The sequence below is a fragment of the Amycolatopsis sp. NPDC114503 genome (assembly GCF_055633655.1).
In genome coordinates this window covers 225,688-339,580 of sequence record NZ_JBVKDT010000006.1, presented here as the reverse complement: position 1 = coordinate 339,580, position 113,893 = coordinate 225,688, and the positions used below count along the sequence as shown (strand labels likewise).

The 113,893-nt window shown below is 69.1% G+C and carries 105 protein-coding genes and 1 riboswitch (2 of these 106 running past the window's edge); of the genes, 78 read left to right on the top strand and 27 right to left on the bottom strand.

Features of this window, described 5'->3' with window-relative positions:
* The 3 genes in view from ACZ7OI_RS27020 to ACZ7OI_RS27010 are tightly spaced (at most 40 nt apart) and all read right to left on the bottom strand, a layout consistent with a single transcriptional unit that may run on beyond the window.
* Positions 1-446, bottom strand: the 5' portion of a protein-coding gene (locus ACZ7OI_RS27020) for an alpha/beta fold hydrolase (protein ID WP_470266954.1). It extends 358 nt beyond the left edge of the window; only the first 446 of its 804 coding nucleotides appear in the window; it begins with the start codon at positions 444-446; the stop codon falls past the left edge of the window.
* Complete coding sequence (locus tag ACZ7OI_RS27015) at positions 446-1,441, bottom strand: LLM class flavin-dependent oxidoreductase (RefSeq protein WP_470266953.1); 996 nt, start codon at positions 1,439-1,441, stop codon at positions 446-448. The genes ACZ7OI_RS27020 and ACZ7OI_RS27015 overlap by 1 nt, the downstream gene beginning before the upstream one ends.
* 40 nt (positions 1,442-1,481) lie before the next feature.
* Positions 1,482-3,605: a HelD family protein gene (locus ACZ7OI_RS27010; protein ID WP_470266952.1), complete on the bottom strand. Its 2,124-nt coding sequence runs from the start codon at positions 3,603-3,605 to the stop codon at positions 1,482-1,484.
* Positions 3,606-3,730: 125 nt separating this feature from the next.
* On the opposite strand from ACZ7OI_RS27010, the gene rsmD reads away from it, so the two are divergent.
* The 8 genes from rsmD (at position 3,731) to mutM (ending at position 9,277) form a co-directional block, all read left to right on the top strand.
* Positions 3,731-4,297: a 16S rRNA (guanine(966)-N(2))-methyltransferase RsmD gene (gene rsmD / locus ACZ7OI_RS27005; RefSeq protein WP_470266951.1), complete on the top strand. Its 567-nt coding sequence runs from the start codon at positions 3,731-3,733 to the stop codon at positions 4,295-4,297.
* A 52-nt stretch (positions 4,298-4,349) separates the two neighbouring features.
* Positions 4,350-4,832: a pantetheine-phosphate adenylyltransferase gene (gene coaD, locus ACZ7OI_RS27000; RefSeq protein ID WP_344285825.1), complete on the top strand. Its 483-nt coding sequence runs from the start codon at positions 4,350-4,352 to the stop codon at positions 4,830-4,832.
* Positions 4,833-4,973: 141 nt separating this feature from the next.
* Complete coding sequence (locus ACZ7OI_RS26995; RefSeq protein ID WP_470266950.1) at positions 4,974-5,693, top strand: ribonuclease domain-containing protein; 720 nt, start codon at positions 4,974-4,976, stop codon at positions 5,691-5,693.
* Between the two features lie 153 nt (positions 5,694-5,846).
* Entirely contained in the window at positions 5,847-6,572 is a 726-nt protein-coding gene (locus ACZ7OI_RS26990; RefSeq protein WP_344285830.1) for a DivIVA domain-containing protein, read from the top strand.
* A gap of 106 nt (positions 6,573-6,678) precedes the next feature.
* Entirely contained in the window at positions 6,679-7,296 is a 618-nt protein-coding gene (locus tag ACZ7OI_RS26985) for a YceD family protein (protein ID WP_470266949.1), read from the top strand.
* A 74-nt stretch (positions 7,297-7,370) separates the two neighbouring features.
* Positions 7,371-7,553, top strand: coding sequence for a 50S ribosomal protein L32 (rpmF, locus tag ACZ7OI_RS26980; protein WP_009074209.1), 183 nt, complete (start codon positions 7,371-7,373; stop codon positions 7,551-7,553).
* Between the two features lie 14 nt (positions 7,554-7,567).
* Complete coding sequence (gene rnc / locus ACZ7OI_RS26975; protein ID WP_344285837.1) at positions 7,568-8,308, top strand: ribonuclease III; 741 nt, start codon at positions 7,568-7,570, stop codon at positions 8,306-8,308.
* 108 nt (positions 8,309-8,416) lie between these two features.
* Positions 8,417-9,277 carry a bifunctional DNA-formamidopyrimidine glycosylase/DNA-(apurinic or apyrimidinic site) lyase gene (gene mutM, locus ACZ7OI_RS26970; RefSeq protein WP_470266948.1) on the top strand — a complete coding sequence of 287 codons (861 nt, stop codon included), beginning with the start codon at positions 8,417-8,419 and terminating at the stop codon, positions 9,275-9,277.
* Positions 9,278-9,662: 385 nt separating this feature from the next.
* Here mutM and ACZ7OI_RS26965 read toward each other — a convergent pair whose 3' ends face one another.
* Positions 9,663-10,634 carry a ketopantoate reductase family protein gene (locus tag ACZ7OI_RS26965; protein ID WP_470266947.1) on the bottom strand — a complete coding sequence of 324 codons (972 nt, stop codon included), beginning with the start codon at positions 10,632-10,634 and terminating at the stop codon, positions 9,663-9,665.
* 91 nt (positions 10,635-10,725) lie between these two features.
* On the opposite strand from ACZ7OI_RS26965, the gene ACZ7OI_RS26960 reads away from it, so the two are divergent.
* Entirely contained in the window at positions 10,726-11,295 is a 570-nt protein-coding gene (locus ACZ7OI_RS26960) for a TetR/AcrR family transcriptional regulator (protein ID WP_470266946.1), read from the top strand.
* Between the two features lie 43 nt (positions 11,296-11,338).
* On the opposite strand, the gene ACZ7OI_RS26955 is transcribed toward ACZ7OI_RS26960, so the two are convergent.
* Positions 11,339-12,787: a nitrilase-related carbon-nitrogen hydrolase gene (locus tag ACZ7OI_RS26955; protein WP_470266945.1), complete on the bottom strand. Its 1,449-nt coding sequence runs from the start codon at positions 12,785-12,787 to the stop codon at positions 11,339-11,341.
* Positions 12,771-13,352: a TetR/AcrR family transcriptional regulator gene (locus ACZ7OI_RS26950; protein WP_470266944.1), complete on the bottom strand. Its 582-nt coding sequence runs from the start codon at positions 13,350-13,352 to the stop codon at positions 12,771-12,773. Before ACZ7OI_RS26950 ends, ACZ7OI_RS26955 begins: the two co-directional genes overlap by 17 nt.
* A gap of 160 nt (positions 13,353-13,512) precedes the next feature.
* On the opposite strand from ACZ7OI_RS26950, the gene ACZ7OI_RS26945 reads away from it, so the two are divergent.
* Both ACZ7OI_RS26945 and ACZ7OI_RS26940 read left to right on the top strand, forming a co-directional pair.
* Entirely contained in the window at positions 13,513-13,836 is a 324-nt protein-coding gene (locus ACZ7OI_RS26945) for a PadR family transcriptional regulator (protein ID WP_470230736.1), read from the top strand.
* A gap of 46 nt (positions 13,837-13,882) precedes the next feature.
* Positions 13,883-15,109, top strand: a complete 1,227-nt coding sequence (locus tag ACZ7OI_RS26940) for an HAAS signaling domain-containing protein (protein ID WP_470266943.1) — start codon at positions 13,883-13,885, stop codon at positions 15,107-15,109.
* 406 nt (positions 15,110-15,515) lie between these two features.
* On the opposite strand, the gene ACZ7OI_RS26935 is transcribed toward ACZ7OI_RS26940, so the two are convergent.
* Positions 15,516-16,037 carry a YflT domain-containing protein gene (locus tag ACZ7OI_RS26935; protein ID WP_344285862.1) on the bottom strand — a complete coding sequence of 174 codons (522 nt, stop codon included), beginning with the start codon at positions 16,035-16,037 and terminating at the stop codon, positions 15,516-15,518.
* A 256-nt stretch (positions 16,038-16,293) separates the two neighbouring features.
* Between ACZ7OI_RS26935 and ACZ7OI_RS26930 the strand changes: the two genes are divergently transcribed.
* From ACZ7OI_RS26930 to ACZ7OI_RS26885, 10 genes are all read left to right on the top strand, one after another.
* On the top strand, positions 16,294-17,640 hold the full coding sequence (locus ACZ7OI_RS26930; protein WP_470266942.1) for a glutamine synthetase family protein: 1,347 nt from the start codon (positions 16,294-16,296) through the stop codon (positions 17,638-17,640).
* Positions 17,621-18,334, top strand: coding sequence for a gamma-glutamyl-gamma-aminobutyrate hydrolase family protein (locus ACZ7OI_RS26925; RefSeq protein WP_470266941.1), 714 nt, complete (start codon positions 17,621-17,623; stop codon positions 18,332-18,334). The genes ACZ7OI_RS26930 and ACZ7OI_RS26925 overlap by 20 nt, the downstream gene beginning before the upstream one ends.
* Complete coding sequence (locus tag ACZ7OI_RS26920) at positions 18,331-19,695, top strand: aldehyde dehydrogenase family protein (protein ID WP_470266940.1); 1,365 nt, start codon at positions 18,331-18,333, stop codon at positions 19,693-19,695. The genes ACZ7OI_RS26925 and ACZ7OI_RS26920 overlap by 4 nt, the downstream gene beginning before the upstream one ends.
* Positions 19,696-19,701: 6 nt before the next feature.
* The gene (locus ACZ7OI_RS26915; protein WP_182892139.1) at positions 19,702-20,469 is read left to right on the top strand and encodes a 3-oxoacyl-ACP reductase; all 768 of its coding nucleotides are present in this window, start codon (positions 19,702-19,704) and stop codon (positions 20,467-20,469) included.
* Between the two features lie 152 nt (positions 20,470-20,621).
* Positions 20,622-20,714, top strand: a riboswitch (glycine riboswitch).
* Positions 20,715-20,854: 140 nt separating this feature from the next.
* Complete coding sequence (gcvP, locus tag ACZ7OI_RS26910; protein WP_470267161.1) at positions 20,855-23,686, top strand: aminomethyl-transferring glycine dehydrogenase; 2,832 nt, start codon at positions 20,855-20,857, stop codon at positions 23,684-23,686.
* A 35-nt stretch (positions 23,687-23,721) separates the two neighbouring features.
* Positions 23,722-24,810: a glycine cleavage system aminomethyltransferase GcvT gene (gene gcvT, locus ACZ7OI_RS26905; protein WP_470266939.1), complete on the top strand. Its 1,089-nt coding sequence runs from the start codon at positions 23,722-23,724 to the stop codon at positions 24,808-24,810.
* 15 nt (positions 24,811-24,825) lie between these two features.
* Entirely contained in the window at positions 24,826-25,203 is a 378-nt protein-coding gene (gcvH, locus tag ACZ7OI_RS26900) for a glycine cleavage system protein GcvH (RefSeq protein WP_067589411.1), read from the top strand.
* Positions 25,203-26,480, top strand: a complete 1,278-nt coding sequence (glyA, locus tag ACZ7OI_RS26895; protein WP_470266938.1) for a serine hydroxymethyltransferase — start codon at positions 25,203-25,205, stop codon at positions 26,478-26,480. The genes gcvH and glyA overlap by 1 nt, the downstream gene beginning before the upstream one ends.
* Positions 26,477-27,481, top strand: a complete 1,005-nt coding sequence (lipA, locus tag ACZ7OI_RS26890) for a lipoyl synthase (protein WP_470266937.1) — start codon at positions 26,477-26,479, stop codon at positions 27,479-27,481. The genes glyA and lipA overlap by 4 nt, the downstream gene beginning before the upstream one ends.
* 16 nt (positions 27,482-27,497) lie before the next feature.
* Positions 27,498-28,871, top strand: a complete 1,374-nt coding sequence (locus ACZ7OI_RS26885) for an L-serine ammonia-lyase (RefSeq protein WP_470266936.1) — start codon at positions 27,498-27,500, stop codon at positions 28,869-28,871.
* Between the two features lie 31 nt (positions 28,872-28,902).
* Here the strand turns inward: ACZ7OI_RS26885 and ACZ7OI_RS26880 are convergent, their stop codons facing one another.
* Positions 28,903-29,082: a hypothetical protein gene (locus ACZ7OI_RS26880; protein ID WP_470266935.1), complete on the bottom strand. Its 180-nt coding sequence runs from the start codon at positions 29,080-29,082 to the stop codon at positions 28,903-28,905.
* Positions 29,082-29,669: an ArsR/SmtB family transcription factor gene (locus tag ACZ7OI_RS26875; protein WP_470266934.1), complete on the bottom strand. Its 588-nt coding sequence runs from the start codon at positions 29,667-29,669 to the stop codon at positions 29,082-29,084. Before ACZ7OI_RS26875 ends, ACZ7OI_RS26880 begins: the two co-directional genes overlap by 1 nt.
* A gap of 72 nt (positions 29,670-29,741) precedes the next feature.
* Between ACZ7OI_RS26875 and ACZ7OI_RS26870 the strand changes: the two genes are divergently transcribed.
* Together ACZ7OI_RS26870 and ACZ7OI_RS26865 are read left to right on the top strand one after the other, a co-directional pair.
* Positions 29,742-30,464 (top strand): FadR/GntR family transcriptional regulator, encoded by a 723-nt coding sequence (locus ACZ7OI_RS26870; RefSeq protein WP_470266933.1) that lies wholly within the window; start codon positions 29,742-29,744, stop codon positions 30,462-30,464.
* 151 nt (positions 30,465-30,615) lie between these two features.
* Positions 30,616-32,340 carry a transglycosylase domain-containing protein gene (locus ACZ7OI_RS26865; protein WP_470266932.1) on the top strand — a complete coding sequence of 575 codons (1,725 nt, stop codon included), beginning with the start codon at positions 30,616-30,618 and terminating at the stop codon, positions 32,338-32,340.
* A gap of 1 nt (position 32,341) precedes the next feature.
* On the opposite strand, the gene ACZ7OI_RS26860 is transcribed toward ACZ7OI_RS26865, so the two are convergent.
* On the bottom strand, positions 32,342-33,151 hold the full coding sequence (locus ACZ7OI_RS26860; protein ID WP_470266931.1) for an ABC transporter ATP-binding protein: 810 nt from the start codon (positions 33,149-33,151) through the stop codon (positions 32,342-32,344).
* A 117-nt stretch (positions 33,152-33,268) separates the two neighbouring features.
* On the opposite strand from ACZ7OI_RS26860, the gene ACZ7OI_RS26855 reads away from it, so the two are divergent.
* Positions 33,269-34,597, top strand: a complete 1,329-nt coding sequence (locus ACZ7OI_RS26855) for an aminotransferase-like domain-containing protein (protein ID WP_470266930.1) — start codon at positions 33,269-33,271, stop codon at positions 34,595-34,597.
* 95 nt (positions 34,598-34,692) lie between these two features.
* Here the strand turns inward: ACZ7OI_RS26855 and ACZ7OI_RS26850 are convergent, their stop codons facing one another.
* The gene (locus ACZ7OI_RS26850) at positions 34,693-36,654 is read right to left on the bottom strand and encodes an SDR family oxidoreductase (protein WP_470266929.1); all 1,962 of its coding nucleotides are present in this window, start codon (positions 36,652-36,654) and stop codon (positions 34,693-34,695) included.
* A gap of 64 nt (positions 36,655-36,718) precedes the next feature.
* Positions 36,719-36,955, bottom strand: a complete 237-nt coding sequence (locus ACZ7OI_RS26845) for a hypothetical protein (RefSeq protein WP_037358392.1) — start codon at positions 36,953-36,955, stop codon at positions 36,719-36,721.
* Between the two features lie 183 nt (positions 36,956-37,138).
* Between ACZ7OI_RS26845 and ACZ7OI_RS26840 the strand changes: the two genes are divergently transcribed.
* Positions 37,139-38,383 carry an NAD(P)/FAD-dependent oxidoreductase gene (locus tag ACZ7OI_RS26840; RefSeq protein WP_470266928.1) on the top strand — a complete coding sequence of 415 codons (1,245 nt, stop codon included), beginning with the start codon at positions 37,139-37,141 and terminating at the stop codon, positions 38,381-38,383.
* On the opposite strand, the gene ACZ7OI_RS26835 is transcribed toward ACZ7OI_RS26840, so the two are convergent.
* On the bottom strand, positions 38,337-39,533 hold the full coding sequence (locus tag ACZ7OI_RS26835; RefSeq protein WP_470267160.1) for a multidrug effflux MFS transporter: 1,197 nt from the start codon (positions 39,531-39,533) through the stop codon (positions 38,337-38,339). The two genes, ACZ7OI_RS26840 and ACZ7OI_RS26835, sit on opposite strands and share 47 nt — an antisense overlap.
* Positions 39,534-40,401: 868 nt before the next feature.
* On the opposite strand from ACZ7OI_RS26835, the gene ACZ7OI_RS26830 reads away from it, so the two are divergent.
* Genes ACZ7OI_RS26830 through ACZ7OI_RS26805 form a run of 6 tightly spaced genes read left to right on the top strand, consistent with a single transcriptional unit; the run spans position 40,402 to position 46,902 of the window.
* Positions 40,402-41,256, top strand: coding sequence for a fumarylacetoacetate hydrolase family protein (locus ACZ7OI_RS26830; RefSeq protein ID WP_470266927.1), 855 nt, complete (start codon positions 40,402-40,404; stop codon positions 41,254-41,256).
* 1 nt (position 41,257) lies between these two features.
* The gene (locus ACZ7OI_RS26825) at positions 41,258-42,559 is read left to right on the top strand and encodes an enolase C-terminal domain-like protein (protein WP_470230755.1); all 1,302 of its coding nucleotides are present in this window, start codon (positions 41,258-41,260) and stop codon (positions 42,557-42,559) included.
* Positions 42,556-43,314: an SDR family NAD(P)-dependent oxidoreductase gene (locus ACZ7OI_RS26820; protein ID WP_470266926.1), complete on the top strand. Its 759-nt coding sequence runs from the start codon at positions 42,556-42,558 to the stop codon at positions 43,312-43,314. Before ACZ7OI_RS26825 ends, ACZ7OI_RS26820 begins: the two co-directional genes overlap by 4 nt.
* A gap of 39 nt (positions 43,315-43,353) precedes the next feature.
* Positions 43,354-44,394, top strand: coding sequence for a sugar ABC transporter substrate-binding protein (locus ACZ7OI_RS26815; protein WP_470266925.1), 1,041 nt, complete (start codon positions 43,354-43,356; stop codon positions 44,392-44,394).
* On the top strand, positions 44,391-45,893 hold the full coding sequence (locus tag ACZ7OI_RS26810; protein WP_470266924.1) for a sugar ABC transporter ATP-binding protein: 1,503 nt from the start codon (positions 44,391-44,393) through the stop codon (positions 45,891-45,893). The genes ACZ7OI_RS26815 and ACZ7OI_RS26810 overlap by 4 nt, the downstream gene beginning before the upstream one ends.
* Positions 45,886-46,902 carry an ABC transporter permease gene (locus ACZ7OI_RS26805; RefSeq protein WP_344285916.1) on the top strand — a complete coding sequence of 339 codons (1,017 nt, stop codon included), beginning with the start codon at positions 45,886-45,888 and terminating at the stop codon, positions 46,900-46,902. The genes ACZ7OI_RS26810 and ACZ7OI_RS26805 overlap by 8 nt, the downstream gene beginning before the upstream one ends.
* Before the next feature lie 1,142 nt (positions 46,903-48,044).
* Here ACZ7OI_RS26805 and ACZ7OI_RS26800 read toward each other — a convergent pair.
* Positions 48,045-48,764, bottom strand: a complete 720-nt coding sequence (locus tag ACZ7OI_RS26800) for a FadR/GntR family transcriptional regulator (protein WP_470266923.1) — start codon at positions 48,762-48,764, stop codon at positions 48,045-48,047.
* A 74-nt stretch (positions 48,765-48,838) separates the two neighbouring features.
* On the opposite strand from ACZ7OI_RS26800, the gene ACZ7OI_RS26795 reads away from it, so the two are divergent.
* Genes ACZ7OI_RS26795 through ACZ7OI_RS26785 form a run of 3 tightly spaced genes read left to right on the top strand, consistent with a single transcriptional unit; the run spans position 48,839 to position 50,969 of the window.
* Complete coding sequence (locus tag ACZ7OI_RS26795) at positions 48,839-49,171, top strand: L-rhamnose mutarotase (RefSeq protein ID WP_470266922.1); 333 nt, start codon at positions 48,839-48,841, stop codon at positions 49,169-49,171.
* Positions 49,168-50,142 carry an aldo/keto reductase gene (locus tag ACZ7OI_RS26790; RefSeq protein WP_470266921.1) on the top strand — a complete coding sequence of 325 codons (975 nt, stop codon included), beginning with the start codon at positions 49,168-49,170 and terminating at the stop codon, positions 50,140-50,142. The genes ACZ7OI_RS26795 and ACZ7OI_RS26790 overlap by 4 nt, the downstream gene beginning before the upstream one ends.
* On the top strand, positions 50,139-50,969 hold the full coding sequence (locus tag ACZ7OI_RS26785) for an amidohydrolase family protein (protein ID WP_470266920.1): 831 nt from the start codon (positions 50,139-50,141) through the stop codon (positions 50,967-50,969). The genes ACZ7OI_RS26790 and ACZ7OI_RS26785 overlap by 4 nt, the downstream gene beginning before the upstream one ends.
* 102 nt (positions 50,970-51,071) lie before the next feature.
* On the opposite strand, the gene shbA is transcribed toward ACZ7OI_RS26785, so the two are convergent.
* Complete coding sequence (shbA, locus tag ACZ7OI_RS26780; RefSeq protein WP_470266919.1) at positions 51,072-51,728, bottom strand: RNA polymerase sigma factor ShbA; 657 nt, start codon at positions 51,726-51,728, stop codon at positions 51,072-51,074.
* 324 nt (positions 51,729-52,052) lie between these two features.
* Positions 52,053-52,469, bottom strand: coding sequence for a GtrA family protein (locus tag ACZ7OI_RS26775; protein WP_470267159.1), 417 nt, complete (start codon positions 52,467-52,469; stop codon positions 52,053-52,055).
* Between the two features lie 1,661 nt (positions 52,470-54,130).
* On the opposite strand from ACZ7OI_RS26775, the gene ACZ7OI_RS26770 reads away from it, so the two are divergent.
* Positions 54,131-54,436, top strand: coding sequence for an iron-sulfur cluster biosynthesis protein (locus tag ACZ7OI_RS26770; protein ID WP_470230765.1), 306 nt, complete (start codon positions 54,131-54,133; stop codon positions 54,434-54,436).
* A 221-nt stretch (positions 54,437-54,657) separates the two neighbouring features.
* Here the strand turns inward: ACZ7OI_RS26770 and ACZ7OI_RS26765 are convergent, their stop codons facing one another.
* Entirely contained in the window at positions 54,658-55,785 is a 1,128-nt protein-coding gene (locus tag ACZ7OI_RS26765) for a glycerate kinase (RefSeq protein WP_470266918.1), read from the bottom strand.
* A complete protein-coding gene (locus ACZ7OI_RS26760) occupies positions 55,782-56,729 on the bottom strand; it encodes a 2-hydroxyacid dehydrogenase (RefSeq protein ID WP_470266917.1) in 948 nt (315 codons plus the stop codon). Before ACZ7OI_RS26760 ends, ACZ7OI_RS26765 begins: the two co-directional genes overlap by 4 nt.
* Before the next feature lie 433 nt (positions 56,730-57,162).
* Between ACZ7OI_RS26760 and ACZ7OI_RS26755 the strand changes: the two genes are divergently transcribed.
* From ACZ7OI_RS26755 to ACZ7OI_RS26650, 22 genes are all read left to right on the top strand, one after another.
* The gene (locus tag ACZ7OI_RS26755) at positions 57,163-57,972 is read left to right on the top strand and encodes a CoA transferase subunit A (RefSeq protein WP_470266916.1); all 810 of its coding nucleotides are present in this window, start codon (positions 57,163-57,165) and stop codon (positions 57,970-57,972) included.
* Positions 57,969-58,724, top strand: coding sequence for a CoA-transferase subunit beta (locus tag ACZ7OI_RS26750; RefSeq protein WP_470266915.1), 756 nt, complete (start codon positions 57,969-57,971; stop codon positions 58,722-58,724). The genes ACZ7OI_RS26755 and ACZ7OI_RS26750 overlap by 4 nt, the downstream gene beginning before the upstream one ends.
* The gene (locus ACZ7OI_RS26745) at positions 58,721-59,902 is read left to right on the top strand and encodes a thiolase family protein (protein WP_470266914.1); all 1,182 of its coding nucleotides are present in this window, start codon (positions 58,721-58,723) and stop codon (positions 59,900-59,902) included. The genes ACZ7OI_RS26750 and ACZ7OI_RS26745 overlap by 4 nt, the downstream gene beginning before the upstream one ends.
* A gap of 15 nt (positions 59,903-59,917) precedes the next feature.
* The gene (gene pcaH / locus ACZ7OI_RS26740) at positions 59,918-60,652 is read left to right on the top strand and encodes a protocatechuate 3,4-dioxygenase subunit beta (protein ID WP_470266913.1); all 735 of its coding nucleotides are present in this window, start codon (positions 59,918-59,920) and stop codon (positions 60,650-60,652) included.
* Positions 60,649-61,200: a protocatechuate 3,4-dioxygenase subunit alpha gene (gene pcaG, locus ACZ7OI_RS26735; protein WP_470266912.1), complete on the top strand. Its 552-nt coding sequence runs from the start codon at positions 60,649-60,651 to the stop codon at positions 61,198-61,200. Before pcaH ends, pcaG begins: the two co-directional genes overlap by 4 nt.
* 29 nt (positions 61,201-61,229) lie before the next feature.
* The gene (pcaD, locus tag ACZ7OI_RS26730) at positions 61,230-62,009 is read left to right on the top strand and encodes a 3-oxoadipate enol-lactonase (protein ID WP_470266911.1); all 780 of its coding nucleotides are present in this window, start codon (positions 61,230-61,232) and stop codon (positions 62,007-62,009) included.
* Positions 62,006-62,407: a 4-carboxymuconolactone decarboxylase gene (pcaC, locus tag ACZ7OI_RS26725; RefSeq protein WP_009074285.1), complete on the top strand. Its 402-nt coding sequence runs from the start codon at positions 62,006-62,008 to the stop codon at positions 62,405-62,407. The genes pcaD and pcaC overlap by 4 nt, the downstream gene beginning before the upstream one ends.
* A gap of 10 nt (positions 62,408-62,417) precedes the next feature.
* Positions 62,418-63,224 (top strand): IclR family transcriptional regulator domain-containing protein, encoded by an 807-nt coding sequence (locus ACZ7OI_RS26720; protein ID WP_470266910.1) that lies wholly within the window; start codon positions 62,418-62,420, stop codon positions 63,222-63,224.
* A gap of 9 nt (positions 63,225-63,233) precedes the next feature.
* Positions 63,234-63,824, top strand: coding sequence for a nucleotidyltransferase family protein (locus ACZ7OI_RS26715; RefSeq protein WP_470266909.1), 591 nt, complete (start codon positions 63,234-63,236; stop codon positions 63,822-63,824).
* Between the two features lie 312 nt (positions 63,825-64,136).
* A complete protein-coding gene (locus ACZ7OI_RS26710) occupies positions 64,137-65,015 on the top strand; it encodes an AAA family ATPase (protein ID WP_470266908.1) in 879 nt (292 codons plus the stop codon).
* A 1,210-nt stretch (positions 65,016-66,225) separates the two neighbouring features.
* Positions 66,226-67,341, top strand: a complete 1,116-nt coding sequence (locus ACZ7OI_RS26705) for a vWA domain-containing protein (RefSeq protein ID WP_470266907.1) — start codon at positions 66,226-66,228, stop codon at positions 67,339-67,341.
* The gene (locus ACZ7OI_RS26700) at positions 67,334-68,446 is read left to right on the top strand and encodes an XdhC family protein (RefSeq protein ID WP_470266906.1); all 1,113 of its coding nucleotides are present in this window, start codon (positions 67,334-67,336) and stop codon (positions 68,444-68,446) included. Before ACZ7OI_RS26705 ends, ACZ7OI_RS26700 begins: the two co-directional genes overlap by 8 nt.
* Positions 68,447-69,259: 813 nt before the next feature.
* Entirely contained in the window at positions 69,260-69,784 is a 525-nt protein-coding gene (locus tag ACZ7OI_RS26695) for a (2Fe-2S)-binding protein (protein ID WP_470266905.1), read from the top strand.
* A complete protein-coding gene (locus ACZ7OI_RS26690; RefSeq protein WP_470266904.1) occupies positions 69,784-72,222 on the top strand; it encodes a xanthine dehydrogenase family protein molybdopterin-binding subunit in 2,439 nt (812 codons plus the stop codon). The genes ACZ7OI_RS26695 and ACZ7OI_RS26690 overlap by 1 nt, the downstream gene beginning before the upstream one ends.
* Positions 72,219-73,073 carry an FAD binding domain-containing protein gene (locus ACZ7OI_RS26685; RefSeq protein ID WP_370939524.1) on the top strand — a complete coding sequence of 285 codons (855 nt, stop codon included), beginning with the start codon at positions 72,219-72,221 and terminating at the stop codon, positions 73,071-73,073. Before ACZ7OI_RS26690 ends, ACZ7OI_RS26685 begins: the two co-directional genes overlap by 4 nt.
* A 133-nt stretch (positions 73,074-73,206) precedes the next feature.
* Positions 73,207-73,956 carry an SRPBCC family protein gene (locus ACZ7OI_RS26680; protein WP_470266903.1) on the top strand — a complete coding sequence of 250 codons (750 nt, stop codon included), beginning with the start codon at positions 73,207-73,209 and terminating at the stop codon, positions 73,954-73,956.
* A gap of 221 nt (positions 73,957-74,177) precedes the next feature.
* Positions 74,178-75,392 carry a GGDEF domain-containing protein gene (locus ACZ7OI_RS26675; RefSeq protein WP_470267158.1) on the top strand — a complete coding sequence of 405 codons (1,215 nt, stop codon included), beginning with the start codon at positions 74,178-74,180 and terminating at the stop codon, positions 75,390-75,392.
* Between the two features lie 38 nt (positions 75,393-75,430).
* Positions 75,431-76,486: an NAD(P)-binding domain-containing protein gene (locus tag ACZ7OI_RS26670; protein WP_470266902.1), complete on the top strand. Its 1,056-nt coding sequence runs from the start codon at positions 75,431-75,433 to the stop codon at positions 76,484-76,486.
* Positions 76,487-76,948: 462 nt separating this feature from the next.
* The gene (locus tag ACZ7OI_RS26665; protein WP_470266901.1) at positions 76,949-78,592 is read left to right on the top strand and encodes a discoidin domain-containing protein; all 1,644 of its coding nucleotides are present in this window, start codon (positions 76,949-76,951) and stop codon (positions 78,590-78,592) included.
* 9 nt (positions 78,593-78,601) lie between these two features.
* Complete coding sequence (locus ACZ7OI_RS26660; RefSeq protein ID WP_470266900.1) at positions 78,602-79,837, top strand: MFS transporter; 1,236 nt, start codon at positions 78,602-78,604, stop codon at positions 79,835-79,837.
* Positions 79,834-80,778, top strand: coding sequence for a TolB-like translocation protein (locus ACZ7OI_RS26655; RefSeq protein ID WP_470266899.1), 945 nt, complete (start codon positions 79,834-79,836; stop codon positions 80,776-80,778). Before ACZ7OI_RS26660 ends, ACZ7OI_RS26655 begins: the two co-directional genes overlap by 4 nt.
* A gap of 67 nt (positions 80,779-80,845) precedes the next feature.
* Complete coding sequence (locus ACZ7OI_RS26650) at positions 80,846-81,661, top strand: alpha/beta fold hydrolase (RefSeq protein WP_470266898.1); 816 nt, start codon at positions 80,846-80,848, stop codon at positions 81,659-81,661.
* A gap of 1 nt (position 81,662) precedes the next feature.
* Here ACZ7OI_RS26650 and ACZ7OI_RS26645 read toward each other — a convergent pair whose 3' ends face one another.
* From ACZ7OI_RS26645 to ACZ7OI_RS26630, 4 genes are read right to left on the bottom strand one after another with little or no spacing between them, the layout of a single operon-like run.
* Positions 81,663-82,439: an ATP-binding cassette domain-containing protein gene (locus tag ACZ7OI_RS26645; protein WP_470266897.1), complete on the bottom strand. Its 777-nt coding sequence runs from the start codon at positions 82,437-82,439 to the stop codon at positions 81,663-81,665.
* Positions 82,436-83,464 (bottom strand): ABC transporter permease, encoded by a 1,029-nt coding sequence (locus ACZ7OI_RS26640; RefSeq protein WP_470266896.1) that lies wholly within the window; start codon positions 83,462-83,464, stop codon positions 82,436-82,438. The genes ACZ7OI_RS26645 and ACZ7OI_RS26640 overlap by 4 nt, the downstream gene beginning before the upstream one ends.
* Entirely contained in the window at positions 83,461-84,462 is a 1,002-nt protein-coding gene (locus ACZ7OI_RS26635) for a sugar ABC transporter substrate-binding protein (protein ID WP_470266895.1), read from the bottom strand. Before ACZ7OI_RS26635 ends, ACZ7OI_RS26640 begins: the two co-directional genes overlap by 4 nt.
* A 29-nt stretch (positions 84,463-84,491) precedes the next feature.
* Entirely contained in the window at positions 84,492-85,364 is an 873-nt protein-coding gene (locus ACZ7OI_RS26630; RefSeq protein WP_470266894.1) for a sugar phosphate isomerase/epimerase family protein, read from the bottom strand.
* Between the two features lie 108 nt (positions 85,365-85,472).
* Between ACZ7OI_RS26630 and ACZ7OI_RS26625 the strand changes: the two genes are divergently transcribed.
* On the top strand, positions 85,473-86,483 hold the full coding sequence (locus ACZ7OI_RS26625) for a LacI family DNA-binding transcriptional regulator (protein ID WP_470266893.1): 1,011 nt from the start codon (positions 85,473-85,475) through the stop codon (positions 86,481-86,483).
* Positions 86,480-87,481, top strand: coding sequence for a Gfo/Idh/MocA family protein (locus ACZ7OI_RS26620; protein ID WP_470266892.1), 1,002 nt, complete (start codon positions 86,480-86,482; stop codon positions 87,479-87,481). The genes ACZ7OI_RS26625 and ACZ7OI_RS26620 overlap by 4 nt, the downstream gene beginning before the upstream one ends.
* Positions 87,482-87,681: 200 nt before the next feature.
* Here ACZ7OI_RS26620 and ACZ7OI_RS26615 read toward each other — a convergent pair whose 3' ends face one another.
* Positions 87,682-88,278: a TetR/AcrR family transcriptional regulator gene (locus ACZ7OI_RS26615; protein ID WP_470266891.1), complete on the bottom strand. Its 597-nt coding sequence runs from the start codon at positions 88,276-88,278 to the stop codon at positions 87,682-87,684.
* Positions 88,279-88,339: 61 nt separating this feature from the next.
* Between ACZ7OI_RS26615 and ACZ7OI_RS26610 the strand changes: the two genes are divergently transcribed.
* Both ACZ7OI_RS26610 and ACZ7OI_RS26605 read left to right on the top strand, forming a co-directional pair.
* Positions 88,340-88,999: an SDR family NAD(P)-dependent oxidoreductase gene (locus ACZ7OI_RS26610; protein ID WP_470266890.1), complete on the top strand. Its 660-nt coding sequence runs from the start codon at positions 88,340-88,342 to the stop codon at positions 88,997-88,999.
* Between the two features lie 53 nt (positions 89,000-89,052).
* The gene (locus tag ACZ7OI_RS26605; RefSeq protein ID WP_470266889.1) at positions 89,053-89,556 is read left to right on the top strand and encodes a GNAT family N-acetyltransferase; all 504 of its coding nucleotides are present in this window, start codon (positions 89,053-89,055) and stop codon (positions 89,554-89,556) included.
* A gap of 68 nt (positions 89,557-89,624) precedes the next feature.
* Here ACZ7OI_RS26605 and asnB read toward each other — a convergent pair whose 3' ends face one another.
* Positions 89,625-91,466 carry an asparagine synthase (glutamine-hydrolyzing) gene (gene asnB, locus ACZ7OI_RS26600; RefSeq protein ID WP_470266888.1) on the bottom strand — a complete coding sequence of 614 codons (1,842 nt, stop codon included), beginning with the start codon at positions 91,464-91,466 and terminating at the stop codon, positions 89,625-89,627.
* A 432-nt stretch (positions 91,467-91,898) separates the two neighbouring features.
* Here asnB and kdpF point away from each other — a divergent pair, with 432 nt between their 5' ends.
* The 6 genes from kdpF to ACZ7OI_RS26570 are packed head-to-tail and all read left to right on the top strand — an operon-like array spanning position 91,899 to position 99,625.
* The gene (gene kdpF, locus ACZ7OI_RS26595; protein WP_037358287.1) at positions 91,899-92,000 is read left to right on the top strand and encodes a K(+)-transporting ATPase subunit F; all 102 of its coding nucleotides are present in this window, start codon (positions 91,899-91,901) and stop codon (positions 91,998-92,000) included.
* A 1-nt stretch (position 92,001) separates the two neighbouring features.
* On the top strand, positions 92,002-93,663 hold the full coding sequence (gene kdpA, locus ACZ7OI_RS26590; protein ID WP_470266887.1) for a potassium-transporting ATPase subunit KdpA: 1,662 nt from the start codon (positions 92,002-92,004) through the stop codon (positions 93,661-93,663).
* The gene (kdpB, locus tag ACZ7OI_RS26585) at positions 93,660-95,753 is read left to right on the top strand and encodes a potassium-transporting ATPase subunit KdpB (protein ID WP_470266886.1); all 2,094 of its coding nucleotides are present in this window, start codon (positions 93,660-93,662) and stop codon (positions 95,751-95,753) included. Before kdpA ends, kdpB begins: the two co-directional genes overlap by 4 nt.
* Before the next feature lies 1 nt (position 95,754).
* The gene (locus ACZ7OI_RS26580; RefSeq protein ID WP_470266885.1) at positions 95,755-96,366 is read left to right on the top strand and encodes a potassium-transporting ATPase subunit C; all 612 of its coding nucleotides are present in this window, start codon (positions 95,755-95,757) and stop codon (positions 96,364-96,366) included.
* Between the two features lie 5 nt (positions 96,367-96,371).
* The gene (locus ACZ7OI_RS26575; RefSeq protein WP_470266884.1) at positions 96,372-98,930 is read left to right on the top strand and encodes a DUF4118 domain-containing protein; all 2,559 of its coding nucleotides are present in this window, start codon (positions 96,372-96,374) and stop codon (positions 98,928-98,930) included.
* A complete protein-coding gene (locus tag ACZ7OI_RS26570; RefSeq protein WP_470266883.1) occupies positions 98,927-99,625 on the top strand; it encodes a response regulator in 699 nt (232 codons plus the stop codon). The genes ACZ7OI_RS26575 and ACZ7OI_RS26570 overlap by 4 nt, the downstream gene beginning before the upstream one ends.
* A gap of 22 nt (positions 99,626-99,647) precedes the next feature.
* On the opposite strand, the gene ACZ7OI_RS26565 is transcribed toward ACZ7OI_RS26570, so the two are convergent.
* Positions 99,648-100,760: a helix-turn-helix domain-containing protein gene (locus ACZ7OI_RS26565; protein ID WP_470266882.1), complete on the bottom strand. Its 1,113-nt coding sequence runs from the start codon at positions 100,758-100,760 to the stop codon at positions 99,648-99,650.
* Between the two features lie 78 nt (positions 100,761-100,838).
* Here ACZ7OI_RS26565 and ACZ7OI_RS26560 point away from each other — a divergent pair, with 78 nt between their 5' ends.
* The 8 genes from ACZ7OI_RS26560 (at position 100,839) to ACZ7OI_RS26525 (ending at position 109,071) form a co-directional block, all read left to right on the top strand.
* On the top strand, positions 100,839-101,330 hold the full coding sequence (locus ACZ7OI_RS26560) for a glycine-rich domain-containing protein (protein WP_470266881.1): 492 nt from the start codon (positions 100,839-100,841) through the stop codon (positions 101,328-101,330).
* Complete coding sequence (locus ACZ7OI_RS26555) at positions 101,330-102,208, top strand: phosphotransferase family protein (protein WP_470267157.1); 879 nt, start codon at positions 101,330-101,332, stop codon at positions 102,206-102,208. Before ACZ7OI_RS26560 ends, ACZ7OI_RS26555 begins: the two co-directional genes overlap by 1 nt.
* Positions 102,209-102,274: 66 nt before the next feature.
* On the top strand, positions 102,275-102,895 hold the full coding sequence (locus ACZ7OI_RS26550) for a hypothetical protein (protein ID WP_470266880.1): 621 nt from the start codon (positions 102,275-102,277) through the stop codon (positions 102,893-102,895).
* A gap of 269 nt (positions 102,896-103,164) precedes the next feature.
* The gene (locus tag ACZ7OI_RS26545; RefSeq protein WP_470266879.1) at positions 103,165-103,461 is read left to right on the top strand and encodes an acylphosphatase; all 297 of its coding nucleotides are present in this window, start codon (positions 103,165-103,167) and stop codon (positions 103,459-103,461) included.
* 179 nt (positions 103,462-103,640) lie between these two features.
* Positions 103,641-107,243: a chromosome segregation protein SMC gene (gene smc, locus ACZ7OI_RS26540; protein ID WP_470267156.1), complete on the top strand. Its 3,603-nt coding sequence runs from the start codon at positions 103,641-103,643 to the stop codon at positions 107,241-107,243.
* A gap of 137 nt (positions 107,244-107,380) precedes the next feature.
* Positions 107,381-107,926 carry a hypothetical protein gene (locus ACZ7OI_RS26535; RefSeq protein WP_470266878.1) on the top strand — a complete coding sequence of 182 codons (546 nt, stop codon included), beginning with the start codon at positions 107,381-107,383 and terminating at the stop codon, positions 107,924-107,926.
* A 172-nt stretch (positions 107,927-108,098) separates the two neighbouring features.
* Positions 108,099-108,440, top strand: a complete 342-nt coding sequence (locus tag ACZ7OI_RS26530; RefSeq protein ID WP_470266877.1) for a beta/gamma crystallin domain-containing protein — start codon at positions 108,099-108,101, stop codon at positions 108,438-108,440.
* A gap of 133 nt (positions 108,441-108,573) precedes the next feature.
* Positions 108,574-109,071 (top strand): hypothetical protein, encoded by a 498-nt coding sequence (locus tag ACZ7OI_RS26525; protein ID WP_470266876.1) that lies wholly within the window; start codon positions 108,574-108,576, stop codon positions 109,069-109,071.
* 49 nt (positions 109,072-109,120) lie between these two features.
* Here ACZ7OI_RS26525 and ACZ7OI_RS26520 read toward each other — a convergent pair whose 3' ends face one another.
* Together ACZ7OI_RS26520 and ACZ7OI_RS26515 are read right to left on the bottom strand one after the other, a co-directional pair.
* Positions 109,121-110,686 carry a sodium:solute symporter gene (locus ACZ7OI_RS26520; RefSeq protein WP_470266875.1) on the bottom strand — a complete coding sequence of 522 codons (1,566 nt, stop codon included), beginning with the start codon at positions 110,684-110,686 and terminating at the stop codon, positions 109,121-109,123.
* 9 nt (positions 110,687-110,695) lie between these two features.
* Positions 110,696-111,910 carry an anhydro-N-acetylmuramic acid kinase gene (locus tag ACZ7OI_RS26515; protein WP_470266874.1) on the bottom strand — a complete coding sequence of 405 codons (1,215 nt, stop codon included), beginning with the start codon at positions 111,908-111,910 and terminating at the stop codon, positions 110,696-110,698.
* Positions 111,911-112,050: 140 nt separating this feature from the next.
* Here ACZ7OI_RS26515 and ftsY point away from each other — a divergent pair, with 140 nt between their 5' ends.
* From ftsY to ACZ7OI_RS26500, 3 genes are all read left to right on the top strand, one after another.
* Positions 112,051-113,421 (top strand): signal recognition particle-docking protein FtsY, encoded by a 1,371-nt coding sequence (gene ftsY / locus ACZ7OI_RS26510; RefSeq protein WP_470266873.1) that lies wholly within the window; start codon positions 112,051-112,053, stop codon positions 113,419-113,421.
* 73 nt (positions 113,422-113,494) lie between these two features.
* Complete coding sequence (locus ACZ7OI_RS26505; protein WP_470266872.1) at positions 113,495-113,617, top strand: hypothetical protein; 123 nt, start codon at positions 113,495-113,497, stop codon at positions 113,615-113,617.
* Positions 113,614-113,893, top strand: the 5' portion of a protein-coding gene (locus ACZ7OI_RS26500; protein WP_470266871.1) for a GNAT family N-acetyltransferase. Its footprint extends 218 nt past the window's final position; the window shows 280 of its 498 coding nt (coding positions 1-280); its start codon is at positions 113,614-113,616; its stop codon lies beyond the right edge, outside the window. The genes ACZ7OI_RS26505 and ACZ7OI_RS26500 overlap by 4 nt, the downstream gene beginning before the upstream one ends.

Here is a 113,893-nt window from a genome sequence, read left to right as displayed (position 1 = left end):
TCGTGCAGGTTCGGCGGCAGCTGCGCGAACACGTCCGCGTTTTCCGCCACCAGACGGAAGAACTCCGAACCCCACGGTGCCAGCGCGACGACGTCCACCAGCGCCAGCGACCGGTAAGCCGCGCCGTGCAACAGAAACGCGCGCAGGCTGACCGCGCCGCCGTAGTCGTGCGCCACGACGTCCGGCTCTTCGAGACCCCAATGGTCCAGCAGCGCGGCGAAAGTCTCGCCCTGCGCGGCCAGCGAAACGTCCTGCCCCTCGGCCATCGTGGAACTGCCGTAGCCCGGCATGTCCCACAGGTACACCGTGAAGTCCTGCGCGAACGTCGAGGCGATCGGTTCCCACAGCTTCGACGACCACGGCGTGCCGTGACAGAACACGAGCGGCGGCCCCGAACCCTGCCGGGACCACCGCACCTGCTGGCCGTGCCAGTCGAAGACCTCCATCAGCGCTTCAGGTCCGCGACGATCTCGTACGAACGCACGCGGTCCTCGTGGCCGTGCACCATCGTGGTGATCATCAGCTCGTTGGCGTCGGTGTCGGCCAGCAGCTGGTCCAGTCCCTTCCGGACGCTCTCCGGCCCGCCGACGATGCTCGACCCGAACCGCTCGGCGAGGAACGCGCGGTCCATCTCGGTGTACGGGTACTCGGCGGCGTCCTCCGGCGTCGGCAGCGCGATGGGACGACCGCGGCGGAGGCTGAGGAAGGTCAGCCCGCTCGGCCCGGCCAGGTACTCCGCGCGCTCGTCGGTCTCAGCGGCGATCACCTGCACGCCGAGCATCACGTACGGCTCGGAAAGGACTTCCGACGGCTGGAAGTTCTCGCGGTACAGCCGGACCGCCGGAATCGTGTTCTCGGCGGCGAAGTGGTGCGCGAAGGAGAACGGCAGCCCTAGCCGTCCGGCCAGCTGCGCGCTGAAGCCGGACGAGCCGAGCAGCCACACCGGCGGTTTGTTGCCCTCGGCGGTGACCGCGTTGACGCCGCGCGCCGCGTCCGGCTCGAAGTAGCTGATGAGCTCCATCAGGTGCTCGGGGAAGTTCTCCGCGGACAGCCCGCCCGGCCCGCGAAGCGCGAGCGCGGTGCGCTGGTCGGTGCCCGGCGCGCGGCCGATGCCCAGGTCGATCCGGCCGGGGTGGAACGCCTCCAGCGTGCCGAACTGCTCGGCCACCACGAGCGGCGCGTGGTTCGGCAGCATGATCCCGCCGGAGCCGACGCGAATGCTCTCGGTGGCGTCCGCGACGTGCCCGATCAGCACCGCCGTGGCCGAGCTGGCGATGCCGGGCATGTTGTGGTGCTCGGCGAGCCAGTACCGGTGGTAGCCCAGCCGCTCGGCGTTGCGGGCGAGATCGAGCGTGTTGCGCAGCGCCTCGCCGACCCCCTTCCCTTCGGAAACGGGGGAGAGGTCGAGCACGGACAGCGGCACGTCAGGCAGGGAGGTCACGTACAGCCGTAACGCGCGCGGCCGCGATTCCCTTCCCGCCTTACGCGCGGGGCAGCCAGTCCGGGTTCGAGGCGAGCACGATCAGCTGCTGCGTCGCGCGGGTGAGCGCGACGTACAGCACGCGCCGCCCGGTCGAGGACTCGGTGACCAGGTCCATTGGCTCGACCAGCACGACCGCGTCGTATTCGAGGCCCTTCGAATCGAGGCTGCCGACGACCTTGAGCCGCTCGTCGGTCTGCCCGGCGAGCCAGCCTTCGACCTCTTCGACGCGGTCCATGGCAGTGATCACACCGACCGTGCCCTCGACAGCGCCGAGCAGTTCCTTCGCCGCGGTCTGCGTCGCCGTCGCCAAAGCGGCCTGGTCGACCGGACGGACCTCCGGCTCGATTCCGGTGGTGCGCACGGCCTTGGGCAGTTCGTCGGCCTGCGCGTGGCCGGCCACGACCTTCGCCGCGAGGTCGAAGATCTCCGCCGAGTTCCGGTAGTTCGTGCGCAGCGTGAAGCGCCGTCGCGTGGTCTTCACGCCGAACGCCTGGTCGCGCGCCTGCGCCGCCTCGTCCGGATCCGGCCACGAGCTCTGCACCGGGTCGCCCACGACGGTCCAGCTCGCGTACTTGCCGCGACGGCCGACCATCCGCCACTGCATCGGCGAAAGGTCCTGCGATTCGTCGACGACCACGTGCGAGTACTCGTCGTAATGCTCCGGACGGTGCGGCGCGCCTCCGGAACTGCCGCGCTCCGGGGCCGCCTCGACCACGGTCTGGCGACGACGGCGCTTCGGCTCCGGCCCGACCAGCACGCGCAGCTCGTCCAGCAACGCGACGTCGGCCACCGACCAGCCACGCGAACGGTCCTCGAAATCGGCCGCCAGCAAGCTGATCTCGTTCCGGTTCAGAATGCCCTTCGACGCCGCGGCGAGCCGCTTCTCGGCGCCGAGCCACTTGAGCACCTGCGCCGGGTACAGCGTCGGCCACCACACCACGAGGAAGCGGTGGAATTCGATGCGCTCGCCGAGATCGTGGATCAGCTCCGCGCGGTCGATCTCCTTGCCGTCCGCCTTCGCGTACTCCTCGGCCTTGTCCGCGAGCGCGCCCAGCAACAGCTCTGCCACGCGTACGCGCGACCGGTTCGGCGGCGCGCCCTGCGTGTGCGCCTTGCGCCGTACCTTCTCCAGCTCGCGCGCGGTGAGCTTCAGGACTTCGCCGCGGTAGACGATCTTCAGCTCCGTCGGTGCTTCGGGCGGGGTGTCGCGCAACGCGCGCAGAAGCACCTTCCGTATCCGCAGCGAACCCTTGATCGCGGCCAGTGCGGCTGTGTCCTGCCGTGTCGCTTCGAGACCGTCGAGCACTTCGCCGAGCGCGCGCAGCTCTACGTTCGTTTCGCCCATCGACGGCAACACGCGCGAGATGTACGTGGTGAAGACGCCCGACGGACCGATGACCAGTACGCCCGCGCCGCCGAGCTGACGGCGATGCCGGTACAGCAGGTACGCCGCGCGGTGCAGCGCGACAGCCGTCTTGCCGGTGCCCGGGCCGCCGGTGATCTCGGTGACCCCGCGCCACGGCGCGCGGATGACCTCGTCCTGTTCCTTCTGGATCGTGGCCACGATGTCGCGCATCTTCTCGCCGCGCGAGCGGCCGAGCGCGGCCATCAGCGCGCCCTCGCCGACGATCTGCATGTCCTCGGGCACGGCGTCGGCGATCAGCACGTCGTCGTCCACGTCCAGCACCGTCTGCCCGGAGCAGCGGATGACGCGGCGGCGCACGACGTCCATCGGCTCTTCGGCGGTGGCCTGGTAGAACGCGGCGGCGGCGGGCGCGCGCCAGTCGGTGACCAGGTTGTCGAACTCGGTGTCGCGGATCCCGAGCCGGCCCACGTAGATGTGCTCGCGGTCGAGGTGGTCGAGCCTGCCGAAGACCAGGCCCTCGTACTCGGCGTCGAGCGTCTGCAGGGTCTGGTTCGCGTGGTAGACCATCATGTCGCGTTCGAACAGCATCGACGCCTGCTCGAAGATCGCTTCGCGCTGGGCGCCTTGGCCGAGCTCGTAGCCCTTGGCCCGCATCGCCTCGGCCTGGGTCCGCAGCTCGGCGAGCCGCGTGTAGACCCGGTCGACGTGTGCCTGCTCGACGGCGATCTCAGCCCGTCTCACCCGGGGTTCCGACACGCAACGCTCCCTTGAACACCATGACTTCGCCTCTGGAGGGCGAAGAACGACTCTACGCGCCCGCGCGCGAGGGTTCGGCAAGTCCTGCCCAACGCCACATCGCGACCTTGGGCGAAGATGGCCGGGTGACGAGGATCGTGGCGGGGAAGGCGGGCGGACGGCGGCTGAAGGTGCCGCCCAAGGGCACCCGTCCGACGTCGGAGCGGGTGCGGGAAGCGCTGTTCAACGCCCTCGAAGTGGCCGGTGAGCTGGACGGCGCCCGCGTGCTCGACCTCTACGCCGGCTCGGGCGCGCTCGGTCTCGAAGCGCTTTCGCGGGGTGCTGCGGACGCGTGGTTCGTAGAAGCCGACCGTCGGGCGGCAGACGTGCTTCGCGGCAACGTCGCCGAACTGCGGCTAGGCGGAACTGTGCGCGCGGGCCAGGTCGAGACGGTCGTCGCCGCTCCTGCGTCGGTGCAGTTCGACGTCGTGCTCGCAGACCCGCCGTACGCGGTCGACGCTGCTTCGCTGGGCACAGTGCTCGCTTCGTTGCACAGCGGTGGCTGGCTCGCGGACGGCGCGTTGACGGTGATTGAACGGGCTGCGCGCGACGGTGCTCCAGTCTGGCCGTCGACCTTTAAGCCGCTTCGCGATAAGCGCTACGGAGATACGGCGCTGTACTGGGCTGAGTACGACAGCTCATCTGAGGTGTGACGCAGTCGTCACGAGTGCGCGCGCGACCGCGTGGCTTGATAGCGTCCGCGCCATGCGGCGTGCGGTCTGTCCCGGTTCTTACGATCCGGCCACCAACGGACATCTCGACATCATCGAGCGTGCTTCGGCGCTCTTCGACGAGGTTGTCGTCGCCGTGGGGGTGAACAAGAGCAAGAAGGGCCTCTTCAGCGTCGAGGAACGCATGGAGATCCTGCGCGAGATCACCGCGAAGCTGCCGAACGTACGCGTCGATTCGTGGCAGGGCCTGCTCGTGGACTACTGCCGCGACAACGACATCGCCGCGGTCGCGAAGGGCCTTCGCTCGGTCAGCGACTTCGACTACGAACTGCAGATGGCCCAGATGAACCGCGAGCTCACCGGCCTCGAAACGCTGCTGATGGCCAACAACCCGGCGTACGGGTTCGTGTCCAGTTCGCTGGTCAAGGAGATCGCGGCGCTCGGCGGCGACATCGAGAACCTGGTGCCGCCGGTGGTGTACGAACGCCTCGTCGCGGTCTACGCCAAACAGGACTGAGCACCGTGTCCGGCCGGAAGGCCAGACCAGCGGCCGATTTAGCCTGAACGGATTACAGCCTTCGTCGGGACTTCGGCCGCGACCTGAAGCTGTTCACCTCACGTCATTCTGCGGACTACCCGACCGGGTTACCGTCCGAAAATGACCAACAACCGCAGCCGCATAGTCGGTGTCCTTTTCGCACTGCTGGTCGGTTTCCTGGGGTTCGGCACGGCCGCGGAGGCCGTCCCGATGTCCCCGGCAGCGCCGGCGTCCGTGCAGCCGAAGCAGAACTCCTGTGGGGATCTGTCCGGGTTCACGCACGTCAAGCTGTCGGCGCTGCCCGCGCAGGCGACTGACACCTACAAGCTCATCCAGACGAACGGCCCGTTCCCGTACCCGAAGAACGACGGCGTCGTGTTCACCAACCGCGAGGGGATCCTGCCCTCCTGCGCGTCGAGCTACTACCACGAGTACACCGTGCCCACGCCCGGTTCGAGCAACCGCGGCACCCGCCGGATCGTGACCGGCCAGGGCGGCGAGTACTTCTACACCGGCGACCACTACGAGTCGTTCCAGGTCATCGACATCGACGGCGGCAGCACCCCGACGAAGTGCGGCGACCTGTCGAAGCTGAGCCCGGTCGGCTACTCGACGCTGTCCGATGAGGCCAAGAAGGTCGTCGACGGCGTGCGTGCGGGCACCCTCAGCGACGGCACGACCTACCAGAACCGCGAGGGCGTCCTGCCCGCGTGCGACGCCGGCTACTACACGCTGTACGACGTCGGCTCGGAGGACCGCGTGATCTCCGGCGACGGCGGCGAGCTCGTCTACACGCCGGACCACTACGCCACCTTCCAGAAGATCGATCTCAACGGCTGATTCCGACGCGACGGGGCGGTCCTGCCGGCGGGCAGGACCGCCCCTTCTGTTCTGCGCCAGGACACGCCCGGTCGGGTGCTCGTTCACCGGTTCAGGCTGCGAAGCGGGCAGACTGGAAGCCAGTGATCGGGGAAACTGCTTGAGGGAGTTGCCGTGTACCGGGTTTTCGAGGCACTCGACGAGCTCGTCACGATCGTCGAAGAGGCCCGTGGGGTTCCCATGACGTCCAGCTGCGTGGTGCCCCGCGGCGACGTCCTCGAGCTGCTCGACGACGTCCGCGACGCGCTTCCCGGCGAAGTGGACGACGCGCAGGACGTGCTCGACAAACGCGACGACCTGCTGCTGGCCGCGCGCAAGGAGGCGGGCGAGACCGTCGCCGGCGCGAACGAGGAAGCCGAGCGGACGGTGTCGGACGCCACGTCCGAGGCTGAGCGCATCCTCGCCGACGCGCGCGCCCGCGCGGAGCAGATGCTGGGCGACGCCCACAACGAGGCCGAGCGCATGGTCGCGGGCGGGCAGGCCGAGTACCAGAACCTCACCGAACGGTCCCGCGCCGAGTCCGAGCGGATGATCCAGGCCGGCCGCGACGCCTACGACCGCGCGATCGAGGACGCCCGCGCCGAACAGGCCCGGCTCGTCTCGCAGACCGAGGTCGTGCAGGCCGCGCACGCCGAATCCGCGCGCATCGTCGACGAGGCGCACGCCGAGGCCGACCGTCAGCGCGCCGACTGCGACGCGTACGTGGACGGCAAGCTGGCCGAGTTCTCCGAGCTGCTGGCCACCACGCTGCGCACGGTCGACTCGGGCCGCAACCACCTGCGTTCGCCCTCGACCGGCCACGGCGGCGGCCGCTCGACGCTGTACGACTACCAGGTCTGAGCTCCCGTCTCGCGAGGCTGATCCCGGTTCCCGCCGGGACCAGCGCGCACCAGGTCAGGCCAGGCGCCGCAGCGACCTGCGCGGGGCCTGCGTACGCTGGTAGGCGATGTCCGAAAACCCTGCCCAGAACCCCCGCCCCGCGCAGCTCGACGACCGCAGCCCGTGGGTGGTCGACACCCGTGAGCTCGGCCGCCGCGCGGGACTCAGCCGGGAGCTGCGCCGCAGCGCGCCCGTGCCGACCGCGCTCGGCGTCCCCGGCGTGCTCGAAATCCGCGAAGGCGAGCCCGTCGAGCTCGACCTGATGCTCGAATCCGTCGTCGAAGGCGTCCTCGTCACCGGCACCGCCGAGGCCGTGGCCGCCGGCGAGTGCTCGCGCTGCCTCGACCCGGTCACCGAGACCATCGAGGTGGACCTCACCGAGCTGTTCGCCTACCCGGGATCGGCCACCGAGGAGACCACCGACGAGGACGAGATCCCCCGCCTGGTCGACGACCGGATCGACCTCGAGCCGACCGTCCGCGACGCCGTGGTGCTGGCGCTTCCGCTCGCCCCGCTGTGCCGCGAGGACTGCCCGGGACTGTGCATCGAATGCGGCGTCAAGTGGGCCGATCTCGAGCCCGGACACGGGCATGAGAAGATAGATCCTCGGTGGGCCGCGCTGGTCGAGCGATTCGACGAGAACGCGGGCGAAAAGCCTGCGCACGGCTCCGGAGAGCAAGCCTGACGAGCGTCCAGCTCGATCCGGGAGAAGTAAGTTCGCTCGCATCCGCGAGCAGACCGTTTGAAGGAGATCTACTCGTGGCCGTCCCGAAGCGGAAGATGTCGCGATCCAACACGCGCTCCCGCCGCAGCCAGTGGAAGGCGGCTCCGGTTCAGCTGGTGCCCTGCTCCAACCGCGCCTGCCGCCAGCCGAAAATCCAGCACGTCGCTTGCCCGGCCTGCGGCCAGCACAACGGCCGCCAGGTCGTCGAGCCCGCCTGAGCGGGCAGCCGACCATGGGGGGTAAGCCCGTCGGAGGACCCGCGGCCGAACCCGCATCGTTGCTCGAGGCGCTCGGGGTCGTTCTCGACCCCGAGCTGCTCCGTCTTTCGCTCACGCACCGCTCGTACGCGTACGAGCACGGCGGCCTGCCGCCGAACGAGCGACTGGAGTTCCTCGGAGACGCGGTGCTCGGTCTCGTCGTCACCGACCACCTCTACACCACCCACCCCGACCTGCCCGAGGGCCAGCTCGCGAAGCTGCGCGCCAGCGTCGTCAACATGCACGCGCTGGCGGGCGTCGCACGCGGGCTCGGCGAGGGCGGGCTCGGGGCGCATCTGCTGCTGGGCAAGGGCGAAGAGCTCACCGGCGGCCGGGACAAGGCGAGCATCCTCGCCGACGGTCTCGAAGCCGTCATCGGCGCCACGTACCTCGCGCACGGCATCGAGGTCGCGCGCAAGCTGGTGCACCACCTCTTCGACGGGTTGCTGGCCGAGGCTCCGCTGCGCGGGGCAGGCCTCGACTGGAAGACCAGCCTGCAGGAGCTGACCGCCTCCGGGGGACTCGGCGTGCCCGAGTACCGCGTCGAGGACAGCGGTCCCGACCACCGCAAGGAATTCACCGCTACCGTGCTGGTGGCGGGCCGCGCGCTGGGCGAAGGCAACGGCACCACGAAGAAGGAAGCCGAGCAGAAGGCCGCGGAGACCGCCTGGCGGGCTCTGTCGGAGGAACTCGGCACGGGCGACGACGCGAGCTGAGTCGTTTTTCTTTCCGGGGCTGGTCGACTCTAGGTCGGCCGGCCCCGTTTTTCGTTGCCAGTGCACGGGCCTCCGTTTTTTGTCGGGGGCGCCGGGCAGAATGAGCGCATGCCCGAACTACCCGAGGTCGAGGTCGTCCGTGCCGGCCTCGAAGCGCACGTCGCCGGCCGTACCGTCCGTGCCGTCGAGGTGCTGCACGACCGCGCCATCCGGCGGCACGCCCAAGGAGCCGCCGACTTCACCGGACGGCTCGCCGGAGTCACGATCGAGGCCGCCCGGCGGCGCGGCAAATACCTGTGGCTGGAACTGTCCGACGGCGAGGCGGTGCTGGCGCATCTCGGCATGAGCGGCCAGATGCTGGTGCAGGCCGAGGACGCGCCGGACGAGAAACACCTGCGCGTCCGCGTCCGGTTCGCCGACGACGGGCCGGAACTGCGTTTCGTCGACCAGCGCACGTTCGGCGGCCTTGCCCTGGACGAACTGGTCGAGGTCGACGGCGACAGCCTGCCCGGCACCATCGCGCACATCGCCCGGGACCCGATGGATCCGAAGTTCGATCCGGAGGCCGCCGTGCGGGCGCTGCGTTCGCGGCGGACCGAGGTGAAGCGCGCGCTGCTCGACCAGACGCTGGTTTCCGGGGTGGGCAACATCTATGCCGACGAGGCGTTGTGGCGCTCCAAACTGCACTGGTCGCGGCCGACCGAGAAACTCACTGCCGCACAAGGCAGAACGCTGGTGTCCGCGGCCAGCGACGTGATGTCGGCGGCGCTGCTGGCGGGCGGGACGTCGTTTGACGCGCTTTATGTGAATGTGAACGGACAGTCGGGGTATTTCGAGCGCTCGCTTGACGCGTACGGCCAGGAGGGGATGCCGTGCCGCCGGTGCGGTTCGGCGATCCGGCGGGAGCCGTTCATGAACCGGTCGTCGTTTTCGTGCCCGAGGTGCCAGCGACGGGCGCGGGCGGCGTAATCGCACGGTCCTCGGCGCGGACGGCTCGCTCGGCAGCAGGCGTTGGGCGGGCGCGCCGAGCGCAGGACCTGCGCTCCGCTGGCAATTCCGCCTTAGCCAGGTTCTGGGTCAGGCATGGTGCGGCCCGGGCCCAGGTTTTGGCCCAGGCATGGTGCGGCCCCAACTCGAACCCGAACGCGACGTGGTGGCGCGGGCGGCGTTCGATGTCGAGTTCGTTCGGGGTTCTCGAACGTCCGCGGGCCCTGGTTGACCGAAAGCCGAACGTCCACGGGTCCTGGTTGGCCGGATAACCGAGCGCCAGCGGGTCCTGGTTGGCCGAAAGCCGAACGTCCGCGGGTCCTGGTTGGCCGGATAACCGAGCGCCAGCATGCCTTTCGCACATGGATCAGCCGTCCGTCGTCCTCGACGTCTCGCGGGCGAAGAGCGGTTCCGCCGCTTCCAGCCGCGGGGCCGAGATGCCTAACCGCCGGGCTTCGGCCAGCGTGTCCCGGCAGACCTCGCGCGGCTCCTCGGCGTCGGGGTCGTTGTGTGCCGTGAAACTCGCGCGCACGGGCGCGACGTGAGCAGTCAGCCAGGCGAGCACGGGGGCCGTCAGCCAGGTGGGCATCCGGAACAGAAGCAGACCGCCCCGGTGCCGGCGCAGGTCGATACCACGCGCTTTGAGGAGCGGCAGAAGCTCGCGGCCGGCCAGCAGGCCCTCGCGCAGGTCGCCCGTCGCCCCGGCCAGTTTGGACAGGGAACCCAGCCGCAGGCCTTGGGAGAACAGGCCGGCGTCCGACACGAAATGGACCCACAGCCAGCCGCGGAAGTCCGGCCGCTCCTTGATCCGGAGCCCGGCCTCGCGAAATGCCTGGCGCACGGCCAGTCCCCGGTCGGTCGGGGGTTGGCCGAGAGTGCCGAAGACGACCGACCGCAGCAGGAATCCGCGGAGCACACCGTCGGCGCCAAAACCTCCGCCTCCCTGGGGAAAGCCCCAGGCGACCTGGTCGACGGGGAGTGCGCCGATCGCGTCCAGCGGCTCGGCCCAGACGTTGCCGAAGACGAGCACTGTGGCCTGGTTGACGCGCGGAGCGAGGAAGGCCGTCGCCTCCGCGAGGCGGTGGTGCGAAACGCTGAGCACGATCAGGTCGAAGTCGTGGTCCGGCTCCAATTCCTCGCGGAGGCGCACTGGCCACTTCTCTGCGACGCGCTGCCCCCACAGCCGCTGCCGCGTATCGAACAGGTCGAGGTCCACTGCGTCTCCGTACGTCGCCGCGCGGCCCGGTCGGACGTAGAACTCGACGTGATGTCCCGCCCGCTGCAGGGCCCATCCGTAGAGGGTGGCGATCACGCCTCGGCCGAACATCAGGATCTTCACGCCGCACCTCGTGGGGTAGCATTCTATGTGGAGACAATCTCCACTTCTCAAAATATGGAGATCGTCTCCACTTGTCAACGCGAGGGAGCGCATGACCGCCGACAAGCCGCTGCGGGCCGATGCCCGGCGCAACCGCGATGTCCTGATCGCCAAGGCGCGAGAGATCTTCGACGCCGGCGAATTCTTCGACCTGCGCTTCGACGACTTCGCCCGCCTGGCCGGGGTCGGCACCGGCACGCTGTACCGGCATTTCCCCACCCGGGAGGCGCTGGCCGAGGCGGTCTACCGAGGGGAAGTCGCCGCGCTGTGCGATCGCGCCCGCGAGCTGCAGGCCACGTTGCCCGCGGCGGAGGCTTTGGCGACCTTCCTGCGCGGCATGGTCGACCACATCGACGCCCACGAGGGCCTGGCCCGGACGCTGGCCACGCTCATGGCCGAGGGTTCGGGCGACCTCGCCGAGGGCAGTCAGGCGTTGGAGCAAGCGGTCGCCGACCTGGTGGCCGCTGCCGTGCGCGAGGGCACCGTTCGCGACGACGTGGGCTCCGGTGCCGTGATGATGGTGCTGCACGGCATCGGCGCGGCCCATGACCGCCCGGGGTGGCGGGCCGAGGCCGACGATGTCATCACCCTCGTGCTGGACGGGCTGCGCCGCCCGCAGTGACACAGTGCGTGAGCGAAGGATCCGGTCCCAGCGCTGTGAATTTTCAGGAGGCGTGAGGTCGTGCGCGAAGGCGCGCGAAAACCAAGCCAGCAACGGTAATCGCCACCGCGAGCCAAGCGAACCAGTCGCCGAAGCGCGTGTGGAACGTCTGGCCGGGACCCGCGGGAACGTCGGCAACGACCGCCGTGAACGGGGCCGGTCCGCCGGTGCGGGCTTCGCCGAGGACGCGGCCGTAGCCGTCGGACAGCATCAGGCTTCCGTTCGCGTCGGAGAGCGCGATCGACTGTCCACTTTCGACACCCCGGAGCAGTGCGTTGCGGGTGTGCTGCCAGCCGCCCTCGTCGTCGCTGCCCGGCGGGACCGCCAGTTCCGCCGGGATCGCGAGGACGCGCGAACCGGCGGCGGCGTAGTCGCGGCTGGGGGAGGCGAACGTCGTGTCGCCGCAGATCACCAGTCCGGTCGGGGCCTCGGCACCCGGGACGAACACCAGCTCCCGGCCCGGCGGGCTCACCAGGTCGTGGTGCTTCAGGTACCGAGCGGGCGCGGCGCCGTCGGCGGGGAAGGCCAGCGCGTAGTCGTAGTTGTGCTTGCCCGGCCGGTCGTAGTACTCGAAGCCGACCACGATCGCCGCGCCCCGGGCCTTGGCCGCCTCCCGCATCGGCTCGACCAGGGCGGCTGGCCATTCTTCCTCGGCGCTGAAAGCGGCTTCGGGCAATACGACGAGCTTCACGCCGTCCGGCATGGCTGAAATCTGCTGGATGTAGTCGTGGACCAGGGCGCGGCCTTGAGCGGTGCCGAGTTCAGGACCCCAGTGATAGCCCGCATTTTGCGTGACAGCGGCCATTCGCACCGTCGGACCGCCTGTGCCGGAAAGCCGTAGCGCACCGCCGCCAAGGGACAAAGCCACAATGACCGCTGCGACAACGCCAATGCGCAGCCGGGAAGCTCCGGGCGCGCACATCGCGGCGACCGCGCAAGCGGGCAGCAGCACCAGGAATTCGACGCCCCACATCCCCGCCCACGAAGCGGTTTGCAGCACGAGCGGCGCGTCGCCCTGATCGTTGGCGAGGGAACCCATCATCCCCATCGGGTTCAGCACGGTGATCAGGTAAACGAGAGCGGTCCACGCCGCCGGTGCGGCCAGGCTCGCCAGCAGCATCCGGCGGCGGCGCACTAACGCCCAGAAAAGCCAGACCGTGAAGGTGAACACCAGCGACATCCCGACGTCGATGGCGGTTCCGAACGGCCACAACGGTTCGTCGCCGGAATGTGCTTGGTAGGCCCACATATTCGCGGTGCCGAGCAGGAACGCGCCGAACGCGGTGCTCACGGTGGTCCAGCCGCTGGCGCGGGTTGCCAGCAGCAGCACCGGAAACGGTGCGAGCCAGGTCAGCGCGGCGACCGGCGCGAGCCCGGTGCCGAAGTAGAAGAGCGCCGCCGAAGACAGCAACGCGGCCGGGGTCTGCCAGCGGGCATTACGTTCTGAGGCCATCGAAAATCCTCCGGGAAGTACGTCGGCACAGCGCGCGGAACTCGGGTTCCGTCGCCCCCATCCGGCCGGCGAGGTAGTGCAGGACCATGCCTTGCGTTTGCGTGCTGACGGTCAGCGCGGCTTCCAGCGGATCGTCGTCGCGCAGCATGCCGTCGCGGATGCCTTCTTCGATCAGCCGGACCAGCGCGGTGAACGGCGGCGAGCCGGGTTCGCGGAAACCGTCCGGGTACAGCCGGGCTTGGGCTCCGTCGTCGGTCATCAGGAAGCGGTACAGATGCGGCTGGCCGAGGGCGAAATCCAGGAACCGGTCCAGCAGTGCGTCGAAGCGGTCGAGCCATTCGCCGTCCGGCGCCGGGTCTTTCCACGCCGCGCCCAATTCCCGGCCGGTGGCGTCGGCGACTGCGCGCAGCAGGACCTCGCGGTTCTCGTAATGCCGGTAGATCGCCATCGCGGTGACTCCGGCGGCTTCGGCGACCCGGCGCATGCTGACCGCCGCCGCGCCCTCGGCGGCGATGATCTCGCGCGCTGCCGCCGCGAGCCGTTCGGCTGTCGGGATCTCGACCATGTCTACACTGTAGACCTCGACGTCTACGTTGTATACCTGACCGTTCGTCTCCCGCTGACCTGGCCGAATGGGCAGCGATACCGCCGAACGGCGGCTCGCCGCGCACACTACTGCGCTATGCGTGGTAGCTTCTCTCGCGCAGGACCGGGGAAGGAACGCCGTGGAGATCAGTCAGCTGCTCAAGGGAGTGCTGGACCTGGCGGTCCTCGCGGTGCTGCGCGACGACGACGGGTACGGCTACGACGTGCTGCGAAGACTTCGCGTCGCCGGCCTGGAGGAGGTCGGGGACGCCTCGGTGTACGGCACGCTGCGGCGGCTGTACAAGGCGGGATTGCTGACGTCGTACGTGGTCCCGAGCGAAGAGGGTCCGCACCGCAAGTACTACAGCTTGAACGACCGGGGCCGGGCGCGGCTCGCCGAATCGGCGCGCACCTGGCGCAGCTTCGCGTCCATTATGGACAGTTTGGTGAAAGAGCGGGCCTGACCGCGCGGACAGGCGAAACCGCGGGCACGAATCGGGGAGAGGCAGCATGAGCACGGACAAGCCGACGGCCGCGCGGGTGTACCTGTCGAGGGTGCGCACCGCGCTCGCGGACCTGCCCGCGGGCGAGATCGAGGAACTGCTCGAGGACGTCCGGCCGCAGCTGGCCGAGATGGAGTCGGAGGCGGGCGCGGCGGCGCGGATCGAGGACCTCGTCGCGCGGCTCGGCACCCCGGAGAGCTACGCGGCCGAGCTGCGGGCGTCCGGCGGCTACCCGCCCGCTCCGGCGGCTCCGGAAGCGGCGACCGAGGTGCTCCCGGCGGCGAAGCCGGGCCGGGTCGGACCGCGGCTTGCCTTGTGGGGCTTGGTGTTCTGCGCGGCGGGCACGGCGCTGGTCGCGTTCTACACCGCGGTGCGTTTCGACGCCGAAGCGCTGGCCGGGATGATCTTGCTGGCCCCGGTGTTCGCGGTGAGCGTGGCGTTCCTGTTGCTCCGCGGGGTCGACGCGATGCGGGAGCTGCCGGAAGTGGTTCGCGCGCGGGCGATGGTGAAGTCGATGCGGGAGGACCGGTCGGCCGACCGCGCGCTCACGTATCTCAATTCGCTGAAGCCGGCGTGGTGGGTGGTCTGCGGGTTCGCGCTGCTGGCGTTCGGGCTGCTGCTGATGATCCGGGACCTGCACGCGGTTCTGCTGCTGCCGGTGCTGCTGGTCGGAGCGGGCCTGGTGATGTGGGCGGGCCCGCGGATCAAGGTGGACGGCCGGATGCTGTGGATCGCGGTGCCGGTGTCGGCGTTCGTGGTGGGCAGCGCGTTCGGCGGCCTCGGCGCGGCAGTGCACCTTGTTCGGGACCGCACGTATTCGTCGAGTTCCACCCCGGCGTACGCCTCGTCGATGTACGAGGACTCCCACGGCAACGAGGCGCTGCGCTACGGCCAGCACGAACTGACCAACCTGTACGTCTTCGACGCGAACGGCAAACCGCTCGAGGACGTCTACCTGTACGACGACCGCGGCCGCCCGCTCGCCATCACGCGCTACGGCTGCGAGAAGGACACCGGCACGAGCCAGATGACCGGGCAGGACAACCAGTTCCCGCGCCCGAAGGTCGTCGAAGGAGTGCAGGACGACCACGGGAACGTCAACGGCTACAACGGTTATCGCGGCTATTGCCGGGAGGACGCTGGGGTGCCGTTCGCGGCGGTGATCCCGAAGCCCGCTCCGGCGACGTCGGTTCCTCCGGCCACTCCGACGAAGGCCGCTCCGCCGACGAGGTAGCAGCTTCCGGGGCGAGGTCGGCTTCGTGCGGGTTAATCCCGGTTGGAACCGGCAAAGGCGCTCACGAGGCCAGCGCCACGACGGCCGCCGCCCTGGCTCCGACGATCGTCTTCGACGTTGGCCGTCGCTCCGACTCCGACAACCGCCTCCAACGTTGGCCGCCGCCCTGGCTCCGGCAATCGTCTCCGACGTTGGCCGTCGCTCCGGCTCCGGCAACCGCCTCCGACGTCGACCCGGTCGCTGCTGGGTGTTCGGCAGGGGCGGGTTAGGTCCGAGAAGCGGCCGGGAACGCCGGAGGTTGGCCAGACCGGCCTCTCGCTTCGTCACGAGAGAAGACCCCGGAACGCGAAACCGGGCGCCCAAGGCCGCGAACGGCCCGGGCGCCCGGGAGGCGAGTTGCCGGAACTCAGTGGTTGAACGCCGAGCGCGCGGCCAGGTCTGCCAGCAGCTGGCGGCCCTTCTCGGCGTTGCGCGGCTGCGACAGCACGTCGTAGCGCTGTGCCACCAGCTGGCTCTGCGAGATGAACCCTCGCTTGTTGCGGTTCGCCGCGTAGCCCAGCGCGCCGAAGGCCACGTTGAACACGACACCCGCGGCGAGGCCGAGCACGATCGACAGCAGCCCGGCGGCCGGGTTGAGCATGCTCAGCACCAGGCCGAGGAACAGGCCGAACACCGCGCCGGACATGGCCGCGCTGCTGAGCATCCGGCTCCAGCTCATCTTGCCCGCGATGCGCTCCACGAGCATCGGCTGGACGCCGACGATCGTGACGTCGGCGACCGGGAAGTCAGCGTGCGCGAGGTGGTCGACGGCCTGCTGGGCCTGCTCGTAGGACTCGTAGGACCCGATCGGCCACCCGGTGGGCAGCGTCGGGAGCTGCGGCCGCGCCTGCTGCTGGCTGAACGTGGTCTGCGTGAATGCTTCAGTCATCCCTCTCACCTCTCTTGCCCGGTCCAACGCACGAGGCGGCGGATTTGGTCCCGGACGCACCCGATTCACAGTATCTTCTCAGCCGGGCAACCCGGACATAGCAGGCGCCGCGCGGGTGAAGCCGGTGGAGCGCGAGTCTAAAGGTATAGGAAAATACCTTTCGGTGGATTGACCCGCCCGCGACGGCCCGGTAGGAAGAAGCCGCAAAGGACCTGATCCGAACCTTTGGGGCGATGCGATGCCGGCCAGGCGAGGAATGCTCACGCTCGAAGATCTCCGCGAACGGGTGACGGCGGGCACGATCGACACGGTGCTCGTCGCCCTCACCGACATGCAGGGCCGGCTCCAGGGCAAGCGCTGTTCGGCGGAGTACTTCCTCGAAGAGGTGGTCGGCCACGCCACCGAGGCGTGCAACTACCTGCTCGCGGTGGACGTCGACATGAACACCGTCGACGGCTACGACATCTCGTCCTGGCAAAGCGGCTACGGCGACTTCGTGCTCCGGCCGGATTTCGCGACGCTGCGGGAGATTCCGTGGCAGGAGGGCACCGCGCTGGTGCTCGCGGACGTCGAGCGCGTGCAGGGCGGCCCGGTTTCCGTTTCGCCGCGCCAGGTGCTGCGCCGCCAGCTCGACCGGCTCGCCGAGCACGACCTGAAGGCGTACGTGGGCACCGAACTCGAGTTCATCGTGTTCGACGACTCCTACGAGTCCGCCTGGGACAAGCGCTACCACGACCTCAAACCGTCCAATCAGTACAACGTCGACTACTCGATGCTCGGCACCGCGCGCATCGAGCCGCTGCTGCGCCGGATCCGCAACGGGATGGCGGGCGCGGGCCTGTACCCGGAGTCGGCGAAGGGCGAGTGCAACCCGGGTCAGCACGAGATCGCCTTCCGCTACGCCGAAGCGCTCGCGACCTGCGACAACCACGGCATCTACAAAAACGGCGCGAAGGAGATCGCCGCGCAGGAGGGCAAGAGCCTCACGTTCATGGCGAAGTACAACGAACGCGAGGGCAACTCCTGCCACATCCACCTGAGCCTTCGCAGCAAGTCCGGCGAAGCGGTGCTTCCCGGCGACGGCGAACACGGCTTCTCGAAGCTGATGCAGCACTTCCTCGCCGGACAGCTGGAAGCGTTGCGCGAGCTGACGTACTTCTTCGCCCCGAACATCAACTCGTACAAGCGTTACGTCCCTGGCAGCTTCGCGCCGACAGCGATCGCGTGGGGCACGGACAACCGTACGTGCGCGTTGCGCGTAGTCGGGCACGGTGACGGGTTGCGCGTCGAGAACCGCGTACCCGGCGGAGACGTGAACCCGTACCTCGCTGTCGCCGCGATGATCGCTGCCGGGCTGCACGGCATCGAGAACGAGCTGCCGTTGGAGCCTGAGTTCGTGGGCAACGCGTACGCGTCCGACAAGCCCACTGTGCCCGTCACGCTTGCTGAAGCGGCTGAAGTCCTCAAAGGCAGCCGTATCGCGCGAGATGCCTTCGGTGCCGATGTAGTCGACCATTACCTCAACGCCGCGCGGATCGAGCGCGAAGCGTACGAGCGAGCTGTGACCGATTGGGAGCGCATCCGTGGTTTCGAACGACTCTGACCCACCCGTCATCGGGCTCAGCACCTATTCGGAACGGGCGAAGTTCCTGGCCTGGGACACCGAAGCGACGCTGCTGCACCGGGTGTACGCGGACTGCGTGGTCAAGGCGGGCGGGATTCCGGTGCTGCTGCCGCCGGTGAGCACGAATTACGACGCGCTCGTGGGACGCATCGACGGCCTCGTCCTCACCGGTGGTGCGGACGTCGAACCCAGCCGTTACGGCCAGGAGCCGCACCCGGCGACCTACATCCGCCCGGAGCGCGACGCGTTCGAGTTCGGCCTGTTCGAGGCGGCGCGCACGGCTGGAAAACCGGTGCTCGGGGTGTGTCGCGGGCTGCAGGTGATGAGTGTCGCGCTCGGCGGCACGCTCTCGCAGCACCTGCCGGAAACCCTCGGCGACGCAACGCATCAGCCAGCTCCGGCGACGTTCGGCACCAGCACCGTCAGCCTCGTCGACGGCACGCGGGCGGCGGAGATTCTGGGTCAGGAAACGAAAGTCCAGTGTTACCACCATCAGGCGATTGACCGGCTCGGCTCCGGCTTGATTGCCTCCGGGCACGCGGCGGACGGCACGGTCGAGGCCGCGGAGGTGCCGGGGGAGTTCGTGCTCGGCGTGCAGTGGCATCCGGAGCAGGACAGCGACGACGTCCGGCTGTTCGCCGCGCTGGTGAACGCCGCGCAGGAGGGGAAATGACGACGTTCGAGGTGCGCAACCCGGCGACCGCGGAAGTGGTGCGCCAGGTCGAACTGACCAGCGAGGCGGAGACCGACGCCGCGATCGCCCGCGCGCACGCCGCGTTCCCGGCCTGGCGGGCGGTCGCCCCGGGCGATCGGGCGAGGCTGCTGCGCCGGTTCGCGGACGCGGTCGACGCCGACGTCGAGAACCTGGCCCGGCTGGAGGTCGAGAACTCCGGGCACACCATCGGCAACGCCCGCTGGGAAGCGGGCAACGTGCGCGACCTGCTCGAATACTCCGCCGGTGCGCCGGAACGCTTGCTGGGCAAGCAAATCCCGGTCGACGGCGGCGTCAACGTCACTTTCCACGAGCCGCTGGGCGTGGTCGGCGTGATCGTGCCGTGGAACTTCCCGATGCCGATCGCGGGCTGGGGCTTCGCGCCGGCGCTCGCGGCGGGCAACACGGTCGTGCTCAAACCGGCCGAGCTGACCCCGCTCACCGCGCTGCGGCTGGCCGAACTCGCCCGCGAGGCCGGAATCCCTGAGGACGTCTTCCAGGTATTGCCGGGCAAGGGATCGGTTGTCGGGCAACGGTTTGTCACGCATCCGGCAGTGCGCAAGGTCGTGTTCACCGGGTCCACCGAGGTCGGCAAGCAGGTCATGGCCGGCTGCGCGGCGCAGGTGAAACGGGTGACGCTGGAGCTGGGCGGCAAGAACGCCAACATCGTGTTCGCCGACGCCGATCTGGAGAAGGCCGCGGCGACCGCGCCGTACGGAGTGTTCGACAACGCCGGGCAGGACTGCTGCGCGCGGTCGCTGATCCTGGTGCAGGACAACGTTTACGACCGCTTCCTCGAACTGCTCGAACCCGCGGTGCAGGGCGTGGTCGTCGGCGATCCGGGCGACGAGGCGACCGAGATGGGCCCGCTGATTTCCGCGGACCACCACGCCAAGGTCTCTTCTTACGTCACCGAGCAGACGCCGGTCGCGTTCCGCGGCAGCGCGCCGTCCGGGCCGGGTTACTGGTTCGCGCCGACAGTCGTGCTCCCGCCGGGTTTGGACGATCCGCTGGCCCGCGACGAGATCTTCGGCCCGGTCGTCGCGGTGGTCCGCTTCCGTGATGAGGCCGAGGCGGTACGGATGGCCAACGACACCGAATACGGCCTGTCCGGCTCGATCTGGACGCGCGACGTCGGCCGCGCCTTCCGGGTCGCGCGCGGGGTCGAATCCGGGAACCTGTCGGTGAATTCGCACTCGTCGGTCCGCTACTGGACGCCTTTCGGCGGCTTCAAGCAGTCCGGCCTCGGCCGTGAGCTGGGCCCTGATGCCGCCGCTGTTTTCACTGAAACCAAGAACGTTTTCCTGAGCACGGAGGAATGACCCACGATGGTGCAGCGTTTTGACGGCCGCGTCGCGGTGATCACCGGCGGCGCGAGCGGCATCGGCCTCGCCACCGCCAAGCGACTCGCGAGCGAGGGCGCGAAGGTGGTGATCGGCGACGTCACGCCGGAGCAGGGCAAGGCGGCGGCCGACGCCGTGGGCGGGGCCTTCGTCCAGGTCGACGTCACCGACGCGGACCAGGTCGAGGCCCTTTTCCAGACGACGGTCGACGAGTTCGGCGCGGTCGATGTCGCGTTCAACAACGCGGGCATCTCGCCGCCGGAGGACGACTCGATCCTCACCACCGGCATCGAAGCCTGGGAGAAGGTGCAGCGGGTCAACCTGACCTCGGTGTACCTGTGCTGCAAGGCCGTGTTGCCGCACATGCAGCGCCAGGGCCGCGGTTCGATCGTGAACACCGCGTCGTTCGTGGCCGTGATGGGGGCCGCGACGTCGCAGATTTCGTACACCGCTTCGAAGGGCGGCGTGCTCGCCATGACGCGCGAGCTGGGCGTGCAGTTCGCGCGCGAGAACATCCGGGTTAACGCGCTGTGCCCGGGGCCGGTCAACACTCCGCTGCTGAAGGAGCTTTTCGCGAAGGACCCGGAGCGCGCGGCTCGCCGCTTGGTGCACGTGCCGGTCGGCCGGTTTGCCGAGCCGGAGGAGATCGCGGCCGCGGTGGCGTTCCTGGCGAGCGACGACGCCAGCTTCATCACCGCCGCGCAGTTCCTGGTCGACGGCGGCATCTCGGGCGCGTATGTAACCCCGCTGTGACTGTCCGTGAAGGGCTCCTTGAGGGAATCAGATTCCCTCAAGGAGCCCTTCACGGACCTTTGGCAGGGGGTGTGGCGTAGGCCGGGAGCGGTAGACTGGCGCGTGAAGCGGCAGGTAGGGTGGCCGCAACCACAACTGAACACAGGGCCGTTCGAGCCGGAGCGGGAGAGTCCCATGTCAGCAGTGGGACACCGAAGGAGCAAACTCCCCGGAATCTCTCAGGTAACCGCTACCGCTTTTGGCGAGGCCACTCTGGAAAGCAGGCGCACCCGCGCCTCACCCAAGGTGAAAGCCGCGTCGAGCGCGGTGAAACTCTCAGGTGCCCATGACAGAGGGGGAGTTCCCAGTGCACCGCCGCGCCCGGTGCCCGTCCCGAGGAGCTCCCATCACCTCCACCCCCTTCGACACCCGCCACATCGGTCCCGGCGAGGCCGAGCGGGCGAAGATGCTCGCCGAATGCGGTTACGGAAGCCTGGACGCCCTCGTGGAAGCGGCGGTGCCGACCGCCATCCGCACCGCGGGCGACCTGGCGCTGCCGGAGCCGGCGTCCGAGGACGAGGCCACCGCTGAGCTGCGCGCGCTCGCCTCGCGCAACCGGCCGATGACGCAGATGATCGGCCTCGGCTACTCCGACACCGTCACTCCGGGCGTGATCCGCCGCAACGTGCTCGAGAACCCGGCCTGGTACACCGCGTACACGCCCTACCAGCCGGAGATCTCGCAGGGCCGGCTCGAAGCGCTGCTGAACTTCCAGACCGCGGTGTCCGACCTGACCGGGCTGGCGATCGCCAACGCCTCGATGCTCGACGAGTCCACCGCCGTCGCCGAGGCGATGACGCTGATGCGCCGGGCGGCGAAGTCGAAGTCCAATGTGGTCGTTCTCGACTCCGAATGCCTTCCGCAGACCATCGAGGTCGTGCGGACCCGCGCCGCCGGCCTCGGCATCGATGTGCAGGTGCGCGACCTGCTCACCGGTCTGCCCGAGGAGTTCTTCGGCGTCGTCGTGCAGTACCCCGGCGCGTCCGGCGTGCTGCGCGGCCGCGGTTTCTACCACGCGGTTTCCGAAGCGGCGAAGGCCGCGGGCGCGCTGTACACGGTCGCTGCTGACCTTCTCGCGCTCACCTTGATCGCCGCGCCCGGCGAGTTCGGCGCGGACGTCGCCGTCGGCTCCACGCAGCGCTTCGGCGTGCCGCTGGGCTACGGCGGTCCGCACGCCGGGTACATGGCGGTGCGCGCTGGCCTGGAGCGCTCGCTGCCGGGCCGTCTCGTGGGCGTGTCCGTGGACGCAGACGGCAACACTGCGTACCGCCTAGCGCTGCAGACGCGCGAACAGCACATCCGTCGCGAGAAGGCGACCTCCAACATCTGTACCGCGCAGGTGCTGCCCGCGGTGCTTGCGTCGATGTACGCGGTCTACCACGGTCCCGAGGGCCTGAAGGCGATCGCGACGCGAGTTCACGAACTCGCAGCCGGTCTCGCGAACGCGCTGCGCGCCGGTGGTGTCGAGGTCGCTCACGAGGCCTTCTTCGACACTGTCGTCGCGAAGGTGCCTGGCCGCGCCGCTGAGGTGCACGCTGCTGCACGCGAGGCGGGGATCAACCTCGGCCACATCGATGCCGACCACGTCCGCATCGCCTCCGACGAGGTCACGCGTCCCGACACGCTCGCGAAGGTGCTTCGCGCCTTCGGCGTCGACAGCGCTTGGGAAGCCGCGCAGGCGCTCCCGAACGGTCTCGCCCGCGAGAGCGGCTACCTGACGCACGAGGTGTTCAGTAGCCACCGGTCCGAGACGTCGATGCTGCGTTACCTGCGCCGCCTCGCTGACCAGGACTTCGCGCTCGACCGCGGGATGATCCCGCTCGGCTCGTGCACGATGAAGCTCAACGCCACCACCGAAATGGAGCCGATCAGCTGGCGCGAGTTCGCGGGCATCCACCCGTTCGCGCCCGCCGAGGACGCCGAGGGTTACCACGAGCTGGTCCGTCAGCTGTCCGGTTGGCTGTGCGAGGTCACCGGCTACGACCAGGTGTCGCTGCAGCCGAACGCGGGCAGCCAGGGCGAGCTCGCCGGGCTGCTGGCCATCCGCGCCTACCACCAGGCGAACGGCCAGCCCGAGCGCGACGTCTGCCTGATCCCGTCGTCCGCGCACGGCACCAACGCCGCGTCCGCGGTGCTCGCCGGGATGCGCGTGGTCGTGGTCAAGTGCACCGACGAGGGCAACGTCGACCTCGAAGACCTGCAGTCCAAAGTGGACGCCCACAGCGGCGACCTCGCCGCGATCATGGTCACCTACCCGTCCACGCACGGCGTCTACGAGCACGGCATCGAGCGGCTCGCCAAGATCGTGCACGACGGCGGCGGCCAGGTGTACGTCGACGGCGCGAACCTCAACGCCCTGCTGGGCCTGGCGAAGCCGGGCGAGTTCGGCGGCGACGTCTCGCACCTGAACCTGCACAAGACGTTCTGCATCCCGCACGGCGGCGGCGGTCCCGGCGTCGGCCCGGTCGCGGTGCGCGAACACCTCGCGCCGTACCTGCCGAACCACCCGCTGCTGGCGCAGGCCGGACCGGACACCGGCGTCGGCCCGATCAGCGGCGCGCCGTACGGCTCGGCGTCGATCCTCCCGATCTCCTGGGCGTACGTGCGGATGATGGGCGCGCCCGGGCTCACCGAGGCCACCAAGGTCGCGGTGCTCGCGGCCAACTACATCGCCGCCCGGCTCGCACCGCACTACCCGGTGCTCTACACCGGCCAGGACGGCCTGGTCGCGCACGAGTGCATCCTCGACCTGCGCGGCATCACCAAGGAAACCGGCGTGACCGTGGACGACGTCGCGAAGCGGCTCATCGACTACGGCTTCCACGCGCCGACCATGTCCTTCCCGGTCGCGGGCACGCTCATGGTCGAGCCCACCGAGAGCGAGGACCTCGCCGAGATCGACCGGTTCTGCGAGGCGATGATCGCCATCCGCCGCGAGATCGACGAGGTCGCGGCCGGCCGTTGGACCGCCGAGACGAGCCCGCTGCGCGGCGCGCCGCACACCGCTTCGTCGGTCATCGGCGAGTGGACCGCGGACTACGACCGCGAGCTGGCGGCGTACCCGAGCGGCGTGGCGCGCAGGACCAAGTACTGGCCGCCGGTGCGGCGGATCGACGGCGCGCGCGGCGACCGCAACCTCGTCTGCTCCTGCCCGCCCCTCGACTCGTACGACGCGTGAGCGCGACCTCCGCTCGCGACAACGAAAGGCTTCCTGTGACGGAAACCCCCCTGCACCAGGTTCATAAAGACCTCGGCGCGCTGTTCACCGATTTCGCCGGCTGGTCGATGCCGGTGCGCTACGCCAGCGAACTGGCCGAGCACAAGGCCGTGCGCGAGGCGGCCGGGCTGTTCGACCTGTCGCACATGGCCGAGATCCACGTCCGCGGCGCGCAGGCCGCCGACGTGCTCGACTACGCGCTGGTCGGCAACCTGACCGGCGTGAAGCCGGGCCGCGCCCGCTACACGATGATCTGCGACGCCGACGGCGGCGTGCTGGACGACCTGGTCGTCTACCGGCTCGCCGACGAGGAGTACCTGGTCGTGGCGAACGCGGGCAACGCGACCGTGGTCGCGGACGCGCTGGCCGAGCGCGTCGCCGGATTCGACGCGGTGGTGGAGAACCGGTCCGCGGACACCGCGCTCATCGCGGTCCAGGGCCCGAAGGCGGTCGACATCCTCGCCGCGGTGACCGACGCCGACCTCGCTTCGCTGAAGTACTACGCGAGCGTGCCCGCCGTCGTGAAGGGCATCGAGGTGCTGCTGGCCCGCACCGGCTACACCGGCGAGGACGGCTTCGAGCTGTTCGTGCCCGCCGCGCAGGCTCCGGCGTTGTGGCAGCTGCTGACCGAGGCAGGCCAGGAGCACGGCTTGGTCCCGTGCGGGCTCGCCTGCCGTGACACGCTGCGCCTGGAAGCCGGAATGCCGTTGTACGGCAACGAACTCAGCCGCGAGCTGAACCCGTTCGCCGCCGGCCTCGGCCGGGTCGTGAAGTTCGAGAAGCCGGGCGACTTCGTGGGCCGCGCGGCCCTGGAGGAGCTGAAGAAGGCCGACGTCCCGCGCGTGCGGGTCGGCCTGCGCGGCACCGGCCGCCGCGCCCCGCGGCACGGGTACGCCGTGCTGTCCGGGGATGCCACTATCGGGGAGATCACCAGCGGCGCGCTGTCGCCGACGCTGGGATACCCGATCGCCATGGCGTATGTAGACCGGGAGCACGCCGAGCCCGGCACCGCGCTGTCCGTCGACATCCGGGGCCGCGTCGAGCCGGTCGAGGTCGTCGCCCTGCCCTTCTACTCCCGAGCCTGAGAGGCCTCCGAACACATGAGCATCCCCCAGAACCTGTCCTACACGAAGGAACACGAGTGGCTGTCGGTCTCCGACGGCGTCGCGACGGTGGGCATCACCGCGTTCGCGGCCGGCTCGCTCGGCGACATCGTGTTCGTGCAGCTGCCCGGCGTCGGCGACACCGTCACCGCGGGCGAGGTGTTCGGCGAGGTCGAGTCGACGAAATCGGTCAGCGAGCTGTACTCGCCGGTCAGCGGCGAGGTGGTGGCGGTGAACGAGGCCACATCGGACACCCCCGAGGTCATCAACTCCGACCCCTACACCGAAGGATGGCTGCTGCAGGTGCGGCTCTCGGGCGACGTCCCGGAGCTGCTCGACGCGTCCGCGTACGCCGAGCTGACCCAGGAGAACTGATGACCGCCCCGTTCGACGCCCACCTGTCCGAGGTCGACCCCGAGGTCGCCGCCGCGGTGGCCGCGGAGCTGGACCGCCAGCAGTCGACGCTCGAGATGATCGCCTCGGAGAACTTCGCGCCGGTCGGCGTGCTCGAGGCGCAGGGCTCGGTGCTGACCAACAAGTACGCCGAGGGCTACCCGGGCCGCCGCTACTACGGCGGCTGCGAGCACGTCGACGTCGTCGAGCAGCTCGCGATCGACCGGGCCAAGGCGCTGTTCGGCGCGGAGCACGCGAACGTGCAGCCGCACTCGGGCGCGCAGGCCAACGCGGCGGCGATGTTCGCGGTGCTGAAGCCGGGCGACACCATCCTCGGCCTCGACCTCGCGCACGGCGGTCACCTGACGCACGGAATGAAGATCAACTTCTCCGGCAAGCTGTACAATGTGGTCGCCTACCACGTCGACAAGGAGACCGGGATCGTCGACGTCGCCGAGATCGAGCGGCTGGCGGTCGAGCACAAGCCGAAGCTGATCATCGCCGGCTGGTCGGCCTACCCGCGTCAGCTCGACTTCGCCGAGTTCCGCCGGATCGCCGACCTCGTCGACGCCAAGCTGATGGTCGACATGGCGCACTTCGCCGGTCTCGTGGCCGCCGGGCTGCACCCGTCGCCGGTGCCGCACGCGGACATCGTCACGACCACCACGCACAAGACCCTCGGCGGTCCGCGCGGCGGGCTGATCCTCTCCCGCCAGGAGCTGGCGAAGAAGATCAACTCGGCCGTGTTCCCCGGTCAGCAGGGCGGGCCGCTGGAGCACGTGATCGCGGCCAAGGCCGTGGCGCTGAAGATCGCCGCGACCGACGCGTTCCGCGAGCGCCAGGAGCGCACCCTGGAAGGCGCGAAGCTTCTCGCCGACCGGCTGTCGCGCACCGACTGCGCCGAGGCGGGCGTCCGCGTCCTCACCGGCGGCACCGACGTGCACCTGGTGCTCGTCGACCTGGTGAACTCCCAGCTCAACGGCCAGGAAGCGGAGGACCGGCTGCACTCGGTCGGGATCACCGTCAACCGCAACGCGGTGCCGTTCGACCCGCGTCCGCCGATGGTCACCTCGGGACTGCGGATCGGCACCCCGGCGCTGGCCACCCGCGGTTTCGGCGCCGACGACTTCACCGAGGTCGCCGACATCATCGCCGAGACGCTGAAGCCGGACTTCGACGAAGCCGCGCAGCAGGCGCTGCGCACCCGGGTCGAGCTGCTGGCGAAGAAGCACCCGCTGTACGCGGACCTGAGCCGATGAGCGCGCAGCCCGAGGGGCGGAAGTTGTTGCGGCTTGAGGTGCGCAACAGCGAGACGCCGATCGAGAAGAAGCCGTCGTGGATCAAGACGCGCGTGCGGATGGGTCCGGAGTTCACTGAGCTGAAGGGCTTGGTGAAGCGCGAGGGTCTGCACACGGTTTGTGAAGAGGCCGGTTGTCCCAACATCTACGAATGCTGGGAAGACCGCGAAGCCACCTTCCTGATCGGCGGCGACCAGTGCACGCGGCGCTGTGACTTCTGCCAGATCGACACCGGCAAGCCTGCTGCGTTGGATCGCACCGAGCCGCGGAAGGTCGCGGAATCGGTGCAGGCCATGGGGTTGCGGTACTCGACGATCACCGGCGTGGCTCGCGACGACCTGGCTGATGGTGGTGCGTGGCTGTACGCGGAGACCGTTCGGCAGATCCACGCGTTGAACCCGGGTACCGGCGTCGAACTGCTGATCCCGGACTTCAATGCGGAGCCGGATCAGCTGGCCGAGGTGTTCGGGTCGCGTCCGGAGGTGTTGGCGCACAACGTGGAGACGGTGCCGCGGATCTTCAAGCGGATCCGCCCCGGCTTCCGGTACGCCCGCTCGCTGGACGTGATCACCCAGGCCCGCGCGGCGGGTTTGGTGACGAAGTCGAACCTGATCCTCGGGATGGGTGAGACTCCCGACGAGGTCAGCGTCGCGTTGCAGGATCTGTTCGACGCCGGGTGCGAGATCATCACGATCACCCAGTACCTGCGGCCCTCGCCCCGGCACCACCCGGTGGACCGCTGGGTCAAGCCGGAAGAGTTCGTGGAGCACGCGAAAACCGCTGAGGCTATTGGATTCCCGGGTGTGATGGCGGGGCCGCTGGTGCGGTCTTCGTATCGCGCGGGCCGGTTGTACGCGCAGACCAAGGCCCATCGGGGCGAGGAACTGCCGGAGAACCTGGCCCACCTGACCGCCGAGGGACCGGCGGCACAAGAAGCCAGCAGCGTGCTGGCGAGGAACTAAGAGAAGGGGCGGATCAATGGCGATCAGCGTCTTCGACCTGTTTTCGATCGGCATCGGGCCGTCGAGTTCGCACACGGTCGGCCCGATGCGGGCGGCCAAGACCTTTGTGGACGGTCTGGTCGAGGACGGAGTGCTGGAGCGGGTCGCGCGGGTGCAGGCCGAGTTGTTCGGTTCCCTCGGCGCGACCGGATTCGGGCACGGCAGCGACAAGGCGGTGCTGCTCGGGCTGTCCGGCGAGAAGCCGGAGGAGATCGACACCGACACGGTGCCCGCCAAGGTGGCGGCGATCCGGGAGTCCGGGCGGCTGGCTGTCGGCGGGACGCACGAGGTGGCGTTCGTCGAGGACACCGACCTGACGATGCACCGGCGGAAGTCCCTGCCTGCGCATCCGAACGGGATGGTGTTCCGGGCGTTCGCCGCAGATGGTTCGCTGGTGCGGGAGCGGACGTATTACTCGGTCGGCGGCGGTTTCGTGCGCGACGAGTCGTACGAGACCGACGCGGTGTTCGTGGAGGATTCCACGCCGGTGCCTTATCCGTTCCGCACTGGGGCGGATCTGCTGAAGCATTGTGCGGACACCGGGCTGCCCGTCAGCGAGATCATGCTGCAGAACGAGCTTTCCTGGCGCAGTCGCGAGGAGGTTCGGGACGGGCTGCTCGAGATCTGGCAGGTGATGGTCGAGTGCGTGCGCAACGGGTATACGCACGAGGGCGTGCTGCCTGGCGGGCTGAAGGTGCCTCGGCGAGCGAAGTCGTTGCACGACAAGCTGCTCGCTGAAGACGGTGCGGACGATCCGCTGTACGCGATGGACTGGGTCAGTCTGTACGCGCTCGCGGTGAACGAGGAGAACGCTGCCGGGGGTCGGGTGGTTACTGCTCCGACTAATGGTGCGGCGGGGATCATTCCCGCGGTGTTGCACTATTACCAGCGGTTCGTGCGCGGGGCTTCGGACGACGGCATCGTCACCTTCCTGCTTACTGCTGGCGCGATCGGCTCGATCCTCAAGCAGACCGGGTCTATTTCCGGCGCCGAGGTCGGCTGCCAGGGCGAGGTCGGTTCGGCCTCGGCGATGGCTGCCGCCGGACTGACCGAGGTGCAGGGCGGATCGCCCGCGCAGGTGGAGAACGCGGCCGAGATCGGGGTCGAGCATCACCTCGGGCTCACCTGCGATCCGGTGGGCGGGCTGGTGCAGATCCCGTGCATCGAGCGGAATGCCGTGGGTGCGTCGAAGGCGATCCACGCCGCGCGAATGGCGCTGCGCGGCGATGGCAGCCACGTGGTGACGCTGGACAAGGCGATCAAGACGATGCGCGAGACCGGCGCGGACATGTCGGTGAAGTACAAGGAGACCGCGCGCGGCGGACTGGCCGTGAACGTCATCGAGTGCTGATTTTCGTTCCGTGAAGGACTCCTTGAGGGAATCAGATTCCCTCAAGGAGTCCTTCACGGCTTTTCGGCGTCGCGAGGCGCAGGCCCAGTTCCATCAGCCACCAGCCCAGCCGTTGCCGGGCGGGTGCGCGGGGCGTGGGCGGATAGCGGACGGCGGCGGCGCGCAGCTCGTCTTGCCGGGCGGCGGCCAGCGCTTGCAGGAACGGGTTCATCAGGATTCCCCCTGGTCTTCGGAAGTGACGGTCGCGTGCGGGAACGCCGCCCACTGCGTGATCACCGTTTCGTCGCCCGGACGCGCCGGACGGCGGTAGCGTTCGATCACCGCTTCGATTTCTTCGATCAGCCGCTGGGATTCGCTCGGGGTGAGCGGCATCCGGGTGCTGCTCAGCGTCGCGCTGTCCTGCCATTCGCCGGCCCAGCGCGGCAGCTCCGAGACGAACTGCGCTTGTTCGCGATAGCGGATGTCCACGTGCTGGTGCAGGAAAGCCATGAGCGGTCCGGCCATGTCCGGGTCGTCGACGAAGTCGGCCGCGCGCATCCGGGTCGACTCCTGCGCCGCCTTCCACCAGCGTTCGCGCTTCGAGCCCCGGCTGGTGTCTTCCGCGACCAGTCCGGCGTCCGCGAGCTGGCGCAGATGCCACGACGTGGTTCCGGAGCTTTCGCCGACGCGCTTGCCGAGCCCGGTCGCGGTGGCCGGGCCGTCGACGGTGAGCAGGTCCAGCAGCTCCATCCGCAACGGATGCGCCAGCGCACGCAGGGTGCGGGCGTCGATCTGGCGGGCGCGGCGTTCGTCGGGCATGCTCCGTACTCTAGACCGCAGAGAACTCTTTGCAAAGAGTTCTCTGCAATCAGGCAGCATAGAATCGGACAGGTGGAGTCGACCTCGGTGGTGAGCGCGAACGCGGCCCTGTTCCGGCCGGTGCGTGCCGGGAACGCCTTCGAGGAGACCGTCGAGCGGCTGTTGCAGGCGATCCGGCTCGGTGTCGTCGGCGGGGGGGACCGGCTGCCCTCCGAGCGCGAGCTGGCCGAGCGGCTCGGCGTGAGCCGGGTGACCTTGCGCGAGGCGATTCGCGCGCTGGCCGACGCGGGGTACGTCGAGTCGCGGCGCGGGCGGTACGGCGGCACGTTCGTGAACGAGAAACTGCCGGATCCGGCGGAACGCGCGGTCGGCGAGGTGGACGCGGCGGGGCTGGAGGACGCGCTCTGCCTGCGGCATGTGCTGGAGACCGGCGCGGCGGAGGCGGCCGCGGCCCGGACGTTGAGTCCGGCCGATCGGCAGCATCTCACCGGCACGCTCGCGGAGGCGTCGGCGGCCGGTCTCGCCGATTACCGGCGAAAGGACTCGCGGCTGCACCTCGCGATCGCCGAGGTCACCGCGTCCGCGTCGCTGACCAGCACGGTCGCCGACGCGCGGACGCGGGTCAACCGGCTGCTCGACCGGATTCCGCTGCTCGAGCCCAATCTGGAGCACTCGAACGCGCAGCACGAGGCGATCGTCGACGCGATCCTGGCCGGCGATCCGGTGGCCGCGCGACAGGCGATGGCCGAGCACATCGAGGGCACCGCGTCGTTGCTGCGCGCGTTCCTCGCGTGATCAATTCACGGACTCGGCAGAACCTTGTCACTGGTTCAGTCGTCCTTCATTCGTGGAGCCAGCCCCGGAGAGTGACCGATCCGCTGTTGTCCGTCGCAAGTGGCGCCGTATCCGCAGGGGTGCCTACTACCTGACCGGGTTCGCGGTCGGCGTGCCGCTGATCGCGTTCTGGATCGCCTACCTGCTGCTGGACGTCCGCAGCCCGCAGGACGTCCTCGCCTCGCTCGGCAAAACCGTCACGCTGAAGTACTCCGACGGCAGCGAGCTGCTGCGCGTCGTGCCTCCGGGCGGCGACCGGCGGTTCGTGCCGTTCGACCAGATCCCGCAGAAGCTGCGCGACGCCATCGTCGCCACCGAGGATCCGACCTTCTGGGCCAACTCCGGCTTCGACCCGACCGGGATCGGCCGCGCGTTCCTGACCGGAGTCGGCGGCGGGTCCGGGATCACCCAGCAGTACATCAAGAAATCGACCGGCGACGAGGATTCGACCCTCTCCCGGAAAATGCAGGAACTCGTGCTCGCCACGAAAATCACCCAGCAGCAGAGCAAGGAACAGATCTTCGAGAGCTACGTCAACATCATTTCCTTCGGCCGCAACACTTTCGGCCCGGCCGCGGCGATGAACGCGTTCTTCGGCCGCCCGCTCGACAACAGCATCACCTGGAGCGAGGCCGCGTTCCTGGCCGGGATGATCCAGTCGCCGTCGGTGCACGACCCGGCGGTGTCCGGCGATGAGCACGCGGCGAAACGCTGGCGATACGTACGGGACAAGTTGGTCGAGCGCGGCTATCTGAAGAACGCCGACGGCATGGCCTACCCGGGCGCGGAGATCAAGCCGCCCGCGGAAACGCGAGTGAGCCTGAATTACGACCAGTACCACCTCAAACAGCGAGTGCTGGCGGAATTGGAGGCGGCCGGTTTCTCGATTTCCCGTTTGCAGCAAGGGAATCTGACCGTCCAAACCACACTCGACCCAGGGCTGCAGAATGCCGCGCACACCACGTTGAGCGACCGGTTGAAGGGTGAACCGGCAGAGTTCCGCGGCGCTTTGGTGGCGGTTGATCCGACCAACGGCGCGGTGCGTGCGTACGACGGCGGCAACAACGGCGTCCGAGATTATGCGGCAACCGGGCACGCGCTCGGCTCCGCGTTCTCCCCGTTCACCGCGGCGGCTGGCTTGAAGAACGGGATGTCGCTGGAGGAGAAAGTGGCTGCTCCCAGGGAGATTCAGTATCTCGGCGAGAAGTTCGAGTATCCGCCGAAGTGCCCGCAGCCCTGCACTTTGCGCAGCGCCCTGACCTCAGGCGCGGACACTCCGTTCATCACGGTGTCCAAGAAGATCGGCGTCGACGAGGTGAGCGCGGCGGCGCGTTCGGCGGGAATTCCGGACGAGGTGGACGGCACGCCGACGATGCGCGAACAGGACGGCGTCACGATCGGCTCGGGCATCGTCGTCGGCCGGTATCCGATGCGGCCGCTCGACGTGGCCGGGGCGTACGCGACCTACGCCGCCAACGGCATGCACGCGGCGGTGCACCTCGTGGACAAGGTGCTCGACCGGTCGGGGAAAGTCGTGTGGCAGCACGAAAACCAGCCGGTTTCCGCGGTTCCGGAGGAGGTGGCACGGGACGTGACGTCGGCGTTGCGGACGACGCTGCCGGACGGTCGGGCGGCGGCTTTGCGCACGGGCGAGTTCGAGCGCGGCAATTCGCGCGACAACCAGGACGCCTGGGCGATCGGCTACACGCCGCAGCTGGCGACGGCGGTGTGGCTCGGCTCCGACGACGACCGCAAGCTGGTCGACGCGGACGGCAAGAAGGTGACCGGCGAGTCGGTCCCGGCGGACGTGTGGCGGTCCTTCATGGCCCGCCGTTGAATCAGGCGGCCCGGCGGCTGACCTTCGGGATCACCATCGGGCTCCCGCTCTCCGGGCACTCCATCACCCGGCACGGCAGTTCGAAGATCCGCTCGACGTTCTCCGCCGTCACGACCTCCTCCGGCGTCCCGGTGGCCAGCACCTTCCCGTCGCGCATCGCGATCAGGTGCGTCGCGTACCGGGCCGCGTGGTTGAGGTCGTGCAGCACCGCGACCAGCGTGCGGCCCTGTTCGCTGTGCAGGGTCGCGCAGAGGTCGAGGATGTCGAGCTGGTGCGCGATGTCCAGGTACGTCGTCGGTTCGTCGAGCAGCAGCAGATCGGTCTGCTGGGCGAGCGCCATCGCCATCCAGACGCGCTGGCGCTGCCCGCCGGACAGCTCGTCCACCATCCGCTCGGCGAGATCGTCGACGCCGGTCGCGCGCATCGAATCGGCGACCACCGTCGCGTCCTCGCGGGACCATTGGCGCAGCAGTTTCTGGTGCGGGTACCGGCCGCGGGCGACGAGGTCGGCCACGGTGATCCCGTCCGGCGCGATGGAGCTTTGCGGCAGCAGCCCGAGCCGGCGCGCGACCTCCTTCGCGCCGTAGCTGGTGATCACCTCGCCGTCGAGATAGACCGAGCCCGCGCGCGGCTTCAGCATGCGGGCGAGCGCGCGCAGCAGGGTCGTCTTGCCGCAGGCGTTGGGGCCGACGATGACCGTGAACGACTTGTCCGGGATGACCACGCCGAGGCGTTCGGCGACCGTGCGGCCGTCGTAGGCCAGGGTCAGGTCCTCGGCGTGCAGTCGGGTGTCTTCGCTCGTCAGTGCCACACAGGTAAGGCTAACCTAGTGACCCCCGTCCGGGGAGTTCCGTGGGTCGCATTAGCGAACAGTGACCGGCCGGTGCCATGATGCGTCCGGGAGAATCCCGGGCAGAGCGAGGGTGGGATGGACGACTACCGCGTCGTCGCGGACGAACTCGCCGCCGACATCGAAGCCGGCCGGCTGCGCCCCGGCGACCGGCTGCCGCCGCAGCGGAAGTTCGCGCGAGACCGCGGCATCGCGGGCTCCACCGCGGCCCGCGTGTACGGCGAACTCGTCCGGCGCGGCCTGGCGATCGGCGAGGTCGGCCGGGGCACTTTCGTGCGCGCCGCGAAGCCCGGACCGGAGCCGGCGCTGTCCGAACCAGGCGACGCGCGGGTGGACCTCGAACTCAATTTCGCCGTGCTGCCAAGCCAATCGGCCAAACTCGCGCAAGCGCTCGAACCCGTGCTGCGCGCGGACGTCTTCACCGACGCCCTGCATCCGCTCGGCGCGGCCGGCACCAAAGCGGTCCGCGAGGCCGCCGTCGCCATGCTCGCCCGCGGTGCTTGGAAGCCGGATCCGGACCAGGTGCTGGTCGCGGGCAACGGACGGCAGGGCATCGCGGCCTCGCTCGCCGCGTTCGTGCCGACCGGCGAGCGGCTGGCGGTCGAATCCCTGACGTACCCGGTGGTCAAGGCCGCGGCGACCCGGCTCGGCATCGAACTGGTCCCCATCGAAACCGACGCGCACGGCCTGGTCCCGGCCGCGCTCGCGGCGAGCGCTCCGGTGCGGGCGCTGTACGTCCAGCCGACCCTGCACAATCCGCTCGGCACCACGATGCCGCCGCAGCGCCGCGCCGAACTGGCCGCGACTGTCCGCAGGCTGGACCTGCCGGTGATCGAGGACGGCATCTACACCTTCCTCCGCCCGGACACCGAACCGCTCGCCGCGTTGATGCCCGAGCGGACGGTTTTCGTGGACAGCCTGTCGAAACGCGTCGCGCCCGGGCTCACCGCCGGCTTCCTCGTGGTGCCGCCGGCGTGGGTCGCGCGGCTGGCGAGCGCGATCCGGTCCGGCGGCTGGGCGGCTTCGCGATTCTCCGTGGAAGCGGCGCGGCGGTGGATCACCGGCGGCGTGCTGGCGGAGGTCGAAGCGGCGAAGCGCGCAGATGCCGGTGTGCGGGCGAGGATCGTCGCCGAGCGGCTGGCGGGCTTCCAGGTGTACGGCGACGCTGCGGCTTATCACCGGTGGTGGGTGCTGCCGGAGCAGTGGCGGGCCGAGACTTTCGTGGCCGCCGCCGCGCGCCGGGGGATCGCGTTGTCCCCGGCGGCGGCGTTTTCGGTGGTGCCGGGGCACGCCCCGAACGCGGTGCGGATCGCGGTGTCCGCGCCTGCGGAGGAGACGCTGGGGAGTGCGTTGGAGGTGCTGGCGTCGCTGGCCAGCGGGTTGCCGGAGGACACCTTGGTGGAGTAGGGCGTCGTGAGTGGCAACGCCGCTTAGAACCGGCGTTGCCACTCACGAGCGGCGGGGTGGCCGGGCGTCGTGAGTGATAAACACTCACGACGTTGCTAGGCCTTCCTGCGCCACACCAGTCGCGTCAGCGTCCCCGCCACCGCTGCCGGAGCGGGCTGCCGTGGCCGTTTCTTGGCTTCTGGCGCGGATTCCGGCATCACCCGATACACGAGATGCGCCGCGAACCGCGCGAGGTCCGGTGCCGCCAGCGAGGCCAGTTCCGCGGCCCGGCCCTCGGGCAGGCTCAGGATCTGCGGCCGCCGCTCGATCGCCTTCACCACCAGCGCCGCCGCGCGTTCCGGCGAACTCGCGGGCAGTCCGCGGTACGACCCGGTCGGCGCGATCATGTCCGTGCGCACCAACGGCATCCGCACCGACGAGAACGTCACGCCATCGGACAGCGTTTCGCGGCCGGCGGTCAGGCTGAACTCCTCGAGCGCCGCTTTTGAAGCCAGGTAAGCGGAAAATCGCGGGGTGTCGGTCTGCAGGCCCTGCGTGGTGACGTTCACGACGTGGCCGAACCGGCGTTCGGTCATCGACGGCAGCAGTCCGAGGATCAGCCGCACCGGGCCGAAGTAGTTGATGGCCATGGTGCGTTCGTAGTCGTGGAACCGCTCCGTCGACAGCTGCACCGAGCGTCGGATGGACCGTCCGGCGTTGTTCACCAAGACGTCTACCGCACCGTGGTCCGCTAGAACGGCCTTCACGAGACCGTCGACCGCGTCGCCGTCTGTGAGGTCGCACGGGTACGTCGCTGCTTCGCCGCCAGCCGCAGTGATCTCGCTACGCACGTCTTCTAGTTCTTCGGCCCGGCGCGCGACGAGAAGCACCTTCGCGCCGCGACGCGCGACAGCAAGCGCACTCGCGCGGCCAATGCCGGACGAAGCACCGGTAATGAGGACAACGCGTCCTTCGAGTCCCGGACGGCGAGCGTGGTCAGGGTCGAGATGCGCGCGCCAGTACCGGTACAGCGGTTCGGCGTAGTCGCGAAGCTCGGGAAGGTGGACGCCGCTGCCGTACAGCTCCGAAGTAGTGCGCGCGGTGTCGAATTCCACCTCCATGTTCAGGTGGGGGAGCACTTCGAGCGGAATTCCCAGCTCCGTCAACACTGCTGCGCGCGTCGCACGTCCAGTCGGCAGGCGGTCCACAGCGGTCGCGAGGCGGGACGCTGTTGTGCGAAGCAGGCCAGACGGCACAGTCCTGCGTACGCGCGGTGCCCCGGCGACACGGGCGAAGGCGTTGTAGACCTTGTGCAGCTTCTGCGGTCGCGGCGACGCGAGGTGATACGTACTGCCCGAAGGCGCTTCGCGGTGCATGAGGTTTTCCATCGCGGCGACGACATAGTCGACCGGGACGAGGTTGGTTGCCCCGAAGTCGGGCGCGACGAGCGGAAGCTGCTTCGGCAGCGCGGCGAGCCGCGAGATGGCTGGCAGGAAGTAGTACGGGCCGTCGATCTTGTCCATCTCGCCGGTGCGCGAATCGCCGACGACCGCCGAGGGGCGGTAGACGCGGAACGGCACGTCGGACTGTTCCCGGACGAGCTTTTCCGCCTCGAACTTCGTGGCGTGGTACGGAGAACTGAAGGACTGCCCGAGGTCGAAGTCGGTTTCGGTGAAGCGCCCTGCGTGATCGCCCGCGACCGCGATGGACGAAACGTGGTGCAGCAGCCCCGCATCGGAGGCCGCGGCGAAGGCGATCAGGTTCCGGGTGCCCTCGACGTTCGCCGCCCGGTTGGCCGCGTCGTCGGCGGTGAAGTCGTAGATCGCGCCGAGGTGGACGACGTGATCGATCCCGTCGTAGCCGGCCGGGTCGAGGCCGAGCAGCGGTTCGGTGAGGTCGCCGACGGCGGGGATCAGCCGGTCGGCGTTCGGCCAGTCCCGCGAGATCTCGGCGAGCCGGTCGCGCGAGGTGTTGCGGACGAGCACGTGGACGGCGGTCGTGTCCCGCCGCGCGAGCAACCGGGCGACCAGGCGCTTCCCGAGGAAGCCCGTCGCGCCCGTGACGAAGTAGGTGGTCATGGCCGGCACCTTTCGGGGTCTGCGGGTGCCGACTCTACCTACTCATGAGTAGGAACGGTAGTTGTCAGTCGGTTCCGGTGCGTCCCGCCGACGTCGCGGTGGCCACCACGGCGTCGCGCAGTGCCGCGCGCAGCCGCCCGACCTCCAGCGGCCCCAGCACCGCCGCCTCTCCCGGCGGCGCGACCAGGACGACCTTGTCGTCACTGCTCACGAACACCGTCACGTCCCGGCGCCTGCCCGCCAGGTCCCGGCAGCCGACCGTCCACTCGTTCCGCACCGCACTGTCGTCCCGCGCTGTCACGACCCTCGCCCTCCGATCACGTCGTACCCGTGTCCTTCGTGCGGGGGTGTGACCGGGCCCTCCGGGGCGTCTTACGCCGGTTCACCCGAATTGCCTACTGGCCGGTTTTCCACGGGGTGTGACCGGCCGGATACCGGAGTAGCGTCGGCGACCGCACGCTGCGGGCACTCCTCGGGAGGACGGATGTCGGAACCTCGGAAGATCGTCGTCGTCGGATCCGGGCTGGCCGGTGCCACTGCGGCAGCGACAGTCCGAGAACGTGGTTTCGACGGCGACGTCCTGGTGCTCGGAGCCGACACGCACCGGCCGTACGAGCTGCCGCCGCTGTCGAAAGCCGTGCTGCTCGGCAACGCCGACGAACCCGACTGGGTGCGCGACGAGGGCTACTGGGACGAGCACGACATCCGGCTGCTCTCCGGCACCACCGCGACCCGGGTGGAACTGGGCGCACGTCTCGTCCTCGACGACGCTGGCGGCGAGCACCGCTACGACCGTCTCGTCTTAGCGACCGGCTCGCGCCCGCGGACGTTGAAAGTGCCCGGAGGCGACCTGCCGGGCCTCTACACGCTTCGCACTCTCGACGACGCACTGAGGCTGCGCGCGGCTTTCGAAGCAGCGAAGCGAGTACTGATCGTCGGCGCGGGCTGGATCGGCACCGAAGCCGCCGCTGCCGCGCGTACGCACGGTGCCGAGGTGACTGTGGTCGCTCCGGAGAAGCTGCCGCTCGCCAACGTCCTCGGCGACGAAGTTGCCCGGGCGTTCTACCGCCTGCATGAAGAACACGGCGTGCAGTGGCGTCTCGGCGAAGGCGTCGCAGCGATCACTGGTGACACGGCAGCGACCGGCGTCCGGCTGTCGAGCGGCGAAGAGCTGTACGCCGACGTTGTGCTTATCGCGGTCGGCGCGGCCCCTCGCGTCGAGTTGGCGCACGCTGCCGGCCTGGAACTTGCCGACGATGGTGGCGTCGACGTCGATGCGGGTCTGCGTACAGCGGCACCTGACGTCTATGCGATCGGCGACATCGCTTCAGAGTTCCATCCGCGCTACGGCCGCCGCGTACGTGTTGAGCATTGGGCGACAGCGAGTACGCAGGGCGAGCACGTGGCGGCCAACCTCTTTGGCGCGAACGAGCCGTACTTGAACAGCCCGTACTTCTTCTCCGACCAATACGACCCAGACCGCGGCGGCCCCGCGATCGGCTGTGAGTACCGCGGCCTGCCCGTCTTGGACCGGGACCGCGTCGTCGTGCGCGGCGACCTCGAGGCCTACAACTTCACCGCGTTCTGGGTGACGCCGGGCGGCGAGGTTTCGGCCGCGATGAACGTGAACCAGTGGGACGACGGGGACGCGCTGCAGAAGCTGGTCGACGAACGCATCGCGGTCACCGACGACCAGCTGCGGAGCGGGAATCTCGCCGACCTGGGCTGACCGTCAGCGTCGCGAACGACAACAAGGCGAGCACCCCGAACCCGGCCATCGTGGCGGTCATCGGAACCGCCGTGCCGGAACCGCCGAGCCCGACCAGCGGTGTCGCGATCCCGCCGATCGCGAACTGCAGCACGCCCAGCAGCGCGGACGCCGAACCCGCCGTGCGCGCGTGCCCGGCGAGGGCGAGCGAGCTGGCGTTCGGACTGATGATTCCGATGCAGGACACCATGAGCAGCAACGGAATCAGCAACGCTGGCAGCGGCAGTCGCAGGGTCCCCGCGGCCAGCGTCGCGAGGCCGGAAATCGTCGACACAGTCAGCCCCGCGCGCAGCAGCTTCCGCTCGGGGAACCGGCCGACGAGCCATCCGTTGAGCTGTCCGGCGAGCACGATGCCGACCCCGTTGAGCCCGAACACGACGCTGTATTCCTGCGGGCTCAGGCGGTAAACGTCCTGCAGCGCGAACGACGAACCCGAGATGTACGCGAACAACGCGGCGAAGTTCAGCCCCGCGGTGAGCGCGTAGCCGACGAACGTGCGGTCGGCAAGCAGACGTCCGTACGTGCGAAGCACCCCGCCCAGCCGCGCCGGATGCCGCCGCTCGACCGGCAACGGCTCCGGCAGCGCGAACGCGACCGCGGCGAGCAGCAGCGCGCCGAACCCGGTGAGGACGACGAACACGCCGCGCCAGGACGTGAACGTGAGCAACTGCCCGCCGAGCACCGGCGCGAGGATCGGCGCGAGACCGTTGACGAGCAGGAGCAGCGAGAAGAATTTCGTCATCGCGGTGCCGGTGTAGAGGTCGCGGACAGCCGCGCGGGCGATCACGATCCCCGCCGCCGCGCCGAGCGCCTGAACACTCCGAGCGGCGATCAGCAATTCGACGCCAGGACTCGCCGCCGCCGCGACCGACCCGGCGATGTACAGCCCCAACCCGACCAGCAACGGCCGCCGCCGTCCGAAGGAATCCGACAACGGCCCGGCGATGATCTGCCCGACCGCGAGCCCGACGACGAACGCGGTGAGCGTCAGCTGGACGGTGGTGTCGGAGGCCTGGAAGTCGCCCGCCATCCGGGGAAGGGCGGGGAGGTACATGTCGATGGAGAGGGGTCCGAAGGCGGAGAGGCCGCCGAGGATGAGAAGACGCCGGATCTTGCCCTGGCGGGGGTGCTCGGGGAGGGTGGCGGGGTGTTCGACGGCGGGGTGCTCCGTGGTGGAAGGGGCCGTGGCGGGGTGATCGGCTGCGGGATGATCCGGTGTGGTGCGGTCAGCTGTGGACTGATCCGCCGCGGAATGATCAAGAGCTGCCTGATCGGCCGACGAATAGTCTGCACCGGAACCCTCCGTCGCGAGCAGCCACGCACCGTCCGGCAACGGCACTGCCCGCTCAGCGGCACACCACTCGTCGTCCGCGCCGATCTCCGGAACGCCAGCCGCGCCGCGGTTGTCCCGGGGGCCTTGCTGGTTCTGGTCGCCGGGCTCTCGCACCCCGCCGTCACCGATGCCCCGCCTGCTCGCCGCGTCGGAGCGGTCTCGAGGACCTCGCTGGTTCTGGTCGCTGGGCTGGCGCACCGCGTCACTGATGCCGCGCCCGCCTACCGTGTCGGGGCGGTTTCGGGGATCTCGCTGGTTCTGGTCGCCGGGCTCGCGCACCCCGCCGTCTCCGATGCCCCGCCCGCCCGCCGCCTCGGAGCGACCTCGGGAATCTCGCCCCTCCGCGTCCCCCGATCCGCCCCCGCTGCCCGCCCTCAACTCGCCGCCTTCCCCTCCGCCGCGCGAAGCCGAAGCCTCAGCCGCCCGACCTCGCGGCCCAGTCGCATCGTCCGCTCCCATCCGCGCCGCACCGTCCCCCTCGTCGTGGCGGGACCTCCCCGCCAGGACGAGTGTCCGTTATCCGCCCGGAACCCCGGTGATCGGATCAATTTCCGCACCAAATCCCGCTTCCCTCTAGATCTGCCGCCGTCCGATGCGCTATACATCGGATGTATCGCGAACTGGGTGTCGAGAGAGGGGTTCGTCCGTGCGGTTTGTGCGTCTCGGGGCAGCGGGGGCTGAGCGTCCGTTCGTCCGTGCCGGTGACGGCACCCTCCACGACCTCTCCGGGGTCACGCCGGACATCGACGGCGCGTTCCTCGCCGGCGACGGGCCGGCGAAGGCCGCGCAGGCGCTCGAGGCCGGGGAGCTGCCGGTCGTCGACGGGGCAGGGCTGCGGGTCGGCGCGCCGATCGCCGCGCCGGGCAAGATCGTCTGCATCGGCATGAACTACCGTCGCCACGCCGAAGAAACCGGCGCGGCCGTGCCGGCTGAGCCGGTGCTGTTCATGAAGGCTCCCGACGTAATGGTCGGACCGTTCGACGAGGTGCTCGTCCCGCGCGGCTCCACGGCCACCGACTGGGAGGTCGAACTCGGCGTCGTCATCGGGAAAACCGCGCGCTATCTGGAAAGCGCGGACGAGGCGCTGGCGCACGTCGCCGGATATGTCGTGTCCAACGATGTCTCCGAGCGCGATTTCCAGCTCAACCGCGGCGGCCAGTGGGACAAGGGCAAGAACTGCGAGACCTTCAACCCGCTCGGCCCGGAACTGGTGACCGCCGAAGAGATCCCCGACCCGCAGGCCCTCGGGCTGCGCACCTGGGTCAACGGCGTGAAGGTGCAGGATTCGTCCACAAAGGACATGGTGTTCGGCGTCGCCGAGATCATCCGTTACCTGAGCCAGTTCATGGTGTTGCGCCCCGGCGACTTGATCAACACTGGCACCCCCGAAGGCGTCGCGCTCGGGCAGCCCGAGCCGAAGCCGTACCTGCGCGCGGGCGACGTCGTCGAGCTGGAAATCGACGGCCTCGGCAAGCAGCGCCAGACCTTCGGGCAGGCCTGACATGGCGAAAATCGTGGCCATGGAGGTCCGGGACGTCCGGTTCCCGACGTCGCGCGACCTCGACGGTTCGGACGCGATGAACCCGGATCCGGACTATTCGGCGGCCTACGTCGAACTGCACACCGACGCCGGACCGGACGGTTACGGCCTCGCGTTCACCATCGGCCGGGGCAACGACGTGCAGGCCGCCGCGATCCGCGCGCTGGCACCGCATGTGGTCGGCCGCGATGTGCCGGAAGACGCGGAAGCGCTCGGTGCGCTCTCGCGGGCATTGGTCGGCGACTCGCAGTTTCGTTGGCTGGGACCGGAAAAGGGCGTCGCGCACATGGCGATCGGCGCGATCGTCAACGCCGCGTGGGATCTCGCCGCGCGCCGTGCCGGACTGCCGCTGTGGAAGTTCGCGTCGCGGATGACGCCGGAGGAACTGGTGTCCCTTGTGGACTTCCGCTACCTCTCGGACGCGCTTACCGAACAGGAAGCGCTCGACATCCTGCGCGCCGCCGAATCCGGGAAAGCCGAACGAATCGCGCGGCTCGAGGCCGAGGGCTATCGCGCGTACAGCACGTCGGCGGGCTGGCTTGGCTACTCCGACGCGAAACTGGTGCGGCTGGCCGAACAGGCCGTCGCCGACGGTTTCGAGATGATCAAACTCAAGGTCGGCGGGAATCTCGAGGACGATGTCCGGCGGATGAAGCTGGCCCGTGAGACTGTCGGCGCGGACATCCGGGTCGCGGTTGACGCGAACCAGCGCTGGGATGTAGCGACGGCAGTGTCGTGGATGACCGCGTTGGCACCGTTCGATCCATATTGGATTGAAGAACCGACCTCGCCGGACGACGTTCTCGGGCACGCGGCCATCGCGAAGGCGCTCGCGCCGATCAAGGTCGCTACCGGCGAGCACGTGCAAAACCGGGTGGTGTTCAAGCAATTGCTGCAGGCCGGTGCGATCGACGTGCTGCAGCTGGACGCCGCACGTGTCGGTGGAGTGAACGAGAATCTCGCGATCCTGTTGCTGGCGGCCAAATTCGGTGTTCCGGTGTGTCCGCACGCCGGTGGGGTCGGGCTGTGCGAGCTCGTGCGGCATCTGTCCATGTTCGACTTCGTGGCAGTGTCCGGTTCGGACGAAGACCGCAGCATCGAATGGGTTGACCACCTGCACGACCACTTCACCGACCCGGCCGTCGTGCGCGACGGCCGCTACCTCGCTCCGACCGCACCGGGCTTTTCCGCGCGCATGCACGACGCTACGCTGCGCCGGTTCAGCTTCCCGGACGGTCCTGAATGGACGGAGAACGCGCAGTGAGCGAATTCGACGGCCTGGTCGCCGCAGTCACCGGCGGCGCGTCGGGCATCGGCCTGGCCACGGCGAACCTGCTGGCCGAGCGCGGCGCGCGGGTGGCTGTGCTCGACCTCAAGACCGACGAGGTTCCCGAGCCGCTGACCGGATTCCGCTGCGACGTGACGTCCGACGCCGAGGTCCGCGCCGCTGTCGACGCGGTGGCCGAACGCTTCGGCCGCCTCGACATCCTCATCAACAACGCGGGAATCGGCGCGCAGGGCGACGTCACCGCGAACGACGACGACGAGTGGCACCGCGCGTACGACGTGAACGTGGTCGGCATGGTGCGCACGGCTCGGGCTGCGTTGCCGCACTTGAAAAACTCGCCCGCGGCGGCGGTCGTGAACACCTGCTCGATCGCCGCGTGGGCCGGATTGCCTGCACGGGCTCTGTACTCGGCGACGAAGGGCGCGGTGCTGTCGCTGACCCTCGCGATGGCTACCGACCATTTGCCGGACCGGATCCGCGTCAACTGCGTGTGCCCCGGCACCGCGGACACCCCATGGGTCGGCAGGTTGCTCGACACCGCCGCGGACCCCTCAGCGGAGCGGGAAGCACTCGCTGCCCGCCAGCCGATGGGAAGGCTGGTCACCGCGGACGAGGTCGCGAACGCGATCGCGTACCTGGCCAGCCCGCTCTCGGCATCGACTACCGGCACCGCGCTCGCGGTGGACGGCGGCATGTACGGCCTGCGTCCGCGCGGACCCGTGCAGAACTGATCTGCTTAGCCAAAAAGGCCTGTCATCAAGGAGGATGCGGTGCGTACGAAGGTGATCCGGCTGGCTGCCGCGGTGGCCGCCTGCGGTTTGGTGCTCGGTGCGTGCGGGTCCACTAAGGACAAACCGGCGACCGCGGCGAGCGGCGGCGGCACCGGCAAGGTCGGGGCGACGCTGCCCCTGCTGACCTCGCCGTTCTGGCAGGCCTACAACAAATACGTGCCGCAGATGGCGAAAGAGCAAGGGCTCGACGCGCTGCCCACGGTGAACGCCGACAGCGACCCGGCGAAGCTCATCACGGACATCGGCACGCTGCTGAACCAGGGCGTGAAGGGGCTCGTCGTCACGCCGCTCGACTCGGCTGCGGTTGTCGCCGGGCTGAAGCAGGCCGAAAACAAGGGTGTCCCGGTGGTCGCGGTCGACGTCGCGCCGGAGAGCGGCAAGGTCGCGATGGTGGTCCGCGCGGACAACAAGGCGTACGGAACCAAGGCGTGCGAAGAAATCGGCAAGCGCGTGAAGAGCGGCAAGGTCGTGCAGGTGATGGGCGACCTCGCGTCGGTCAACGGCCGCGACCGGTCGGCGGCGTTCCGCGAGTGCATGAAGCAGAAGTACCCGGACGTCAAGGTGCTCGAGGTCGCCGCCGAATGGAAGGCGGACAAGGCTTCGTCCGGTTTGGACAGTCTGCTGACCGCGAACCCGGACATCAAGGGCGTGTACATGCAGGCGGGCGGCGTCTACCTCGCGCCGACCGAGCAGGCGCTCAAGCGCAAGAACCTGTTCTTCCCGGTCGGCGACCCGAAGCACGTGGTGCTCGTGAGCAACGACGGCATCCCGCAGGAACTCACCGCGATCCGCAACGGCGAACTCGACGCGACCGTCTCGCAGCCCGCTGACGCCTACGCCAAGTACGGCATGTACTGGCTCAAGAAGGCGATGGCGGGCGAGACGTTCAAGCCAGGCCCGACCGACCACGACTCCACGATCGTCGAGATCAGCCCCGGCATCCTGGAAGACCAGCTGCCCGCGCCGGTCGTGACCAAGGACAACGTGGACGACAAAGCGTTGTGGGGTAACAACCTGTGAGCGCGCCGGTAGTGCAGGCGGACGGCGTCGGGAAGCGGTACGGGCCAACCGTGGCGCTGCACGACGTTAGCCTCACCGTGCGGCCCGGCGAGTCACACGCACTCGTCGGCCGCAACGGGGCGGGCAAGTCCACCCTGGTGTCCATCCTCACTGGACTGTCCGAAACGGACACCGGCAGTGTTTCCTTCGGCGGCGTCCGAGCTCCTTCGCTGTCCAAACAGGACGACTGGAAGGCGCGCGTGGCGTGTGTGTACCAGCACGCGATGGTGGTGCCGCAGCTGACGGTCGCGGAGAATCTTTTCCTGAACCGGCAGGCGCAGGGTGGGTTCTCGATCGGCTGGAAGAAGCTGCGTCGTCAGGCGCGAGAGCTGCTGGACTCCTGGGACGTCCGGGTCGATGTGGACACTCCGGCGGGTGATCTGTCCGTTGAGGACCGTCAGTTCGTCGAAATCGCTCGCGCGTTGAGTTATGGTGCCCGGTTCATCGTGCTGGACGAGCCGACCGCGCAGCTGGACAGCCAAGCCATCGAACGGCTTTTCGACCGCATGCGGCAAATGCAGGAGAACGGCGTCACCTTCCTGTTCATCTCGCACCACCTGCATGAGGTTTATGAGGTGTGCCAAGCGGTTACCGTCTTGCGGGACGCTCGGCACGTGCTCACCGCACCCGTCGACGAGGTCAGCCGCGCGGCGCTGGTCGACGCGATGACGGGGGAGCAGGGCGGCCTCGCTGTACGCGACGCTGCCACCCGCGACCCGCTGGCGGCGGACGCCGAAGAGGTGCTCACCGTCGATGACCTGTCCGGCGACGGTTTCCACGACGTCTCGCTGCGGGTCCACCGCGGCGAGGTAGTCGGCCTCGCCGGCAGCAACGCGAGCGGTAAACACCAGGTCGCCGAGACGGTGTACGGCCTGCGCGCCCCTACTTCCGGAACCGTTGCCGTAGATGGAAAACGCCTGCCGCCAGGCGACATTCCGGCTGCCCTGCGCGCGGGCATCGGCTGTGTCCCCAGGGACCGGCACCACGAAGGTCTCGTGCTGGAACACTCCATTATGGACAACGCGACTCTGTCCGTGCTCGACCGGATGGGCCGCGGCGGTCTGGCGTCCCCGAAAGTCCGCCGCGAACGCGGCACACGCGCTTTGAGCGATTACGACATCGTGGCAGCCAGCCCGGACCAGCCCGTTTCGGATTTGTCCGGCGGAAATCAGCAAAAAGTAGTGCTCGCCAGGGCCTTGGAGAGCGACCCGCGCGTGGTGGTGCTGATCAACCCCACCGCGGGAGTGGATGTGAAGTCGAAGGAGGCTCTGCTCGCGGTCGTGGACCGGGTGCGGGCCGAGGGGAAGGCGGTGCTGCTCGTGAGCGACGAGCTGGACGATCTGCGCCTGGCCGACCGGGTGCTGGTGCTGCGCGCGGGTGCGGTGGCCGCCGTCCACCAGGCCGGCTGGTCCGACGGGGACCTGGTGGCGGATATCGAAGGAGTCGGGCTCCATGACTGACCTGATGAGCGACCCGCAGACGGCGCTGCCCGCGGTGCGCGCGAAGCGCCGGAAGTCGGCGTGGCTGCGCGAACTGGCGCTGCTGCCCGCGCTCGTGGTGGTGTTCGTGATCGGCGGGCTGATCAGCGACACGTTCTTCACCTTCGACAACATCATCAGCATCCTCTCCGCGGCGGCGGCGTTGTCGCTGGTGGTGCTGGGCGAGTCGCTGGTGCTGCTGACCGGCAAGTTCGACCTGTCGCTGGAATCCACGATGGGCATCGCCCCGGCGATCGGCGCGATGCTGGTCATCCCGGCGGCGTCCTCCGGCTTTGGTACTGAATGGCCCTCGGTGCTCGGCCTGGTGGCGATTCCCGTGGTGGGCGCGTTGATCGGCTTCGTGAACGGCTTCCTGATCGTGAAGCTGAAGCTGAACGCGTTCATCGTGACGCTGGCGATGCTGACGGTCCTGCGCGGAACCCAGATCGGCACGACGAACGGCAAGACGCTGTTCGATCAGCTGGACGCTTTCACCGCGTTGGCGACGACGACGTTCGCCGGGCTGCCCATGTCGGTGTGGCTCGCGGCGGTGCTGTTCGTGGTCTTCGGGCTGGGCCTGCGCTACCACCGAGTCGGCCGCTCACTGTACGCAATCGGCGGCAACCGAGAAGCGGCACGGGCCGCGGGCATCCGGGTGGACCGCATCTCGTGGGCGGTGTTCGTGGTGGCCGGGGTACTGGCTGCCATCGGCGGTCTCGCGTACACGGGCTACGTCGGCGCTCTCGGCGCCGACCAGGGCGACGGCCTGATCCTGCAGGTCTTCGCCGCCGCGGTGATCGGCGGCGTTTCGCTGGACGGCGGCCGGGGCACGCTGGTCGGGGCGCTGACCGGGGTGCTGTTGCTGCAGTCGGTGGACAGCCTGCTGCGCATCGCCCAGGTCCCGGCGGAATGGCTGAAGGCGATTTACGGCGGGATCATCCTGATCGCGTTGATCATCAGCCGGTATGCCGGCGGAAAGCCCCAGACCTGATCGGCGGAGGTTCGGTGATCATCCGACCTTCTTGGCGGGTGGCCTCGGTGGGTGGCTCGATGGGTGGCTTGTGGGGGCGCAACCTGGTGGGCGGTCCGACGGGCGGCCTGTGGGGCGCCTCGGCGGGGGGCTTGTCGGGCGGTGCGGTCGCTGGCCGGGTAGGCGGTTTGCGGGGCCGTAACCCGGTGGGCTGTTCGGCGGGTGGCCTGCGGAGTGTCCCGGCGGGCGGTTTGTTGGGCAGTGCGGTGGCTGGCCGGGTAGGTCGCTTGTGGAGCCGTAACCCGGTGGGCTGTTCGGCCGGTGGTCTGGGGAGTGTCCCGGTGGGTGGTTTGTGGGACTGCACGGTGGGTTGCCCGGCGGGTGACCTCTGGAGTGGCCCGGCGGGTGGCCGGTTGGCAGATGCCGTGGGCGGCTCGATAGCTGGCGCTGTCGTTGACTCGACGGGCAGTCTGCGGGAAGGCCCGGCGGGCGACCCGATGGCTGGCGCGATGACAGGCGCGGTGGCTGGCTCAGCGAGGCGATCCGTGAAGGGGCTCTTCATCGCACAAGGGCCGGAGCCGATGAAGGGACCCCTCATCCCGCCGGTCAGCGAACGAGGCTCCGCCGCGTCAGTCGAGCGCGCGCGATGGGTCCGTTCGCCCTTCCCGGTTTGGTCCCAGACGATCCCCGTCCCGCCCCAAGCGCGAAAGTCCGCGTCGCACCGACCGGGCGTGCGTGATGGGTCCATTCGTTTCGCCCGGCATGGTGTGAAGGGTCCCGTCACTCCCATCGTGCAGGTGCGAAAGTCCCCCTCGCTCCAACCAAACGCGAGTGAAGGGTCCCTCCACTCCATACGACAAGGAGTGAAGGGACCCTTCACCACAACGAGCCGCGCAGAAACCGCCACCGGTCCCGTTCGGTCGGGAACGGCCGCTCTTGCCGCCTGGCGAGGAAATGACTTCGTGTCCGTTCGGCTGGGAACCAGTGCCGTGCCCGCTCGGTCAAGAACCGATGCCGTGCCCGTCCAGTCAGGAACCGCAGCCCCTGCCGTCTGGCGAGGAACCGACTTTGTGCCCGTTCGGCCGGAAACCGGCGCCGTGCCCGTCCGGCCGGGAATCGATGCCGTGTCCGCTCAGCCAGGAACCGCCGCACTCCCTGGCTGGTCAGGAAGCGGCAGGTTCGGCGTCATCGCCAGCGGCGGCGTCATCCTCGACGAGGGTGCTGCGCAGCCACTGCTCCACTCCGGCCACGTGCACCGTCGCCCACGAGCGGGCCAGTTCTGGTTCCCGGGCGGCGATCGCGTCGTAGATCGCGGCGTGTTGTTCCCGGGTCCGGGCGACCGCGCCTTCTTGGGTGAGGCCGCGCCAGATCCGGGCTCGCGCCGTCGGGCCGGAGAGGCTTTCGAGCAGCGAGCACAGCACCGGGTTGCCCGAGCCGTCCGCGATTTTGCGGTGGAACTGCAAATCATTGGCCACCAGCGCTTCGACGGTCGGCGATTCCTCCAGTTCGCCCAGCATCGCGCCAAGCTCGGCGACGTCCTCGTCGCGCATGTGCAGAGCCGCCATCGCCGTCGCCGCGGGCTCCAGAATCCGCCGTACGGCAAGGAAATCGAGCACGGTGTCGTCGCGGTGAAAATCGACGACGAAGGTCATCGCGTCGAGCAGCAGGTTCGGCTCCAGGCTGGTGACGTACGTGCCGTCGCCCTGGCGCACGTCCAGCACCCGGATCAGGCACAGCGCCTTCACCGCTTCCCTCAGCGAACTGCGGGACAGCCCCAGCCGCTGCGCCAGCTCGGCCTCCTTGGGGAGCCGGTCGCCCGGGGCCAGCTCGCCCGAAATGATCATGTCCTTGATCTTGTCGATCGCGACATCGGTGACGGGCATCGGGACCGCCCTCCCTGCAGAGACCTCGGATGTTTACCCCCTACAGCGTGCCACGACTCCCGTCAGGAGGAACGATGACCCATAGCCCGGCGCCGCAAACGGTCGCATTGCGCACCCGGCTCAAGCCCGGAACGGAGAAAATCTACGAGGAGGTGCACGCGGTGATCCCGGAGGATCTGGACGCCGCGCTGCGCCGCGCCGGGGTGCGCTCGTGGCGGATCTGGCGTGACGGGCTCGACCTGTTCCACTTCGTCGAGGTCGACGATTTCGAGCAGATGCGCGCGAAACTCGCCGACGACCCGGCTGACATCGCGTGGCAGAAGCGGATCAACGAACTCCTCGACCTCGACCATTCCGACGTCGCCCACGGTCTCGGGCTGGTGTGGCAACTCCCGGCGGAGGCGTGACCGTGGACCTTCCTCCGCTGGGACTCGGCGGCGCGCAGCTGGGCAACCTCTACCACGCGGTGCCGGACGAAACCGCCGCGGCGAGCGTGCGGCGGGCGTGGGACGAGGGGATCCGCTACTTCGACACTGCGCCGCACTACGGGCTCGGACTGTCCGAACGCCGACTCGGCGCTGTGCTGGCGGCGTACCCGCGCGACGAGTACGTCCTGTCCACGAAAGTGGGGCGGGTGTTGGAGCCGCGCGCGGTGGCGCCGGGGGAACGCGACGACCAGGGCTTCGACGTTCCCGGGACTTACCGCCGCCGCTGGGATTTCAGTCGCGACGGGGTGCTGCGTTCGCTGGAGTCGAGCCTGGAACGGCTGGGTCTCGACCGCATCGATCTGGTGTACGTGCACGATCCCGACGATCATTTCGAGGAAGCGGTTTCTGGCGCATTCCCGGCATTGCTGGAGTTGCGGGAGCAGGGCGTCGTGGGCGCGATCGGGGCCGGGATGAACCAGGCGCCGATGCTGGCGGAATTCGTGCGCCGGTTCGACCTCGACCATGTCCTGATGGCCGGTCGCTACACCTTGCTGAACCAGCCGGCATTGGACGAGTTGTTGCCGCTGTGCGTCGAACGCGGCGTCGGTGTCGTGGCCGGCGGCGTGTTCAACGGTGGCATTCTCGCGACTGAACAACCCGGCACTATTTACGATTACACGGCCGCGCCTGCGGATCTCGTTGAAAAGGCGCAGAAAATCGCGGAAATCTGCGCACGGCACGGTGTTTCCCTGCCGGAGGCCGCACTGGCGTTGCCGCGCACGCACCCCGCGGTCGTGTCGGTCGTCGTCGGCGCGCACGATGCCGAGCAGGTGTCGCTGAACGTTCGCCGCGCAGCGGCGAATATCCCGGCCGTACTGTGGGACGACCTCGCCGACGCCGGCCTGCTGAGGTCGGCCGCCCGCCCCGTCGTGTCCGGAGGAGCCCAGTGATCGATTCGCATCACCACCTGTGGGATCCGGCGCGCCGCGAGTACCCGTGGATGTCCGGCGACGCGCTGGCTCCGATCCGCAAGCCGTACACCGTCGACGACCTGCGCACGGTGACGACGGCGGCCGGCGTCCACGCCACCGTGTTGGTGCAGACCGTTTCGGACGAGGCGGAAACCGAGGAGTTCCTGGCCACGGCCGCTTCCGAGCCGCTGGTGGCAGGCGTGGTCGGCTGGGTCGACCTCGCCGCCCCGGACGTGTCCGATCGGCTCGCGCGGCTGCGCGAACTCGGCCCGCTGGTCGGCATCCGGCACCAGGTCGAGGACGAACCGGACCCGGATTGGCTGCTGCGCCCGGAAATCCTGCGCGGCCTGACCGCGGTCGGCGCCGCCGGCCTGGTCTACGACCTGCTGGTGGCACCGGCGCAACTGGCCGCCGCCCGGCAGGTCGCCGAACGCTTGCCGGATCTGCGACTGGTCCTCGACCACGCCGCGAAACCGGGCATCGCAGCCGGCGAATGGCAGCCGTGGGCAAACGGCGTCGCATCGCTGGCCGCGCACGAGAACGTGCACTGCAAGCTGTCCGGCTTGGTGACGGAGGCCGACTGGCGCGAATGGCAGGTTGGCCACCTGCGCCGCTACGCAGACCACGTTTTCGAGTCGTTCGGCGCGAACCGGGTCATGTTCGGCTCCGACTGGCCAGTGTGCGAACTGGCTGCAGCGTACGAAGTCGTACTGGACGCGGCGGTGTCGCTGACCGGAACGCTGAGCGACCCAGAACGGCTGGACGTCTTCGAGCACACGGCGGCACGCGTTTATGAATTGAGCTGAGAGATGCGGCGGGCTAAATCCAGAGTGCCGTGCGAAACAGAGCCTGTCGACCTATTCAGCGGTCCGCGGCGGCGTTCCAGCCGTTCGAGTGACGAAACCGGCTCAGAAGTCCTGGCCCTGCACCATCTCGCGGAGCTTGGACAGCGCGCGGTGCTGCGTGACGCGGACGTTGCCGGCCGAAATGCCCAGCGTCTCGGCGGTCTCGTTGGCGCTGAGGCCGACGACGATGCGCAGCGCCAGGATCTCCTGCTGCAGCGGGGCGAGGCGGGTGAGCAACTCCTGCAGACGGCTGCCGAGGTCGAGGCGCAGCGCGTGCGATTCCGGCTCGTTGCCGCCGGCGAGCGGGTGCTCGGGCAGCTCGGGAACCGGCTCGGAACGGTCGCGCGCGACGGCCCGGTAGGCGTCGGCGACCTTGTTGGCCGCGATCGCGTGCACGAGGTAAAGGAACGAGCCGCCGCGGTCCTGATAGTCGGGAAGGGCCTTGAGAACGGCCATGCAGACGTCCTGCGCGACGTCGTCGGCGGCGAGGTAAGAGAGGTCGCGGCCACCCATCCGGGCCCGGCAGTAACGGGCGACAACGGGGCGGAGCACGAGCAGCAAATCGGCGATCGCGGCTTGATCGCCCTTTCCCGCGGCGCGTACCAGCGGGTCGAGGTCTTCCTTGGTCAGGCGTCCACCGGACCGGGGCAGCGTCGCAGGGCTCACGTAGCCCGCGACGTCGGACACCGCAGTACGGGACGTCTTCGACGGTGCTGTCATGGTCGTCTCCCCGGCAACCCTGCGACCGTCGCTGTCTAGGGGTCAACACTCTGTGATGTTGCGATCGCAAGTACTCCAATCAAACGGGGGAGCACTGCGATCGTTGCGACGCTCCGTAACCTTAAGCGGCCGGAGGCCGACCGTCCACATTTCAACTACGAATACCCCGTTAGCAGCAGTGGTCTTGACACAAACGAGACCAGTCGACGCACAGTACGAATCCGGCCTCGCAGCATGTGCGGATGTCTGATTTTGTGCGTCACGAAGAGTGACGTCCGGGTAGCGCAACAGAGAGTGGTCGCACTGCGGGTAGAACGGGTTCCACTACCGTTGGTGATCTTGTGGTGCGTCCATTCGCCGTGTCCTGGCGAAAACCCACCAGCGCAGCACCGCGAACCGGACAACCCCGCCGACGAAACTGGCCGCGAGAAGCACCGCGGTTTGCTGCCCGGCTGAGGGGTGCGCGACGACGGCGTCGAGAGCCGCGAGGACGGCTGATCCGTAGCCGGCGTAGAAGGCGAAAGTGACGAGATCCTGAAGATGCCGCTTGCCCGCGCGGCTGCTCCGGTTGGCGAACGTGACGCGCCGGTGGAACTCGGTGTTGCCGACCGTCGTGATCGCGAGCGCGGCGAGATTCGCCCATTGCGCGCCGATTTCCGGGCGGAAGGCGAGGAAGAGGACGGCCTGCAGCCCGGTGGTGACGACACCGGCGGCCAGATACCAGGCCGCATGGCCACCGATCTCGCGGCGGCGGGCGGTGCGGTCGGCGGAGTGGGTCGGCCGATTATCGGCAACGGTCGGAGGTGCGGAATGAGCTGTGGAGACGGCGGCCGGGTTCGGGTGACGGCGGTGGGGGTTGGCTTCGGCTACGAGGTCCGTTGTGGCTCGGGGCGGGCGGCTGGCTTCAGCGGCGGTGTCGTTGGCGGGTTCAGAGGGGCGCGGGTCGGCGTCGCCAGGTGCCGGTTGGTGGTGAGTGCCGTTCGGATTGGCCGTTGAGCGGCGACTGGTGGCAGCCGGGCGCTGTGGTTCGGTGTTGGCGGTTACCGTCTCGCGGCAGGCGCCGTTCGGATTGGCCGCTGACGGGCGACTGGTGGGTTGGCTGGTGGCAACCAGGGGCTGCGGGGCGTCGTTAGCGGTTGCCGCTTCGTGGCGGGAGCGGTTCGGGTTAGCCGTTGAGTGGCGACTGGTGCTCTCTGACGGGAGCGGTTGGGCATCGCCCGTCGCCGGTTGGGGGTGATTGGCGTTCGCGGTGGTCGCTTGGTCGTGGCTGACGAGTTCGTCCCCGGGGCTGGGCGGCAGCGAGGTCGCAGGGGCAGTTGCCGTTTCGCGGCGATGCGCGGTCGAGTTCGCCGCCAGGTGGCGACGGGCGCTCTCGTCTCCGGGCTCCGGCGGGAGTGGATCGACGTCGTCTTCCGACGCCTCGTGGTAACCGGCGCTCGGATTGGCCGCCAGGTGACGACGGGCGTTTTCCTGACGTCGGTCGGCGTCGGAGTCCGGCGAGGCGCTCCGATTGTCAATCTCGTCGGTGAGCGCAGTCGGGCGGTCATCGGCAGCATGGCGCTGGTCAGCGAATTCCTCGAAGTCGCAGGAGCGACCCGAAGGCTCGTCGAGCGTGCGGTATTCCGGTATGGCGTCGATCGCGTCGTCGCCGAGCGGGTCGTTGCTGGCGGCGTCCGAGCCGGTTTTGCGCCGGGGGCGGAGTCCGATCCGGCCGCGCGGCATCCACCTGGTGGTGGTCATAGTTCTGACGCTAGCTCCGCTCAGCCCGCTGACGCCCTGGCTGACCGCAGGAACCAGTGTGATTCCGACGACAGCCGTTCGGCCCGTTTCACCGGAAGTCGCCTCGGGTAGCTCACCACGAACAATCCGGACTTTCGGGAGGTGCCCGTGAGCGGTTCCGGTGACGACGCTCTCCGCGAGAGTCAAGCACCCGGTGCGGACAGTTCCCACGACGGTTCGTTTAGCGCGCCCGCGCCCAGGGCTGCGATGCGTACGGAAAGTGACTCCGACGAGGTCCGTGAAAGTCAGCGTGCGGCGGAGCCGCCGGAGGTTCGGCCGCCGGTGTCCGGCGGGGCGGGCGAGGGGTCGTCCGGCATTGACATGGCCGGGGAGCCGGGCAGTGCGGGCGAGGGCGGACCGGAACCGTTCGACTCGGCCGGGTCCGGCTGGCCTGCGGATCCCAGACCGGGCGAGCGGGTCGACCACGGGGGCTGCACGGTCGCCGACGCGATCCGGTCGGCTATGGCCCGAAGATCCTGATCTCAAACGTATTTGTGACAGGTTCCACCGTCGCGGCACCGGTCTCGCGCTCACACTGCGCGACCGTCGTGCCGCCTTTAGCGTGAAAAACCACCCTGCAACCGACCGTGCGCATCCGACTGCGACGAAGGGAAGGCCGAAAGATGCTGACCGTTACCGAAGCCGCCGCCGAGGCGATCACCGCGTTGACCGCTGAACAAGGCACTGGCTCCGAAGAAAGCGGCCTGCGCTTCGCGCTGCAGAGCATGGAAGGCGACGGCGCTCAACTGGCGCTGTCGGTAGCCCCGGCCCCGGAGGACGGCGACCGCGTCGTCGGCGCCGACGGCGGGGCGAAGGTCTTCCTCGAGCCGCAGGCAGCGGCGTTGCTCGACGACAAGGTCCTCGACGTCCAGCAGGACGACACCGGCGACGTCGCCTTCGCCGTCCTGCCTCAGCAGCAGTCCGCCTGACGACTGCGCAAGCGCCCGGCCACGGGGTTCGCGCGGCGGTGTCCGTCGGCTGATCCCGTGTGCCGTTCGCCGGTGCTGCCGGAGGTCTCGCGACGTCCGGGCCCGGCGAGTTGATCGATGGCCGATCCCTGGGTGGCACTGCCGTCCAAGACCTGGGTTGTCCAAGACGGCTGCGTTGTTGACCAGAAGCGCTCCTGCGGGTGATCGCGGGAGCGCTTCTGCTACTTAGTGCGCAGCCAGTCCTGCACCAGCACTGCCGCCCGTTCTCGCAGCAGGTCCGCGGCGTGGGCACGGGCATAGTCCAGCGACGGCGCGTGGTCGATCAGCGCACTGCTGCCGACGACTCCCAAGCCGGCCAGCGCGTCCGCGTCCAGCTGGATCCGTCCGGCGAGCACCAGCAGCGGGATGCCCGTCCGCCCGGCGCGAGCCGCGATGCCCGCCGGGGCCTTGCCGGACAGTGATTGTTCGTCTAGCGAACCCTCGCCGGTGATCACTAGGTCGGCACCGGTCAGCGCGGCATCGACGCCGGTCAATGCGGCGATCAGGTCGAAGCCGGACTCGACTGTCGCACCGAACCCCGCGATCGCGCCCGCCGCGACACCTCCGCCGGCACCGGCTCCGGGGACGTCGGAGACGTCCGGCGTGCCAGCCTGCACAAGCGCCTTCGCCCAGTGCGACAGTGCTTCGTCGAGCGCTTGGACGTCGTCCGGGGAAGCACCCTTTTGCGGGCCGAAGACGGCCGCCGCCCCGTTCGCGCCTAGCAGCGGATTCGTCACGTCTGTCGCGACCACGACCGGCACCTCGCCCAGTCGTTCCCGCACCGGACTCAGGTCGACGCGCGCGACTTGCGTCAGCGACCCGCCGCCGAGACCGACTGGCGCACCGGACGCGTCGAGGATTCCAGCACCCAGCGCGGCCAGCATCCCGGCACCGCCGTCGGTGCTCGCGGTGCCGCCGACGGTCAGCACGAGCCGCCGCGCCCCGCGGGCGAGGGCGTCGTTCAGCAACTCGCCGACGCCCCACGTGTGTGCGGCGAGCGCGACTTCCCGGCTCGGCGTCACGAACTCGATGCCGCACGCGCGCGCCGATTCGACGTACGCCGTGTCGCCGAGCAGCACGTACCGCGCCTCGACTGGTTCGTCGAGCGGGCCTCGCACCGGCAACCGCACCATCGAGCCGCCCGCGTTCTCGAGCACCTCCAGCGTTCCTTCGCCGCCGTCGGCGACCGGGCACGCGGAGATCTCGGCGTCCGGCAACGCGTCCCGCACGCCGTGCGCGATCGCTTCTGTCACCTCGACCGCGGTCAGGCTTCCTTTGAACTTGTCCGGTGCGATCACGACCCGGGTCATCGGCCCACCTCCGTCAGCGGCTCGGCGCCGGCGAGCACCGAGACGACGTTGCGCGCGGCCAGCACCGCCATCGCCGTCCGCGTTTCCACCGTCGCCGATCCGAGGTGCGGCGTCAGCACCACGTCGTCGCGGTCCAGCAGTCGCGGCTCGACGTCCGGCTCCTTCTCGAACACATCCAGCGCCGCACCCGCGATCTCGCCGGCTTCGAGCGCGTCGGCCAGCGCCGACTCGTCGACCACCGGACCGCGCGTGGTGTTCACGAGGTACGCACTCGGTTTCATCGCCCGCAACGCGTCCGCGTCGACAAGGTGCCGGGTCTCGGGAGTCAGCGGACAGTGCAGCGACACGAAGTCGGAACGCCGCAGCAGTTCGCCGAACGACACGAACTCGCCGTCGAAATCCGGCTTCGCCGACCGTCCGGAGTAGACGACCCGCATCCCGAACGCCGCCGCCCGCTTCGCCACCGCGCGGCCGATCTGGCCGAGCCCGACGATGCCGAGCGTCTTGCCCTGCAAGCCGGACCCGAGCAGGAAACCGAGGTGGAACGACCACGGCTGCCGTGCGCGCAGCAAACGTTCGCCTTCGCCGAGCCGCCGCGAGACGGCCAGCAGCAATCCGAACGCGAGATCCGCGGTGGCGTCGGTGAGCACGCCTGGCGTGTTGGCGACCACGACGCCGCGGTCCGCCAGTGCACTGACGTCCACGTTGTCGTAGCCCACCGCGACGTTGGCGACGACCTTCAGTTCCGGGCCCGCCGCGTCCGCGACTGAGCCGTCGATCCGGTCGTGCAGCATCGACACCACCGCGGCCGATCCGGCGACGAACTTTCGCAGTTCCTCGGGCGTGAGCGGCCGGTCCTCAGACGAGATTTCGACTTCGCCTGCCTCGCCGAGCACCTGCACGGCCTCGTCCGGGATCCAGCGGGTGACAGCGATCTTCGGCATGCGGAGCAGCCTAATGCCGACCGTGCCGCCCGGGCGAGGTTCGCGGCGCGCTCACCGCCGGACACTCGCCTGAGCTGCGACGGAGCGTCCAACCGCGACAGAACGCCGCCGACGCGGACAGTGCCCGAATTCCGCATTGCGGTACCACGCAACGAAATTCCGGTCTGCCGCCGACTGCACCGCTCTGTCTCGCCGCGAAACCCGTTCGCCGACTCCCAGCGCACCGTGTTGTCTTATCGCATCACCTCATCCCTCTCGAAGCTCGCAAACCTTGCGTTGTCTTGTGTCGTCTGTCCGGACGTCCGCTTCACCCTTTGGCACTCCCGCGGGCGGCCGGACCGTGCTATGTTCATATGTAGAACTTCTGTGCGCTATGCGAACACGCTAGCACGGAACGGCGGAAGCAACAAAGATCCAGACGGAAGGGCTCGTGATGGCAAGGGTGCTGTCGCTCGGCGAGGCGATCGCCGAGCTGGTGCACGACGGAGACACCGTCGCTCTCGAGGGCTTCACGCACCTCATCCCGGTGGCGGCCGGGCACGAGATCATCCGTCAGGGCAGGCGGAACCTCACGCTCGTGCGGATGACGCCGGACATCGTCTACGACCAGCTCATCGGCGCGGGCTGCGCGAGCAAGCTGATCTTCTCCTGGGGCGGCAACCCCGGGGTCGGCTCGCTGCACCGGTTCCGCGACGCGGTGCAGCACTCGTGGCCGGCGCCGCTGGAGATCGAGGAACACAGTCACGCGGGCATGGCGAACCGTTATGTCGCAGGCGCTTCCGGGCTGCCGTTCGCCGTGCTGCGCGGCTACACCGGCACCGATCTGCCCGCGCAGACGGACACGATCAAGCCGATCACCTGCCCGTTCACCGGCGAGCAGCTCACCGCGGTGCCCGCGCTGAACCCGGACGTCACGATCGTGCACGCGCAGCGCGCCGACCGGGCGGGCAACGTCCAGCTGTGGGGCATCGCAGGCGTGCAGAAGGAAGCGGTGCTGGCGGCGAAGCGGTCGCTGGTCACCGTGGAGGAGGTCGTCGACGAGCTGAAGCCCCGTCCTGGCGCGCTCGTTCTTCCGTCCTGGGCGGTCACCGCGGTGGCCGAGGTGCCGCGCGGCGCGGCGCCCTCGTACGCCGCTGGGTACTACGAGCGGGACAACGCCGCGTACCAGGCGTGGGACGAGATCGGCCGGGACCGCGAGGAATTCGCCAAGTGGCTGAACGACTTGACCGGGGTGAAGGCATGAGCGAGTACACCGCTGACGAGATGATGAGCATCGCCGCGGCGCGCGCGCTCGGCGAGGGCATGTCGTGTTTCGTCGGGATCGGATTGCCGAGCACGGCGGCCAACCTGGCCCGCCGCACGCACGCCCCGAACCTCACGCTGATCTACGAATCAGGTTGTCTCGGCGCGAAACCGAGCAGGCTGCCGCTGTCGATCGGCGACGGCGAGCTGGCCGACACCGCCGACGCGGTCGTCAGCGTGCCTGAGGTGTTCAACTACTGGCTGCAGCCCGGCCGGATCGACGTCGGGTTCCTCGGCGCGGCGCAGCTCGACAAGTTCGGCAACATCAACACTACGGTCATCGGTTCCGACTACCACGATCCGAAGGTGCGCCTTCCCGGCGCGGGCGGGGCGCCGGAGATCGCCGCGTCCTGCAAGGAAGTGTTCGTCGTGCTGCGCCAGAGCAAGCGCACCTTCGTGGACAAGGTCGACTTCGTGACGTCGTTCGGCCACGGCGCCGGGCGCGGGGACCGGGAACGGCTTGGCCTGCGCGGAGCCGGGCCGACTCTCGTGGTCACCGACCTCGGCCTGATGCGGCCCGATCCGGAAACTGCGGAACTCACGCTCACCGAACTGCACCCCGGGATCGAGCTGGAACAGGTCGTGGAAGCGACGGGGTGGACACTGAAGGCGGCCGCGGACCTCAAGACCACCCCCGCGCCCACCGAACGCGAACTGACTCTGCTCCGTGAACTGAAGAAGGCCGGCGAATGAGCGACGCTTACGTACTCGACGCGATCCGCACTCCCTTCGGGCGCTACGGCGGCGCTCTCTCCGGAGTGCGCCCTGACGACCTGGCCGCGGGCGTGCTCCGTGCGCTGGCCGAGCGCAACGGGCTCGATCCGTCCACTGTGGACGAAGTGGTGCTCGGCGACGCCAACGGCGCGGGCGAAGACAACCGGAACGTGGCACGGATGGCCGCGCTCCTCGCGGGCTGGCCGACGTCGGTTCCCGGTGCGACGGTGAACCGGCTGTGCGGGTCCGGCGTCGAGGCGGCCATGCAGGCGAGCCGGGCGATCCAGGTCGGCGACGCTTCGCTCGTGGTCGCGGGCGGCGTCGAGTCGATGAGCCGCTCGCCGCTGGTGATGCCGAAGCCGGACAAGGCTTTCCCGGCTGGCAACCAGACGCTGTACAACACGGCGCTCGGCTGGCGGATGGTCAACCCGGCGATGCCGTCGCAGTGGACCGTTTCCCTCGGCGAGTCCACCGAACTGCTCGCCGAGCGCTACGGCATCAGCCGGGACGAGCAGGACGCGTTCGCCGCGCGCAGTCACGCGAACGCCGCGCGGGCGTGGGACGAGGGCTTCTACGACGACCACGTGGTTCCGGTGGAAGGCGTCGAACTCACCCGGGACGAGGGCATCCGGCCGGACTCCATGCCCGAGAAGCTCGCGAAGCTGAAAACGGTGTTCCGCAAGGAAAACGGCACCGTCACGGCAGGGAACGCGTCGCCGCTGAACGACGGTGCGTCGGCTTTGCTGCTCGGTGACGCGGCCGCGGCCGAGCGGCTCGGCACGACGCCGCTGGCCCGGATCGCCGGCCGCGGTGCCGCGGGAGTCGACCCGGACGTGTTCGGGATCGGCCCGGTGCGCGCGGCGGAGATCGCGCTCGAACGGGCGGGCATCGGCTGGAACGACGTCGCCGCGGTGGAACTCAACGAGGCGTTCGCAGCACAGTCGTTGGCCTGCCTGAAAGAATGGTCGAAGCTCGACCCGGAGATCGTCAACGTCAACGGCGGGGCCATCGCGATCGGGCACCCGCTCGGCGCGTCCGGCGGCCGGATCATCGGCGCGCTGGCGCATCAGCTCCGCCGCACCGGCGGTCGCTGGGGCCTCGCGGCGATCTGCATCGGCGTCGGCCAGGGTCTCGCAGTCGTGCTCGAGAATCGCTGAGAAAGGGGAGGCATCGTGGCCACACCGACCGACCGGCGCCTGCCGCAGTACCGGCCTGATCCGGACGGCACCCACCCGCCGCTCGACTACGCGCCGTACCGTTCCACCGCGCTGCGGCATCCGACGCAGCCGCTGGTCCTGCTGCCGCAGATGCTCACCGAGGTCACCGGTCCGCTGCTCGGCCCGGGGCGGCTCGGCGAACTCGACAACGACCTCACCCGGCAGCACGCGGGCGAGCCGCAGGGCCAGCGGATCATCGTCACCGGCAGGCTTCTCGACGGCGACGCGCGGCCGATCCGCAACTCGCTCGTGGAGATCTGGCAGGCCAACGCGGGCGGGCGCTACCGGCACACCGGCGACCGCTGGCCGTCCCCGCTCGACCCGAACTTCGACGGGCTCGGCCGCACGCTGACCGACGACGACGGGCGCTACGAGTTCACCACCATCAAACCCGGCGCGTACCCGTGGAAGAACCACGACAACGCGTGGCGTCCCGCGCACATCCACTTCTCGGTGTTCGGCTCGGCGTTCACCCAGCGGCTGGTCACCCAGATGTACTTCCCGGACGACCCGCTGTTCTCGCAGGACCCGATCTTCAACTCCATTCCGGACGAGAAGGCGCGGCAGCGGATGATCTCCCGGTTCGACCTGGACCGCACCGAGGAGGAATGGGCGCTGGCGTTCCAGTTCGACATCGTGGTGCGCGGGCGCGAACAGTCGGTGTTCGAGGACGAGGAGGAGGACGAGTGAGGCTCGAAGGCACTCCCTCGCAGACCGTCGGGCCGTACCTGTCCATCGGACTGCCGTGGGACGACGGGCCGTTCGTGGTTCCGGAAGGCACCGAAGGCGCGGTGTGGATCCGCGGCGGGGTGTACGACGGCGCGGGCAACCCGGTTCCGGACGCGATGATCGAGACGTGGCAGGCGGATCCGGACGGCGGGTTCGACCACCCCGACGATCCGCGCGGCAAGCCGGGCGCGCCGTTCCGCGGGTTCGGCCGGTGTCCCACCGACGAACAAGGCCAATACCGGATTCTCACCCTGCTGCCCGGAATCGTGCCGGACGCGTCCGGGGCTTCTCAGGCGCGGCACATCGACGTGTCGGTGTTCGCCCGCGGGCTGCTGAACCGGGTCGTCACGCGCATTTACTTCGAGGACCAGGACAACGCTGGCGACGCAGTCCTGGCGAGCGTGCCCGAGGAGCGGCGGGACACGTTGCTGGCCAAGAAAGACGGCACCGGCTATCGGTTCGACGTGCGTTTGCAAGGCGAAGGCGAGACGGTGTTCTTCACGGTCTGACCGGCCGTGTCCATTGTGGAGGTTCAAGCGTGAGCAGTGTCCGGGTGCACCGGGTAGTCGAAGGCCCGGCGACGGGTCCGGTGGTGGTGTTCTCCAACTCGATCGGCAGCGACCACCGGATGTGGGAGCCGCAGGTCGCGCCGCTGACCGAACGCGGATTCCGTGTGGTCCGGTACGACACGCGCGGCCACGGGTCGTCGCCGGTGCCGCCGGGGCCGTACGACCTGGCCGATTTGGGCGGCGACGTGCTGGGGCTGCTCGACGACCTCGGCGTCGAGCGCGCGCACTTCGTCGGCCTGTCGCTCGGCGGGATGACCGGGATGTGGCTCGGCGCGCACGCCGCGGACCGGTTGGCGAGCCTCACCCTGTGCTGCACGTCAGCGCTGCTCGGACCGCCCGAGATGTGGGCCGACCGTGCGCGCCTCGTGCGGGCCGAGGGCACTGGGGCGGTCGCGGAAGCGAGTGTCGGGCGCTGGGTCACGGCGGATTACGCGCAGGCGCATCCGGACCAGGTCGCGTACCTGCGCGAGATGGTCGAAGCTCAGCCCGACGAGGGGTATGCCGGGTGTTGCGAGGTGATCGAGCGGATGGACCTCACCGGCGACCTGCCGAAGATCGCCGTCCCGACCCTGGTGATCGCTGGCGCTGACGACCCGTCGACGCCCGCCGAGCCGCACGGGCGGGTCATCGCGGACGGAATCCCCGGAGCCCGGCTCGAGGTCGTCGCCTCCGCCGCGCACCTGGGCAGCTACGAACAGCCGGACGAATTCACCCGGCTGATCCTCGAGCGGATCACGGAGGAACAGTGACCGGAGACCGCTACGAGGCAGGCATGCGGGTGCGCCGCGAGGTGCTCGGCGACGAGCATGTGGACCGGGCGGTCGCGCGGACCACCGAGTTCAGCAAGCCGTTCCAGGAGTACATCACCGAAGCGGCGTGGGGTTCGGTCTGGACGCGCGACGGCCTCGACCGGCGGACCCGAAGCTGCATCACGCTGGCCGCGCTCACCGCGCTGCACTGCCACGACGAGCTGGCCATGCACGTCCGCGCGGCGGTGCGCAACGGGCTTACCGCGGACGAGATCCGCGAGGTCCTGCTCCACACCGGCGTATACGCGGGAGTGCCAGCGGCGAACACGGCGATCGGGATCGCCCAGCGCGTCCTCGCCGAACTGGGAGAACCCACCGCCCAGCCGCCGGCCGGATAGGGTTCGCCGCATGGAATCCGACGACCAGGCCGAACGCGGCGCGCACCACGTGCAGTCGCTGGAACGCGGGCTGGCGGTGATCAAGGCGTTCAGCGCCGAGGCACCGCACCCGACGCTCAGTGACGTCGCGCGCGTCACCGGGCTGACCCGCGCGGCCGCCCGCCGGTTTCTGCTGACGCTCGTGGACCTCGGGTACGTTCGCACCGACGGCAAGTACTTCTCGCTCACCGCGCGCGTGCTGGAACTCGGCTACGCCTATCTGTCCAGCCTGAGCCTGGCCGAGATCTCGCAACCGCACCTGGAGCGGTTGTCGGCGGAAGTGCACGAGTCGAGTTCTGTGTCGGTGCTGGAGATCGCTGACATCGTGTACGTCGCGCGCGTCGCGGTGTCGCGGATCATGACGGTGAGCATCAACGTCGGCACGCGGTTCCCCGCGCACGCCACCTCGATGGGGCACGTGCTGCTCGCCGACATGGACAGGACTGAACTCAACGCTTACTTCATCGTCGCCGACCTCAACCAGCTGACCGCGCGCACGCTCACCCAGCGCGCCGCGCTCGAGGCCGAGCTGGCCCAGGTCCGGGAGCAGGGCTGGGCGATGGTCGACCAGGAACTCGAAGAAGGCCTGCGCTCGGTCGCCGCGCCGATCCGCAACCGGAAGGGCCGCGCGGTCGCCGCGGTGAACATCTCTACGCACGCGAGCCGGACGCCGGTGGACGTCGTCCGGACTCAGTTCGTTCCGCCGCTGCTCGAGACCGCGGCTGCCATTTCGGCAGAGCTCGCCGCTGTCGCGCCCGGGCGAGCGGCGCAGGGCTGAGGAGCGGGGATGTCGGAACCGGTTGCCGGACTGCTGCTCGCCGCCGGAGCGGGGCGGCGGTTCGGCGGGCCCAAAGCGCTGGTCGAGTACGACGGCGAACCGCTGGTTCAGCGGGCGGTCCGGAACCTGGTCGAGGCCGGGTGCGCCTCGGTGCGAGTGGTCGTCGGCGCGTCGGCTGAGCAGGTCCGGGAGCTGCTGCCGCCGGAGGTGACTTCGGTGCCTGCCGCGCGGTGGCAGGACGGGATGGGGGAGTCGCTGAAGGCCGGGCTCGAATCGCTGACGGGGGAGTCGGCGGTGGCGGTGCTGGTGCACCTGGTGGATCTGCCGTGGGTGCCTGCCGAGGCGCTCGCGCGGATCGTCGGGGAGGCTTCCGAGGACGCGGTCGTCCGGGCGGCTTACCAGGGGGTTCCTGGGCATCCGGTGTTGTTCGGGCGACGCTGGTGGGGTGAGGTCGCGGGTTCGGCGAGCGGCGACCGCGGGGCGCGGGAGTGGTTGCGCGGACGGTCTGACGTGCGGCTTGTCGAGTGCGGGGATCTCGGTAGCGGCAGCGATGTCGATCGGCCCGGGGATCTGGCTGGGCCTGGGGCGGAGCGGCGATGAACGGTGCGCGCGCGAGGTCTGGCTGGGGTTCTTCGGTCTGTCTCGTCGGGATGGCGTCGACGCAGGGCTGGGTGATGACGGGCTTGCGGTGACCTGGGCGCGTTGCTGGATCTGGGCGAGTTTCCCGTCCGGGCAGGGGCTGGAGTCCAGGTCGGACTGTGTCGTGCCGCCGAGGCGGCTGGATTCGTCTCCGGCCTGGCGGTGAACGGCGCTGAATCTGCGGCGACCCGGCTTGCGGCTGAGCAGTGCCGGATCGCAGTCCGGGCGGCGGCGAACGGCGAACCTGGCGGTCGCAGATCTACGATCGGGGATGTGACAGAGTCCCTCTCCTCGCCCGACGCGCTCGCGGCTGCCCTCGACACCACCGGTTACCTCGCCGACGAGGGGCTGGCCACCGCGGGATTCCTCGCGACCCAGATGCAGCGACCGCTCTTCTGCGAGGGCGAGCCGGGCACCGGGAAGACGTCGCTGGCGCTCGCATTGGCCGAGGCGTTGCAGTGGCCGTTGGTGCGACTTCAGTGTCACGAGGGCATCGACGCCGCGCAGGCTCTCTACGAATGGGACTTCCCCCGTCAGCTGCTGCACCTGCGCGCTCTCGAAGCGGCCGACGGCGGACGGCTCGACGCGGAAACCGCCGAGCGCTCGCTGTACACGGAGCGGTTCTTGCTCGCGCGTCCTCTGCTGCAGGCGCTCACTACGACGCCGTGCGTGCTGCTTGTGGACGAGATCGACCGTGCTGACGATGAGTTCGAAGCGTTTCTCTTGCAGCTGCTGGACGAATACACCGTCACGATCCCGGAGTACGGCGAGGTGCGTGCCGAACAGCCGCCGCTGGTCGTGCTGACGTCCAACCGGACTCGCGAGGTGCACGACGCGCTCAAGCGGCGGTGCCTTTACCACTGGCTTGAGCATCCGGACCTTGCTCGTGAGATCAGCATCCTGCGCCGCCGGTTGCCCGGGATCGGCGAGACGCTCGCCCGGCAGATCGCCGACGCGGTGCACCGGCTGCGGACGATGGACCTTCTCAAACCGCCGGGCGTCGCCGAATCCCTTGACTGGGCGCGGGCTTTGCTCGCGCTCCAGCGCGACGAACTGGACGCCGCGACGGCCGCGCGCACCCTCGGTGCGGTGCTGAAGTACAGCGAGGATCTCGACCGGGTGCGGGCGAAGCTGGACACCCTGTTCTCCTGAGCATGCGTCCACTGTGGACGGTTGGGTAATTCCGTTGCGGCGGGGTGCCGGATCGGGCATGCTTGGAGCATCACTGGATGACTTCGCCGACTTCACTGATTTTTGTGCCTGTGACTGTTGACTGTGCCGGAAGGAGGGCTCGTGACCGACTTCGTCCGGAGTGCCCTCCTGGTGCTCCGCTGAGTTCCGTTCTTTCCTGAAGGTTCCGCGCGCCCGCCTTGTGCTACCGGGGCTGGCCGCTGCGCGCAACCACGGTCCGCGCACGCTGTCCCGGAGGCGGGACGGCGTGCGCGGCCGCCCTTTGTCGGGGCCGTGGTTGGCGCGGGCTTCGGGGCTTTGGTGCGGCGTAGTGCTGGGCCGCGCGAGCTGAGGCGACTGGGGAGTTGGCGCGGCGTAGTGCTGCGCCCGGTCGAGTTGAGGCGACTGGGGAGTTGGCGCGGCGTAGTGCTGCGCCCGGTCGAGTTGAGGCGGCTGCGGAAGTGGCGCGGCGTAATGCTGGGCTGGTCGAGCTGAGTCGGCTGGGGAGTTGGCGCGGCGTAGTGCTGGGCTGGTCGAGTTGAGGCGGCTGGGACCGTGATGCCGGGCCGGTTGGGCTGAGTCGGCTGAGGAGTTGGTGCGGCGTAATGCTGCGCCCGGTTGAGCTGGGGCAGCTGCGGAAGTTGGTGCAGCCTCGGCTTGGGCTGGGGAGCGGGATGCTCGCGGGTTTCTGCGCGGGCCCTGCCGTGCTGTCTTGTGCTCGGTGTGGGCAAGGGATCTTGGAGTGTTGCTCGGCGGGCGGTGCTGGGTTCACGAACGTTGGTCCGGTGGAGTGCGCCAGCGAAAGCTGGACGGAACGGTCCACAGGCCTCGTGGCGTGGCGAGTTTGCGCGAGACGGAACATCTGCGCGGCCGACGCGGTTGACGCTGGAATGGCGGTGCGGAGGAACACTGGCGAGCTGGAGCAGCTCAAGCCGGAACCGTCGCGCGCCCAAGAACCGCCGCATGCCCAAGAACTTCGGCCCAGTCAAGAACGTCCGCGCGATCAAAGAGCTCTGTATGGCCAGAAACCTCTGCGCCCCAAGATCACTGCCGACAACCGGCACCCTGTGACCGGACGACCGCACCTCACTGTGGCCGAACCGGTCGCTGCCAGGGCGCGTGGAGAACGTCTGGGCAAAGCCGGATCGGCTGTCGCGGCGCGGGTTTCGGCATTGGGGTCACAATGGGGGACATGAACACCCAAGTCGCTGACCCGCTCGCTGGTTACGCGGGGTTCGCGGCGGCGTTGCGCGAGGCGGGCGTCGCCTGTGACGCGCGGCGGGTGCAGGCCTACTTGTCCGGGGTGGCGAAGGTCGATATTGCTCGGCCGACGCAGCTCTACTGGGTCGGCCGCTTGACCCTGTGCTCCGATCCCGACGACCTGCCTCGCTACGAGGAAGCTTTCGCGCGGTGGTTCGAAGGGGACGACAGTCCTAGGGCGACCGCCGGGACTCCGGTGCGGAAGCAGGCGCGGATCGCTCCTCTCATCGCGGCTGGCGGCGAGGGCGACAGCACCCAGGAATCTCACGACACGCTCCGGGTCGCGGCCAGCGATCACGAGGTTCTCCGGCATCGGGATCTCGCCGAGCTCACCAAGGCTGAGCGGGCGCATTTGCGGGAGTTGCTCGCGACGCTGCGGCCGGTGCTGCCCCGGCGGCGGGCGGCGCGGCGGACGCCTTCGCATCGCGGTGCGCTTGATCCGGCGCGGACTTTGCGGGCCATGCTCGCGTCCGGGGGCGAGCCCGTTCGGCTGGCGCATTATCGCCGGGGGACGCGGGCGCGGAAAGTCGTGTTGCTGATCGACGTTTCCGGTTCGATGAGCCCGTATGCCGACGCGTTGCTGCGGTTCGCGCACGTCGTCGCGCGGGCGGCGCCGATGTCGGTCGAGGTGTTTACGCTGGGTACCCGGATGACGCGGGTTTCTCGTCAGCTCAGGCAGCGCGATCCGGAGCAGGCGATGCTCGCCGCTGGCAGCGCGGTGCCTGATTTCGCTGGTGGGACGCGGCTTGGCGAGACGCTTCGGGTGTTTCTCGACCGATGGGGGCAGCGCGGATTCGCGCGACGCGCGGTAGTCACCGTGTTCTCCGACGGGTGGGAACGCGGCGACGTCAGCTTGCTCGCCGAACAGCTCGGCCGGCTGCGTCGTCTCGCGCACGCCGTATTCTGGGTGAATCCGCACGCAGGGCGCGAGGGTTATGCTCCGGTCCAATCCGGCATCGTGGCCGCCCTGCCGCACATCGACCGGTTGCTGGCCGGGCACAGCCTGGCGACGTTGGAACGACTCCTCGGGGAGATTGCCGATGCGTGACGTACTGGACGACGTGTACCGCCGCTGGCAGGCGGGCGAAACGGTCGGGCTCGGCACGGTGGTGGCCACGTTTTCGTCGGCGCCGCGGGCGCCGGGCGCGTCGATGATGGTCGCGCCGGACGGCACGGTCGTCGGGAGCGTCTCCGGCGGCTGCGTCGAGGGCGCGGTCTACGAGCTGGCCAACGACGTCGTCGCCGAGCGGAAGCCGGTTTTGCAGCGCTACGGCGTCAGCGACGACGACGCCTTCGCGGTCGGGCTGACCTGCGGCGGGATCATCGACATCTACGTCGAGCCGGTGGACCGCGCTTCGATGCCGGAGCTGGAGCGCGTCGTCGAGTCGGTGCGCAGCGGCGAACCGGTCGCGGTCGTCACGATCGTGGAGCACGAGACGCCGGGACTGGTCGGCGAGCACATGATCGTGTGGCCGGATCGGGTCGAGGGGTCCCTTGGCTCGTCCCGGATGGACGATGCCGTCGCCGACGACGCGCGCGGGCTTCTCGCCGCTGGACGCACCGGGACGCTCCACTACGGACCGGACGGGCAGCGCCGCGGCGAGGGCATGGCGGTTTTCGTGAACTCCTTCGAACCGCCGCCGCGACTGCTGGTGTTCGGTGCCATCGACTTCGCTGCCGCGATGGCACGGATGGGTGCTTATCTCGGGTATCAGGTGACGGTCTGCGACGCGCGTCCGGTGTTCGCGACCAGCAGCCGGTTCCCGGAGGCGCACGACGTGGTCGTCGACTGGCCGCACCGCTACCTGAAGGCCGAGGCCGACGCGGGACGGGTCGACGCGCGGACGGCGATCGCGGTTCTGACGCACGATCCGAAGTTCGACGTGCCGCTGCTGGAGGTGGCGTTGCGGCTCGACGTCGGGTACGTCGGCGCGATGGGTTCGCGCAAGACGCACGACGACCGGTTCGCGCGGCTTCGCGAGGCGGGGATCACCGAGGGCGAGCTGGAACGCCTGTCGTCGCCGATCGGCCTCGACCTCGGCGCGCGCACGCCGGAGGAGACGGCCGTGTCGATCGCGGCGGAGATCATCGCGCTGCGCTGGAGCGGGACCGGGCGACGACTGGCCGCGTTGACCGGGCGGATTCACAGCTGACCGGGGCGAGGCAGCTGAAAGACGGGCGCTGCCTGGGCTCGGATTGGACGCCTAGTGCTGCGCACCGGGCACGCGGCATGCGCCTGAGAGGACCCGGGGCTCGGCGGCGGTGTCGGGAAGTGCGGTGCCGGGGCGGGCCCGTTCCGGCTGGGCTTGGGAACTTTGCCGGGGAGACGAACGGCGTATTCCCGGCGATAGCGGTGGGGCGGTAGCCGTCGGGAAGTGCGGTGCCAGGGCGGGCCCGTTCCGGCTGGGCTTGGGAACTTTGCCGGGGAGGCGAATGGCGTATCTCCGGCGATAGCGGTGGGGCGATAGCCGTCGGGAAGTGCGGCACCGGGGCGGGCCCGCTCCGGCCGGGACCTGGGAGCGAACAGCGTATCCCCGGCGACAGCGGCGCGGCAGTAGCCGCCAGGACGTCCGGCACCAGCCAGAACCGTCCAGTCCGAGATCAGGCAACCGTGCCGGGCAGCCGGAACGGCCCCCAGCGCCAGCGCAATCCGCCGGGAAAACCCCTTCCAGCAACGAAACCCGGTGAACCCCCGACCCGAAACCCGGCCCTCACGGGAAGATCCGCCCACCACCCCGGACCGCCGAAAAATCACCCGTCCGGCTTCACGCATCTGCGCATCGAAAGCACCAAAAACCCCCGCATCTGCGGAACCATCCCGGCGACGTGCGACATCAGGACTTGTCCGCGCGCGAAAGGCGTAGCACGCTCGCCTGTGAGGCCGATCACGATCGCGCCTTGGCCGTTCCCGAACCGGCCCGCCGCCTCCGCCGGGGCTGGCGGGCATTTGCACTTGGAGGCCTTTGATGCGCATCACCGTCACTGTCGACGGCACGAAATACACCGATGACGTCGAGCCGCGCACCCTGCTCGTCCACTACTTACGGGAACGCGTCGGGAAGGTGGGCACCGTCGTCGGGTGCGACACCAGCAACTGCGGCGCGTGCACCGTCCATCTCGACGGGCACAGCGTGAAATCCTGTTCCGTCCTCGCCGTGCAGGCCGACGGATGCGAGGTCACCACCGTCGAGGGGCTGGCCCGCGACGGCCGGCTGCACCCGGTCCAGCAGGCGTTCCACGACAATCACGCGCTGCAGTGCGGGTTCTGCACGCCGGGCATGATCATGCAGTCCATCGACCTGCTGGCCGACAACCCGGATCCGGACGAGCAGGCCGTCCGCGAGGGGCTCGAGGGCAATCTTTGCCGTTGCACCGGTTACCAGAACATCGTGAAGGCGGTTCGCGACGCCGCCAAGCACATGAGTCCCGGTGCGGGGCCGGACGCCGAGAAGATCGATCAGCCCAACCACGTCGGCGTGGGTGGTGAATGATGACTGCCACGATCGAGCCTGAGGTAGGAAAATCCCGGCGCCGCAAGGAAGACGAGCGGCTGATCACCGGACGCACCCGGTGGACGGACAACATCGTGTTGCCCGGGATGCTGCATCTCGCGGTGCTCCGCAGTCCGCTGGCGCACGCGAAGATCGTTTCTATCGACACCTCCGCGGCCAAGGAAGCCGCTGGCGTCGTAGCCGTTTACACCGCCGCTGACCTCGACCCCGAGGGTGCGATCGGCATGCCGTGCGCGTGGCCGATCACGCCGGACATGGCTGCGCCGCGGCGTCCGATCCTGGCTGCGGATCGGGTGAATTTCGCTGGCGAGGGCGTGGCCGTGGTGGTCGCGCGGTCGTCTGCGGAGGCGCATGACGCGCTCGAGGCGATCGAGGTCGAGTACGAAGACCTGCCGCCAGTTCTCGACTTGGAAGCCGCGCTCGCCGAAGACGCGCCGCTCGTGCACGAGGAGTTGGGCAGCAACAAGAACGCGCTCTGGGTTTTCGATTCGGCTGAGGCGGGCACCGGCGGCAATGTCGAGGAAGCACTGTCCTCTTCGGAGATCGTGCTGAAGCGGCGGTTCCGCCAGCAGCGCCTGGTGCCCGCATTCATGGAGCCGCGCGCGTGCGTGGTCGACCCGACCGGCGCGCAGCTGACCATGTGGTCGGCCACTCAGGTGCCGCACATCCTGCGCGTGATGTCCGCGCTGACGCTGGGCATCCCCGAGCACAAGCTGCGCGTGATCGCTCCGGACGTCGGCGGCGGGTTCGGCGGCAAGATCGGCGTGCTGCCCGAGGAAATGATGTCCGTGCTGATCGCGAACAAGCTCGGCAAACCGGTGAAGTGGAACGAATCCCGGTCCGAGACGATGCTCGCCGCGCACCACGGCCGCGACCAGATCCAGGACATCACGATCTCCGCCAAGGCCGACGGCACGGTCACCGGGCTCAAGGTCGAACTGCTCGCCAACCTCGGCGCGTACAACGGCCTGGTCGGGCCGGGCGTGCCGATTCTCGGCGCGTTCATGTTCAACGCGATCTACAAGATCCCGGCGTACCACTTCGCCTGCACCAACGTGTTCACCACGACCACGCTCACCGACGCCTATCGCGGCGCCGGGCGTCCGGAAGCGACGTTCGCGATCGAGCGGATCATGGACGAGCTGGCCGACGAGCTGGGCATGGACCCGGTGGAGCTGCGCGAAAAGAACTGGATCAAGCACGAGGAATTCCCGTTCACCACGGTCTGCGGGCTCACCTACGACTCCGGCAACTACGAGGCCGCGACCGAGAAGGCGAAAGAACTCTTCGGCTACGACGCGCTGCGCCGCGAGCAGAAGGAACGCCGCGAGGCGAACGATCCGGTGCAGCTCGGCATCGGGATTTCGACGTTCACCGAAATGTGCGGGCTCGCGCCGTCGCGGGTGCTGGGATCGCTCGATTACGGCGCTGGCGGCTGGGAATACGCCTCGCTGCGGATGTTGCCGACCGGCAAGGTCGAGGTGACGACGGGTGCGTCGGCGCACGGCCAGGGGCACGAGACGGCGTGGAGCCAGATCGTCGCCGACCAGCTGGGTGTGTCCTTCGAGGACGTCGAGGTGCTGCACGGCGACACGCAGTCCTCGCACAAGGGCCTCGACACTTACGGCTCGCGTTCGCTGGTCGTCGGCGGTATCGCGATCGTCAAGGCGGCCGAGAAGGTCGTCGCGAAGGCGAAGCCCATCGCCGCGCATCTGCTGGAGTGTTCGGAGGACGACCTCGAGTACTCCGGCGGCAAGTTCACCGTAAAGGGCACGGATTCGTCGACGACCATCCAGGACATCGCGCTCGCGGTGTTCGCCGCGCACAACCTGCCGGACGGCGTCGAACCGTCGCTCGATTCCGACGCCACTTTCGACCCGGAGAATTTCTCCTTCCCTCACGGCACGCACCTGTGTGCGGCCGAAGTGGACACTGAAACGGGCCAGGTGAAACTGCGTTCGTACGTCTGCGTGGACGACGTCGGCAAGGTGGTCAACCCGCTGATCGTCGAAGGCCAGGTGCACGGCGGGCTCGCCCAGGGCATCGCGCAGGCGTTGTTCGAGGAGGCCGTGCACGACGAGAGCGGCACGCTCACCACCGGCACGTTCGCCGACTATCTGCTGCCCTCGGCGGCTGACCTGCCGTCGTTCACCACGGACCGCACGGAAACGCCGTCGACCACGAACCCGTTGGGAGCCAAGGGAGTCGGCGAGGCGGGCACGATCGCTTCGACGCCTGCCGTGGTCAACGCGGTGGTCGACGCGGTGCGCCAGTTCGGGGTGAACGACATCGAAATGCCGCTCACGCCGATGCGCGTGTGGAACGCGGTGCGTAACGGCACCTCCAATGCCGGCGGACCCGGCGGCGAGGCCGGCGGCGGTCTCGGTTCGATCGACGCTTCCGGAGGTGCCCAGTGATCCCGGCTCCGTTCGACTACGTCGCTCCGTCCACGGTGGACGAAGCCGTGCAGGCGCTCGCCGCGGCGGGCGAGGACGCCAAGGTGCTGGCGGGCGGGCAAAGCCTGCTGCCGGTGCTGCGGATGCGGCTCGCCGCGCCGACCACGCTGGTCGACCTCGGCAAAGTCGCCGAAATGCGCGGAGTGCGCGAGGACGGCGACGCGCTCGTGGTCGGTGCGATGACGACGCATTACGAGGTCCAGCGCGACCCATTGATCGCCGAGCACGCCGCGTTGGTGAAAGAAGCGACCGACACTGTCGCGGATCCGCAGGTGCGCCACCGCGGCACGTTCGGCGGCGCGATCGCGCACGCGGACCCGGCTGGCGACCTGCTGGCTCCGGTTCTCGCGCTGGACGGCGAGCTGGTACTCGCCGGTCCGAACGGGCGCCGCACGGTCTCGGCGGCGGAGTTCTTCCAGGACTACTTCACCACCGCACTGGCCCCGGACGAGCTGCTCGTCGAGGTGCGGTTGCCCAAGCACACCGGCTGGCGGGCGCACTACGAGAAATTCAACCGGGTCGCGCAAGCCTGGTCGATGTGCGCGGTGGCGGCCACCGTGCGCACCGAGGGCGGCGTGATCGAGGAAGCCCGGGTGGCGTTGACGAACATGGGCGCGACACCGGTCCGGGCGACTGGCGTCGAGCAGGCGTTGCTCGGCGCGCAGGCCAACGCGGAGACGATCCGGGCGGCCGCCGCGCACGCGGCCGAGGGCACCAACCCGGTCGCGGACGGCAATTCCGACGTCGAATACCGGCAGCACCTCGCGCGGGTGCTGACTGGGCGTGCCGTCGCGGCGGCGGTGGGCGCCTAGCTGACCAGCCGTGAAGGACTCCTTGGGGGAATCTGATTCCCCCAAGGAGTCCTTCACGCCAACGGTGACCGGGAGACGGCCGTAAGGTGGACGGCAACGGCTCGACGCAGTGTGCAGGAGAGGAGGTCGGCCCGTGCGGCTCGACCACGAATTCACCGTCCCCGCCCCGATCGGGGAGGTCTGGCAAGCCGTCATCGACCCGGAGCGGGTCGCCCCGTGCATGCCGGGCGCCTCGCTCACCAAGGTGGAGGGCGACACCTTCGCGGGCACGGTGAAGGTCAAGCTGGGGCCGATTTCGCTGCTGTACAAGGGAACTGGCGAGTTCCTGGAGAAGGACGAGGCGGCCCGCAAGGTCGTCATCAAGGCGTCCGGCAAGGACTCGCGCGGCGGCGGCACCGCGGCCGCGACGGTCACCCTCACGCTCACCGAGCGCGACGGCGGAACGCACGGCGCGGTCGCCACCGACCTGGCGATCACCGGACGTCCGGCGCAGTTCGGGCGCGGGCTGATCTCCGAGGTCGGCGGCAAGATCCTGGACACCTTCGCGGGGAACCTCGCGGCCTCGCTGGAGACTCCGGCCAAGGAGGCCGAGGCCCCGGCTCCGGCTGCGGCTTCGAAGGACAAGGCTGAAGAGAAGCCCGCCGAGAAACCCGCTGAAGCACCCGCCGCCGAGGATAAGCCGGTCGCCGCCGAGAAGCCTGCCGCCGAGGAGAAGCCGCATCTGCGGAGCGTTCCGGCAGGCGGTTCGACCGGCGAGACCGAGGCGATCGACCTGCTCGACTACGCCGGGCAGTCCGTCGCGAAGCGGCTCGCCCCGGTCGCCGCGGGCGCGGTCGTGCTGCTGATCGTGCTGGCCATCGTGCGGAAGCTGCGCCGCCGCTGACTGGCCAGGAGGTTGCCCCGTCGCTCTACTCAGAGCGTGCCCGGTGGGCAGTTCGCGGGGTGGTTTTTCCCTCGGTTCGGCTAGATCCGGAGCGGACCCGCTACCCTGGGCAACTTCCGTAGGCCGAATTTCGCGTGGGGGCGCCCGTGACGCAGGCACCTGTCCCCATCGGGGTGCGCGGCGCGGTGACGTCCTGGCGCGGCTGGCCGCCGCGCTGGACGATGTGGGCGGTCGCTCGGCGGCGCTGGATCGGCTACGCGATGGCGTGCGAGGCCGTCGCCGTGGCGGTCACGGTGACGGGTCTCGCGACCGGCTTCGGCGGTCCGGTGCAGTTGAGTTCGTTCGGAGTGCTCGTCGGGCTCGGCATCGCGCAGGCCGAGATGTCGCGGCGGATCGAGCGCCTGCGACGGTGGATGAGCGGCCAGACGCACATCAACGTCACGTCCGTCTGGTACCTCGCCGGCGCGTTCCTGCTTCCGCCGGCGTGGGTCGCGTTGCTGGCGTTGGTGCTGTACCTGCATCTGTGGCTGCGAGTGTGGCGACACGTGCGTACGCGGCCCGCGCATCGCTTCGCGGCGAGTACGGCGTGGGCGATGCTGTCGTGCTTCGCGGCGTCTGCGGTGTTGACCATCGGCGGTCTGGATCAAGATCGGATCGACACCGCGTACGGCGTCCTCGCGCTCGTCCTGGCGGCAGCTGTCTTCGAGTTGGTGAACGTCGTCCTCGTAGCGACGGGCATCTACCTGTACACGAACAGCCGTTCTCCCGCGGACCTCATCGGCACCTGGGAGGACAACGCCTTCGAGATCGCGACGCTCTGTCTCGGCGGCCTCGCGGCGCTGGCGTTCGTCCATCAGCCGGTGCTGGTGGTGTTCGTGCTGCCGCCGTTGCTGTTGCTGCACCGCTACCTTCTGCTGAAACAGCAGCTGCAGGTGGCAGTCGTGACCGACGAGAAAACCGGGCTGCTCAACACCGCGGGCTGGCACGAACTGGCGACCCGCGAGTTCACCCGGGCCCGGCGGCGGGGAACCGGCAGCGGGTTCGCCGTGCTGATGATCGATCTCGACCACTTCAAGCGCATCAACGACACGTACGGTCACCTCACCGGTGACGAGGTGCTGGCCGCGGTTGCCGTGGCGATCGAGGCTTCGGTGCGGCAAAGCGACACCGTCGGCCGGTTCGGCGGCGAGGAATTCGTGGTGCTGCTGCCCGCGACCGGCGACACCGACGTGCTCGGCATCGCCGAACGGGTGCGGATCGCGGTGCGGGAGCTGACGGTCTCGGTGGGAGGTCCGCTGCGGATCAGCGGACTCTCCGTGTCCGTCGGCGTCGCGTGCTACCCGCAGGCGGGTGCGACGCTCGACGAGGTGCTGAGGTCGGCCGACGCGGCGTTGTACCGGGCGAAAGACGGCGGCCGCAACCGCGTGGCGGTCTGAGCCGGAAATACCGGGCGCGGGCAATTGTTGAACGTTGTATGAGCACTGCGGATCACGAGACCGACGTCGTGGTGATCGGGGCCGGGCAGGCCGGGCTGTCGGCGGCGTATCACCTGCGCCGGGCCGGGTTCGCCAACGAACGCGGGTTCGTCGTGCTCGACCACGGCAAACGCGCGGGCGGCGCGTGGCAGTACCGGTGGCCGTCGCTGGTCGTCGGGAAGGTGCACGGGATCCACGATCTGCCGGGGATGGCGTTCGGGACCCCGGACGCCACGCGGCCGGCGAGCGAGGCCGTGTCGGAGTACTTCGGGCGCTTCGAGAAGACGTACGACCTGCCAATGCACCGTCCGGTCGACGTGACCGCGGTGCGGCGCGCGGGGGAGCGGCTGGTGGTCGAATCGCCCGCGGAGACGTGGGCGGCGCGTGCGGTGATCAGCGCGACCGGGACGTGGGATCGGCCGTTCTGGCCCCGTTATCCCGGCAGTTTCGCCGGGCGGCAGCTGCACACGGCGGATTACCGCGGTGCTGAGGAATTTCGCGACCAGCGCGTGGTGGTCGTGGGCGGCGGGACGTCGGCGGTGCAGTTGCTGATGGAGATCGGCCCGGTCGCGCGTTCGACGGTGTGGGTGACGCGGCGTCCGCCGGTGTGGCGGGAAGAGGAGTTCAGCGAGGACTGGGGACGCATGGCCGTGGCGAAGGTCGACGAGCGGGTGCGGGCCGGGCTTCCGCCGGAGAGCGTGGTGAGCGTGACGGATCTGCCGGTGACGCCGCAGGTGCTCGCCGGTCGGGCGGCGGGGTATCTGGACCGGCGGCCGATGTTCTCGCGGCTGGTCGCCGACGGGGTCGTCTGGGAGGACGGCAGTTTCGAGCCCGCGGACATGATCCTGTGGGCGACCGGGTTCCGGGCCTCGATCGATCACCTGGCTCCGCTGCATCTGCGGACGTCCGGCGGCGGGATCCGGATGGACGGGACCCGGGTGGTCGCCGAGCCGCGGCTGCATCTGATCGGGTACGGGCCGTCGGCGAGCACGGTGGGGGCGAACCGGGCCGGGCGCGCGGCGGTGCAGGAAGTCCGGCGGCTGCTGCAGAGCTGAGGTCTGCGAGGGGAACCTTCCTGTGGGCCGTGAGGGGAACCTTCAGGGGCTTGAGGGTTGCGAGGGGACCCTTCACGGACTTCAGGGGTCGTGAGGGAGCCCTTCACGGACGTGTGCGGGTCGTGAGGGCACCTTCACGGACGTGAGTGTCGTGAGGGCCACCTTCAGGGCTTGCGGGTCGTGAGGGCCACCTTCACGGACGTGAGTGTCGTGAGGGCCACCTTGAGAGAATCAGCGGCCCTGAGGGTTCCCCTCACGGCACTTCCTCGGACGGGAGCGGGGCGTTCCGGTGAGCGGGCAGCGGAACGCGGGTCTTGATCGTTTCACGTCCGTTCCGGGCTTGTCGGGAGAAACCGGGCCCGCTACTCTGCGGTTTTAGTTAGGAAACTTTCTTAACGCAACGAGACGCCGCAGAACCGTAACGCCGCCGCCCTGTTCCCGTCCGGCCCGAAGGAGTGCGACGTGTCCTCGTCCCGTGTCCGAAGTCTCGCCCGGTTCGCGTTACCGGCCGCCGCGGTGGTGCTGTTGCCCGCCGCGGTCTCGCCCGCGCGCGATGCCCAGGCCGCTGCCGCCGATGTGCTGTTGTCCCAAGGGAAACCGGTCAGCACCTCGACGCTTGAGACGTCCACGCTCGGCGGCGACAACGCCGTCGACGGGAACCTCAAGACGCGCTGGGCCAGCGCGGTCAGCGCCGACGCCCAGTGGCTGCGCGTCGACCTCGGGCAGGCTGCCACGATCCACCGGGTCAAGCTGAACTGGGAAGCGGCCTACGCCAAGAAGTACCGCATCGAGATCTCCGACGACGGCGAGAACTTCAAGCCGATCTCGACGGTCACCAACGGCGACGGCGGCACCGACGACCTCACCGGGTTGTCCGGGCACGGCCGGTTCCTGCGCTTCGTCGGCACTGAGCGCGCCACGAAGTACGGCTACTCCCTCTGGGAGCTTCAGGCTTACGGCACCCCGGATTCGTCCGGCGACACCCAGCCTCCCACCACTCCGTCGAACCTCGCCGCGGGCGACATCGGCTCCAACAGCGTCGCGCTGACCTGGGCCGCCGCGACGGACAACGTCGGTGTCAGCGGATACGACGTGCTCCGGGACGGCAAGTCCGTCGCCACCAGCACGTCCACGTCCTACACCGACAACGGCCTCTCGCCGGACACCGACTACACCTACACCGTCCGGGCGAAGGACGCCGCCGGCAACACTTCGCCGGCCAGCACCTCGGTCAAGGTGCACACGAAGCCGGGGACCGCGGGCAACACCTTCGTCCTCGCCGCGGCGGGTGACATCGCCGAACAGTGCACCGCGAGCAGCTCCAGCTGCGTGCACCCGAAGACCGCGAAGCTCGTCCAGGACATGAACCCCGCCGCGGTGATCACCATGGGCGACAACCAGTACGACTCCGAGAACACCGGTCTGTCGCTGCAGAACTTCAAGGACTACTACGACAAGACCTGGGGCAAGTTCAAGAGCATCACGCACCCGGTCCCCGGCAACCACGAGACCTACGACGACAACAAGCCGTTCGAGGCCTACGAGCAGTACTTCGGCAAGATCGCCACGCCGAACGGAAAGCGGTACTACAGCTGGGAAATGGGCAACTGGCACTTCATCGCCCTCGACTCCAACGGCTTCGTCGACGACAACGACGGCGGCGAGCTGAAGGACACCGACCAGATGAACTGGATCAAACAGGACCTGGCGAAGAACACCAAGGGCTGCGTCGCGGCGTACTACCACCACCCGCGGTGGAGCTCCGGCGACCACGGCGACCAGCGCGGTTCCAAGCAGCTGTGGGACCTGTTCGCGCAGAACAAGGTCGATCTGATCCTCAACGGGCACGACCACCACTACGAGCGGTTCGTCCCGCAGGACGCGGGCGGCAAGGCGAACCCGGCCGGTCCGGTCGAGATCATCGGCGGCATGGGCGGCGCGAACCCGTACCCGGTCCACTCCGCGCACCCGACCACGGCGAAGCTGCTCAAGGACACCTTCGGCGTGCTGAAGCTGACGATGACCGACAACAGTTTCTCCGAGCAGCTGATCGGTCTCGACGGCAAGGTCCAGGACAGCAGCCCGACCTACACCTGCCACAACTAGGGGCCGGTCATGTACATCGCGACAAGCCGTAGTTCGGACGTCGCGGCGGGCACCGAGCGCAAAACCGGCCTGCGCCGGGTGTCGGCGAACGTCGTCGCACTCGGCGCGGTCAGCCTGGTCACCGACATCTCCTCGGAGATGGTGACCGCGGTGCTCCCGCTGTATCTGGTGCTCGGCCTCGGGCTGAACCCGCTGCAGTTCGGCCTGCTCGACGGGCTTTACGCGGGAGCCACCGCCGTGGTCCGCGTGCTCGGCGGGCATCTGGCCGACCGGTGGCGCAGGCTCAAGGCGGTCGCCGGGTTCGGCTACGGCTTGTCCGCGGTGTGCAAGCTCGGCCTGGTCGCGGCCGGTTCGTCGGTCGCGGCGATCGGCGTGGTGCTCGCCGCCGACCGGACCGGCAAGGGCCTGCGCACGGCCCCGCGCGACGCGTTGATCTCGCTCAGCAGCGAGCCCGACACGCTCGGCCGGTCGTTCGGCGTGCACCGCGCGATGGACACCGTCGGCGCGTTTCTCGGCCCGCTGGTGGCGATGGCCGTGCTCGCGCTGAGCCTCGGCAGCTACACGTCGGTGTTCTTCACCAGCTTCTGCATCGCGGCGATCGCGGTGATGCTGCTGGTGTTGTTCGTCCGGGACCACAAGCAGGAAATCGCCGACCGGGCCGCGGTCTCTGTCCGGGCGGCGTTCGGATTGCTGCGCGAGCGGGGTTTCCGCCGCGTGGCGGTGTGGGCGGCGCTGCTCGGGTTCGTGACCCTCGGCGATTCCTTTGTGTACCTGGTGCTTCAGCGGCGCTGGGATGTCGCGGCGACGTTCTTTCCGTTGCTGCCGCTCGGCACCGCCGGGGTGTATCTGGTGCTGGCGGTTCCGCTGGGCAAGCTGGCCGACCGGATCGGGCGCTGGCCGGTGTTTCTCGGCGGGCACGTCGCGCTCGTCGCGGCGCTGATCGCGTTGTGCGGGCCGGTGTCCGGATTCTGGCTCGCGGCGCTCGCTTTGGGGCTGCACGGCGTGTTCTACGCGGCTACCGACGGGGTGCTGATGGCCGCCGCCGGACCGTTGGTGCCCGCTGACCTCCGGGCGACCGGTCTCGCGGTGGTCCAAACCGGACAGGCTGCCGCTCGGATGCTCTCGTCTGTCCTCTTCGGACTCGCCTGGACGTTGTGGGATCTTCAGCCCGCAGTCCTCGCGGCGGCCGGAGCACTCGCTGTCGTGGCGCTCGGCGCTGCTTTCGCAAGGCCGGTGCGCAAATGAAAAAGGTCCTTCTCGCTGTTGTCGGCACCGTGGTGCTCGCGGCTGCTGCGGTGGTTTACACCGTTGCCGCGCGGCCTAGCCCGGCCGAACCTGCGAAGGTCGAGCATCTTTCGCTCGCGCCTGGGCAGTTGTTCTTCCGCAGCACCAAGACGGGCAACGTCGGCGTTGTTCCGCTCGCGAATCCTGGTGCCGCACCGAAGTTCAGTGACCTGAAATGCGATCGGTTCGCCGTGTCCGGCACGACCGGGATGTGTCTCGCGGTGCGTCCCGGAACCTTGCCAGCGGTCAGCGACTTCAGCGTCCTTGACCGGAATCTCAATACCGTGCACAAGGATTACCTGCCGGGCACGCCGAGCCGGGCGCGAGTTTCCCCGGACGGCAAACGGGTGTACTGGACGCTGTTCGTCACCGGTGATTCCTATGCTGCCACTGGGTTTTCGACGCGCGCCGGGGTTTACCAGCTGGACAACGGGGAGCTGGAAAAGACGATCGAGGAGCTGCCGGTCCTGGTAGACGGGAAACGGTACTTCTCCTCCGACGTCAACTACTGGGGCATCACGTTCGCCAAGGACGGCAAGCGGTTCTTCTCGACGCTGGGCTCCAAGGGCAAGACCTACTTGATCGAGGGCGACTACGACACCTACCGCGGCAAAGCGCTGCGGGAGAACGTGGAATGCCCGTCCTTGTCGCCGGACGAAACGCGGATCGCGTTCAAGAAGAAGGTCGGGGAGGGCGTCTGGCGGCTGTCCGTGCTCGACCTCAAGACGATGCGGGAGACCGCGCTCGCCGAGACCCGCAGCGTGGACGACCAGGCGTTGTGGCAGGACGACCACACGATCCTGTACGGCCTGGAGAACGCCGTGTGGTCGGTGCCCGCGGACGGGTCCGGGGCCCCGCGCAAGCTGGTCGACGAAGCCGCCTCGCCTGCCGTCGCCAGCTGATTCGACATCTCTTTATGCCGTATAGTACCCTCGCGTCCGGCGATACTATACGACGTAAAGAGATGAGATGGCTGAAGCGACTCTGCACGACGGAACGCGGATCGAAGCGCAGGTGCGCGGGGACGGGCCGGTGCTGCTGCTCCCGGTCGACCCCCGGCCTGCCGAGGGACCGGAGGCCGAGGCGGCCCGGCAGTGGGGCGCCGATCCGGAGCTGGGCCGTTCGCTGATCGAGGGATTCGCCGGGTTCCGGGTGGTGGCCTTCGACTACCAGGGGCACCGGATGGCGCATCCGGCCGACCTGACGCCGGACGTCGTCGCGGCCGATTTCCTGGCGGTGGCGGACGCGGTCGGGGCGGATCGGTTTTCGTACTACGGCTACTCGTGGCTGGCGTTGTCCGGGCTGCAGCTGGCGTTGCGCACGGATCGGCTGGACGCGTTGGCGATGGGCGGGTATCCGCCGCTGGACGGGCCGTATGCGGCAATGCTCGCGGTGACCCGGGCGACGCACGAGATGGCGCTTGCTGGCCCGTCGGCTGAAACTAAAGCTGAGCCGGGGGATTGGGATTCGGTGGACGTCACGTTGTCCACGGGGCAGACGAAGCAGTTCGTGACGTTGTATGAGGCGTTGCAGGACTTTGACGACCAGGCGGTCGAGCTGTCGTGCCCTCGGTTGTGTTTCGCGGGGTCGGAGGATCGGATCGTGTACAGCGAGCGGTGGGGCGGGGTGACCGTCGACATCGCTGGGCCGCTGTTGCGCGAGCGGGCTGAGCTGGAGACGCGGGGGTGGACCGTCGAGGTGCTTGACGGGCTGGACCACATGAGCGCGATGCAGGCGGCCGCAGTGCTGCCGGTGGTGCGGCCTTGGCTGGAAAGAGTCGTGTGAGCTATTCCGCCTGCCGCAGTTCGTGTTCCAGCGCTTCCAGCTCCGCGCCGCCGGCCATTTGCCGGGTCAGCTCGGGCAGTTCGATCTCCGCCTTCTCGTAGGACCCGAGGGCCGCGCCGCGTTTGAGGAGCAGGAAGCGGTCGGCCACTGGGTACGCGTGGTGCGGGTTGTGCGTGATCAGGACGACGCCCAGGCCCCGGTCGCGGGCCTGGGCCACGTACTTCAGCACCACCCCGGCCTGCTTCACGCCCAGCGCGGCCGTCGGCTCGTCCAGGATCAGTACCTTCGCGCCGAAGTGGATCGCCCGGGCGATCGCCACGCACTGCCGTTCGCCGCCGGACAGCGTGCCGACAGGCTGTTCGACGTCTCGCAGGTCGATGCCCAGGTCGGCGAGGGCTTTCTTCGTCAGTTCCCGGCCTTTGCGGCGGTCCAGGGCGCGGAACGGGCCGAAGCCGACGGTCGGTTCCGAGCCGAGGAAGAAGTTGCGCCACACGCTCATCAGCGGCACCACCGCGAGATCCTGATACACCGTGGCGATTCCGCGATCCAGAGCCTCCCTTGGCGAGGAGAACCGCACCGGCGCGCCTTCGACGAGGAACTCGCCTTCGTCGTGCTGGTGCACCCCGGCGAGGATCTTGATCAAAGTGGACTTTCCCGCGCCGTTGTCGCCGAGCACGCAGGTGACTTCGCCCGCATTGACCACTGTGGACACTTCGCGCAGCGCGACCACGGTGCCGTAACGCTTGCCGACGTCCTTGACTTCGAGGAGAGCGTTCATCGCCGGACCCTTTCCGCGCGCCGCCGCAATGCGTTGTTGACCAGGACCGCCGCCAGCAGCATGATCCCGAGGAACAGCATGAACCAGTCGTTGTCCCATCCGGCGAACACGATGCCCTGGCGCGCCATGCCGAAGATCAGCGCGCCGATCGCCGCGCCGACGGCCGAGCCGAACCCGCCGGTCAGCAGGCAGCCCCCGATCACCGCGGCGATGATGTACTGGAATTCCAGTCCGATGCCCTGATTCGCCTGAACGCTCGCGAAGCGCAGGATGTTGATCGAACCGACGAGCCAGCCGGCCAGCGCGGTGCCCATGAACAGCAGGATTTTGGTGCGTACGACCGGAACTCCGACCGCACGCGCGCTTCCCGCCGATCCGCCGACCGCGAAGATCCAGTTGCCGAAGCGCGTCCGCATGAGCAGCCACGCGGCCGCCGCGATCGCGCCGAGCCACCAGACGATGGAGATCTGGAACGGCGTGCCGCCGATGTCCACTGTGGAAGCGAAGACGAAACCGGCGGACGCGTAGCCGTCGGTCGAGCGCATGCCCGAGACCTGGACGGTACCGGTGACCAGTCGCGTCACGCCGAGGTTCAAGCCTTGCAGGGCAAGGAAAGTGCCGAGGGTGACGATGAAGCTGGGCAAGCCGGTCTTCATCACGAGCCAGCCGTTGAACGCGCCGACCGTCAGCGCGAACACCAGCGAGACGAGCAGCGCGAGCCACACGTTCCACCCTGCCTGGGTGGCGAGGATGGCGGTGACCAGCGACGTCGAGGCGGTCATCACGCCCGCGGACAGGTCGAACTCGCCGCCGACCATCAGCAGCGACACCGCCACCGCCATGATGCCCAGCGTCGCCGCGTCGTCCAGCCAGGTCGCGGCTCCGCTGGCGCTGAAGAACTTGTCGGTCGCGAAGGTGAAGAAGAGGAACACCACGACCGCGCCGAGCAGCGCACCGATCTCCGGGCGCACCACCAGCCGGTCGGTCAGCCGCGGCTTCGCCAGGCGTTCGTCGAGGGTCGTCATCGGGTGCCCCTTTGCACGTACTGGCCGACCTTGTCCACTGTGGATTTGTCGACCAGGTCGGGTCCGGTGAGCACCGGTTTGCCGCCGCCGACGACGTTCGCGTTGTCCCGGTACAGCTTCAGGAACTGCACCGGGAGATAGCCCTGTTCGTATTGCTGCTGGTCGACCGCGAACAGCACGTCGCCCGCCTTGATCGCGGCCACGACGTCGGAGTTGAGGTCGAACGTGGCGACCTGCGCCTTCGAGTTCACCGACTTGATCGCGCTCACCGCACGGGCGGCGACCTGCGAGTTCAGCGTGAGGACCGCGTCGATCGACGAGTCGGTCTGCACCGCGCCGCGGATGCGCGATTCGGCGTCGGTCGGGTTGGAGATATCGACCTGCAGCGTCTGCACGGTGCCGGCGAACCCGGTCTTCGCGCCGTCGCAACGCTGCGCCTGTCCGACGTTCCCGGCTTCGTGAATCACGCACAACAGCTTGTGCTTGCCGAGGTCTTTGAACTTCTTCCCGGCTTCCTGACCGGCGATCGACTCGTTCTGCCCGACGTGCGTGAGCGCACCGTACGCCGCGCTCTTGTCTTCGCCGGAGTTGATGGTGATCACCGGGATCCCGGTGCGTACCGCGGCCTCGATGGACGGGCGCAGCGCCTCCGGGTTCGCCATCGACACCACGAGCCCGCCGGTCTGCTGCGCGACTGCGTTGTCGATCAGCTTCGCCTGCGCGCCCGGATCGCCGTCCGAGGTGTATTCGACTTGCACGCCAAGGTCTTTGCCCGCTTGTTCGGCACCGTTTTTCACCACGTTCCAGAACGCGTCGCCCGCGGTGCCGTGCGTGATGACCGAAACCTTCAACGGCCCGGATGGCGTCGGCGCGGCGGCGGGCGCGGTCGTCTTCGGCTCGGCGGCCGGACCGGTGCACGCCGTCAGCAGCAAGCCCGCGGCCAGCAGGCTCGCCACCGCGCGGCCGGAGCGCCGGGTGCGCCCCCAGCGATGGGACATCGTTGTCTCTCCTCGCTTGGTTTTCACGGTCAGCCGGTGATTTCCCGCAGGTACGAGAGGCTGGTCGCGACGTCTTGACCGGGACGGTCCGCCGGGCTGTCCTCGCTCAGCGCGGTGTCCTGTTCCAGCACGTACCAGCCGTCGTAGCCCGCTTCGGCGACGGAGCGGACCATGGCTTCGATGTCCACGTCGCCTTCGCCGAGCGGCACGTAGAGACCTTTGCCGACGGCTTCGGTGTACTGGAGCTTTCCGGTGCGGACGGCTTCGGCCAGTTCGCCGCGGACGTCCTTGAGGTGCAGATGCCCGATCCGCTCGGGATGCCGTCGCGCGAGCGCGACCGGGTCGGTGCCGCCGATCAGGAGGTGGCCGGTGTCCAGGCAGAGCTGGAGATCCGAGTCGGCGAGGAAACATTCGACCTCCGCTTCGGTCTCCACGTGCGTGCCGACGTGCGGGTGCAGGACGGTGCGGAGGCCGTGTTTCGCCGCTGTGTCACGGATCTTGCCCGCTGTGCGGACCAAAGTGGACCATTCGGCGTCGGTAAGGGTGGGCCGTTTGTCGTAACCGTCGAGGCCGGTTGCGGCGGCGAGGACGAGCATTCCGCCGCCGCAGGCCGCGAAGAGCGCCGCTGAGTCTTCCGCTTCCGCGACGGCCGCTTCCGGATTCTCGTGCAGCGGCACGGCCAGGAAGCCGCCGACGAGTTCGAGCTGATGCCTTGCCAGGAGGGCCTTCAGCTCGGCCGGTTCGCGGGGCAGGTAGCCGGGCGGGCCCAATTCCGTTGCGGTGACGCCCAGTCCGGTCATTTCGCTGAGCACGACGGGGGCGTCGAGCACTCGGCCCCAGCCGGGCACCTCGCACACTCCCCACGAGATCGGGGCGGCGGCGACGCGGATTTTCGCGGTCATGGAACCCTCTCCGGTCGGGGGACTGTGCTTGCGTGCCCTTGATTAGAGCGCTCTAAGCTTGTAGCGTCCGACCCGTCGCGTCAAGCGCTTCTCCGGGGAGGTTTTCGCATGGGGAAGCCCACCATGGAGGACGTCGCCGCGCGCGCCGGGGTCTCCCGGGCGCTGGTTTCGCTCGTGATGCGCAACGCGCCGAACGTTTCGGCGCAGCGGCGCGCGGCGGTGCGGAAAGCGGCTGAGGAGCTGGGCTATTCGCCGCACGTGATGGCACGATCGCTGGCGAGCCGGACGTCGACGGTGCTCGGCGTGATGGTGAACGACCTGCGCAACGCGTTCTTCGCCGATGTCGTGGAAGGGCTGGACGCGGCGGCCCAGGCGGCCGGTTTCGATTTGATCCTCAACACCGGCGGCCGGATGCCTTCGAGGGAAGGCGCGGCGCTGCGGAGTCTCCTGTCGTTCCGTCCCGCTGGCGTGGTGCTGTTGTCGCCGGTGGTTCCGGCCGCCGCGATCGAAGCGGCGGCACGGCAGTGTCCGGTAGTGTTGGTATCACGAACTTCTCGATTGTCCACTGTGGATACGGTGAACGACGACGGCGAGGCTGGTGCGGCGTTGGCCGTCGACCATTTGGTACGGCTGGGGCATCGCCGGATCGCGCACCTCGACGGCGGGGGAGCGGCCGGTGCCGCGGCGCGGCGTCGAGGTTTCCGGCAGGCGATGCAGGCACACGGCCTGCAGCCGATCGTGGTGCGCAGCGAGCACACCGACACCGCGGGTGAAAAAGCCGTGCAGGAGCTGTTGTCTTCGTATTCTCCGGTGCCGACGGCATTGCTGGCAGGAAACGACTTCAACGCAGTCGGTGCCATCTCGGCGCTCGAAGAACACGGCCTGCGGGTGCCGGAGGACGTTTCGGTGGTCGGCTACGACAACACGTCGCTGGCTTCCCTCCGGCACATCTCACTGACCACAGTGGACCAGCCGCGCGCGGAAATGGCGAGGCTGGCCTTCGACGCGCTATTGGAACGGGTACGGGGTGAACGCACTGAACCGGTGCGGCATCTGCTTCATCCGTCCCTGGTCGTTCGGGAGACCACGGGGCCGAACTCAGGGGAGGCACAGCGATGAGGTTGGGACTGGCAGGAGCCGGGCGGATCGGCGCCGCGCACGCGGAAACGCTCGCGGGCTTCGATGAAGTCACGTCGGTGGTCGTCGCGGATGTGGATCGGGCGCGAGCGCGGGAGGTCGCCGCCCGGCTCGGTGTCGAGGCGGCTGAGGGAATCGACGCACTGTTCCGGGCTGATCTCGACGGTCTGGTCATCGCGGCGGCCACGGACGCGCATCCGGAGCTGATCATCCAGGCGGTCGACGCACGGGTGCCGGTGTTCTGCGAAAAGCCGGTCGCCGCCGACATCCCCGGCACGCTGGCGGTGATCGACCGGATCGCGGACTCCGACGTTCCGGTGCAGATCGGCTTCCAGCGCCGGTTCGACGCGGGCTACCAGGCCGCGCGCGCCGCGGTGGAGAGCGGGGAACTGGGCTGGCTGCACAGTGTCCGAGCGACCACTTTGGACCCAGCCCCGCCGCCCGCGGCTTACGTCGCGCATTCCGGCGGCCTGTTCCGGGACTGCGGGGTGCACGACTTCGACATCCTCCGCTGGGTGACCGGGCGGGAGGTCGAGGAAGTATTCGCCTTGGGGCGCAACAAAGGCGAGCGGTTCTTCGCCGACGCCGGAGACGTCGACACGGCGGCGGTCGCGATGACTCTGGACGACGGAACCCTCGCGACGGTCTCGCTGACGCGCTACAACGGCGCGGGCTACGACGTGCGCTTCGAAGCCCTCGGCTCGGCGGGGAATGTCGTGGTAGGACTCGACGACCAGGCCCCGCTGCGGTCGGTGGAACCCGGTGTCGGGCCGTTGCCGGGACCGGCGTATCCGGGCTTCATGGAACGGTTCCGGACGGCTTATGCCGCTGAACTGCACGCGTTCCTGGACGTGGCGGCCGGGCAGATCCCGTCGCCGGCGGGAGCGGGGGATGCGTTGGAGGCGTTCTACGTCGCGGAGGCGTGCGAGGTCTCGAGGCGGGAGAACCGCCCGGTGCGGGTTGCCGAGGTGCGGCGGTAGGTCGCGTTTGACCGCCCGTTTCAGCTCTTTGAGCTTGAACCGGCTGAACGTTTCGGCTGTTTCCCTCGCTGGGCGGCTTTCCGGGCCGGGGGATAACGGCCGGGCAGCGAATCGGCGACGTCGCCCGCGCCTCCTTCGACTGCGGCACCGCCCTCGGGAACCCGGCAAGTTCATCTAAATGTCGGAATCCGCCGGTTAACTCAGCCCCGCGGGCGAAGAAGCTTCTCCGCCAACGTATCCACCAGATCCCGCGTCACCACAGCACCCGTCAGCGCACCGTAGACAATCGGCCCGAGCAGAGCGTCCATTGTGGCCTCCGGATCGAAAACCGGAGAAATCTCGCCCGCCTCGGTGGCCGTCGTCAGCATCTCGCGTTCGGCGATCTGGCGCGGTTCCAAGTAACGCTCATGGAACCGAGCCGCCGTCCCCACGTCGTGCTGCGCCTCGGCCAGCAACGTGAGAAGACATTTCCCCGCCGGGTCTTCGGTGAGGAAATCCGCGAAATCGCGCAGGTACGCGCGGATGCTGTCCGCCGTCGGCAGTTCCGTCGGCACTGGCAGGCGTTTCGCGGTGTCCTCGATCAGCGTGTCCAGCAGGATTTCGACCTTGGACGGCCACCAGCGGTAGATCGTCTGCTTCGCGACGCCTGCCCGGCGCGCGATCGCCTCGACGGTCAGCGCGCTGAAGCCGTGCTCGACCAGCAGGTCGTCGGCGGCGTGGAGGACAGCCAACCGCGCGGCCTCGTCACGCCGGTTGCCGGAGCGTGCCCTGCGGGGCTGGGAATTCACTGCGGGCATACCGGACACCTTACCGTGCTACTGTCTAGACGTGACGTCTCGTCTAGACAAAGGAGGGGCCATGGCCGGACGCCGGGCATTGGTGGTCGGAGCTTCGCGGGGGCTGGGATTGGTGCTGGTCACCGAACTGGACCGGCGCGGGTGGGAGGTCGTCGCGACCACTCGCGACGGTGCGGTGCCGCTCGAGGGGATGCGGACCGAGCAGCTCGAGATGACCGACGACGCACAGATCGCCGCGCTGCGCGACAGAGTGGACGGTCCGCTCGACCTGCTTTTCGTGAACGCGGCGATCAATCAAGGGAACCTGCCGATCAGCGAGGTGCCGACGGCGATGTTCACCGAAGTGATGATCACCAACGCGTTGAGCCCCTTGAGAGTCCTCGAAGGACTGCACGATCTGGTCGCGCCCGGCGGCACGGTCGCGGTGATGTCGTCCGAGCAGGGCAGCATCTCGATGAACGTCGAACCCGGATACGAGCTGTACAAGGCGAGCAAGGCCGCGCTCAACCAGCTCATGCGCAGCTACGCCACCCGCCACGAGGGCGACGGGCGGACCAAACTGCTCGTCGACCCCGGGCACAACCGGACGCGGCTCGGCGGGCCGGACGCGCCGTTGCTGCCCGAGGAGAGCATTCCCGCGGTCGTCGACGTCCTGGAAGCCCAGGCAGGCGAGTCGGGGCTGCAGTTCCTCGACCGCTTCGGCAAGCCGGTTCCCTGGTAACGACTGGGCCGATCGGGTAGCGCGCAGCGGCTTCGCATGCCAAGCTGCGGGGCGTGCCTGGATCCGGAGAATCCGAGATCGTGCTGATCCCGCTCGACGAGGCGGGGCTCGAGCGGCTTCTCGAAGCCGCGGTGGCCGACGCCGAACCGACCGAGGTCATGCCGCCGGTGGAAGGACCCGCCGGCTGGAACGAAGCCCGCCGCGAAGCGTTTCTCGCGTTTCACCGCCGACGATCCCTCAACCCGGACACGGCGATCGAGACGACGTGGGTCGTGGAGGTCGACGGCCGGGTCTGCGGGGCGGCCCGGCTGCGGCCGGTGTCCGGGCGGTCCGCGCTGGAGGTCGAGGCCGGGGTGTGGCTCGGCCGTTCGGCGCGCGGACGCGGGATCGGCCGCAAGGTGACCGCGGTGCTGCTGGACGCCGCGCGCGACGGCGGCGCGGCGAAGTTCGTCGCGACGACCACTGTGGACAATGCGGCGGCCCGGCGGCTGCTGAGCGGAACCGGCGCGGAACTCGACGTCCGCGGCACGGAGATCGACGCGCATCTCGACTTCTGAGGTCCGTGAAGGGCCCCTTGGGGGAATCAGATTCCCTAAGGGGCCCTTCACGGACGAGGAGCCAGGGGTCAGTCGAGTTCCAGTTCCGGCGAGTACATGTCGAACCAGTGGTGCAGGTCCAGCGCCCGGTCCATGCCGACGCGCTGCGCCTGGCTGATCGCCGCCGGATCGGTTTCCGCCGACTGCTGCAGCCACTCCCGGCCGACCATCTGGAACACCGGGTTGTCCTTCTGCGCCAAGGCTTCCTTGATCTGCTGCTGCAGCGCGATCGCGTACCCCGGGTCCTGAGTGGACGGATACGGGCTCTTCACCCGGTCCCGCACCGACGCGGGCAGCACGTGCTTGGTCGCGTGCCGCAGCAGGCTCTTTTCCCGGCCGTCGTAGGTCTTCAACGACCACGGCGTGTTGTAGACGTACTCCACGAGCCGGTGGTCGCAGAACGGCACGCGCACTTCAAGGCCCACCGCCATCGACATCCGGTCCTTGCGGTCGAGCAGCTGCCGCACGAAACGCGTCAGGTGCAGGTGGCAGATGACCCGCATCCGGGACTCCCGCTCGGATTCGCCGTCCAGGAGGTCCACTTCGGACACCGCGGTCCGGTACTGGTCGGCGATGTAGGAATCCAGGTCCAGCTTCTTCGCGAGACCTGGTTCGAGCAGCGAACCCCGGTCCTCCATCAGGCTGTTGCGGAACGCCAGCCACGGGAAGGTGTCGGCGTTGACCGCCGCCTCGTCGTGGAACCAGCGGTACCCGCCGAACACCTCGTCGGCCGATTCGCCGGACAGCGCGACCGTCGATTCGCCGCGGATCGCCTTGAACAGCAAGTACAACGACGTGTCCATGTCGCCGAGCCCGGACGGGATGTCGCGGGCGCGCAGCACCTTGCGGCGGACCTCGGGGTCGCTCAGGTCGGCCGGGTTCAGCATCACGTCCTGGTGCGCGGAACCGACGAGCTTGGCGACGTCGCGGATGTAGGGCGAGTCCGGGGTGTCGCGCATCTCGTCGGGCTGGAAGTTCTCCTCCTGCCCGAAAAAGTCGACCGAGAAGGTGCGCAGCTGCTCGCCCTGCTCGGACAGCCGGGCGGCGGCGAGACCGGTGACCGCGCTCGAGTCGAGGCCGCCGGACAGCAGCACGCAGCGCGGGACGTCGGCGACCAGCTGCCGGTGGACGATGTCGGTCATCAGTTCGCGCACGCGCGCGACCGTCGTCTCCTGGTCGTCGGTGTGCTGCTTCGCGTCGAGCTTCCAGTAGGTGCGGGTGTTGATGCCCTCGCGGGTCACGGTCACGACGGTGGCCGGGTCGACCTCGTACATGCCCTTCCACAGCGACCACCCCGGCCGCTTCGTGAAGCCCATCAGCTCGCGCAGGCCGTCGCTGTCGACCACCTTGCGCGCCAACGGGTTCGCCAGGATCGCCTTCGGCTCGGAGCCGAACAGGACGCCGTCGCGGGTGGGGTAGTAGTAGAACGGCTTGATGCCCATCCGGTCGCGGATCATCACGAGCTTCTGGTCGCGCTCGTCCCAGATCGCGAACGCGTACATGCCGTTGAGGTGGTCCACGACCTCGGTGCCCCACTGCAGGTAGCCGTGCAGCACGACCTCGGTGTCGCTGTCGGTCTCCCAGCGGTGGCCGAGTTTGGTGAGTTCTTCACGAAGTTCGGAGAAGTTGTACGCCTCGCCGCTGTAGACCATCGCGACCTCGCCGTTCGGCGTCTTGACGCTCATCGGCTGCCGCCCGCCCGGCAGGTCGATGATGGCGAGCCGGCGATGACCCAGCGCGACCGAACGGCGGACCCACGTGCCCCGGTCGTCGGGTCCTCGGCAGGCCATGGTCTCGGTCATCGCGTCCGCGATCTCTTGCTGCTGGGTGAGATCGGTGTCGTAGGAAACCCAGCCCGCGATTCCGCACATACGAGACCTCCTGGAAGGTAGGGGTTTAGTTAGTTAGTTGATACAACTATTGGTTACTCAGGTGTAACACGGACCCCCGAGCTTTGTCTGCCCGAATTGCACTCTCTGTCCTTGATCCGCTACGCGTTGTGCCGCAAGTCACCCACCAACTACGGACCGTCACCTGCCCCCGCTCGCCCGGATGGCGCTTGACGTAGTGGCACGGGTCACCGGCCGTCAAGATCGCGTAAACGCCCCCAGGTCACCGCGTCAAGGAGGCGTCAGACGCGGGTGCTCACCCTCCGCGACGGCCGCACAGTGGCACTCGACCGACGGTCGCCCGTGCCGGGTGACCCTTTCTGAGAGGTGCCTCGTGGCGGATTTGCTGTACGCCCTATTGCTCATCGGCGTTTTCGTGGTGCTCGCCGGTGTCCTGCGCGGGCTGGAGAAGCTGTGAGCGGCGCGGGCACCGTGGCCAACATCGTCGGCGGACTGCTGGCGCTCGGCCTTCTCGGCTACCTGTTCGTCGCCCTCGTGAGGCCGGAGAAATTCTGAGATGAGTGACGTCGCGGCCGGCTTCCTGCAAGCCGGCGTGCTCCTGGTCGCCCTCGCGGTGGTCTACAAACCCCTCGGCGACTACCTCGCCCGCGTCTTCTCCAGCGAGAAGCACCTGCGGGTCGAGAAGGCCCTGTACAAGATCGTCCGGGTCGACCCGAACACCGAACAGCATTGGAAGACCTACGCCTCGGGCGTGCTCGGCTTCTCGTTCGTCTCGGTGATCCTGCTGTACCTGCTGCAGCGCCTGCAATCGATCCTGCCGTGGAACTTCGGCCGCGGCCCGGTGTCGCCCGCCGTCGCGTTCAACACCGCGGTTTCCTTCGTGACCAACACGAACTGGCAGTCCTACACACCCGAATCGACCATGGGCCACTTCGTCCAGATGACCGGGCTGACGGTGCAGAACTTCCTGTCCGCGGGCGTCGGGCTGGCCGTGGCGATCGCGGTGACGCGCGGGTTCATCCGCTCGCGCACCGACCGGCTCGGCAACTTCTGGGTCGACCTGACGCGCGGCACGATCCGCGTATTGCTGCCGATGGCGTTCATTTTCGCGCTCGTCCTCGTGGCGCTCGGCGTGGTGCAGAGCCTCCGTTCCGGCGTCGCGGTGACGAACCCGGACGGCAGCACCAGCACGATCGCGCTGGCTCCGGCGGCGAGCCAGGAGGCGATCAAGGAACTCGGCACGAACGGCGGCGGCATCTTCAACGCCAACTCCGCGCACCCGTTCGAGAACCCGAACGTCTGGACCAACGTCATCGAGATGTTCCTGATCCTCGTGATCCCGGTCAGCCTCACCCGCGCCTTCGGGCAGCTGGTGGGCAACCGCAAGCAGGGCTACGTCCTGCTGTCGGTGATGGCCGGTCTGTGGGCCGCGATGCTCGCGGTGATCTGGACGTCCGAGTCGCGCACGAACAGCCCCTCGGCTCTCGCCGCGGGGGCGAACCTCGAAGGCAAGGAAGTGCGGTTCGGGATCGGCGGCACGTCGTTGTTCGCCGACACCACCACCGGCACTTCGACCGGCGCGGTCAACGGCGCGCACGACAGCCTGTCCGGCCTTGGCGGCGGCGGCACGATGCTGAACATGCTCTTCGGCGAGATTTCGCCGGGCGGCGTCGGCACCGGGATGTACGGCATTCTCGTGATGGCTGTCATCGCGATGTTCCTGGCGGGCTTGATGGTCGGGCGCACGCCGGAGTACCTGGGCAAGAAGCTCGGCAAGCGCGAGGTCACCAGCGCGGCGATCGCGATGCTGGCGATGCCCACCGTGGTTCTGCTCGGCTCCGGCATCGCCCTGATGATCCCGGCTACGCGTGACGCGCTCGGCAACTCGGGTTCGCATGGACTGTCGGAAGTCCTTTACGGCTACGCGTCCGCCGGCAACAACAACGGCAGTGCGTTCGGCGGTCTCACCGCGACCAGCGACTGGTTCCAGGCGTCGCTTTCGGTGGCGATGCTGATCGGCCGGTTCGTGCCCATCGTCGCGGTGCTCTGCCTGGCGGGTTCGCTTGCCTCGCAGAGGAAGGTCCCCGAAACCGCGGGCACGCTGCCCACCACTGGGCCGCTGTTCGGGACGTTGCTGACCGGCACTGTCGTCCTCGTCGCGGCCCTCACGTTTATCCCGGCGCTCGCGCTGGGGCCGATTGCAGAGGCATTGGCATGACCATCACCCAAGAGCGGACTCCTGAAGAGGAGACGCAGCATCACGTAGAAAACGCCGGACGCGTCGGAGCGGGCGTCTTCAGCCCGAAGCAGCTGTGGTCGTCCATGCCGGACGCGCTGCGCAAACTGCACCCGAAGCATCAGCTCAAAAATCCGGTGATGTTCGTGGTGTGGGCCGGTTCGGTCCTGACCACCGTCTTCGCGGTCACCGACCCGAGCGTCTTCTCCATTCTCATCGCGGTGTGGCTGTGGTTCACCGTCGTGTTCGCGAACCTGGCCGAGGCCGTCGCCGAAGGGCGCGGCAAGGCGCAGGCGGAATCGTTGCGGCGGACCAAAAAGGAAACCGTCGCGCGGCGGCTCACCGAGGACGGCTCCGAGGAGCAGGTGCCCGGAGTGGACCTGCGCATCGGCGACCGGGTGGTGGTCGAGGCCGGACAGGTGATCCCGGGAGACGGCGACGTCGTCGAAGGCATCGCCACGGTGGACGAATCGGCCATCACCGGTGAATCCGCTCCGGTGATCCGCGAGTCCGGCGGCGACCGGTCGGCGGTCACCGGCGGCACCACGGTGCTGAGCGACCGGATCGTGGTGCGGATCAGCACCAAGCCCGGAGAGTCCTTTGTGGACCGGATGATCGCGTTGGTGGAAGGCGCTTCCCGGCAGAAGACGCCGAACGAGATCGCGCTGACCATCCTGCTGTCCACGCTGACCATCATCTTCCTGCTCGCCGTCGTGGCGCTGCAGCCGATGGCCGCCTACTCCGGCAGCGAGCAGTCGGTGATCGTGCTGACCGCGTTGCTGGTCTGCCTGATCCCGACGACGATCGGCGCGCTGCTGAGCGCGATCGGCATCGCCGGGATGGACCGGTTGGTGCAGCGCAACGTCCTCGCCACCTCCGGTCGTGCGGTCGAAGCCGCCGGAGACGTGTCGACGCTGCTGCTGGACAAGACCGGAACGATCACCTTCGGCAACCGGCGCGCGACCGAGCTGATCCCGGTCGGCAAGTCCACTATGGACGACCTGGCGCGCGCGGCCCGGCTGTCCAGCCTCGCCGACGGCACGCCGGAAGGCCGCAGCATTGTCGAGCTGATCGCCGAGCAGCACGGTCTGCCCGGCGCGGCCGACGACAGCGAGAAGCTCGCGGAGTTCGTGCCGTTCACCGCGCAGACTCGGATGAGCGGCGTCGACCTTGATGGCCGCGAGGTCCGCAAGGGCGCGACTTCGGCGGTACGCCAGTGGGTCCGCGAGCGCGGCGGCGACGTGCCGGACGAGACCGAACGCGTCGTGGATGAGATCAGCCAGCAGGGCGGAACCCCGCTGGTAGTCGCCGAAGCGGCGGGCGGCACGGCGTTCGTGCGCGGCGTGATCCGGCTGTCGGACGTGGTGAAGCCGGGCATGAAGGAGCGCTTCGAGGAACTGCGCTCGATGGGCATCAAGACGGTGATGATCACCGGGGACAACCCGCTCACCGCGAAGGCTATCGCGCAGGACGCGGGCGTCGACGACTATCTCGCCGAGGCCAAGCCCGAGGACAAGATGGCGCTCATCAAAAAGGAGCAGGAGGGCGGCCGTCTCGTCGCGATGACCGGCGACGGCACGAACGACGCGCCCGCGCTCGCGCAGTCCGACGTCGGCGTGGCGATGAACACCGGGACCATGGCGGCCAAGGAGGCCGGCAACATGGTCGACCTCGACTCGAACCCGACGAAGCTGATCGAGATCGTCGGCATCGGCAAGCAGCTGCTGATCACCCGCGGCGCGCTCACCACGTTCAGCGTGGCGAACGACCTGGCGAAGTACTTCGCCATCCTGCCCGCGATGTTCACCAGCATCTTCGCCCAGCTCGGCGCGCTGAACATCATGCACCTGTCGACGCCGAAGTCGGCGATCCTCTCCGCGGTGATCTTCAACGCGCTGATCATCGTCGCGCTGATCCCGCTCGCCCTGCGCGGCGTCCGGTACCGGCCGTCGTCGGCGTCCGCGCTGCTGCGCCGCAACCTGCTCGTCTACGGCCTCGGCGGGATCGTGAGCCCGTTCCTCGGGATCTGGGTGATCGACCTGATCGTGCGTCACATTCCAGGGATTGGCTGACATGAACGTCTTGCTCAAGCAGACCTGGGCGGGCCTGCGCCTGCTCATCGCGATGACCGTGCTGCTCGGCATTGTTTACCCGCTCGGGGTGTGGGCGGTGTCCCGCATCCCCGGCCTCCAGGGGCACGCCGAGGGCTCGGTGGTGACGCAGAACGGCCAGGCCGTCGGCTCGTCGCTGATCGGCATCGACCCGGTGCCCGCAGACGCCGCGCACGACCCGTGGTTCCACAACCGGCCCTCCGCCAGCTCGAAGGACGTGCTCGGGCCGGGCGACCCGTCGACGTCGGGGCCGTCCAACAAGGGGCCGTACAACGAGGATCTGACCAAGGCCATCGCGCAGCGGCGGGCTTTGATCGCCCAGCGCGAGGGCGTCACCCCGGCGGAGGTGCCCGCGGACGCGGTGACCGCCTCTGCCTCGGGCCTCGACCCGGCGATCAGCGTCGCCTACGCCAACCTGCAGGTGCTTCGGGTGGCGCGCAACACCGGGCTGAGCGAGGAGAAGGTGCGGCAGCTGGTCGCGGACAACACCACCGGCAACGGAATCGGCGTGCCGGGTGTGAATGTGCTTCGGCTCAACCTTGCCGTGCATTCGGCCGCTCCTGGCGCACACTGAACACTGTGAGCACCTCTGACACACCCCCGAAGCCGCGCCGAGGCGAACTGCGGATCTACCTCGGCGCGGCTCCGGGCGTCGGCAAGACCTTCGCCATGCTGGGCGAAGCGCGCCGCCGCCTCGACCGCGGCACCGACGTGGTCGTCGGCCTGGTCGAGACGCACGGCCGCAAGAAGACCGCCGACCTGCTCGACGGGCTGGAGGTCGTGCCGCGGCGCACGGTCAGCCATCGCGAGCACGAGTTCGCCGAAATGGACCTCGACGCGGTGCTCGCCCGCGCGCCCGAGGTCGTCGTCGTGGACGAGCTGGCGCACACGAACGTGCCCGGCGGGCGGCACGAGAAACGCTGGCAGGACATCGACGAGCTGCTCGAAGCGGGCATCGACGTGCTGTCCACGGTCAACGTCCAGCACCTGCAGAGCCTCAACGACGTCGTCGAGCGGATCACCGGCGTCACCCAGCAGGAAACCGTGCCGGACGAGGTCGTGCGCCGCGCGGAGCAGCTGGAGCTGGTGGACATCACGCCGGAGGCGCTGCGGCGGCGGCTCGCGCACGGCAACGTCTACCCGGCCGAGCGCATCGACGCCGCGCTGGGCAACTACTTCCGGCCCGGCAACCTCACCGCGCTGCGCGAGCTGGCGCTGCTGTGGGTGGCCGACCAGGTCGACGTCGCGCTGCAGCGGTACCGCGCCGAGCAGAAGATCACCGATACGTGGGAAACCCGCGAACGGGTGGTCGTGTCGATCACCGGCGGGCCGGAAAGCGAGACGCTGATCCGGCGCGCCAGCCGGATCGCCACCCGGGCGGGCGCGGAACTGCAGGTCGTGCACATTCTGCGCGGCGACGGTCTCGCCGGGCTCGGGCCGACCGCGATGGCCCGCTGCCGCACGCTGGCCGAGGAGGTCGGCGCGACCTTCCACGCCGTGGTCGGCGACGACGTGCCGACCGCGTTGCTCGACTTCGCGCGCGGGGTCAACGCGACCCAGCTGGTGATCGGCACGTCGCGGCGGTCCCGGGTCGCGCGGCTCTTCGACGAGGGCATCGGCGCGACGGTGATCCAGCAGTCCGGGCCGATCGACGTGCACATGGTCACGCACTCCTACGCCGGCGGACGGCTGCGGGCGCGGCTGGGCACGAGCCCGCTGGCGCCTTCGCGGCTGGTGATGGGCTGGGTGCTGAGCATCGTGGCGCCCGTGGTCGCGACCGGTCTCGGCGTGCTGTTGCGCGACGCGGTCGAGTTCTCCACCGACGTGATCCTCTTCGTGCTGGCCACAGTCATCGTCGCGCTGGTGGGCGGGCTCGGCCCGGCTTTGGTCGCTGCGATCTTCGGTGCTGGGCTGTTGAACTTCTTCTTCACACCGCCGCTGTACACGCTGGATGTGCACAGCCCGCAGAACGTCGTCACGCTGATCGCGATGGTCGTGGTGGCGGTGATGGTGGCGCTGGTCGTCGCTTCCGCTGCTCGACGGGGGGTGGCGGCGGCGCGGGCTCGGACGGAGGCGTCGTTGCTGGCGTCTTATGCGCGCACGGTGCTGACCAATCCGAACCCGATCGAGCGGTTGCTGGAGAAGGTGCGGGAGAACTTCGGCCTCACTTCCGTGACGCTGCTGGAGAAACGCAATGGCAAGTGGGACAAGGTCGCGCTGTCCGGCGGGGAGCCGTGCGCTGACCCGGATGAGGCCGATGTGGACATTGCGGTGACCGCCGACGTGCACCTGACGCTGCGCGGTCGCGCCTTGCCCGCAGCGGACCGTCGAGTGCTGGAAGCCGTTGCGGGACAAGCGTTACTCGCCTTGCGGCAACAGCGGATGGCGGCAGCTGCGGCAGCCGCGGAACGAAAAGCCGAGGCGACCGAACTGCGCACGACGCTGCTGTCCGCAGTCGGACACGACCTGCGGACGCCCCTTACGTCCATCAAGGCGGCGATCGGCAGCCTGCGCGCGCCGGACCTGTCGCTGTCCGATGAGGACACTGAGGAACTGATGGAAGCCGTCGAGCTTTCGGCGGACCGGCTCGCCGGGCTGATCGACAACCTCCTCGACTCTTCACGGCTGGCGACCGGCGCGGTCACCCCGCATCTGCGGCCGGTCGGCTACGACGAGGTGGTCGCCCACGCGTTGTCCAATGTAGACAACACGCAAGGGGTTCAGGTATTCGTGGACGCACGGTTGCCTTCCGTGCAAGCGGATCCCGGCTTGCTGGAACGGGTGATCGCGAACGTGCTCGACAACGCACTCCGGCATGGCGGCGGCGACGTTTCGGCACGGGCGAGCGCGCATTCGGAATTCGTGGAGCTGCGGATCGTGGATCACGGCAAGGGTCTGCGGAAGGGCGCGGCGGAGTCCGCTTTCGCGCCCTTCCAGCGACTGGGCGGGGACCGGGACTCGACGCCGGGCGTCGGGCTGGGGCTGTCCGTCGCGAAGGGGTTCACCGAGGCGATGGGCGGTACGGTTCGCGCCGAGGACACTCCGGGCGGAGGGTTGACGGTGGTGATCTCGCTGCCGGCCTGTACCGGGCGGGAACTCGTGGAAGCTGAACCGGCTGAGGAGGGCGTGGCGCGATGACTGCCGACCAAACGGCGACGGTGCTGGTCGTCGACGACGAACCGCAGATCGTGCGGGCGCTGCGGATCAACCTCAACGCACGCGGGTACAAGGTGATCACCGCACACGACGGCACCGCCGCGCTGAAAGCGGTCGCCGAAACGAAGCCGGACGTGGTGGTGCTCGACCTCGGCCTGCCCGACCTCGACGGCACCGAGGTGATCGCGGGCCTGCGCGGCTGGACCACGGTGCCGATCATCGTGCTGTCCGCGCGCGGCGATTCGGCGGACAAGGTGCAAGCGCTCGACGCCGGTGCCGACGATTACGTGACGAAACCGTTCGGAATGGACGAACTGCTCGCCCGGCTGCGTGCCGCGGTGCGGCGCTCGTCGGTGGTGGGTCCGGACGGCGCGGAAGCCGTGGTGGACACCGGATCGTTCACGATCGACCTGGCGGCGAAGAAGGTGCTGCGCGAGGGCCGGGAGGTGCACCTGACGAAGACGGAATGGGGAGTGCTGGAACTCCTGGTCCGCAACCGGGGGCGGCTGGTGGCGCAGAAACAGTTGCTGCACGAGGTGTGGGGACCGTCGTATGAGACGGAATCCCATTATCTGCGGGTGTATCTGGCGCAGTTGCGGCGGAAGCTGGAGCCGGAGCCTTCCCGGCCGCGGCATTTGCTGACTGAGCCGGGGATGGGGTACCGCTTCGAGGCCTGACCTCTGGCCGGAAAGCGGATTCTTAAAAGACGAGCTGCTCGATCTCCTCGACGCGCCGGGTGAGCCGGAGGGAATTTATTCCTGTCGAGGAGGCTCGGGCTTCCGTGACGAGGGCACGTGCGGCGTCTAATTCGCCCACGCCGGCGTAGGACTCGGCTAGCCAGGTTTGATACAAGGCAACTTCGCGCGCGTGACTGGCTTCGTACCTGCCGATAGCCCGGGTGAGCAGCGGAGCGGCCTCCGCGGGTCGCCCGATTTCGATGAAGCAGCGACCGGCCATGACGTCGATCTCGTCACGGTTCAGCCAGTAAACCCATCCCGGCTCCTTGACCCCGGCGGAACGCGCTTCAAAGGCGTTGTCCACGGCGTCCAACGCTCTCCGCGCAGCGTTGGCGTCTCGAGACCTGGCGTACGCCCAGGCCACGCGCTCCAGCAGCAATGCCCTGGCGACGGGCGTCGCGCGCTCTGCGCCCCTGACAGCAGTCTTCGCCAGCAAGGCCGCGTCTACGGGATTGCCCACGTTTGCCAGCTGGTACGCGAGCGAGGAAAGAAGCTGACCGGCAAGCGCCTGGTCCTCCGCGTCCCGCGCGGCCGAGACGCCACGCAGGTACACCCGCTGCGCTTCCTGATAATGTCCCGCGTCGCTGGCGACCCAGCCGACAAGCTGAGAGAGTTCGCCGATCGCGATCAGGAGCCTGGTGCCGATGCTCTCGGAATAGCTTCCGAATTTCACGATTTCCGTCGTGTCCGCCAATTCCCGGTGCACGATCGGCAGGAGATCCCCTCCGCCGACCGTGTCGTCCAGGCAGCGGAGATCGATCACCCGTCGTTCGATTTCGGAGGTCAGGCTTTCGCCGACCCGCCGCCCGGATGCCCGGTGCACTGCGGCGGGTGTGTCCGCCACCAGCCATTCGTGTGCCACCCGAAGAGGATCCTGCGGCGGGCCGTAGAGAGCGTCCGCCGAGACGTTGAGCGCGCGCGAGTACGCCGTCACATGCTCTGGCCGCACGGTCCGCTTGCCGTTCTCCAGAAGGCTCAAGTACGGCTTGGTGTAATTGGTCTTGACGGCCATGGCGGACAGGCTGACGTCGGCGGCCTCGCGCGCCGCCCGCATCCGCTGGCCTAGCTCAACCATGCCCGCCCGCCACGTTTGCAAACCCTTGTAAACAGCAGCTCTGTTCTCATCACGGCGTGTAACGATCAGGCTACCGGAATGACTATCGCCGTTGAAGAACTAACCGGGCAGGGTCTTGTCCCCGAGGAACTGTTCAACCGGCTCGTGAACCGGATCTCGAAGGAACACGACATCCAGCGCGAGTTCGCCACGCGGATCATGGATCAGGCCCTCGCGTACCTCGGGGCTTGCTCCAAGGCGTCCGAGCCGTTGTCTCCGAGCGAGACCGTCGACATCGGGTGGCACATGTTCATTCTCTACACGCGCGAGTACGCCGAGTTCTGCGACCGGGTGGCAGGCCGGTTCATCCACCACGAACCCGCCGACACCGGAGTCGTCCCGGGCACGAGGACTCCGAAGGACTCGATGAGCGTGACCACGAAGGCCCTGCGCAAGGCCGGGTACGCCGTCGATCTCGAGCTGTGGGCCTCCTCTGCGAAGTGCAACCAGTGCCGGGAAGGGTGCACGCACTCTGGCGGCGACACAGGATGCCACCAGTATCAGCTAGGCGCTGATACGGTCCCCGCGTGATGGAGCGATTCGCCTGGGACGACCTGCCTGCCGCCGTCCGAGACGCGGTCCAGGCACGCCTGGGCGACGTCGTCGTCGTGCGCGAGATCGAGCAGGGACAGAACTGCAACGTCGCTCTGGTGCTGCGCTGCGATCAGGGAGACGTCTTCGTGAAAGGCGTCCGAGGAATCTGCCCGCAAATGCGCTGGCTTCGGAACGAGTCCGAGGCCGGCGATCTCGCTGCTCGCATAGCCCCGGAAACCCGGTTCAGCGAAGACATCGACGCGGACGCCTCCTGGTTCGTCGTCGGGTTCGAGCACGTCGACGGTCGTCCGGCCGACCTGTCTCCGGGTGCCGACGACCTGGCGACTGTCGCCGCGACAGTCGCCAGGATCAACGGCCTCCCCGGGGGCGCGGCGCAGCCGCTCAGCAAACGCTGGGCGCCGACCGACTGGTGGGCCAAGCTCGCGGCCGAGGCCCCGGACAAGGTCGTCGGTTTCGATATCGACGAGCTGACTGACTGGTGCCGGGATACCCCCAGTCTGGTCGAGGGGACCGCTCTGCTCCACACCGATCTCCACGAGCACCAGTTCATGATCGATGACGATTCGCCGTCGGTGCGGGTGATCGATTGGGGGCGGCCCGCCTCGGGTGCGGCGTGGGTCGATGCGGCCTTCTTGGTCGTACGGCTCATCACGGCTGGCCATGAGCCGGGCGAGGCGGAGGAGTGGGCGTCCACGATGCCGTCGTGGTCCATGCGAACGGACAAGGCAGTCACGGCGTTTGCTTGCTATGTAGCGGGATTGTGGAGCTATCGAGCCGCGACCGCGCCGTTTCCTGGAGCGACCAGGCTCGCCACCGCGGCAAAGCAGTATGCCCGGCACCGCTTGGCGAGCTAGTCAACGCGCTGCCGCGTAACGAGACCGGCAACGCACGAAGCCCCCGCCAGTGACAGCGGGGGCTTCGTGGCGCAGATCGGAAACAGGCTGTCGCCGAACGGACTTCAGCGACTCGCGGAACTCGTCGGGTTGGTGTCCGAAGTGGACTCGCTCGGCGAGGACGTCGACGACGGCTGGCCGCCGGTCGAGCTGCTGCCCGGCGGGGGCTTCGGCGACGAGCTGTCCGAGGACGGCGGAGTCGGGTCGGACGACGTCGACGTCGGCGGGGTCACCGTGTGCGAGGGAGGCGTGGTCGTTCCGCCGGTGGGCTTGGTCGGCGGCGGGTCGCTGCGATCCGACGTCGTGCCCGGCACCGGCTGTCCGCCGCCCGGTTGTCCCGCGGGCTGGCCCGCGTTCGGCGGGGGAGTGATCACGCTCGTCGTCGGCTTCCCGTCCGGGCCCACGGCCACCACGGTGGTCGGCGTCGGCGGGGCGGTCTGGCCGGGCGTCGGCGAGCCGGGGACGGTCATCGGGCCGCCCGGGACGGCGTTGCCCGGGACGACGACCTGCGAGCTGCCCTGCAGCCCGCCAAGGCCGCCGCCGGTGCTGTTCGTCGCGGTGTCGGTGACCGAGCCGGGGCCGGCCAGTTCGGCGACCGCGGCGAAGGCTGTCGCCACCACGAGGCCGCTGACGCCCAGGATGGCGTAGCCGGAGCGGCTCAGCCTCCCGCTCGCGCCCTTCGGCGGAGCGGTCGGGGCAGCGCTCACCGCGATCTCGGGCGACGCTGAGCTTGGTTCAGGCCCGTCGGGACGGGACATGCAGGCTCCTTAGAAGAGTCAACGCTCAAGTCGAGGGGCGGCACGGGGGAGCGGGGCTCCGGCCCCGGATGCCAGGCGGGAGATTATCACTGCTCAGGACCCGTTCGCGCGACCGAGGGACAGGACCGTCACGGTCCGCATCCGGGGGCGTGCGGCAGGATGGGGCCGGTGAACGAGCAGGAAACGCCCGTCCGGCTGGCAGCCTGGGTGCACGGGCAGGTGCAAGGTGTCGGTTTCCGCTGGTGGACCCGGAGCCGGGCGCTCGAACTCGGGCTGACCGGATTCGCCAGGAATCTCCCGGACGGGCGTGTTGAGGTGGTCGCGGAGGGTAATCGTGACCACTGTGGGCAATTGCTGGCCGCGCTGCGCTCCGGAACCTCACCCGGACGAGTGGATCAGGTAGTTGAACGCTGGACCGCCGCGAAAGGCGGGCTCGAAGGATTCGCCGAACGCTGAGCCCGCTGTGGCGGTTGCGGCTGATGGGGTGCTTGGGGTTGCCGGGGCGGTCGGACCTGTGCTAGGCGCGCCCGGGCGGCCTGGCCTCCCACGGCGCCGGAGAACCCCCGGGTAGCCTGTCCCGAACCGGGGGAACCGGTAGCCATCCAGTACCCGTGGCCAAGAGGGGTCGGCAGCACGTGCACCTGAAAAGCCTGACGCTCAAGGGCTTCAAGTCCTTCGCCTCGGCGACCACGCTGCGCTTCGAACCCGGCATCACCTGCGTGGTCGGCCCGAACGGCTCCGGAAAGTCGAACGTCCTCGACGCGTTGCGCTGGGTGATGGGCACCCAGGGCGCGAAGGACCTGCGCGGCGGCAAGATGGAAGACGTCATCTTCGCCGGCACCGCGGGCCGCGCGCCGCTCGGCCGCGCCGAGGTCACGCTCACCATCGACAACGCCGACGGCGCGCTGCCGATCGAGTACGCCGAGGTCTCCATCACCCGCCGGATGTTCCGCGACGGCGCGAGCGAGTACGAGATCAACGGCGACCGCTGCCGGCTGATGGACGTCCAGGAACTGCTGTCGGACTCCGGCATCGGCCGCGAGATGCACGTCATCGTCGGGCAGGGGCAGCTCTCGGCGATCCTGGAGTCGAAGCCCGAGGAGCGGCGCGCGTTCATCGAGGAGGCCGCCGGCGTCCTCAAGCACCGCAAGCGCAAAGAGCAGACCCTGCGCAAGCTCAACAACATGCAGGGCAACCTCGACCGGCTCACCGACCTCACCACCGAGCTGCGCCGTCAGCTCAAACCGCTGGGCAAACAGGCCGAGATCGCGCGCAAGGCCCAGTCGGTGCAGTCCGACCTGCGCGACGCCCGGCTCCGGCTGTTCGCCGACGACCTGGTCACCCAGCGCCAGTCCATCGCGCGCGACGAGGCCGACGAGCGCACCGCCCGGCAGCGCCGCGCCGAAGTCGAGCAGGCGCTGGAACTCGTGGCCGCCGAGGAAGCCGAGCTGGAGGCTTCGCTCGCCGAGGACGCGCCGCGGCTGCAGATCGCGCAAGAGACTTGGTACAAGCTGTCCGCGCTTACGGAACGGCTGCGCGGCACCGTGCGCCTGGCGGTGGAGCGGCAGCGGCACCTTTCTTCGGACGTTTCCGCGCCGACTGGCGGTCGTGATCCGGAGGAGCTGCTTGCCGAGGCCGAGCAGGCCGCGGAGCGCGAGCAGGAGCTGACCGAGGCGGTCATGGAGGCCCGCGAACTTCTCGCGGAAACCGTGCTGCGCCGGGAAGATCTCGAACAGCGGGTGCAGGCCGCGGAGCGCGCGCACTGGGCCGCGGTCCGGGCGATCGCCGACCGTCGCGAGGGCATGGCGAAGCTGACCGGTCAGGTCGAAGCGTTGCGCAGCAAGAACGGCGCGACCGCGGAGGAGGTCGACCGGCTGACGGTCGGTCTGCAGGAAGCCGCCGAGCGCGCCGAGATCGCGGTCGAGGAGCTGGAAGAAGCCAAAGCCGTTGGCGGCACGGAAGAATCCGACGACGCCGACCTGCAGCAGCGGCACGACCGTGCGGTGGAGGCGAACAACGCCGCCAAGGCGCGCGTCGAAGAGCTGGTGAAGGCCGAGCGCGGTTCGGAGCGCGAGATCGCGTCGGAGAAGGCGCGCGTCGAGGCCCTGTCGATGGGGCTCAAGCGCAAGGACGGCGCGGGCGCGCTGCTCGGTGCGTCCGCGGAATTGCCGGGCCTGCTCGGCTCGGTCGCCGCGTTGCTCACCGTGCAGCCGGGCCACGAGGTCGCGCTGGCCGCCGCGCTCGGACCGGTGGCCGACGCGGTCGCGGTGTCCGGCGGCGAGAACGCGTTGTCCGCGCTGAAGTACTTGAAGGACACCGATTCCGGTCGCGCCGGGATCGTGCCGGTCAGCACCGGGTCCACTGTGGACACCAGTTCCTGGCCGATGCTGCCCGAGGGCGCGCGCTGGGCCCGCGAGGTCGTCCACGCGCCGGAGCAGCTGCGGCCCGCGGTCGAGAAGGCGCTGGACCGGCTCGCGCTGGTGCCGGGTCTGGACGCCGCGCGCCAGCTCGTGGCGCAGTACCCGGCGGTGCGTGCGGTCACCGCTGAAGGCGATGTCTTCGGGGCCGACTGGATCGCCGGCGGTTCGGCCGCCCGCGAGAGCGTGATCGAGGTCCAGGCGGCGGTCGACGAGGCGCAGGAACGCTTGCGTACGGCCGAACGCGCGCTGGAGCAGTACTCCGCCGAGCTGGAAGGCGCGCGTGCCGAGCAGCAGTCTCGGCGCGAAGAGGTCGGCCAGGCGAAGGACGCGCTCGGCGAAGCCAAGGTGCGCAAGGCACGTTCGTCCGAGCGGCTCAACCGGTTGCAGCAGGCGGCCCGCTCCGCGCAGGCCGAGGTCGAACGGCTGACCCAGCAGCGCGCGAAGGTCGAGCAGAGCCGCGAGCAGGCGCTGGAACAGTTGGCAGAGCTGGAAGAACGGCTCGCTGCGGTCGCCGAACAGCCGGTGGAAGACGACCCGGACACCGCTGAGCGCGACGAGGCCGCCGAGCAGCTTGCCGTGGTGCGGCAGGAAGAAGTCGAAGCGCGGCTCGCGCAGCGCACCGCTGAGGAACGCGCGCGCAGCATCGCCGGGCGAGCGGAATCGTTGCGCCGCGCGGCCTACGCCGAGCAGCAGGCTCGCGAACGCGCGGCCAAGGCCCGGGAAGCGCGAGAGCGGGGCGCGGAAATTGCCAACGCGGTCGTCAACGCCGGTGAGTTCGCGCTGGAACGGATCGAGCTGAGCGTGCAGCGCGCGGCCGCCGAGCGTGACGAAGCCCAGGCACAGCGCCAATCCCGCGAAACCGCGCTCACCGCGGTGCGCGCGAAGGTGCGCGAGCTGTCCGGCGAACTGGAGAAGCTGACCGACGCCGTGCACCGCGACGAGGTGCTGCGCGCCGAACAGAAGCTCCGGCTGGAAACGCTGGAAGCCAAGATCGCCGAGGACTTCGGCATCGGCCTGGCGGACCTGGTCGAGGAGTACGGCCCGGACGTGCCGGTGCCGCCGAGCGCGGGCGAGATGGCCGAGTACGAGGCGGCCAAGGAGCGCGGCGAGGACGTCACACAGCCGCCGCCGATGCCGTTCGACCGCGACACCCAGGCCCGCCGCGCCAAGCGCGCGGAGAAGGACCTGACCCTGCTGGGCAAGGTGAACCCGCTGGCGCTGGAGGAATTCGCGGCGCTGGAGGAGCGGTACAAATTCCTCTCCACCCAGCTGGAAGACCTCAAGGACACCCGCAAGGACCTCGAGGCCGTCATCAAGCAGGTCGACGAGAAGATCCTGGAGGTCTTCGCCTCGGCCTACACCGACGTGGCGCGCGAGTTCGAGACCGTCTTCGGCGTGCTGTTCCCCGGCGGCGAGGGCCGGATGGTGCTCACCGAGCCGAACGATCTGCTCGCCACCGGCGTGGACGTCGAGGCCCGCCCGCCGGGCAAGAAGGTCAAGCGGCTGTCGCTGCTGTCCGGCGGCGAGAAATCGCTGGTGGCGGTCGGCATGCTGGTCGCGATCTTCCGCGCCCGCCCTTCTCCGTTCTACGTGATGGACGAGGTCGAGGCGGCGCTGGACGACACCAACATGCGCCGGCTGATCGGCCTGCTGGAGCAGCTGCGCGATTCGTCGCAGCTGATCATCATCACGCACCAGAAGCCGACGATGGAGATCGCCGACGCGCTGTACGGCGTGAGCATGCAGGGCGACGGCATCACCAAGGTGATCTCGCAGCGGCTGCGCGCCGCGGACGAGGAGCCGGTCCCGGCTTCCTGAGCGGGGTTGCGCCGATCTGGGCGATCCTGCCCGATCGGGCAGGCCTGTCCGGACACTCGTCCGTTCGGCCAACTGCCGCGGAGGCCGCGCGTCTTCAGGGGTGTTCGAAAGCACCACATCCTGGAGGGGATTCGACAATGCGCACCATGGTGGCCCGCACCCTGATTTCCGGTTCGATGCTCGGCGTTGCGCTGGCGGTCGCCGCGTGCGGCGGCGGTTCGCAGACCGGACAGGCCGCGGCGGCGCAGAGTTCGCTGTCCGCCGCGCCGACCGCTTCGTCGGTGGCAGCACCGAGTTCTTCCGCCACGCCCGCTCCGTCCACCCAGGCGCAGGCTCCGACGCACGCGAGCAAGCCCAAGCCGCACCCGACTCCGGCCAAGCAGCCCGGCGACCGCCTGCCGGGCAAGGGCGAACTCGGCAACGGAGCCGACTGCGGCCCGATCGACGGCCCCGGCGGCAAGGTCGACGTGGTGACCGAAGCGATGCCCGCTGGGACCGTCGGCTGCACCGAGGCGATCAACGTGATGTCCGACTATCTGGCCCAGGCGCCGACCAAGGCCGAGGGAACCGGGCGTTTCCTCGACGTCGACGGCTGGAACTGCGGTTACGACGGCGGGAACGGCGGCAGCAAGCAGATTTTCTGTGGCAGCAAGGGTCTTTCGTTCCACGGCAAGGCCGTCTGAGCGAAGCACTTTTCTCTCGCACCCCGGGTACGAACGGGTAGAAAGCGGGCGCCACGGCTGTCCGGGCGAGGCCCGCTGCTGGCACGGTCGATCTCGTCCGGCGGCGCGGTCTTCGCCGCAGCGGCCGGGATCACTTTCAAGGCAGCACTGGGAGAAAGGTTCCACAGCGATCATGCCTTCACTCGTCAAGAGACTCGCGATCGGCGGCGCGGCGGCGCTCGCCCTGGCCGTTACCGTTCCGTCCGGTCAGGCGTTCGCCATCGACCGGGTCGCCTGCAACGGCCGCACCGACTTCGTCCAGCTGCGCCTCGCGGGCGGAAACCCGTGGGACGGCAGCGATGTCGCCTGCTTCGCCAACGGCGGCGCGACGTACGTGGATCTGGGCGGCGTCACCCGGGTCGACTCCGGCAACAACTCGGTGACCCTGTTCTGGGACGGCGGCCGGACCGACCTCGGCCACTGGCAGGGCGGCGACCTGAACTTCGTGCACGTGCGCCAGGTCTGGATCCACTAAGCGGTTTCGCTGACGGCCCGGCTTCCCGAACGCGGGGAAGCCGGGCCTTTCGCTGTCGCACTGCCGACCCGGCGCGGGCCGCTTAGGGTGATCTTGGCCGATCGGCGGCCGCATCCCGGGGAGGAAAATCTTCATGCGCACGAAGCTGTCCAAAGCCGTTGTCACGGCGTCGATTCTCGCGTTCGGCGCGCTGGCCGCGGCTTGCGGCGGGAGCAGCGACACAGCGGCTCCGTCGTCGGTCTCGGCCGCGCCGACGGCCACTTCGGCACCGGAGAGCGCGGCGTCGAGCACCAAGTCCGCGCCCGCGAGCAAAACGCACAGCGCGAGCAAATCCCAGGACAGCAGCCCGGACACCGGCGAGACTGTCGGCCCGCCGGTCGACTGCGGTCCGATCGACGCGCCCAACGGCAAGGTCGGCCTGATCGCCACCGAAACCAAGGCCGGACGTCCCGGCTGCACCGAGGCGATCGACGTGATCACCGAGTATTTCCAGGAAGCCCCCAAGAAAGCCGAGGGCACCGCACACGTGCTGACCGTGAGCGGCTGGCGCTGCATGGCCGACACCGGCGCGCAGGGCAGCGGCCGGATCGGCTGCGACAAGGACGGCATGGTCTTCTACACCCAGCCGTAAACGCACTCTCGCCGGGTTCCCTCGGGAACCCGGCGAGAGAAAAGCGCTGCTAGGCAGGGGTTTCCGCGGGTTCTTCGACCTTCTCGACGTTCGGGTCCACGCCGCGCCGCCGCAGCGACAGCAGGCCGCCGACGATCAGCGTGATCAGCACGCCGGCGAAGGTGTACCAGTACGTCGCCAGCGGCACGAGCGTCTTCGTCGCCGCGCCGAAGTGGAGGTGCACCTCGGTCGTCGCCTTGTCGAATTTCACGAACAGGATCAGGAACGCCATCCCGACCACCGAGCAGGCGAACGCGATCACCGCGTCGGACTGGCGGGCCTTGCGCACCAGCAGCCCGAGGAAGAACGAGCCGAGCAGCGCGCCGTAGGTGTAGCCGACGATCCCGAGGCCCTGCTGGATCACCGGGTCCTTCGAGTTCGTGAACATCGAGGCGAAGACCGCGAACACCGCCGCCCAGATGAGTGTCCACATGCGACCGTGCCGCAGCAGCTTGGCGTCCTCGATCGACTTGTGCGTGAACCGCTGGTAGAGATCGGCGATCGTCGAAGTGGACAGCGCGTTGAGCGCGGACGCGAGCGCGCCCATGGTCGAGGCGAGGATGCCGGCGATCAGCAGCCCGGCCAGCCCGACCGGCAGGTCGTTGACGATGAAGTTGGAGAACACGTCGTCGCCGGACATCTTCCCGGCCGCGACCGCGGTGGCCGTCGAGCCGGTCTTGCCGCCGGTGTAGACCCAGAGCATCGCGCCGACGAGCAGGAACAGCGCGAACTGGATGAACACCACGATGGACGAGCCGATCAGCGCGCGCTGGCCGTCGCGGAGGTTCCGGCACGACAGCAGCCGGCCGACGATCAACTGGTCCGCGCCGTGCGAAGCCATCGACAGGAACGCGCCGCCGACCACCGCGCAGAGGAACGCGTACGGGTTGGTGAGCAGGTTGGCCGTGAAGTCGGTGAGCTGGAAGCGGCCCTGGCTCGAAGCGATCTGCGTCCAGCCGGCCGGCAGCTTCGTGGACAGGAAGATCACCGCGCCGATCGCGCCGAGGATGTAGAGCGACCACTGGATGACGTCGACCCAGATCACCGACTTGATGCCGCCGACGAACGCGTAGATCACGGTGAGCGCGGTCAGCAGCACGACGATGTGCCAGTACTCGGTGTGGATGCCGTAGTGGCCGAGGATCGCCTTGATCGGGATCGCCCCGGCGAACAGCCGCAGCCCCTCGGCGAGCAGCCGCGTCACCACGAAGGTGACCGACGCGGTGCCCTGCAGCCCTCGCCCGAAGCGGCGGCCGAGGAATTCGTACGCGCTCACGTAGTTGCCGCGGAAATAGCGCGGCAGCAGCACGAACGCGGCGATCACCCGGCCGATGATGTAGCCGAAGGCCACTTCCAGGAACAGGAAGGCGCTGCCGAACACGAGCCCGGGCGTGGAGATCACGGTGAGGGTGGACGTCTCGGTCGCCACCACCGAGAGCGTGACCGCCCACCACGGCATGCTGCGCTCGCCGACGAAGTAGTCGTTCGCGGACTTCTGTCTGCGTCCGATCAGCACGCCGATGACCGGCATCGCCGCGAGATACACGATGACGATCACCAGATCGACTGGATTCATGGGGTTCTCCTACCGTGATTGCCCGGATTCCGCGACCCGGAGCCGGGTCGCGGCGCCCCCCAGCGGGGCGGGGAGATTCAGGGGCGCCGCACCCGGCGTCAGCGCGCCGAGCAGGCGGGGACCGCTCGCGCCGGTGGCCGACGGCAGCGTCGCCGGGACGCCGCACCAGCTCAGCCAGCCGAGCAACGCAGTCAGGTAAGCCTCTTTGCCGGAGCCGGGGAGGCCGAGGTCGTCGCTGGTCCGGAGCGCGCCGTCGGGCAGGAGCCGGGCCAGCGCGGCCATCGTGGCGGGGTTCGCGACACCGCCGCCGGACGCGACGACGGTCGCCACGCCGTGCCGCCGGCATTCCGCGGCGACCGTCGCGGCGGTCAGTTCGGTGAGCGTGGCCAGCAGATCCTCCGGGGACAACGGCGGCAGTCCGGACAGGGCTGCGTCCAGGTATCCGCCGTGGAAGTGTTCCTTGCCAGTGGATTTCGGGGGAGGGGCGGCGAAATAGGGGTCCGCCAGCAGCTGGTCGAGCAGGTCTTTCCGGACCGCACCGGCGAGCGCGAGCCGTCCGTCGACGTCGGCGGACAGCTTGCCGTCGCTGACGTGGGCGGCGGCGAGATCGAGCAACGCGTTGGCCGGGCCGGTGTCGTACGCGAGCACCTTGTCGGACTGCGTGATCACGGTGATGTTCGCGATGCCGCCGAGGTTGAGCGCGGCCACCGGACGTCCGGTCTCCTCGGCGAGACCGCGCAGCCACATCGCGTCGAGCGTGCTCGCCAGCGGCGCGCCCTGACCGCCCGCGGTGATGTCGCGGATGCGGAGGTCGGCGATCACCGGCACTCCGGTGCGCTCGGCGATCCACGCCGGCTGCCCGAGCTGGAGCGTGCCGAGCGCGACGCCGTTTTCGACCCAGTGGTAGACGGTCTGGCCGAGCGAGGCGATCACGTCCACCGGTCCGTACGCGGCGATCCCGCGCGCGGCCGCGTCCGCGAACGCCTGGCCGACCCGGGTGTCGAGGACGGTCAGCTGCCGCGCGCTGCTCGGCCGGGGCGGGAGTGCGTCGAGGAGATCCGCGCGGAGGCCGGCGGGATAGGGCACGTCGAGTTCGCCGAGCGGGGTGAGGACGACTGTCCCGTCGTCGTCGCGGATTTCGGCGACCGCGACGTCGATGCCGTCCACGGACGTGCCCGACAGCAGACCGAGGACGCGGAAACAGTGGCCGGCGGGGGAGGTCATCCGATGTGGTCTAGTCAACGCGGAAGGGGTGACGCAAGACGCTTCGTGGAGTCTTGGCCGAATCGGAACCGTTCGCGTTACTCGTTGGCCTGTCGGTGGGGTGTCCCGTGGCTTGTGCACGCGGATGACAGGATGGTGGCGTGTCGAGCACCTGGTTCTGGATCGTTGTCGTCGCCGTCGTCGTCCTGGTCGCCGTTCTGGTGTCCGGGCTGCTCATCGCGCGCAAGCGGCGGATCAGCATGGCCGAGCGGCGCGCGGTCGAAGAGAAGCCGAAGGGCGGCGGGTATGCCGCGAGCGGCGGGATCTCGCTGGCGCCCGGCGGGAAGACCGCGGAGGCCGAGCCTGCCCCCGCTCCGTCTCCGGACCCGGTGGTCGAGCATCCCGTCGAGGACCGCCCGGAGGTCGACGGCCAGCCCGCGGTCGGCGACGACGCCGCGGTCCCGCGAGACTCCGACCAGCGCACGGTGCGCGACGTCAAGCTCCCCGAGCCGGTCGAAGAAGAGGCCCCCGAGGCCCCCAAGACCGTCGAGGCCCCCGAGGCGGTCGTGCCGGGAACGGTCGAGCCGATCGAGGAGATCGAGTCTCCGGCCGGTCGCCTCGAGCGGCTGCGCGGCCGGCTGTCGAAGTCCCGCTCGGTGTTCGGGCAGAGCCTGCTGGGCCTCCTCGGCGGCGGTGACCTGGACGAGGACTCCTGGCAGGACGTCGAAGACACGCTGCTGCTGGCAGACCTCGGCGCCGCCACGACGACCCAGATCGTGGACCGCCTGCGCGACGAACTGAACCGGCGCGCGGTGCGCACGTCGGACGAAGCGCGCGAGCTGCTGCACGAGGTGCTGACCGCGGCGCTGTCGACAGACGCCGAACGCTCGGTCCGCGCCCTGCCGCACGAGGTGGACGGCAAGAAGCAGCCCGCGGTCGTGCTCGTCGCAGGCGTGAACGGCACCGGCAAGACCACGACGACCGGCAAACTCGCGCGAGTCCTGGTGGCCCAAGGCGGAACCGTCGTCCTCGGCGCGGCCGACACCTTCCGCGCCGCCGCCGCCGACCAGCTGCAGACGTGGGGCGAGCGGGTCGGCGCGTCGGTCGTGCGAGGCAAGGAAGGCGCGGACCCGGCCGCGGTCGCGTTCGACGCGGTCAAGCAGGGCATCACCGAGGGCGTGGACACGGTCCTGATCGACACCGCCGGCCGGCTGCACACGAAGACCGGCCTGATGGACGAACTCGGCAAGGTGAAGCGGGTCGTCGAAAAGCAGGCGCGGGTGGACGAGGTGCTGCTCGTGCTGGACGCCACGACCGGACAGAACGGCCTCGCGCAGGCGCGGGTGTTCGGCGAGGTCATCGACGTGACGGGGATCGTCCTGACGAAGCTCGACGGCACGGCCAAGGGCGGGATCGTGTTCCAGGTCCAGCGCGAGCTGGGGGTGCCGGTGAAGCTGGTCGGATTGGGCGAGGGGCCGGATGACCTGGCGCCGTTCGAACCTGGTGCGTTCGTGAACGCTTTGCTGGGCTGATTGCCCTGGCCGGGTGAGTAAGGGGTAAAGCGGACATCTCTCGCAGAGTGGCCTGCCACGGTGAGTGGGGGCCATGCACCGTCCGATCCTCGCCGCCGCCGGTGGACAGAAAGCCGGTCTCACGGCCAAAATCGGCGCGGTGAACGGCACCGATGTGAAGTACAACGTCCAGGTCGATCAGAAACCGATGAATTGAGCCGCGTCGCGCTCCGCCTGCTGACCGAAGCCGACCGAAGCCGCGTCCGCGAAATCCTCTCCACGCCCGAAGTAGCGCAGTGGTGGGGCGAAGCCGACGAGGAAACCGACGGCCTGCTCTCGAAAGAGGGCGACCAGCACGCCTACGCCATCGAGTACCGCGGCGAGACCGTCGGCATCATCCAAAGCTGGGAAGAAACCACACCTCGCTACCGCCACGCCGGAATCGACCTCGCCGTGCACCCCGACCACTACGGTCTCGGGCTCGGCGCGGAGG

Bases quoted from the DNA above. Each gene is read 5' to 3' on its own strand.
- ACZ7OI_RS26760 (WP_470266917.1), bottom strand. From the start codon at position 56,729: ATGCCGAAGATCGCTGTCACCCGCTGGATCCCGGACGAGGCCGTGCAG.
- ACZ7OI_RS26950 (WP_470266944.1), bottom strand. From the start codon at position 13,352: ATGGTCGAGATCCCGACAGCCGAACGGCTCGCGGCGGCAGCGCGCGAG.
- ACZ7OI_RS26525 (WP_470266876.1), top strand. From the start codon at position 108,574: ATGCGCACGAAGCTGTCCAAAGCCGTTGTCACGGCGTCGATTCTCGCG.
- ACZ7OI_RS26985 (WP_470266949.1), top strand. From the start codon at position 6,679: ATGTCCGAAAACCCTGCCCAGAACCCCCGCCCCGCGCAGCTCGACGAC.
- ACZ7OI_RS26995 (WP_470266950.1), top strand. From the start codon at position 4,974: ATGACCAACAACCGCAGCCGCATAGTCGGTGTCCTTTTCGCACTGCTG.
- ACZ7OI_RS26880 (WP_470266935.1), bottom strand. From the start codon at position 29,082: ATGAACCCGTTCCTGCAAGCGCTGGCCGCCGCCCGGCAAGACGAGCTG.
- ACZ7OI_RS26770 (WP_470230765.1), top strand. From the start codon at position 54,131: ATGCTGACCGTTACCGAAGCCGCCGCCGAGGCGATCACCGCGTTGACC.
- ACZ7OI_RS26720 (WP_470266910.1), top strand. From the start codon at position 62,418: ATGGAATCCGACGACCAGGCCGAACGCGGCGCGCACCACGTGCAGTCG.
- ACZ7OI_RS26745 (WP_470266914.1), top strand. From the start codon at position 58,721: ATGAGCGACGCTTACGTACTCGACGCGATCCGCACTCCCTTCGGGCGC.
- ACZ7OI_RS26670 (WP_470266902.1), top strand. From the start codon at position 75,431: ATGAGCACTGCGGATCACGAGACCGACGTCGTGGTGATCGGGGCCGGG.
- ACZ7OI_RS26555 (WP_470267157.1), top strand. From the start codon at position 101,330: ATGGAGCGATTCGCCTGGGACGACCTGCCTGCCGCCGTCCGAGACGCG.
- ACZ7OI_RS26620 (WP_470266892.1), top strand. From the start codon at position 86,480: ATGAGGTTGGGACTGGCAGGAGCCGGGCGGATCGGCGCCGCGCACGCG.
- ACZ7OI_RS26545 (WP_470266879.1), top strand. From the start codon at position 103,165: ATGGGGCCGGTGAACGAGCAGGAAACGCCCGTCCGGCTGGCAGCCTGG.
- ACZ7OI_RS26625 (WP_470266893.1), top strand. From the start codon at position 85,473: ATGGGGAAGCCCACCATGGAGGACGTCGCCGCGCGCGCCGGGGTCTCC.
- ACZ7OI_RS26690 (WP_470266904.1), top strand. From the start codon at position 69,784: ATGACTGCCACGATCGAGCCTGAGGTAGGAAAATCCCGGCGCCGCAAG.
- ACZ7OI_RS26530 (WP_470266877.1), top strand. From the start codon at position 108,099: ATGCCTTCACTCGTCAAGAGACTCGCGATCGGCGGCGCGGCGGCGCTC.
- ACZ7OI_RS26750 (WP_470266915.1), top strand. From the start codon at position 57,969: ATGAGCGAGTACACCGCTGACGAGATGATGAGCATCGCCGCGGCGCGC.
- ACZ7OI_RS26955 (WP_470266945.1), bottom strand. From the start codon at position 12,787: ATGGCCTCAGAACGTAATGCCCGCTGGCAGACCCCGGCCGCGTTGCTG.
- ACZ7OI_RS26915 (WP_182892139.1), top strand. From the start codon at position 19,702: ATGGTGCAGCGTTTTGACGGCCGCGTCGCGGTGATCACCGGCGGCGCG.
- ACZ7OI_RS26640 (WP_470266896.1), bottom strand. From the start codon at position 83,464: ATGACGACCCTCGACGAACGCCTGGCGAAGCCGCGGCTGACCGACCGG.
- ACZ7OI_RS26630 (WP_470266894.1), bottom strand. From the start codon at position 85,364: ATGACCGCGAAAATCCGCGTCGCCGCCGCCCCGATCTCGTGGGGAGTG.
- ACZ7OI_RS26765 (WP_470266918.1), bottom strand. From the start codon at position 55,785: ATGACCCGGGTCGTGATCGCACCGGACAAGTTCAAAGGAAGCCTGACC.
- ACZ7OI_RS26935 (WP_344285862.1), bottom strand. From the start codon at position 16,037: ATGACTGAAGCATTCACGCAGACCACGTTCAGCCAGCAGCAGGCGCGG.
- ACZ7OI_RS26715 (WP_470266909.1), top strand. From the start codon at position 63,234: ATGTCGGAACCGGTTGCCGGACTGCTGCTCGCCGCCGGAGCGGGGCGG.
- ACZ7OI_RS26960 (WP_470266946.1), top strand. From the start codon at position 10,726: ATGACCGCCGACAAGCCGCTGCGGGCCGATGCCCGGCGCAACCGCGAT.
- ACZ7OI_RS26635 (WP_470266895.1), bottom strand. From the start codon at position 84,462: ATGTCCCATCGCTGGGGGCGCACCCGGCGCTCCGGCCGCGCGGTGGCG.
- ACZ7OI_RS26805 (WP_344285916.1), top strand. From the start codon at position 45,886: ATGACTGACCTGATGAGCGACCCGCAGACGGCGCTGCCCGCGGTGCGC.
- ACZ7OI_RS26570 (WP_470266883.1), top strand. From the start codon at position 98,927: ATGACTGCCGACCAAACGGCGACGGTGCTGGTCGTCGACGACGAACCG.
- ACZ7OI_RS26940 (WP_470266943.1), top strand. From the start codon at position 13,883: ATGAGCACGGACAAGCCGACGGCCGCGCGGGTGTACCTGTCGAGGGTG.
- ACZ7OI_RS26700 (WP_470266906.1), top strand. From the start codon at position 67,334: ATGCGTGACGTACTGGACGACGTGTACCGCCGCTGGCAGGCGGGCGAA.
- ACZ7OI_RS26675 (WP_470267158.1), top strand. From the start codon at position 74,178: ATGTGGGCGGTCGCTCGGCGGCGCTGGATCGGCTACGCGATGGCGTGC.
- kdpB (WP_470266886.1), top strand. From the start codon at position 93,660: ATGACCATCACCCAAGAGCGGACTCCTGAAGAGGAGACGCAGCATCAC.
- ACZ7OI_RS26615 (WP_470266891.1), bottom strand. From the start codon at position 88,278: ATGCCCGCAGTGAATTCCCAGCCCCGCAGGGCACGCTCCGGCAACCGG.
- ACZ7OI_RS26520 (WP_470266875.1), bottom strand. From the start codon at position 110,686: ATGAATCCAGTCGATCTGGTGATCGTCATCGTGTATCTCGCGGCGATG.
- ACZ7OI_RS26610 (WP_470266890.1), top strand. From the start codon at position 88,340: ATGGCCGGACGCCGGGCATTGGTGGTCGGAGCTTCGCGGGGGCTGGGA.
- ACZ7OI_RS26560 (WP_470266881.1), top strand. From the start codon at position 100,839: ATGACTATCGCCGTTGAAGAACTAACCGGGCAGGGTCTTGTCCCCGAG.
- ACZ7OI_RS26930 (WP_470266942.1), top strand. From the start codon at position 16,294: ATGCTCACGCTCGAAGATCTCCGCGAACGGGTGACGGCGGGCACGATC.
- mutM (WP_470266948.1), top strand. From the start codon at position 8,417: ATGCCCGAACTACCCGAGGTCGAGGTCGTCCGTGCCGGCCTCGAAGCG.
- ACZ7OI_RS26855 (WP_470266930.1), top strand. From the start codon at position 33,269: ATGGACGACTACCGCGTCGTCGCGGACGAACTCGCCGCCGACATCGAA.
- ACZ7OI_RS26695 (WP_470266905.1), top strand. From the start codon at position 69,260: ATGCGCATCACCGTCACTGTCGACGGCACGAAATACACCGATGACGTC.
- ACZ7OI_RS26705 (WP_470266907.1), top strand. From the start codon at position 66,226: ATGAACACCCAAGTCGCTGACCCGCTCGCTGGTTACGCGGGGTTCGCG.
- ACZ7OI_RS26655 (WP_470266899.1), top strand. From the start codon at position 79,834: ATGAAAAAGGTCCTTCTCGCTGTTGTCGGCACCGTGGTGCTCGCGGCT.
- ACZ7OI_RS26800 (WP_470266923.1), bottom strand. From the start codon at position 48,764: ATGCCCGTCACCGATGTCGCGATCGACAAGATCAAGGACATGATCATT.
- shbA (WP_470266919.1), bottom strand. From the start codon at position 51,728: ATGACAGCACCGTCGAAGACGTCCCGTACTGCGGTGTCCGACGTCGCG.
- ACZ7OI_RS26645 (WP_470266897.1), bottom strand. From the start codon at position 82,439: ATGAACGCTCTCCTCGAAGTCAAGGACGTCGGCAAGCGTTACGGCACC.
- gcvH (WP_067589411.1), top strand. From the start codon at position 24,826: ATGAGCATCCCCCAGAACCTGTCCTACACGAAGGAACACGAGTGGCTG.
- ACZ7OI_RS26535 (WP_470266878.1), top strand. From the start codon at position 107,381: ATGCGCACCATGGTGGCCCGCACCCTGATTTCCGGTTCGATGCTCGGC.
- ACZ7OI_RS26505 (WP_470266872.1), top strand. From the start codon at position 113,495: ATGCACCGTCCGATCCTCGCCGCCGCCGGTGGACAGAAAGCCGGTCTC.
- ACZ7OI_RS26920 (WP_470266940.1), top strand. From the start codon at position 18,331: ATGACGACGTTCGAGGTGCGCAACCCGGCGACCGCGGAAGTGGTGCGC.
- ACZ7OI_RS26795 (WP_470266922.1), top strand. From the start codon at position 48,839: ATGACCCATAGCCCGGCGCCGCAAACGGTCGCATTGCGCACCCGGCTC.
- lipA (WP_470266937.1), top strand. From the start codon at position 26,477: ATGAGCGCGCAGCCCGAGGGGCGGAAGTTGTTGCGGCTTGAGGTGCGC.
- asnB (WP_470266888.1), bottom strand. From the start codon at position 91,466: ATGTGCGGAATCGCGGGCTGGGTTTCCTACGACACCGATCTCACCCAG.
- ACZ7OI_RS26650 (WP_470266898.1), top strand. From the start codon at position 80,846: ATGGCTGAAGCGACTCTGCACGACGGAACGCGGATCGAAGCGCAGGTG.
- coaD (WP_344285825.1), top strand. From the start codon at position 4,350: ATGCGGCGTGCGGTCTGTCCCGGTTCTTACGATCCGGCCACCAACGGA.
- ACZ7OI_RS26565 (WP_470266882.1), bottom strand. From the start codon at position 100,760: ATGGTTGAGCTAGGCCAGCGGATGCGGGCGGCGCGCGAGGCCGCCGAC.
- ACZ7OI_RS26755 (WP_470266916.1), top strand. From the start codon at position 57,163: ATGGCAAGGGTGCTGTCGCTCGGCGAGGCGATCGCCGAGCTGGTGCAC.
- rnc (WP_344285837.1), top strand. From the start codon at position 7,568: ATGGGGGGTAAGCCCGTCGGAGGACCCGCGGCCGAACCCGCATCGTTG.
- ACZ7OI_RS26660 (WP_470266900.1), top strand. From the start codon at position 78,602: ATGTACATCGCGACAAGCCGTAGTTCGGACGTCGCGGCGGGCACCGAG.
- ACZ7OI_RS26515 (WP_470266874.1), bottom strand. From the start codon at position 111,910: ATGACCTCCCCCGCCGGCCACTGTTTCCGCGTCCTCGGTCTGCTGTCG.
- ACZ7OI_RS26875 (WP_470266934.1), bottom strand. From the start codon at position 29,669: ATGCCCGACGAACGCCGCGCCCGCCAGATCGACGCCCGCACCCTGCGT.
- glyA (WP_470266938.1), top strand. From the start codon at position 25,203: ATGACCGCCCCGTTCGACGCCCACCTGTCCGAGGTCGACCCCGAGGTC.
- ACZ7OI_RS26885 (WP_470266936.1), top strand. From the start codon at position 27,498: ATGGCGATCAGCGTCTTCGACCTGTTTTCGATCGGCATCGGGCCGTCG.
- ACZ7OI_RS26850 (WP_470266929.1), bottom strand. From the start codon at position 36,654: ATGACCACCTACTTCGTCACGGGCGCGACGGGCTTCCTCGGGAAGCGC.
- kdpA (WP_470266887.1), top strand. From the start codon at position 92,002: ATGAGTGACGTCGCGGCCGGCTTCCTGCAAGCCGGCGTGCTCCTGGTC.
- ACZ7OI_RS26580 (WP_470266885.1), top strand. From the start codon at position 95,755: ATGAACGTCTTGCTCAAGCAGACCTGGGCGGGCCTGCGCCTGCTCATC.
- ACZ7OI_RS26825 (WP_470230755.1), top strand. From the start codon at position 41,258: ATGGCGAAAATCGTGGCCATGGAGGTCCGGGACGTCCGGTTCCCGACG.
- ACZ7OI_RS26840 (WP_470266928.1), top strand. From the start codon at position 37,139: ATGTCGGAACCTCGGAAGATCGTCGTCGTCGGATCCGGGCTGGCCGGT.